This window comes from Sorangium sp. So ce295, from assembly GCF_051527405.1.
Classification (GTDB): domain Bacteria; phylum Myxococcota_A; class Polyangia; order Polyangiales; family Polyangiaceae; genus Sorangium; species Sorangium cellulosum_B.
In genome coordinates this window covers 10,887,501-11,002,843 of sequence record NZ_CP150324.1, presented here as the reverse complement: position 1 = coordinate 11,002,843, position 115,343 = coordinate 10,887,501, and the positions used below count along the sequence as shown (strand labels likewise).

74 protein-coding genes (2 of these 74 cut by a window edge) are annotated in these 115,343 nt (G+C 71.6%); 44 read left to right on the top strand and 30 right to left on the bottom strand.

The features are described 5' to 3' along the window. The 15 genes from WMF11_RS41710 to WMF11_RS41640 form a co-directional block, all read left to right on the top strand. Positions 1-2,948, top strand: partial view of an ABC transporter permease gene (locus WMF11_RS41710; RefSeq protein ID WP_437974723.1) — the 3' portion only. The gene continues 457 nt to the left of window position 1, outside the view; the window shows 2,948 of its 3,405 coding nt (coding positions 458-3,405); its start codon lies beyond the left edge, outside the window; its stop codon occupies positions 2,946-2,948. Positions 2,949-3,873: 925 nt separating this feature from the next. Continuing rightward, on the top strand, positions 3,874-5,250 hold the full coding sequence (locus WMF11_RS41705; protein WP_437904656.1) for a salicylate synthase: 1,377 nt from the start codon (positions 3,874-3,876) through the stop codon (positions 5,248-5,250). A gap of 82 nt (positions 5,251-5,332) precedes the next feature. Beyond that, positions 5,333-11,878 carry an amino acid adenylation domain-containing protein gene (locus WMF11_RS41700; protein WP_437974722.1) on the top strand — a complete coding sequence of 2,182 codons (6,546 nt, stop codon included), beginning with the start codon at positions 5,333-5,335 and terminating at the stop codon, positions 11,876-11,878. A gap of 111 nt (positions 11,879-11,989) precedes the next feature. Further along, positions 11,990-17,530 (top strand): amino acid adenylation domain-containing protein, encoded by a 5,541-nt coding sequence (locus WMF11_RS41695; RefSeq protein WP_437974721.1) that lies wholly within the window; start codon positions 11,990-11,992, stop codon positions 17,528-17,530. Then, positions 17,527-19,299: an ABC transporter ATP-binding protein gene (locus WMF11_RS41690; protein WP_437974720.1), complete on the top strand. Its 1,773-nt coding sequence runs from the start codon at positions 17,527-17,529 to the stop codon at positions 19,297-19,299. The genes WMF11_RS41695 and WMF11_RS41690 overlap by 4 nt, the downstream gene beginning before the upstream one ends. Continuing rightward, positions 19,296-21,035: an ABC transporter ATP-binding protein gene (locus WMF11_RS41685; RefSeq protein ID WP_437974719.1), complete on the top strand. Its 1,740-nt coding sequence runs from the start codon at positions 19,296-19,298 to the stop codon at positions 21,033-21,035. Before WMF11_RS41690 ends, WMF11_RS41685 begins: the two co-directional genes overlap by 4 nt. After that, positions 21,032-22,141 carry a saccharopine dehydrogenase NADP-binding domain-containing protein gene (locus WMF11_RS41680; protein WP_437974718.1) on the top strand — a complete coding sequence of 370 codons (1,110 nt, stop codon included), beginning with the start codon at positions 21,032-21,034 and terminating at the stop codon, positions 22,139-22,141. Before WMF11_RS41685 ends, WMF11_RS41680 begins: the two co-directional genes overlap by 4 nt. Then, a complete protein-coding gene (locus WMF11_RS41675) occupies positions 22,138-24,300 on the top strand; it encodes a methyltransferase (RefSeq protein ID WP_437974717.1) in 2,163 nt (720 codons plus the stop codon). Before WMF11_RS41680 ends, WMF11_RS41675 begins: the two co-directional genes overlap by 4 nt. Before the next feature lie 20 nt (positions 24,301-24,320). Next, on the top strand, positions 24,321-26,612 hold the full coding sequence (locus WMF11_RS41670; protein ID WP_437974716.1) for a methyltransferase: 2,292 nt from the start codon (positions 24,321-24,323) through the stop codon (positions 26,610-26,612). 5 nt (positions 26,613-26,617) lie between these two features. Beyond that, positions 26,618-27,808: a cytochrome P450 gene (locus tag WMF11_RS41665; protein WP_437974715.1), complete on the top strand. Its 1,191-nt coding sequence runs from the start codon at positions 26,618-26,620 to the stop codon at positions 27,806-27,808. Next, positions 27,805-28,944 (top strand): Gfo/Idh/MocA family oxidoreductase, encoded by a 1,140-nt coding sequence (locus WMF11_RS41660; protein ID WP_437974714.1) that lies wholly within the window; start codon positions 27,805-27,807, stop codon positions 28,942-28,944. The genes WMF11_RS41665 and WMF11_RS41660 overlap by 4 nt, the downstream gene beginning before the upstream one ends. 2 nt (positions 28,945-28,946) lie before the next feature. Beyond that, positions 28,947-29,678 (top strand): VOC family protein, encoded by a 732-nt coding sequence (locus tag WMF11_RS41655; protein WP_437974713.1) that lies wholly within the window; start codon positions 28,947-28,949, stop codon positions 29,676-29,678. Positions 29,679-29,714: 36 nt separating this feature from the next. Then, positions 29,715-31,331 carry a (2,3-dihydroxybenzoyl)adenylate synthase gene (locus tag WMF11_RS41650; protein ID WP_437974712.1) on the top strand — a complete coding sequence of 539 codons (1,617 nt, stop codon included), beginning with the start codon at positions 29,715-29,717 and terminating at the stop codon, positions 31,329-31,331. 66 nt (positions 31,332-31,397) lie between these two features. After that, on the top strand, positions 31,398-32,207 hold the full coding sequence (locus WMF11_RS41645) for a thioesterase II family protein (RefSeq protein ID WP_437974711.1): 810 nt from the start codon (positions 31,398-31,400) through the stop codon (positions 32,205-32,207). 72 nt (positions 32,208-32,279) lie between these two features. Then, a complete protein-coding gene (locus tag WMF11_RS41640; protein ID WP_437904643.1) occupies positions 32,280-32,969 on the top strand; it encodes a tRNA-uridine aminocarboxypropyltransferase in 690 nt (229 codons plus the stop codon). A gap of 25 nt (positions 32,970-32,994) precedes the next feature. Here the strand turns inward: WMF11_RS41640 and WMF11_RS41635 are convergent, their stop codons facing one another. From WMF11_RS41635 to WMF11_RS41620, 4 genes are all read right to left on the bottom strand, one after another. Then, on the bottom strand, positions 32,995-33,879 hold the full coding sequence (locus WMF11_RS41635) for a CAP domain-containing protein (RefSeq protein WP_437974710.1): 885 nt from the start codon (positions 33,877-33,879) through the stop codon (positions 32,995-32,997). A 75-nt stretch (positions 33,880-33,954) separates the two neighbouring features. Then, positions 33,955-34,422, bottom strand: coding sequence for a hypothetical protein (locus tag WMF11_RS41630; RefSeq protein ID WP_437974709.1), 468 nt, complete (start codon positions 34,420-34,422; stop codon positions 33,955-33,957). Positions 34,423-34,470: 48 nt separating this feature from the next. Beyond that, positions 34,471-34,995, bottom strand: a complete 525-nt coding sequence (locus WMF11_RS41625; RefSeq protein ID WP_437974708.1) for a hemerythrin domain-containing protein — start codon at positions 34,993-34,995, stop codon at positions 34,471-34,473. Between the two features lie 184 nt (positions 34,996-35,179). Beyond that, positions 35,180-35,407, bottom strand: coding sequence for a hypothetical protein (locus WMF11_RS41620; RefSeq protein WP_437545502.1), 228 nt, complete (start codon positions 35,405-35,407; stop codon positions 35,180-35,182). A gap of 282 nt (positions 35,408-35,689) precedes the next feature. Here WMF11_RS41620 and WMF11_RS41615 point away from each other — a divergent pair, with 282 nt between their 5' ends. Then, a complete protein-coding gene (locus WMF11_RS41615) occupies positions 35,690-36,973 on the top strand; it encodes a hypothetical protein (protein ID WP_437974707.1) in 1,284 nt (427 codons plus the stop codon). Positions 36,974-36,991: 18 nt separating this feature from the next. Here WMF11_RS41615 and WMF11_RS41610 read toward each other — a convergent pair whose 3' ends face one another. The 4 genes from WMF11_RS41610 to WMF11_RS41595 form a co-directional block, all read right to left on the bottom strand. Further along, positions 36,992-37,885: a class I SAM-dependent methyltransferase gene (locus WMF11_RS41610; RefSeq protein WP_437974706.1), complete on the bottom strand. Its 894-nt coding sequence runs from the start codon at positions 37,883-37,885 to the stop codon at positions 36,992-36,994. A 140-nt stretch (positions 37,886-38,025) separates the two neighbouring features. Beyond that, on the bottom strand, positions 38,026-39,591 hold the full coding sequence (locus WMF11_RS41605; RefSeq protein WP_437974705.1) for an AAA family ATPase: 1,566 nt from the start codon (positions 39,589-39,591) through the stop codon (positions 38,026-38,028). Between the two features lie 119 nt (positions 39,592-39,710). Then, positions 39,711-40,220 carry an AAA family ATPase gene (locus WMF11_RS41600; protein ID WP_437545497.1) on the bottom strand — a complete coding sequence of 170 codons (510 nt, stop codon included), beginning with the start codon at positions 40,218-40,220 and terminating at the stop codon, positions 39,711-39,713. A 247-nt stretch (positions 40,221-40,467) separates the two neighbouring features. Further along, positions 40,468-41,175, bottom strand: coding sequence for a TVP38/TMEM64 family protein (locus tag WMF11_RS41595; protein WP_437974704.1), 708 nt, complete (start codon positions 41,173-41,175; stop codon positions 40,468-40,470). Between the two features lie 68 nt (positions 41,176-41,243). Here WMF11_RS41595 and WMF11_RS41590 point away from each other — a divergent pair, with 68 nt between their 5' ends. After that, entirely contained in the window at positions 41,244-41,987 is a 744-nt protein-coding gene (locus tag WMF11_RS41590) for a TetR/AcrR family transcriptional regulator (protein ID WP_437904634.1), read from the top strand. Between the two features lie 39 nt (positions 41,988-42,026). Here the strand turns inward: WMF11_RS41590 and WMF11_RS41585 are convergent, their stop codons facing one another. Next, positions 42,027-42,299, bottom strand: coding sequence for a DUF2277 domain-containing protein (locus WMF11_RS41585; RefSeq protein WP_437295277.1), 273 nt, complete (start codon positions 42,297-42,299; stop codon positions 42,027-42,029). Between the two features lie 353 nt (positions 42,300-42,652). Here WMF11_RS41585 and WMF11_RS41580 point away from each other — a divergent pair, with 353 nt between their 5' ends. Beyond that, entirely contained in the window at positions 42,653-45,427 is a 2,775-nt protein-coding gene (locus WMF11_RS41580; RefSeq protein WP_437974703.1) for a hypothetical protein, read from the top strand. An 88-nt stretch (positions 45,428-45,515) separates the two neighbouring features. On the opposite strand, the gene WMF11_RS41575 is transcribed toward WMF11_RS41580, so the two are convergent. Beyond that, entirely contained in the window at positions 45,516-46,889 is a 1,374-nt protein-coding gene (locus WMF11_RS41575) for a PAS domain-containing protein (RefSeq protein WP_437974702.1), read from the bottom strand. 648 nt (positions 46,890-47,537) lie between these two features. On the opposite strand from WMF11_RS41575, the gene WMF11_RS41570 reads away from it, so the two are divergent. From WMF11_RS41570 to WMF11_RS41535, 8 genes are all read left to right on the top strand, one after another. Then, positions 47,538-48,836 (top strand): ATP-binding protein, encoded by a 1,299-nt coding sequence (locus WMF11_RS41570; RefSeq protein ID WP_437974701.1) that lies wholly within the window; start codon positions 47,538-47,540, stop codon positions 48,834-48,836. A gap of 459 nt (positions 48,837-49,295) precedes the next feature. Continuing rightward, complete coding sequence (locus WMF11_RS41565) at positions 49,296-50,855, top strand: cation:proton antiporter (RefSeq protein ID WP_437904630.1); 1,560 nt, start codon at positions 49,296-49,298, stop codon at positions 50,853-50,855. Position 50,856: 1 nt separating this feature from the next. Further along, positions 50,857-51,561 (top strand): potassium channel family protein, encoded by a 705-nt coding sequence (locus tag WMF11_RS41560; RefSeq protein ID WP_437974700.1) that lies wholly within the window; start codon positions 50,857-50,859, stop codon positions 51,559-51,561. 17 nt (positions 51,562-51,578) lie between these two features. Then, the gene (locus WMF11_RS41555; protein WP_437974699.1) at positions 51,579-52,913 is read left to right on the top strand and encodes a monooxygenase; all 1,335 of its coding nucleotides are present in this window, start codon (positions 51,579-51,581) and stop codon (positions 52,911-52,913) included. Between the two features lie 82 nt (positions 52,914-52,995). Continuing rightward, positions 52,996-53,985 (top strand): DUF2169 family type VI secretion system accessory protein, encoded by a 990-nt coding sequence (locus WMF11_RS41550; protein ID WP_437904627.1) that lies wholly within the window; start codon positions 52,996-52,998, stop codon positions 53,983-53,985. After that, on the top strand, positions 53,978-55,246 hold the full coding sequence (locus tag WMF11_RS41545; RefSeq protein WP_437904626.1) for a hypothetical protein: 1,269 nt from the start codon (positions 53,978-53,980) through the stop codon (positions 55,244-55,246). The genes WMF11_RS41550 and WMF11_RS41545 overlap by 8 nt, the downstream gene beginning before the upstream one ends. 147 nt (positions 55,247-55,393) lie before the next feature. Next, a complete protein-coding gene (locus WMF11_RS41540; RefSeq protein WP_437974698.1) occupies positions 55,394-56,320 on the top strand; it encodes a hypothetical protein in 927 nt (308 codons plus the stop codon). A gap of 138 nt (positions 56,321-56,458) precedes the next feature. Further along, on the top strand, positions 56,459-57,502 hold the full coding sequence (locus WMF11_RS41535) for a hypothetical protein (RefSeq protein WP_437974697.1): 1,044 nt from the start codon (positions 56,459-56,461) through the stop codon (positions 57,500-57,502). 63 nt (positions 57,503-57,565) lie between these two features. On the opposite strand, the gene WMF11_RS41530 is transcribed toward WMF11_RS41535, so the two are convergent. From WMF11_RS41530 to WMF11_RS41505, 6 genes are read right to left on the bottom strand one after another with little or no spacing between them, the layout of a single operon-like run. Beyond that, complete coding sequence (locus tag WMF11_RS41530; RefSeq protein WP_437974696.1) at positions 57,566-61,624, bottom strand: DUF6531 domain-containing protein; 4,059 nt, start codon at positions 61,622-61,624, stop codon at positions 57,566-57,568. Positions 61,625-61,657: 33 nt separating this feature from the next. After that, entirely contained in the window at positions 61,658-64,117 is a 2,460-nt protein-coding gene (locus tag WMF11_RS41525) for a hypothetical protein (RefSeq protein WP_437974695.1), read from the bottom strand. Further along, the gene (locus tag WMF11_RS41520) at positions 64,114-66,654 is read right to left on the bottom strand and encodes a type VI secretion system Vgr family protein (protein WP_437974694.1); all 2,541 of its coding nucleotides are present in this window, start codon (positions 66,652-66,654) and stop codon (positions 64,114-64,116) included. The genes WMF11_RS41525 and WMF11_RS41520 overlap by 4 nt, the downstream gene beginning before the upstream one ends. Next, the gene (locus WMF11_RS41515; protein WP_437904621.1) at positions 66,651-67,151 is read right to left on the bottom strand and encodes a hypothetical protein; all 501 of its coding nucleotides are present in this window, start codon (positions 67,149-67,151) and stop codon (positions 66,651-66,653) included. Before WMF11_RS41515 ends, WMF11_RS41520 begins: the two co-directional genes overlap by 4 nt. After that, entirely contained in the window at positions 67,144-69,309 is a 2,166-nt protein-coding gene (locus WMF11_RS41510; protein WP_437974693.1) for a type VI secretion system Vgr family protein, read from the bottom strand. The genes WMF11_RS41515 and WMF11_RS41510 overlap by 8 nt, the downstream gene beginning before the upstream one ends. Continuing rightward, positions 69,306-71,510, bottom strand: coding sequence for a type VI secretion system Vgr family protein (locus WMF11_RS41505; RefSeq protein WP_437974692.1), 2,205 nt, complete (start codon positions 71,508-71,510; stop codon positions 69,306-69,308). The genes WMF11_RS41510 and WMF11_RS41505 overlap by 4 nt, the downstream gene beginning before the upstream one ends. 334 nt (positions 71,511-71,844) lie before the next feature. Between WMF11_RS41505 and WMF11_RS41500 the strand changes: the two genes are divergently transcribed. The 9 genes from WMF11_RS41500 to WMF11_RS41460 all read left to right on the top strand — a co-directional run bounded on the left by WMF11_RS41500 (position 71,845) and on the right by WMF11_RS41460 (position 87,400). Beyond that, positions 71,845-72,333: a hypothetical protein gene (locus WMF11_RS41500; protein ID WP_437974691.1), complete on the top strand. Its 489-nt coding sequence runs from the start codon at positions 71,845-71,847 to the stop codon at positions 72,331-72,333. A 522-nt stretch (positions 72,334-72,855) separates the two neighbouring features. Next, positions 72,856-73,245 carry a nuclear transport factor 2 family protein gene (locus tag WMF11_RS41495; RefSeq protein WP_437974690.1) on the top strand — a complete coding sequence of 130 codons (390 nt, stop codon included), beginning with the start codon at positions 72,856-72,858 and terminating at the stop codon, positions 73,243-73,245. 94 nt (positions 73,246-73,339) lie between these two features. Further along, positions 73,340-77,410 (top strand): nSTAND1 domain-containing NTPase, encoded by a 4,071-nt coding sequence (locus WMF11_RS41490; protein ID WP_437904616.1) that lies wholly within the window; start codon positions 73,340-73,342, stop codon positions 77,408-77,410. A gap of 130 nt (positions 77,411-77,540) precedes the next feature. After that, complete coding sequence (locus WMF11_RS41485; protein WP_437974689.1) at positions 77,541-78,539, top strand: ADYC domain-containing protein; 999 nt, start codon at positions 77,541-77,543, stop codon at positions 78,537-78,539. Between the two features lie 244 nt (positions 78,540-78,783). Then, a complete protein-coding gene (locus WMF11_RS41480; protein ID WP_437974688.1) occupies positions 78,784-79,980 on the top strand; it encodes a ferritin-like domain-containing protein in 1,197 nt (398 codons plus the stop codon). 351 nt (positions 79,981-80,331) lie between these two features. Then, a complete protein-coding gene (ypfJ, locus tag WMF11_RS41475; RefSeq protein WP_437974687.1) occupies positions 80,332-81,165 on the top strand; it encodes a KPN_02809 family neutral zinc metallopeptidase in 834 nt (277 codons plus the stop codon). Positions 81,166-81,338: 173 nt separating this feature from the next. Further along, positions 81,339-85,964 carry a capsule biosynthesis protein CapB gene (locus tag WMF11_RS41470; protein WP_437974686.1) on the top strand — a complete coding sequence of 1,542 codons (4,626 nt, stop codon included), beginning with the start codon at positions 81,339-81,341 and terminating at the stop codon, positions 85,962-85,964. Positions 85,965-86,084: 120 nt separating this feature from the next. Then, complete coding sequence (locus tag WMF11_RS41465) at positions 86,085-86,672, top strand: Uma2 family endonuclease (RefSeq protein ID WP_437974685.1); 588 nt, start codon at positions 86,085-86,087, stop codon at positions 86,670-86,672. Positions 86,673-86,794: 122 nt separating this feature from the next. Next, entirely contained in the window at positions 86,795-87,400 is a 606-nt protein-coding gene (locus WMF11_RS41460; RefSeq protein WP_437979384.1) for a Uma2 family endonuclease, read from the top strand. A gap of 145 nt (positions 87,401-87,545) precedes the next feature. Here the strand turns inward: WMF11_RS41460 and WMF11_RS41455 are convergent, their stop codons facing one another. From WMF11_RS41455 to WMF11_RS41445, 3 genes are all read right to left on the bottom strand, one after another. Beyond that, entirely contained in the window at positions 87,546-88,295 is a 750-nt protein-coding gene (locus tag WMF11_RS41455) for an NAD-dependent deacylase (RefSeq protein ID WP_437974684.1), read from the bottom strand. 185 nt (positions 88,296-88,480) lie between these two features. Beyond that, on the bottom strand, positions 88,481-88,843 hold the full coding sequence (locus WMF11_RS41450; protein WP_437974683.1) for a GFA family protein: 363 nt from the start codon (positions 88,841-88,843) through the stop codon (positions 88,481-88,483). Between the two features lie 249 nt (positions 88,844-89,092). Then, positions 89,093-89,860 (bottom strand): SDR family NAD(P)-dependent oxidoreductase, encoded by a 768-nt coding sequence (locus WMF11_RS41445; protein ID WP_437904603.1) that lies wholly within the window; start codon positions 89,858-89,860, stop codon positions 89,093-89,095. A 91-nt stretch (positions 89,861-89,951) separates the two neighbouring features. On the opposite strand from WMF11_RS41445, the gene WMF11_RS41440 reads away from it, so the two are divergent. Further along, positions 89,952-90,905 (top strand): ABC transporter substrate-binding protein, encoded by a 954-nt coding sequence (locus WMF11_RS41440; protein WP_437904602.1) that lies wholly within the window; start codon positions 89,952-89,954, stop codon positions 90,903-90,905. Between the two features lie 38 nt (positions 90,906-90,943). Here WMF11_RS41440 and WMF11_RS41435 read toward each other — a convergent pair whose 3' ends face one another. Further along, entirely contained in the window at positions 90,944-91,783 is an 840-nt protein-coding gene (locus tag WMF11_RS41435) for a hypothetical protein (protein ID WP_437904601.1), read from the bottom strand. 139 nt (positions 91,784-91,922) lie between these two features. Between WMF11_RS41435 and WMF11_RS41430 the strand changes: the two genes are divergently transcribed. After that, positions 91,923-92,336, top strand: coding sequence for a hypothetical protein (locus WMF11_RS41430; RefSeq protein ID WP_437974682.1), 414 nt, complete (start codon positions 91,923-91,925; stop codon positions 92,334-92,336). A gap of 67 nt (positions 92,337-92,403) precedes the next feature. On the opposite strand, the gene WMF11_RS41425 is transcribed toward WMF11_RS41430, so the two are convergent. From WMF11_RS41425 to WMF11_RS41415, 3 genes are all read right to left on the bottom strand, one after another. Then, a complete protein-coding gene (locus WMF11_RS41425; protein WP_437974681.1) occupies positions 92,404-93,588 on the bottom strand; it encodes an aldo/keto reductase in 1,185 nt (394 codons plus the stop codon). A 30-nt stretch (positions 93,589-93,618) separates the two neighbouring features. Continuing rightward, on the bottom strand, positions 93,619-94,899 hold the full coding sequence (locus tag WMF11_RS41420; protein WP_437974680.1) for a putative metal-binding motif-containing protein: 1,281 nt from the start codon (positions 94,897-94,899) through the stop codon (positions 93,619-93,621). A 259-nt stretch (positions 94,900-95,158) separates the two neighbouring features. Next, entirely contained in the window at positions 95,159-95,620 is a 462-nt protein-coding gene (locus WMF11_RS41415) for a PIN domain-containing protein (RefSeq protein ID WP_437974679.1), read from the bottom strand. Between the two features lie 239 nt (positions 95,621-95,859). On the opposite strand from WMF11_RS41415, the gene WMF11_RS41410 reads away from it, so the two are divergent. From WMF11_RS41410 to WMF11_RS41400, 3 genes are all read left to right on the top strand, one after another. Further along, complete coding sequence (locus WMF11_RS41410) at positions 95,860-97,290, top strand: hypothetical protein (protein WP_437974678.1); 1,431 nt, start codon at positions 95,860-95,862, stop codon at positions 97,288-97,290. A gap of 162 nt (positions 97,291-97,452) precedes the next feature. Further along, positions 97,453-98,010 (top strand): hypothetical protein, encoded by a 558-nt coding sequence (locus WMF11_RS41405; protein ID WP_437545418.1) that lies wholly within the window; start codon positions 97,453-97,455, stop codon positions 98,008-98,010. Positions 98,011-98,129: 119 nt separating this feature from the next. Continuing rightward, the gene (locus WMF11_RS41400; RefSeq protein WP_437904595.1) at positions 98,130-98,438 is read left to right on the top strand and encodes a hypothetical protein; all 309 of its coding nucleotides are present in this window, start codon (positions 98,130-98,132) and stop codon (positions 98,436-98,438) included. 54 nt (positions 98,439-98,492) lie between these two features. Here WMF11_RS41400 and WMF11_RS41395 read toward each other — a convergent pair whose 3' ends face one another. Beyond that, a complete protein-coding gene (locus WMF11_RS41395; protein ID WP_437974677.1) occupies positions 98,493-99,890 on the bottom strand; it encodes a cytochrome-c peroxidase in 1,398 nt (465 codons plus the stop codon). Positions 99,891-100,375: 485 nt separating this feature from the next. Between WMF11_RS41395 and WMF11_RS41390 the strand changes: the two genes are divergently transcribed. Both WMF11_RS41390 and WMF11_RS41385 read left to right on the top strand, forming a co-directional pair. Beyond that, on the top strand, positions 100,376-103,174 hold the full coding sequence (locus WMF11_RS41390; RefSeq protein ID WP_437974676.1) for a protein kinase domain-containing protein: 2,799 nt from the start codon (positions 100,376-100,378) through the stop codon (positions 103,172-103,174). Continuing rightward, the gene (locus tag WMF11_RS41385; RefSeq protein ID WP_437974675.1) at positions 103,168-105,027 is read left to right on the top strand and encodes a PEGA domain-containing protein; all 1,860 of its coding nucleotides are present in this window, start codon (positions 103,168-103,170) and stop codon (positions 105,025-105,027) included. Before WMF11_RS41390 ends, WMF11_RS41385 begins: the two co-directional genes overlap by 7 nt. Positions 105,028-105,046: 19 nt before the next feature. Here WMF11_RS41385 and WMF11_RS41380 read toward each other — a convergent pair whose 3' ends face one another. Further along, positions 105,047-105,577 carry an FHA domain-containing protein gene (locus WMF11_RS41380; protein ID WP_437974674.1) on the bottom strand — a complete coding sequence of 177 codons (531 nt, stop codon included), beginning with the start codon at positions 105,575-105,577 and terminating at the stop codon, positions 105,047-105,049. A 299-nt stretch (positions 105,578-105,876) separates the two neighbouring features. On the opposite strand from WMF11_RS41380, the gene WMF11_RS41375 reads away from it, so the two are divergent. Further along, a complete protein-coding gene (locus WMF11_RS41375) occupies positions 105,877-107,823 on the top strand; it encodes a ribonuclease R family protein (protein WP_437974673.1) in 1,947 nt (648 codons plus the stop codon). A gap of 19 nt (positions 107,824-107,842) precedes the next feature. On the opposite strand, the gene WMF11_RS41370 is transcribed toward WMF11_RS41375, so the two are convergent. The 4 genes from WMF11_RS41370 to WMF11_RS41355 all read right to left on the bottom strand — a co-directional run bounded on the left by WMF11_RS41370 (position 107,843) and on the right by WMF11_RS41355 (position 113,712). Then, positions 107,843-109,738 (bottom strand): hypothetical protein, encoded by a 1,896-nt coding sequence (locus WMF11_RS41370; protein ID WP_437974672.1) that lies wholly within the window; start codon positions 109,736-109,738, stop codon positions 107,843-107,845. A gap of 16 nt (positions 109,739-109,754) precedes the next feature. Further along, complete coding sequence (locus WMF11_RS41365) at positions 109,755-111,833, bottom strand: protein kinase domain-containing protein (RefSeq protein WP_437974671.1); 2,079 nt, start codon at positions 111,831-111,833, stop codon at positions 109,755-109,757. A gap of 108 nt (positions 111,834-111,941) precedes the next feature. Then, entirely contained in the window at positions 111,942-113,333 is a 1,392-nt protein-coding gene (locus WMF11_RS41360; protein WP_437295225.1) for an ABC1 kinase family protein, read from the bottom strand. A gap of 40 nt (positions 113,334-113,373) precedes the next feature. Beyond that, positions 113,374-113,712, bottom strand: coding sequence for a DUF3634 family protein (locus WMF11_RS41355; protein ID WP_272102678.1), 339 nt, complete (start codon positions 113,710-113,712; stop codon positions 113,374-113,376). Positions 113,713-113,933: 221 nt separating this feature from the next. Between WMF11_RS41355 and nadA the strand changes: the two genes are divergently transcribed. After that, the gene (gene nadA / locus WMF11_RS41350; protein WP_437974670.1) at positions 113,934-114,893 is read left to right on the top strand and encodes a quinolinate synthase NadA; all 960 of its coding nucleotides are present in this window, start codon (positions 113,934-113,936) and stop codon (positions 114,891-114,893) included. 21 nt (positions 114,894-114,914) lie between these two features. On the opposite strand, the gene WMF11_RS41345 is transcribed toward nadA, so the two are convergent. Further along, positions 114,915-115,343: the 3' portion of a hypothetical protein gene (locus WMF11_RS41345; RefSeq protein ID WP_437974669.1), read on the bottom strand. It continues 405 nt past the right edge of the window; only the last 429 of its 834 coding nucleotides appear in the window; its start codon lies beyond the right edge, outside the window; the stop codon is at positions 114,915-114,917.

The window sequence follows — 115,343 nt, the reverse complement described above, 5'->3', positions numbered from 1 at the left end:
CGATCGCTTCGTCGTGGGCGCTCTTCGTGGTGCCGTCGGCCATCGGCCTCGGGGCGCTCTACCTGACCGCGGCGCTCCGGACCCGGAGCACGGCCGGGCCGTTCGCCGTGGCGGCGGTGGTCATCTTGATCTGGATGGTGGCCATGATCGTCCTGCGGGGCGGTGACCTGCACACGGACATCGCGACCGTGGTCGACGTGAGCGGCTTCGGGGAGGCGGAGGCGCAGACCAAGCGCTGGACGCCGCACGAAAAGGCGACGGCGCAGCTGGCCATGACCGCGCCGCTCCTCGTCAATCGGCTCCTCTGGAGCCTCGTCCCCCTCGCCATCCTGGCGTTCGCGCTCGCGCGGCACGGGCGCGAGGCGCTCGTGCTCGGGCGGCCCGGCAAGCCGTCGCCGAGCGGCGAGGCGACCTTTCGTGGCGCCGCGCCCGCCGCGCCGGCCGTCGCGGCGCTGCCGCCGATCACGGCGCCATCCTGGCTTCGCGCGACGCTGTCCGAGGCGCGCTGGCACCTCTCGCTGACGACCCGAGGGTGGGCCTTCCGTAGCGCGGTCGCGCTCTGGACCCTCATGAACGTGGCAGGCGCCTTCTACCATGTGATCGGGCACGCCGAGGGGCCGCTGGTCCCACGGCCTGCGCTGCTCGCGCCGTTCCTTATCCGCCTTTGTTACGTGTTCTCCGTGTTTGCCGTGGCGGGGTTCGTGGGGGCGCTCGCCCGTCGAGATCAGCAATCCGGGTTCGACGAGATGATCGACGCGACGCTGGCGCCGCTCGGCACACGCGTGGTTGGCCGTGCCGTCGCCGCCCTCCTGCTGACGGCGGTCATGGCCCTCGCGCCGACGCTCTCGGCGTGGATCGTGACAGGTCTCACCCTACCTTCGAGCTTCGAGCCGTGGAATGCGCTGCTCGTGAACGCCCTCGTCGCCGCGCCCGCCCTGCTGGAGCTCGGCGCGATCACGTTCCTCGTCCACGCGCTCGTGCGTTCGCCCGGTACGGGGTACGCCGCGTCGATGCTGGCTGCGTTCATCGCGCTCGTGAATCACGAGATCGACATCGTCTCGTATCCACCCGCGCAGCTGGGGATCCCGGTGCATGTCGCCCTCTCCGAGCTCTCGGGGTGGTCGCCGTGGCTCCTGCCGGTGCTCGAGATGGGCGTCCTGAAGCTGAGCTGCGTCGGCCTCGCCGTGGCCCTGGCGTGGCTCGCTTACCCCCGCGGCACGGACCTGAGGAGGATCGATCGATGGCGCGGGGCAGCGCGGCAGCTCGCCCAGGGCGCGGGAGCCCTGGCGGCCCTCAGCCTCTTTGTGATCGCTTGCTCATCGACGATCTTGCACGAGCAGATCGTGGTGCAGAGCGGCTTCGCGTCGAAGAGCGAGGAGAACGCCGCCGACGCGGCCTGGGAGGCCCGTTTCTGGCCGGAGGCGTCGGCGTTCTCCGTGGAGGGCGGAGAGGTCGAGGCGAAGATCGCGCCGTCCGCGCGCACCGCCCACGTCCGCTGGACGCTGCGGGGAGTGCGGGCCAGCGCGGCGAAGCTGCACGGGAGCCTGCGCACCGGGATGGATATCGACAGCGCCCAGGTCGACGGCTCCCCTCGTGAGGTCGTCACGGCGAACGAGCACTTCATGGTCGATCTGGGCAGCTGCGCGCAGAGCGGGTGCGACGTCGAGCTCGAGATCAGGATCGCGTCGCCCCGCTGGTTCGCCGAGGGGGAGGCGCCGTGGCTGGACGGCTCCGGCGTGTGGGCGCGCGCGGCCGATCTCGTGCCGCGGCTCGGGCACGACGGAGAGCGAGCGCTGCGATCTCCGTCCACACGTCGCGCGCTGGGGCTCGCGGAGCGCCCCGGCGCGCTCGACAGGAATGCGCTGGTACCCGCCCTCGCCGTGGCGCCGGCGGGCCTTTGGCGCTGGTCGGTGTCGTTCTCCGAGCAAGGCGTGAGCACGCCTGTCGAGGGGAGCACGACACAAGGCCTCGACTTCGCCGTGGCGTGGCTGCCCAGGGGTGCGGAGCCGAGACAGCTGCGGCAGGAGGGCCTCACGGCGTGGCATGGCCCGTCGCGCTCCGGTACGGCGCGCGAGGTCCTGGAGGACGTCCAGACGATGGGCGCGTGTGTTCAGGCGCGGCTCGGGGCCATCCCGGAGGTGACGACGGTCGTGCAGGCGCCTCGCGACCTCGGCGAGATCCGGGCCCATGGCGCGGTCCTGTGGCTGCCGGAAGGGGACGGCTGGGACGTGGCCGCGTCCGGCGCCGGACGCCTGAAGCGGCGGGCCGCGGTGGCGGAGGCGCTCGCCGCGCGCTCGCTCGCGGACCGCGCCGATCTGCGCGCGGAGCCGGGGGCGCGGTGGCTCATCAACGGCGTCGCGGGGTGGATCGGGCTCGAATGCGTGCGGCGGTCCGATGGCGGTGACGCGTGGCTCGCGCTCCTGGATCGCCGCAGCGACGACGTCGCGGATGCGCTCGGCGCCCTCGACGCGCCCGTGTCGGGTCTGGCCGACGACGGCGCGGCCAGCTGGGTCATGGCGTACGCTCCGCTGGAGACCCTCGCATGGGCGCAGGCCGTCGGAGACGCCGAGGCGTTGCGCGCAGCGACGCGGGTCGCCGACATGGTGCGCTCCGGAGAGCCGGTCCGAGGCGCGCTCGCGCGCGCAGCGGGCCCGATCATGGCCGACCGCCTCCTGGGTCCCCCTTCGGCCTCGGATGTGACCGTCGCGATCGCCGACGGCGGCGCGCTGGAGGTTCGCGGCGAGCGCTCGCAGTGGGAGGGGGGCGGCTGGCGGCCCGTCTCCAGCTCGTTCGAGATAGTCCAACGCTTCCACGACGAGGAGACGCCGGCGCGCGTGACGCGCGTGCCGGCAAGATTGGAGAGCGATGCCCAGTTCGTCGTCTTCGACGCGTGGCCCTCATTCGAACGCTCGCCGCGGGACAACGCGTGGAAGGCAGGCCCGCATTGACGGCGCGAGCCCGCGCCGCGCCTGCACATCCCCGCGCGTCAGGAGGATGAGGGCCGTGCAACGAACATGTTTCGCTGCGCCATGGAGGACTCGTTGGCTGCGCTGGTGAACGCTGAGTAGGGAGGCGCCTGACGAGCGCATCATCGACTCATTTCGTTAGACTTTCGATTGTGATCCGAGAGGTCGATTTCCTCCGGATTCACTTAAATTCAGCGCGGGGGCGCCTCCGGGGAGCGATCGTGTCCGCCGCACGAAAATCGCCGTTCGCCCGGCTTGACGCTGATGCAATTGGTATGTATATGCATTTAGTCATCATCTTCAAGATGTAGGCGACTCGGCGTCGTGCCTATCGGCGCTCGCGAGGCCACGCTCCACGGGCGTGGTGTCGCGAGCCGGGAGGGGTACATTTGCGATAGCTGTCCATGACAGGTCGGCGTGAGCTCCGACCCGCAGATCGCGGGGGCGGGCGCTGTCGTATTGTCATGTCGTGACGAGAATCTCGTCTGGATGGGTGCGACCGCACAGGCCTGCGAACCCTCGCAGGGCCCGCGGGGCGATGCTGGAAGGCGCGCGAAGAGGAACGCTTCGACCCTCTGCCGCTGGGTCGACGTGTTTACCGTGACGCCTGTTCCCGATTCGAAGGCTCGCCACCCGAGCACGAAGCGGGGGCGCGACCGTGGCTCGCGCCTGGAACACTGCCCGTAGCGAGCGGGGCGTGGGCTGAAGAGCTCACGTGCTCCTCCTGCTCCTCACGTCTCGGTTGCGGCCTCTCGTACCAGAGGTGACCTATGTTGCAAAAGCAACTTTTATGTAAAAACAACAGAAGCGATGCGGGGCGACAGGGTGGATGTGCCATCTTTCGCTCCCCTCGAAGAGATCGAGACGTAGGCAGCCCGGGACGGCATCACTCACGTGCGGGGCGAGCATGAACATCTCTCATCAACGGCACTACTTCGAGCGCCGCGTCTCGATCGGCGCAGACCCCATCGACCTCGCGGCGGCGCTCGCCAGGTCGGGCTCGCACGCGACGTACTTCGTGTACGAGCGCGACGGCGAGTGGAGCGTCGCCCTCGGCGCGGCCTTCGAGCTCACTGCAGACGTACACGGCGTGCACCGCGTCGACGCGACAGGAAAGCACAGCTGTCCCGGGGACTGCCTCGCCGCGGTCGAGGCGGCGCTCGCGTCGATCCCGCTCCGTGGCTGGCGCGCGTACGGCACGGCTTCGTTCGAGTTCGCGTACCTGCTGCACGGCATCGAGGCGAACCTCGGCACGGAGCCCCTGCTTCACCTGACCATCCCGGAGGTCGAGATCCGCCTCCAGCGCGGCACGGCGCTGGTTCGAGCGCTGACCTCGGACGAGCTCGAGCGGATGGTGGACGTCCTCGCGTCCTCGAGCCGGCGCCATGCGCGCGGGATGAGCGACGTCGCCGGCCTCCCCCCCGTCCCGTTGCCGGAGGTGCTCCCCGCGAGGCTGCTCGAGACGACCGGCGCGGCGAAGTACAAGGAGCTGGTGGCCGCGGCGACGAACGAGATCGCGGCGCGCAAGCTCCACAAGGTCATCGCGTCGCGCGTCGTCCCGGTCGCCGCGCCGGTCGATCTCATCGCGACGTACGTCGCCGGGCGGCGACAGAACACCCCGGCCCGATCGTTCGTCGTCAACTGCCGCGACCTGAAGTTCGCCGGATTCAGCCCGGAGACCGTGCTCGAGGTGACCGCCGAAGGGCAGGTGATGACGCAGCCGCTCGCCGGGACCCGGGCGCTCGTCTCGGACGACGATGAAAACGCGCGCTTGCGGGCCGAGTTGCTCAGCAATTCGAAGGAGCTGGCGGAGCACGCGATGTCCGTGAAGCTGGCGTTCGAGGAGCTCAGCCGCGTCTGCAAGCACGGGAGCGTGACCGTGAACGAGTTCATGGCGATATCCCGCCGCGGGACCGTTCAGCACCTCGCCTCGCGGCTCTCGGGCATGCTCGAGACGGGCAACACGGCCTGGACGGCGTTCCAGGTGCTGTTCCCCGCCATCACCGCGTCCGGGATCCCGAAGAGGGAGGCTGTCGACTGGATCCGGAGGCACGAAGCGGAGAGCCGGGGCCTCTACTCGGGCGCGGTCCTGACGCTGGATCACGACGGCGCGATGGATGCGGCGCTGGTGCTGCGGACGATCTTCCAGCGGGGGAGCAGCGTCTGGCTGCGCGCGGGCGCCGGGATCGTCGCGGAGTCGACGCCCGAGCGAGAGCTGGAGGAGACCTGCGAGAAGCTCCAGAGCGTGGCGCGCCACCTGGTGCCGTCGGAGTTCGCCAGCTAGCCGGTGTGACGCAGCGGACAGGGTGCTCCGGACCTGAGCTTGCCTTTTCACGAGTCAGCCAATGCACGAACAGACACAGCGAATGCACGACGAAGTCGCCTCTTCGGATCTGAGGGAGACGGTCGCGAGCGTGCTCGGCGTGGTGGCCGAGACCGTCCGTGAAGACAGCAACCTGATCGAGCTCGGGATGGACTCGATCACGATGATGCGCCTCGCCGGCAGGTGGCGGCGGCAAGGCATCGAGGTCGACTTCGCCGAGCTCGCGGCGAACCCGCGGGTGTCCGCCTGGAAGGCGCTGATAGGGGAGCGAAGCTGTAGCAAGGGCGAACGCGACGAGCGTTCGCCCGCCGCGGCCACCATCGACGAGGCGGCGCCCTTCGAGCTCGCGCTGATGCAGCACGCGTACTGGGTCGGCCGCGAGCAAGGCCAGCAGCTGGGCGGCGTCGCCGCGCATTTCTACAACGAGTTCGATGGCGAGCGGGTCGACCCCGCGCGGCTGGAATCTGCCGTGCGGGAGCTGCTCGCGCGGCACGGCATGTTGCGCGTGCAGATCCTGAGCGATGGCCGCCAGCAGATCCTGCCCGACAGCCGCGGACGTGGGCTGAAAGTCCACGATCTGCGCGCCCTGTCGGCCGAGGCGGCGCAAGAGGCGCTCGCCGAGCTGCGCCGGACGCTGTCGCATCGGACGCTGGATCTGGCTGCCGGCGAGGTGTTCGATGTCCAGATCTCGCTCCTGCCGGACGCGATCCGCGCGGGCGGCACGCGCCTGCATGTGAACCTGGACATGGTGGCCGCCGACGCGCTCAGCCTGCGGGTGCTGCTGGCCGACCTGGCGCACCTCTACGCCGGCTCGCAGCCGCTGCCTCCGATCAACACGAGCTATCCGCGCTACCTGGCGGAGCGCGAGGCCAGGCGCGCGAGCGTCAAGGGCCAGCGGTCGCGGAACGCCGACCGAGCGTACTGGCAAGCTCGCTTGAGCGATCTTCCCGCTGCACCGGAGCTGCCCGCCGCTCCCTACCACGTGAACGTGGGCGCCACGACGGTGGTGCGGCGCCATCGCTGGCTCGCTCCGGAGCAGGTGCGCGCCTTCGCGTCTCTGGCGGCGCGCCACGGCCTCACGCCGGCCATGGCGATGGCGGCGGTCTTCGCCGAGACGCTGACCGCCTGGAGCGCGGAGCCGCGGTTCTTGATGAACCTGCCGATGTTCGACCGAGAGCCCTTGCACCCGGACGTCGGGATGCTGGTGGGCGACTTCACCTCCTCGGTGCTCCTGGCCTGGGATGGCGCGGCGCCCGGCACCTTCGCTGAACGCGCGCAGCGCCTGCAGGCCCAGTTCCACGCGGACGCGGAGCACGTGGGTTATTCGGGCGTCGAGGTGCTGCGCGACCTTTCCCGGCAGCGAGGCGAGCAGGTGCTGGCGCCTGTCGTGTACACGAGCGCGCTCGGCCTGGGCGAGCTGTTCCCGGAGGTGGTGAAGCAGCGCTTCGGGACGGCGTCCTGGATCATCTCCCAGGGGCCGCAGGTGTGGCTGGACGCGCAGGTCACGGAGCTCGACGGCGGCCTGCTGGTCAACCTGGACGCGCGGGAAGACGCGTTTGCGCCGGGCGTGCTGGACGCGATGTTCGACGCGCACGGCCGCCTGCTGGAGCGCCTGCTGGCGTATGAGGAAGCCTGGCGGCAGCCTGTGCCCGCGCTGCTCCCGGGAGAGCAGCTGAAGGTGCGCGTCGCCGCGAACGCGACAAGGACGGCCGTCTCGGGCAAGCGCCTTCACGACGGCTTCTTCGAGCTCGCGAAGCGACAGCCGGAGGCGCCTGCTCTCCTGTGGGGCGAAGGCGGCAGGGTCTCGTACGGGGAGCTCCGGCAGCGCGCGCTGCGCGTGGCGGGCTACCTGCGGGAGCACGGCGTGAGCGCAGGTGACGTGGTGGCGATCCAGCTGCCCAAGGGGCCGAGCCAGATCGTCGCCGTGCTTGGCGTGCTGGCCGCCGGCGCCACGTACCTTCCGATCAGCGTGGATCAACCCGCGCTGCGCCGTCAGCGCATCCTCGACGCTGCCGGCGCCGCCCTCGTGCTCGATGACGTCCCGGAGGGGCAGGCCTCGCTGGCGGAGCCGCTGGCCGGCGAGGACTCGGATCTCGCCTACATCCTGTTCACCTCGGGTTCGACGGGCGAGCCGAAAGGCGTGGAGATCACGCACGCCGCGGCGATGAACACCCTCGATGATCTGAACCAGCGCCTTTCGCTGGGCGCGGCCGACCGGACGCTCGCGCTGTCCGCGCTCGAGTTCGATCTGTCGGTGTACGACATCTTCGCGCCGCTGTCGGCCGGCGGCGCCGTGGTCTGCGTCGAGGAGTCGGCGCGTCGCGACGCAGCGGTCTGGGTCGAGCTGCTGCGCCGCCATCGCGTGACCGTCCTCAACTGCGTGCCGGCCCTGCTCGATATCACGCTCGCTGCGGCCGGCGACGGTCCCGGTCCGCTGCCGCTCCGCGCGGTGCTCCTGGGCGGCGACTGGGTGACCCTCGATCTGCCGGGCCGCCTCGCTCAGCGCGCTCCGCGCTGCCGCTTCATCGCGCTGGGCGGCACCACCGAGACAGCCATCCACTCCACGATCTGCGAGGTCACCGAGGTGCCTCCGCACTGGAAGTCGGTGCCGTACGGCAAGCCCCTCGGCAACGTGCAGCTGCGCGTCGTCGATCCTCTGGGGCGCGACTGTCCGGACTTCGTCCCGGGCGAGCTGTGGATCGGCGGCGCCGGCGTGGCGCGCGGCTATCGTGGCGACCGAGAGAAAACGGCGAACAAGTTTCTCCAGGCGGACGGGACGCGCTGGTACCGCACCGGGGACCGCGCGCGTTACTGGGCCGACGGCAGCGTGGAGTTCCTCGGGCGCGCGGACTTCCAGGTGAAGCTGCGCGGGCACCGCATCGAGCTCGGCGAGATCGAGGCCGCGGTCGGAGGTTATCCCGGCGTCAGCCAGGCCGTCGCGGTGCTGGGTGAACGCGGGCTCTATGCGGCCATCACCTCGGATGATCCGAGGATCGATGTGCCCGAGGCAGGCGAGATCATCGATCTGCGGCAACCGCCGCCGGAGCTCGCGGATCTGCGCGAGTTCCTGGTGAACCGCCTCCCCGCCGTGATGGTGCCGGATCACCTGTGGCGCTGCAGGAGCTTGCCGCTCACGCCCAACGGCAAGATCGATCGCAAAGCCTTGCAGCGAGCGGTGAACACCATGGCCCTTCAGGCCAAGGCGACCGTGACCGCGCCGGTCGGCGAGGTGGAACGCCGGGTCGCCGGGGTGTGGGCCGAGCTGCTCAAGGTGCCGGAGGTGGGCCGCGAGGACAACTTCTTCTCCGCGGGCGGCGACTCCCTCCTGGCGACACGCCTCGTGCGCCGGTTGCGCGAGGTCGGCCTCGACGGCGTCAAGCTGGCCGATCTGTTCGCCCGTCCGACGCTGGCCGAGTTCGCTGCCACGCTGTCGCTCGGCGCGGGCGCTCCGGCGCTGCCGACCCTGGTCGCCGATCCGGAGAACCGCCACCAGCCCTTCCCGCCGACCGAGGTGCAGCGGGCCTACTGGCTGGGTCGTGACGAGAGCTTCACGCTCGGGGGCGTCGCCTGCCAGTTCTACCGCGAGTACGACGTCGTCGATCTCGACGTGTCGCGGCTGGAGGCGGCCGTCAACGTCCTGGTGCGGCGGCACGAGATGTTGCGCGCCGTCTTCGATGAGCAGGGCCAGCAGCGCATCCTCGCGGACGTGCCGCGGTTCGCGATAGAGGTCGTCGACGGCGGCGAAGACCCGGCTCAGGCGTACGAGGCGCTGCGGTGCGACTGCTCACACAGCGTCTTCGATCCGACCCGCTGGCCGCTGTTCGGCATGCGGGCGGTGCGGTCGGGCAACCGGACGCGCCTCGGTATCAGCCTCGACAACCTCATCCTCGACGCGCTCAGCATCCTCACTTTCTACTCGGAGCTCACCGCGCTCTACGAGGCTCCCGACGCTGCTTTGCCGCCGATCGGGCTGTCCTTCCGCGACTACGTGCTGACGTGCACGCCGGGATCGGAGGCGCTCGCCGCCGCGCGGGCGTACTGGGCGAAGAAGCTGCCAGAGCTGCCGCCGGCGCCGCAGCTGCCGCTCGCCAGAGATCCGGCCGAGGTGGGGCGCCCGCGCTTCACGCGCCACGAGGGCAGCGTCGACGCGAGCCGATGGCGCCGCATCGTCGAGCGCGCAGGCGAGCACGGCGTCACGCCGTCCACGGTCCTGCTCACGGCGTTCGCCGAGGTGCTCAGCCGCTGGTGCAGCCGCCCCGACCTCACGCTCAACCTGACGCTCTTCGATCGCCGCGAGGTGCATCCCGACATCCACACGGTCATGGGCGATTTCACGTCGCTCACGTTGATCGGATACCGGCCCGCCGCCGGCGAGAGCTGGGTGACGCGCGCCCGGCGCGTCCAGCAGGAGCTGGGCGACGCGCTCGACCATCGCGACGTCTCGAGCATCTCGCTGGTTCGCGAGCTGGGAAGGCTGAGCGGCGCGCCCAGCCTGACCATGCCGGTGGTGTTCACGAGCGCCCTCGGCGTCCCCGGCGGCACCGCTGCGCCGGCGAGCGGCCCTTTCAGGAAGCAGGTGTGGGGCCTGACGCAGACCCCGCAGGTGTGGCTCGACCATCAGGTGATCGAGGCCGATGGCGGCATCGCCCTGAACTGGGACGTGGTCGAGGACCTGTTCCCGGCGGGCCTTATCGCCACGATGTTCGACGCGTACCTGCGCGAGCTGAGCTGGCTGAGCAGCTCCGAGTGGCACCTGCCCGTGCCCGATCTCCTGCCCGAGCCGCAGCGGCGCGTGCGCGCGCTCGTCAACGCGACCGCCGGAGAGAGCCCACGGCAAAGCCTGCACCGCGCGTTCTTCGACCTGGCGCGCGAGCAGCCGCAGCGGATCGCATTGCGCTGGGGCGAGGCCGACGTGATGCGCTATGGCGAGCTCGCGTCGCGCGCGCTGCGCCTCTCGGCGGCGCTGGCCGAGCAAGGCGTGGCGACAGGCGATGTCGTCGCCGTGAACCTGCCCAAGGGGCCCGATCAGATCGCCGCGGTGCTGGGCGTGCTGGCGGCCGGAGCCGCCTACCTGCCGGTCGGGGTGGATCAGCCCGACGCGCGCCGCGACAGGATGCTGGGCCAGGCAGGGGTCCGGGTCGTCGTCACCGGCCCGGAGCCGAGGTGCTGGCCCGAGGGCGTTCGTCCGTGTGTGTTCGGACAGGCGATGGCGTCCGCGCCCGCGCCGAGCCCGGCGGCGATCGACGCAGAGCAGCTGGCGTACATCATCTTCACCTCCGGATCGACCGGCGAGCCGAAGGGCGTTGAAATCACCCATCGCGCCGCGCTGAACACGGTGCTGGACATCAATCAACGCTTCGGCGTCGGCCCGGAAGACCGCGTCCTGGCCGTGTCTGCGCTGGATTTCGATCTGTCCGTCTACGATATCTTCGGTCTGCTGTCCGCCGGCGGCTCGCTGGTCTTGGTCGAGGAGGAATCGCGGCGCGATGCGAGGCGCTGGCACGAGCTGGTGTGTCGGCACGAGGTGACGATCTGGAACAGCGTTCCGACCTTGCTCGACATGCTGCTCATCGTCAGCAGCGCGGCGGAGCCCCCGGGCGCCCTCCGCCTGGCGCTCGTCTCGGGCGACTGGATCAGGACGGATCTGCCCGCGCGGCTCGCCGCGCAGCGGCCGGGATGTCGGTTCATTGCGCTCGGCGGCGCCACCGAGGCCTCGATCTGGTCCAACTTCTTCGAGGTGGATGGGGTCCAGCCGTCGTGGCGTTCGATCCCCTACGGCTATCCCTTGCGCAACCAGCTCTTCCGCGTGGTGGACGCGCATGGCCGCGACTGTCCGGACTGGGTGCCGGGCGAGCTGTGGATCGGCGGTCTCGGGGTGGCGCGCGGTTACTGCGCCGCGCCGGATCTGACGGCTCGCAAGTTCGTAGGAGACGGCGCGCGGTGGTATCGCACGGGCGACGTCGGGCGTTACTGGCCTGACGGCGCGCTGGAGTTCCTCGGCCGCACCGACACGCAGGTCAAGATCCGCGGGCATCGCATCGAGCTCGGCGAGGTGGAAGCCGCTCTGAGGTCGCACCCCGGCGTGCGGAACGCGGTGGCCGTGGCGGCCTCCGGGCGCCTCGCCGCCGCCGTGGTCCCTGCTGCCGCGGAGCTCGGCGCGGAGCAGCTGCGCGACCACGTCACCATGAGCCTGCCGATTCACATGGTGCCAGAGAGGATCGTGGTGCTGGCCCAGCTGCCGCTCAGCACGAACGGCAAGGTCAACCATGCCGAGATCGTCAGGCTGATCTCGGCGGAGGCCGAGCCCGACGCCCGCGAGGTCGAGCCCCCGCAGGGTGAATGGGAGCATGCTGTCGCGGCGCTCTGGAGCGAGCTCCTGGCCGTCGCCAGCGTCGGCCGCCATCAGAGCTTCTTCCAGCTGGGCGGCGACAGCCTCCTCGCGACGCGCTTCATCGAGGCCGTGAATCAGCGCCACGCCATCATGTTGCCGCTGAGGCGCCTGTTCAACGGACCGACGCTGCGCGAGGTCGCAGCGGCGCTCGCCGCCGAGCAGGAGGCCGGCCAGGAGATCGAGGAGGGCGTGCTCTAGCGGCGTCCGCCGCGGTGGCGCGCCGGAGCCGGCGCGCGGGAGAGCGCTTCGCCGGAGAGTTCATCGTCTGATGTGACGCTTGTCGTCCACAAGCTACAGGAGCTTACGTCCATGCCCGTTGCCGGGATCATCGAAGAGCTGAAGACGCTGGGTGTCGATCTGTGGACGGAATCGGGGCAGCTCCGGTTCCGTGCGCCCAAGGGTTTGCTCACGGAAGACAAGATGACGGTGCTGCGCACGCACAAGGCGCAGATCATCGATTTTCTGGCAGCGAACCAGGGGGTGGTCGTCGCCGCGGACGAGCAGGCGCGTCATGAGCCGTTCCCGCTCACCGACGTGCAGACGGCCTACCTGCTGGGGCGCCAGAGCTCCTTCGGTTACGGCGGCGTCGCCTGCCACGGGTACCTGGAGGTGACGTATCCAGAGCTAGATCCCGCGCGCCTCGCCGACGCCTGGAACCTGCTGATCGAGCGGCATGAGATGCTGCGCGCCGTCATCGAGCAGGACGGCTACCAGCGCGTCCTGCCCACGGTGCCTCGGTACCGCATCCAGTCGACGGACCTCCGCGGCGCGTCCGCCGCCGAGGTGGAGCGCGCGCTATGCGGCATCCGCGCCGAGATGGACCACCGGATGTACGAGACCACCGCGTGGCCGCTGTTCGAGCTGCGGCATACCCGCACCAGCGGCGGCGACGTCGTGCACTTCTCGCTCGACTCGCTGATCGCCGACTGGGCGAGCGCCGGGATCTTCTTCGAGGAGCTCGACCTCATCCTCGCCGGACGCAGCGACGAGCTGCGACCGCTGGACCTCCGCTTTCGCGATTACATCTTCGCGGAGCGGCGGCTGCGCGAGACCGGGCGTTACCAGCGTGACCGCCAGTACTGGCTCTCGCGCGTCAACGATCTGCCCCCCGCGCCCGAGCTCCCGACGCTTCCGCCGGCCGCGGAAGCCGGGCCCGTGCGCTTCCGCCGCCACCACGGCCGCCTGTCCGCCGAGCGCTGGGAGCGCCTCCGGCAGCGCGCCGGCGAGCGAGGTCTCACGGCCTCGATCGCCGTGCTGGGCGCCTATGCGGCGGTGCTGCAGCGCTGGAGCCGCCGTCAACGGTTCAGCCTCAACCTCACGCTGCTCAACCGCCTGCCGCTGCACCCGCACGTCGACCGGATCGTCGGAGACTTCACGTCGGTCAGCCTCATGGACGTGCAGGCGGCGTCCGGGCGCAGCTTCAAGGAATGGGCTGCGCGGCTCGGCGATCAGATGTTCGCCGATCTCGACCACCGGCTGTTCACGGGGGTCGAGGTGCTGCGCGAGATGACCCGCCGGCGCGGGCGGGAGGCCGCGCTGATGCCGGTCGTCTTCACCAGCGCCATCGGCCTCGGTTCGCGGCGACGACCCACGAGCGGCCGGCGCTTCGGTCATGGCATCACGCAGACCCCGCAGGTCTACCTCGATTGTCAGGTCATGGATGACGCCGACGGGCTCGAGGTCAACTGGGACGTGCGTCAGGGCATCTTCCCGGACGGCCTCATCGACGACATGTTCGGCGCGCTGCAGCGGCTGCTGGAGGATCTCGCGGAGCGCCCCGAGGCGTGGGAAGCCGTCGAGCCGGTCGCGTTGCCCGGATGGCAGGCGCAGGAGCGAGAGCGGGTCAATCAGACAGGCTGTCCGCTGCCGGATTCCCTCTTGCACCGAGGGTTCCTGGAGCAGGCCGCCCGCGACCCCGGCGCGGTGGCGGTGATCGGCCACGCGGGCAGCTTGACGTACCGCGACCTCGCGATGAGGGCGGCGTCCGTCGCGCAGGCGCTGCGGGACGGCGGCTGTACCGCGGGCGATCGCGTCGCCGTCGTCATGAACAAGGGGATCGAGCAGGTCATCGCGGTGCTGGGCGTGCTGCTCGCCGGCGGGGCCTACCTGCCGCTGGACGCCACGCAGCCACGGCTGCGCATCGAGAAGGTGCTGTCGAACGCGGCGGTGCGACAGGTCCTGACCCAGTCGTGGATCTCCGCGGCGGCCAAGCTGCCGGACGGCCTGCGCGTGATCGACGTGGACACGCTGGCGCCTGCGCAGACCTTCCCCGAAGCGCCGGTGGGCGACCCCGACGCGCTGGCGTACGTGATCTACACCTCCGGCTCCACGGGTGACCCGAAGGGGGTCATGATCACCCACCGAGCGGCGCTGAACACGATCGACGACATCAACCGTCGCTTCGGGGTGACCGGATCGGACCGGGTGCTGGGCCTCGCCCAGCTCGGCTTCGACCTGTCCGTGTACGACATCTTCGGAACCCTCGCCCTCGGCGGGACGCTCGTCCTCCCGGATCCCGACCGCGGCGCCGATCCCTCCCACTGGGCGGATCTCCTCGTGAAGCATGAGGTGACCCTGTGGAACTCCGTGCCTGCGCAGCTTCAGATGCTGGCGAGCTACCTGCAGACCGAGCCGGTCGCGATTCGCTCGTTGCGCATGGCGCTGCTGTCCGGCGACTGGATTCCGGTCACGCTGCCCGACCAGATCCGCCGGTTCATTCCTGACCTGACGCTCATCGGGCTCGGGGGCGCGACCGAGGCGGCCATCTGGTCGAATTACCATCGCATCGACCGCGTCGACCCGGCCTGGACGAGCATCCCCTACGGGGTGCCGCTCGCCAACCAGGGCTTCCGCGTCCTCGACGAGTCGCTCCGCGACGCGCCGGTGTGGGTCCCTGGAGAGCTGTACATCACCGGGCACGGCCTTGCGGCGGGGTACCTGGGCGATCCGGAGCTCACGGCAGCGCGCTTCTTCAACCATCCCGTCGATGGACAGCGCCTCTACAGGACCGGAGATCTCGGGCGCTATCTCCCCGGCGGATCCATCGAGTTCCTCGGACGCGAGGACAGCCAGGTCAAGATTCGCGGGCACCGGATCGAGCTCGGCGAGATCGAGGCCGCGCTGCTCGCGCATCCGGCGGTCGGCGCCGCCGCGGCCGTGGTGGCCGGCAAGGACTCCACGGATCGCGCGCTGCTCGGCTTTGTCGAGCTCGCGCGGCGCAGCGCGCCTGCGGACGAGGATCTGGCCACGTCGCAGGCCCGTGTCGTGTCTGCGGCGCGGCAGTTCGCCGACAAGGAGGTCCGCGGCGTGACCGCGGCCCAGGTGGCCGAGGCGACCCGAGCGCTGCGCGACGCCTCGTTCGCGTCCATGATGAACGCGTTCTCCGAGCGCGGGCTCTTCGCCGGTCCGCGCGACACGCACTCGGCCGAGGAGATCCTGCGCGAGGCGCGCGTCCACGACCGCCATCACTGGCTCGTTCGCCGCTGGCTGGGGCTCCTTTCGGAGGCGGGATGGCTCACGTACCACGAGGAGAGCCGCCGTTACGCGCAGCGCAGGGGCGCCGACGCGACGGCGGTCCACGACGCCTGGCGGCGGTTCGAGGAGCTTTCGTCGTCGTCCGGGCTGTGTACGCCCGAGTTCGTTCAGTACCACAGAGCGCACGTGGAGCGGTTGCACGCCCTGCTCGAGAACCAGCAGAACCCGTTCGAGCTGCTGTTCCCGCAAGGGAAGCACGACGTGGCGCTCTCGGTGTACCGCGACGACGCGATCGCGCGTTACAACAACCATGCGATCGCGGCGCTCCTGTACCGGATCGCCGCCGCGCATACGGACGGCGCCCCCCTGCGGGTGATCGAGATCGGCGCCGGCACGGGGGCCACCACCGGCGTGGTCCTCCCGATGCTCGACGGCCATGACGTCGACTACCTGTTCACGGACCTGACAGCCTTCTTCCTGGCCGACGCGCGCGAGCGGTTCCGGGAGCGCCCGTGGGTCCGATTCGGGCAGCTCGATCTGAACGAGGATTACCGCGCCCAGGGCCTGCTGCCGAACTCCGCGGACGTCGTGCTGTGCGCCGGAATGCTGAACAGCACCCGCAACGTCGAGGCCGCGGTGGCGGCCGCGGTGGAGCTGCTCGGGCCGTCGGGGTGGCTCGTGTTCACCGAGCCCACCGCCGATCACCCGCACGTCCTGCTCACCCAGGGCTTCATGATGGACCCCTCGGGCGCAGACCGGGAACGCGGCACCACCAAGTTCCTGTCCACCGAGCAGTGGCAAGGCCTGATCGCGAAGAGCGGCGGTGAGCTGGTGCTCCGCCTGCCGGACGACGACCATCCGATGGCGGCCTATGGCATGCACATGTTCGCTGCGCGCTTCAAGACCGACCGGGCCCGGGTCGGGACCGACGAGCTCACGAGCTTCCTCGGGCAGCGGCTGCCAGCGCACATGGTGCCTGCTCATCTGCAGGTCGTCGACCGGCTGCCGCTCACGGCGAACGGCAAGGTCAACCGCAAGGCGCTCGCCGCCCTGCGGCCCGCGGCGTTCATCGACGGCGCCGGGAAGGAGGCCGATGCGACGCTGGACGAGCTGGAGAGCCGGCTGTGTGCGCTCTGGGCGAGCGCGCTCGGCATCGCGCGGATCGGCAAGGGAGAGAACTTCTACGACCGCGGCGCCGACTCGCTGATCCTCGCCAGGGTGGCAGGTCGACTGCGCGAGGAGGTGCCGGAAGCGGCGCCGTTCGCCTACGACACGCTCCTGCGGCAGATGCTCAATGAGCCGACGGTCGACGCGCTCGCGCGCGCGCTGCGCAGGCAAGACGGCGCCGCGCACGCGCCGGGCGGCGCTGGGCCGGGCGCGGAGGCGTCCTCCAGCGGCGGCAAGACCGCGCAGGTCGCGCAGCGCCGCGAGGGCAGCAATTCGTTGATCCTCTCGTTCGGCGGCGGGGACGGGCCTGCGCGCGTGATGTTCCACGCGGCGCTGGGCACCATGGATTACTTCCAGCACCTGGGGCGGGCGCTCGCCGCCCAGAACCTGGGGCCCGTCCTCGGCTTCGCCGTCGCCGACCCCGAGCTGTACCTCGCGATCCCCCCGAAGGAGCTCGTCGCGCGCGTGTCCGACGATTACGCGCAGCGGCTGATCGATGAAGGCTTCACGCGGTTTCAGCTCATCGGCTACTGCCTCGGCGGGCTGCTCGCCACCGAGGTGGCCCGCCGGCTGCTCGAGCGCGGCATGTCGGTGGACCTGGCGCTGGTCGACAGCATTCCGATGTTCATCGAGACCGACGAGGAGCTCGCGTTCGAGGCGATCTTCGCGCCGAATTTGAACCTGGATCCGGTGAAGGCCGTCTTCGGCGACGACGTCGACAGCGCCGACGTGTATCGCGCCATCGAGAAGCTGATGGTCGAGTACAATCGCAAGATTCCGGCCGGCGCAATGGCCCGGCTCGGCGGGGACCCCGGGCTGGAATCGGTCGCCGCCGCGGTGCGCAGGCAGTCCGCGCGCAGCCAGGACGAGCGCCTGTCCAGCTACGCGAAGGCGGCGGCCGCTCAGGCCGGGGTGCCCGTCGGACCCGAGCTCATCCCGGCGCTGTTCCGGACCTGCAGGCATAGCATGCGCGCCGCGCGGTTCGATCCCGAGCCGTACGTCGGCGATATGACGTTCTTGCGGTGCGACGAGGAGCAATCCTTCGGCATCACCGCGGGCGTCGGGCACCTGACTGCGCCGTTCTGGGAAGGCGTCTGCCTCGGCGAGTTCAAGCTGATCGACGTGCCCGGCAACCATTTCAGCGTCATAGAGCCACCGCATGTGAATGTCGTGGCCGAGCACCTCGCTGTATCGTTGCGTCCCACATGAGAGAGAATCAGCAGAAGGCCGGGGCGCTCCGCGAGCTGCGCCGCCCGATAGCAGGGCTGTCGCGGTTCGGGATCTTCCTGGGCGGCGTCGGGGCGCTGACGACGCTCGTCCCGTTCATCGGTATCGCCGAGCTCGCGCGGATCCTCGTCGCGTCAGGCCCGATCGACAGCGCGAAGGTGGCCTGGGTCGCGCTGACCATCGTGGTCGGCCTCGGCGTCGGATGGACATGCACCGGAATCGCGCTGTGGGTGACTCACCTGGCGGACCACCGGCTTCAGGCCATCCTGCGGCGCGCGCTGGTGCGCAAGCTGGGTGAGGTGCCGCTGGGGTGGTATTCCGACAAGACGTCAGGGGTGGTCCGCAAAGCGGTCCAGGACGACCTGGAGGACCTGCACCACCTCGTCGCGCACCACGATGTCGAGCTCGTCTCGGCGATCGTCCTTCCGCTCGGCGGCCTCCTGTACCTGTTCTGGCTGGACGTTCGGCTGGCGCTGCTCGCGATCGCCACCCTGCCCATCTACATCGTCGCTTACGCATGGATGATGCGGGGATTCGCCGAGAAGATGATGCAGCTCGACGCGAGCTTCGCCAGGGTGAGCGCCGCGATCGTCGAGTTCGTGCACGGCATCGCGGTCGTGAAGGCGTTCGGCCAGACGGGCCGCGCTCACCAGAGCTACCAGCGCGCCGTCAGCGATTTCAGCGACCGGTATGCCGGCTGGGTGCGGCCGCTGCTCCGGCTCGAGGCGCTGACCTCGATGGCCCTCTCGGTGCCCGTGATCATGCTGGTGAGCCTGACGGTCGGCGCCTGGTTCATCCGAGAGGGCTGGGTGAGCCCCATCGACCTGCTCGCCGAGACCCTTGTCGCCGTGGTCATCCCGCAGACGGTGCTCACCCTCAACCAGGGGCTCACGGCCCAGCGCAAGGCCGCGGCGGCGGCGGAGCGCGTCGCCTCGCTGCTCGACGAGCCGTCATTGCCCATCACGACGACGCCGCAGGCGCCGCGCGGGGCGGGGGTGCAGTTCGATCACGTGTCGTTCAGCTACGACGGCTCGAGGAGCGTGCTCTCCGACGTGAGCTTTGCTTGCAAGCCTGGCACGGTGACAGCTCTCGTCGGGACCTCCGGCGCGGGGAAGTCCACGCTGGCAAAGCTGGTGCCCCGGTTTTATGACGTGACCGGCGGCGCTGTCCTGCTCGGCGGCGTCGATATCCGGAACATCGCGCCGGACGTGCTCTACCGGAACGTCGGCTTCGTTCTGCAGGACGTCCAGCTGGTTCATGGAACGGTCGCCGACAACCTGCGCCTCGGCCGGCCCGAGGCCAGCGACGCAGAGGTCGTTGAAGCCGCGCGCGCCGCGCAGATCCACGACCGGCTCGTCGCGCTCCCCAGGGGATATCGGTCCGTGATCGGAGAGGACGCCATCCTGTCCGGCGGCGAGGCGCAGCGGCTGTCCATCGCGCGCACGCTGCTCGCGGACACGGCGGTGCTGATCCTGGACGAGGCGACGGCGCACGCGGATCCGGAGTCAGAAGCGCAGATCCAGGACGCGCTGTCCGCGGTCGCGCGCGGGCGCACCGTGATCGTCATCGCCCACCGGCTGGCGACGATCACCGGCGTCGACCAGATCGTCGTGCTCGACGAGGGCCGCGTGCGCGAGCGCGGCACGCATTCCGCGCTGCTCGCCGCGGACGGGCTCTACGCCAGGATGTGGCGTGCCTACGCCGAGAACGACATGGCGGTTGCCGGCGCAGCGGTGGAGGTGGCCTCATGATCCGGCAACTGACCAAGATCCTGGGACCGCAGCACGCGAGGGCGCTGCACGTCTATTTCGGCTGGCTCATCGTCTACTCCGTCGTTCAGGGGGTGGCGATGGCGTTCCTCGTCCCGGTCCTCAAGGCGCTGCTCGGCGGGGACCTGGGCGAGGCGCTGCGCTGGCTGCTCCTCCTGGCCGCGGTCGTCGCGGTGACGTGCGTCGCCCGTTACCAGCAGACGATGAAGGGCTTCGCGCTCGCGCTGGTCGTCCTGACCACGCTGCACGACCGGCTCGGCAACCACGTCGCCCGCCTGCCGATCGGCTGGTTCTCCTCGGAGAAGGTCGGCCGTCTCTCACGGAGCGCGACGGGCGGCACCATGATGGTCACCAACGTGTTTGCCCACCTCCTGACCCCGGTGGTGAGCGGCATCCTGACGCCCGCGACGATCGCCGTCGCCATGCTGTTCTTCGACTGGCAGCTCGGGTTGACGGCCATCGCCTGCACGCCGCTGATCTACCTGACGCACCGCTGGTCGTCGGCGTGGATCGGCCGCACCGAGGAGCAGGTCGACGCCGCGGGGGCGCTCGCCAGCAACCGGGTCGTCGAGTTCGCGCGCAACCAGCAGGTGCTGCGCGCCTTCGGTCGGGCCACGGGGGGTTATGCGCCGCTGGAGGAGGCGATCGATGGGCAGCGCGCCGCGGGCGGGTCGATGCTGCGTCAGACCTTCCCCAGGTTGCTCGCGGGCGGGCTGTCGGTGCAGCTCGCGTTCGCCGCGCTGATCGCGGTCGGCGTGGTGCGCGCCCTCGATCGGTCGATCGATCCGATCGAGCTCGTCGCGCTGCTGGCGCTGGCCGCCAGGTTCGTGGGGCCGCTGGCCGAGGCCGCGGGGCGGAGCGGGCTCTTGCGGATGGCAGGCAACGATCTGGAGCGGCTGTCCGCCATCTTCGATGAGGCGCCGCTGCCCGAGCCGGAGCGCTCCAGGCCCGTCGCGGCGCCGGGGGAGATCGAGTTCTCCGATGCCCTGTTCGGCTATCAGCCGGGCGCTCCCGTGCTTCGTGATGTGTCTTTCCGGATAGCGCCGAGGACGATGACGGCGATCATCGGGGCATCCGGCTCCGGGAAGACCACGATAACACGGCTGATCGCGCGCTTCTTCGATGTCGACGCGGGCTCGGTGCGCGTGGGAGGCGTGGATGTCCGCGAGCTCTCCACGGAAGACCTGATGACGCAGCTGTCGCTGGTCATGCAGGACGTCTATCTGTTCGATGACACGCTCGAGGCGAACATCCGGGTGGGCCGGCTGGACGCCACGGACGCGGAGGTGCGCGAGGCCGCCCGCCTGGCGGGCGTGGAGGAGATCATCGAGCGCCTCCCACAGGGCCTGAAGACCCGGGTCGGCGAGGGCGGAGCGTCGCTGTCCGGCGGGGAGCGCCAGCGGGTGTCGGTCGCCCGAGCCGTGCTCAAGAACGCTCCCATCGTGCTGCTGGACGAGGCGACGGCGGCGCTCGACCCAGAGAATGAACGTTACATCCAGAGCGCGATGCGCACATTGATGAACCGGTCGACCCTGCTGGTCATCGCGCACCGGCTGCCGACCATCGTGTCCGCGGATCAGATCCTCGTGCTCGACGGCGGCCGCATCGTCGAGGCGGGGACGCATCAGGAGCTGTTGGCGCGCAACGGGCGGTACACGGCGTTCTGGAACGAGCGCCGCCGCGCCCACGGATGGCGGCTTGTGGAGGCTGCGGGATGACGATCGGCATCTTGGGAGGTTATGGCGACGTCGGCGCGCAGGCGGCCCGGCGGCTCCTGTCGCTCGGCCTCGGGCCGCTGCGGATCGGCGGGCGAAACCTCGAAGCGGCCCGCCGCTTCGCGACCGAGCTGTCCGTGGGAGCGGTCGAGCACCAGGCGGTCGATGTTCGGGACGACGCGTCGTTGCGTCGCTTCGTCGGTGGGTGTCGGATCGTGCTCAACTGCGCCGGTCCATCTCACGCCATCGCGGACCGCGCGGCGAGGGCAGCCGTGGAAGCCGGCGCCGACTACGTGGACGCCGCCGGCGACGATGCGCTGTTCGCGCTCCTGGACGACGAGGCGTACCGCACCCGCGGGCGCGTGGCCGTGCTCTCGGCGGGGCTGCAGCCTGGCCTCACCGCGCTCTTGCCGCGATGGGCGGCGCAGCGGGCTTTCAGCCAGGTTCACGGCCTGCGCAGCTATTTCGGCGTGCTGGACCGCTTCACCCAGGTCGCCGCGGACGACTACCTCCAGGCCGCCACGGACGGGGTGAGCGAGCCGCTCGCGGCATGGCGAGAGGGGCGTCGCTCCGGGGTGCTGACCCGGACGCGCAACGTGGAAGTCCCGTTCTTCCCCGGTCCGGCGACCTTGCTGCCTTACCTCAACACCGAAGGGGAGCGGCTCGCGGCGTCGCTCCGGCTCGCTCGCGGAGACTGGTATACTGTCATTACCGGCCAGCACATCCTCACGGCCTTCGACCGCGCGCGCAGCCTCGAACGCCGCGAGGCGGTCGCGGCGTTGTGCCGGGCCAGCTTGCTCGACCTCGCTGGACGCGAGCCTCACGTCCTCCTCGTCGCGCAGCTCGACGGCCTGCGAGACGGCGCCCCGGTCACGCGCACGCTGGTGATGCGCGGACGGCGCAACGCCGAGCTCACAGGGACCCTGGCCGCGCTCACCACGCTGGCGGTGGACCAGGGCCAGGTGCCCGCCGGGCGCCACTTCGCCGCGGCGGCGCTCGAGCCCCTGTCGACGGTCGGCCGCCTTCGCGAGAGCGGCGCGGTGACCGCGCTCGATCTGCTGGAGACGTCGATCGACGCGCTCGGCGCTACCGAGGAGGGCTCCCTGTGACCGACGGGATGCCTCTCGTGCTGTGCGGCGTCGGGTTCGGTCCTCTGCACCTGACCGCGCTCCAGCGTTTGAACGGGCGCTTTCGCCTCATCGGCCAGCTCGCCGACGACAGCGAGGGCGCCCGGAGGTTCGCCGATCAGGCCAGGATAGCGCTCTGGACCCGGCCGGATCAGGCGCCCCTCGGCGCCGGCGTGAGCTGCTGGGTATCGGCGGCCGGGCACGGCGTGCCGGTGACCGAGCGCGCCGTCGACCTCCTGGGGCGGGGCAGCGCCGTGCTGGCGGAGGCGCCGCTCGAGCACGATGAGCTCGCCGCGTGCCTGCGGCAAGCGCGCCTTTCACGAGCCGCATTCCGGGTGGCAGCGGTCGCCTCTGCCACGCCGGCATCCCGGCGGTTCCTCGGCGCAGCGCAGGTGTTGCGCGCGCGCACGCCGATCAGGTACGTCGCGGCGACGTGCACGAGGGCGTCGATCCAGGCGCTGCTCCGCCTCCTGGGAGACGCGCTCGGCGCCCTGCGCCCCTGGCAGATCCGTGAGCCGATGCCGCTCGGGAGCGGGCTTGTCGTGCTCGGAGGCAGCCTCGCGGGGGTTCCCATCGTCCTGCGCGTGCGCAACGAGGTGTCGACAGAGGCGCAGAGGGTCGTCGAGCTCGCCCTGGGAAGCGACGCCGGCGAGCTGAGGTTGACCGGGGTTCACGGCGACGTCCTCTGGACCGCCCACGCCACGGGATCTGGCGTGCTGCTCGGCGGGACGGACGCGCCGGCCGAGCGCGAGACCGTGAGCTGGCTGCGCGCGACCCGCGGCGAGCTGACGGCGTTCGCCAACGCCGTTGAGAGCCCAGGCGCAGCCGTCAGCGAGGCTCAGGTTCAGCTCACGCTGTGCCGGCTCCGGCACGACGTCCTCGCCGCGCTCGGCTCGGCGATGGCGCGCGCGGACGCGGAGGTCGTCCCGGCCGCGGATCTGGCCGCAGCGGCCGTGGAGGCCGCCGCCGACGACGCCGGCGGTGAGGCGCCCGGCGTGCCGACGGCCGGCGAGACACACGAGGCGGGGCTGAGGCTCACTCGGCTGCTGGAGCCCGCGCCGGGGCGGGATGCCCTGGCACACCTGCCGGGGGCGATGCAGCGACTCGAGGCGATCAGCCTGCGGGCCCTGGGGGAGCTGCTCGTCGCGAGCGGCGGCGTGCATCCGGGCGGTGAAGCGCGCACCGCGGAGGAGATCGTCTCTGCGCTGGGCGCGGCGCCGCGGCACGCATGGCTCGTCCGGCGGTGGCTCGCCGCGCTGTGCGACCACGGTGTGCTCAGCAACGTGGCGGATAAGTACGTGTGGCGACGGGCCCTGCGGGACGCCGGCGCGGCCGCCGACCTGCCCGACGCGTATGCCGCGCTCGGCTTCCCGCCCGCGATGGCGGAAGTCCACCAGGCCGCGCTGCTCCGCCTGCACGCGCTCGTGCGCGACGAGCTCTCGATTCAGCAGCTCTTGTTTCGCGAGCGGCAGGACCTCTCCACCCTCGCCGCCTACCAGGACAACGTCTTCACCGCTTACCTGAGCGCCGCCGGCGCTCACCTCGTGCGCCGCTGCGCGGAGCTGCGGCACCGGCCGCTGCGCGTGCTCGAGCTCGGCGGAGGCGCCGGGCTCACCACGACAGCCGCGCTGCGGGCCCTCGACGGAGCGCCGGTCGACTACCTGTTCACCGACATCGCGCGCGCGTTCACGGCCGCGGCGCAGGAGCGGTTCGGCCGCCATCGCGGGATGCGCACTGCCGTGCTCGACATCAACATCGATTTCACGGCGCAGGGGGTGGAGCCGCACGCGGCGGATGTCGTGCTCGCGGGCAATGTCCTCCACAACGCCGCGCATACGGGTCGGACGCTGCGCCGCATCCGCCGCGCGCTCGCTCCCGGCGGGTGGCTCATCTTCACGGACTCCACACGAGAGAACTGCGCGATCCTCACGGCGATGCAGTTCCTGCTGTCTCCTGCGGCCGGCTCGCCGCCGCTCGGCAGCGAGGACCGGCGCGCCGGGACCGATCAGGTGTTCGTCGACGCGCCCGGCTGGAATGAGGAGCTCCTGGCCGCTGCCTTCGTGCCGCGGTTCGTCCTTCCTTCGCTCGAATCACCCCTGGCCGTGGCAGGCCAGCACCTGTTCTTCGCCACCGCCTGCTGACGACCACCCGAGGAGGTGCCATGACCGTGAGACAGATCATCGATGGGCTGGAGCGCCTCGGGAGCCGAGCGGCGCTGGTGTCGAGCGGGCGCGAGTGGGCCGGAGCAGAGGTGCTCGACGCGACGTACCGCGCTGTCACGGCGCTGCGCCAGCGCGGCGCCGTCGCGGGCCGCACGCTGAGCTGGAGCGCCGGAGACAGGCCTCAGGCCTTGCCGGTCCGGCTGGCCGCGATGCTGCTCGGCGCGCGGTTCTCCGCCGAGCAACCAGCGATCGACGGCGGCGATGTCCTGAGGATCACCGACGCTGACCTGTCCGCGCTCGACGGGGCGAGCGCCTGTGAGCCGCGCCTGGTGGACGACGCGCCCTTCTCCGTGGTTCGCGGATCGTTCGTGTGGTCGAGAGCGGTGTTCTGCGACTCGGTGGCTGCCCTGCGCGACGCGCTGGGCCCTTCGCCTGCGCGCACGGCGGTGCTCTCGCCGCTGGCCGGGTTCGGCGGGGATGCGGTGTTCGCGAGCTGGAGCGCCGGCGCCGCCGTCCACCATCACGTGGTGGACGCGAGCGCCGCGAGCCCGGCCAAGGCCCTTTCGTTCCTCGAGCGAGCGGCCCCGGACTGCGCGATCGTCTCAGCGACGCTGCTGCGCAGCCTCCTGGCCCACCCGGCGGTCGCGCTCGCCGACCTCGGGAGCCTGCGGCGCATCGTGGTCGACGCCGGCGCAGGCGCCGGTGGAGTGCTGTCCGCCGAGTCCTCCGCGGCCGTGCGGCGCGTCTTCGGCGCAGAGCTCGTGGACAGGATCGCCGGTGAAGCCGGGCTCGTACCGGTGGAGCGCGAGCTGCGCAGAGCCGAGCAAGAAGCGGCGCGCATCGCGGAGCTCGTGATGAGCCATCCGGGCGTGGCGGCGGCGGCGGTGATCCCCTCCGACGGCGACGGCTGGGCCGTCTTTGCCGTCCCCGCGAAGCGTGCCAGCGACGATGCCGACGGGGACGCGAGCGGACAGCGCCTGATCGCCACGGCGACCGCCGCGCTGGACGCCGAGTTTGCCGGGACCGACCTGAACCGGGCGATCGCGGCCGTGGAGCGGCTGGGACAGACAGCGCTGCTGTCGATGCTCAACGCGCTGGGCCGCAGCGGCCTGTTTACCGACACGGCCGCCCACACCGTGGACGAGGTGCTCGCGCGGGCGCGGGTCGCCGCCGCGCATCGGCCCCTCATCCGTCGCTGGCTCAGGGTGCTCACGGAGCAGAAGCTGCTGCGCCGGGACGGAGATCGGCTGAGCGCCGTGGGCCCGGCCTGCGACTTCTCGGACGCCGCGCTGGCGCGCGCATGGGACGAGCTGAAGGGCGAGTGGCTGGCCACGGTCGGCGCGGCCGGCACGATCGACTACGCGGTCCGCAACGCCGACCGATTGCCCGACCTGATCTCCGGCGCGGTGCGGGCCGTCCACCTGTTGTTCCCGGAAGGGCGCACCGACCTCGCCAGGGCCTTGTATCGCGAGAGCATCGCCGCCCGGTACCAGCACCGCGCCGTCAGCCTCCTCGTGAGCAGGATTGCCAGGGAATGGCCCGGGCAGCGGCCGATCCGGCTGCTCGAGGTCGGCGCCGGCACGGGGGCGACCTCCGAGTCGCTCCTGCCGGAGCTCTCGGGCGCCGAGGTCGACTACCTCTACACCGACGTCTCCAGGTACTTCCTTGATCAGGCCGCCCCGCGGCTCGCCGGGCACCGGTGCGTGCGCTTCGGCCTCTACGACATCAACGTCGCGCCGAGAGACCAGGGCTTCGTCCCGAGCTCGTTCGACGTGATCGTCGGCGGGGGCGTGCTCAACGCCGCGCGGAACACGGATGTCTCCCTCCGCTGGCTCAACGAGCTGCTCGGCCCCGGCGGCTGGCTCGTCCTGACCGAGCCCACGGTCGAAGAGTTCTGGGTCATGGCCTCCCAGGCCTTCATGCTGGACGACGCCAGCGACGGCAGGGCCGAGACGGAGTCGACGTTCCTCACGCTGCCTCAGTGGAACGCGGCGCTGGACGGCGCCGGCCTCCAGCGCGTCCTCGGGCTGCCCCGGGACGGCCACCCGCTGGAGCGGCTCGGCCATCGTGTGTTCGCGGCCCGGACCAAGATGGATCGGGCGCTGCTGACCTCGGAGCGCCTCTCCGAGCATCTCGGCGAGCGCATGGGCGCCTTCGCCAGCATCGAGATCGTGGATGAGCTGCCGCTCGCCGCAGGCGGCGCCCTCGACCGCGAGCGGCTGCGCGGCTGGGCGGCGCGCCGCCGGCGCTTCGATTCCCGCCCGCTTTCCACGGCGGCATCACAAGGATGAACGCAATGACCACCGCGACGAATCCCCCCATCCAGTATCCGTTCAATCTCTTCGACGGCATCGCGCTCGCCTCTGCGTACTCCCGCGCTCAGCAGACGCCGGGGCTGCTCAAGGTCAAGCTGCCTTACGGCGAGCCGGCGTGGCTCGCGACCCGCTACGAGGACGTCCGCTTCGTGCTGTCCGACCGCCGGTTCAGCCGCGAGGAGGCCACGAAGCGCGCGGACGCCCCGAGGGCGCTCCCGCGCATCGCCGGCGGGATCGTCATGATGGACCCGCCCGAGCTGACCCGCATCCGCAACCTGGTCACCCAGGCGTTCACCAACCGGCGCGTGGAGCAGCTGCGCCCGCACGTCCGCGACCTCGCCAACGAGCTGATCGACAGGATGGTGGCCAAAGGCCCCCCTGCGGATCTCGTGCGGGACTACGCGCTGCCGATCCCGATGTCCGTGATCTGCGAGCTCCTGGGCGTTCCGGTGGCGGATCAGTCCAGGTTCAAGGCGTGGAACGACTCTCTGCTCTCGACCAACACGCAGACCGCGGAGCAGACGCAGCGGAACCTCGGCGAACTATCCCAGTACATCATGGGGCTGATCCGCCTGCGCCGGGCCGAGCCGGGCGACGACCTGATGAGCGCGCTCATCGAGGCGCACGACGTGAATGACCGCCTGAACGAGCGCGAGCTGGTCCAGCTCTGCATCGCCATCCTGATCGCGGGCTACGAGGCCACGTCCTCGCAGATCCCGAACTTCATCTACACGCTCCTGACCCATCAGGAGCAGCTGGCGCGCCTCAGGTCGGATCCTGGCCTCGTGGCGCAGGCGGTCGAGGAGCTGCTCCGTTTCGTGCCGCTCGCGTCCGCCGCGATGTTTCCGCACTACGCCGCCGAGGACGTCCAGGTGGGCGACACGCTGGTGCGCGCGGGTGAGCCCGTGTTTGCGTCGGTCGGCGCGGCCAACCACGACCCGCGCAAGTTCTCCGATCCACACCGGCTCGACCTCGATCGAGACGCGCGGGCGCACTTCGCGTTTGGCTGTGGGATGCATTATTGCATCGGCGCGTCGCTGGCCCGGGTCGAGCTCCAGGAAGCGTTGAGAGCGCTCGTGACCCGCTTGCCGGATCTGCGCCTCGACGCCGACGTCCAGTGGAAGACCGCGACGTTCTTCCGCGGGCCGCTCACGATGCAGGTGACCTGGTGAGCGCCGGCGGCGGCAAGAAGAAGCGCGTCGTCGTCGCCGGCACCGCCTTCGGGCGCATCTACCTCGATGCGGTCGCGTCGGCGCAGGAGTCATTCACGCTCGCCGGCGTGCTCGGGCGTGGCAGCGAGTTCTCCAGGAAGTGCGCCGAGCGCTACGGAGCGCCGCTTTACACCAGGGTGGAGGACATCCCCGGCGACATCGACATCGTCTGCGTGGTGGTGCGCTCGGGGGCGACCGGCGGCCCAGGCTCCGATCTGGCCAGGACGCTGCTCGAGCGCGGGATCCACGTCCTGCAGGAGCACCCCGTGCACGCCGCGGAGATCACCGCGTGCCTGAAGGCCGCGAAGCGGGGGGGCGCTGCGTACGCGGTCAACACGCTGTACCCGAACGTGCGCCCGATCCGGCAGTTCCTTGCGGCGGCCGAGTACATCAGGAAGCGCCAGCGCATCCAGTTCATCGACGCCGCTTGCAACAGCCAGGTCGCCTATCCGTTGCTCGACGTGATCGGCCGTGCTGCAGGCGACTTGCGCCCATGGTCGTTCTCCGAATGCGCGCCGCGAGGCGGCCGGCCGTCGCCGGTTGCGGACCAGCCGTTCCAGAGCCTGAGCGCGACCCTCGGCGGCGTGCCCGTGACGCTCCGCGTGCAGAACCAGGTCCACCCCGAGGATCCCGACAATCACTCCCTGCTCATGCACCGGATCTCGCTTGGATGTGACGCCGGCGTGCTGACCCTGGCCGACACCCACGGACCCGTCCTCTGGAATCCGCGCATGCACTCGCCGCGCGACCCGACCGGGCGCCTGATCATGAGCGGCCCCGGCACCGACCGCCTCGCCGTGGAGAGCACGTTGATCCTCGGCGACCAGCACACGCGCAGCTATCACGACGTGTTCGCGCGGACGTGGCCCGATGCGGTCGTCGTCGCCTTGCACGACCTGTGCGGCGACATCGCCGACCCGCCCCGCCGTATTCGCAGCGGCCAGTGGGCCCTCGGCGTGTCGCTCGCGTGGCGTGATCTGACGGAGCGGATCGGGATGCCCGAGCTCATCCGTCCTGAGACCCCGGAGCCGCTCCCTGTCGACGAGCTGCGTGCGGCGGCGCGCGTTGATCGAGCGCCTGGCGCTCGGGAGAACTGAACATGGCGACTTCTTGCAGCCACGTCTTGGTATGGGTGCGCGACATTCATCAAGCCGTGCGTGATTACAGAGAGCTCGGGTTCAAGGTGGACTACGCGACACCCGAGAGAAAGGCCCAGCACGCGCACATCTGGTTCACGGAAGGCCCCATCGTCGAGCTGCTCACGACGCCGCGCAGCGCGCGGTGGTTCAAGTGGCCGATCGAGCTGATGGCCGGGCGCGGCTCGGGCCGGCGGATGATCCGCTGGTCCGAGCACGGTGAGGGCTTCTGCGACGTGGCGGTCGTGGTGGACACGCACGCTCTCGACCGTGAGCTCGCCGCGCTTCGGGAGGCAGGGATCCCCGTCGGCAGGGCCATCGGGTGGCGGCGGACGAAGCCCGATGGCCAGGAGATCCGCTTCAAGTTTGCCTATCCGGCGAACGATCGTCTCCCGTTCATCGTGACCCCCTACGATCCGCCTCAACATCCGAGAGAGAACCGCCATCCGAACGGGGCCAGGAGGCTCAGCCGGGTGCGCATGGGTGTCCGCGCCGAGCATCGAGAGGCGGTGCGCCGGATCATCGGCGACGACCCCACCTTCGCGCTCGATCCCGCCGAGGTGACGGGGGTCCGCGCCATCGAGATCGCCGGCCTGACCGCCGATCTCGACCCGACCCTCCTGCACGGCGCGGCCGTGCTGCCCGCCCGCCCGAACGCTGACCCGGGCCGCGCGCATCGAAGCGCAGGACAGTGAGCGCCGACGAACGTCGGTGAAAGCGAGGGAGCTCCCATGTTGAGTGGATGTGTCGATTGGCCCGCTGAATTCGTGGATCGTTATCGGGAAGCGGGGTACTGGCGAGGCGAGCGCCTGGGCGAGATGCTGCGCACGCGGGCCCGAGCGACGCCGGCGCGCGTGGCCGTGGTCGACGGAGCGCGTCGCTGGACGTACCAGGAGCTCGACGAGCGCGCCGATCGCATGGCCGCGGGGCTGCGCCGGCTCGGCATCGCGGAGGAGCAGCGCGTCCTGGTTCAGCTGCCCAACATCGCCGAGTTTCTGCCCCTGTGCTTCGCGCTGTTCCGGATCGGGGCCATCCCGGTGCTGGCGCTGCCGGCGCATCGAGAGACCGAGATCGTGCATCTGGCAGAGCTCTCCCAGTCGGTCGCCTACGTGATCGCCGACCTGCATGTCGGCTTCGATTACCGGGCCCTCGCCCGTTCGGTAGGCAAGCGGGTGGCGAGCCTCCGGCATGTCCTCGTGGTGGGCGACGCAGAGGAGTTCGTGCCGCTCTCCGAGGTGGACGCGCCGCCGGAGATCCTGGCCGGGCCGGACGCGCGCGATGTCGCCCTGCTCTTGCTGTCGGGCGGCACGACCGGCGCTCCCAAGCTGATCCCACGTACCCACGACGACTATGTTTGCAACGTCCGCCTCAGCGCCGATGTGACAGGCCTGGACACGAGCACCCGGTACCTGGTGAGCCTCCCCATCGCGCACAACTTCGCCCTGGGGTGCCCGGGCGCCCTCGGCACCCTCTACGCCGGCGGCACCGTGGTGTTCTGCAAGGACCCGAGCCCCGAGGCGGCGTTTCGGCTGATCGAGCAGGAGAAGATCACCGTGACCGCCCTCATCCCGCCGCTCGTCCTGCTGTGGCTCGAGGCGGCGGAGTGGGTGCAGGCCGATCTGAGCAGCTTGAAGTGGATCCAGGCGGGAGGCGCTCGCCTCAAGGCCGAGACGGCGGCGCGCGTACGGCCCGTCCTTGGCTGCGGGCTGCAGCAGGTCTACGGCATGGCGGAAGGGCTGCTCAACTTCACGCGGCTCGACGACCCCGAGTCCGCCGTGATCGACACGCAAGGCCGCCCGATGGCCGAGGACGACGAGGTGAGGATCGTCGACGCCTCGGATGTCGAGGTGGCGGACGGCGAGGTCGGTGAGCTTCAGGTCCGAGGCCCCTACACAATCCGCGGATATTATCGCGCGGAGGAGTACAATCGCCGGGCGTTCACCGCCGACGGCTTCTACCGGAGCGGGGATCTGGTGCGTCGGCTCCCCGGCGGGCATCTGGTGGTGGAAGGCCGGAGCAAGGACGTGATCAACCGGGGAGGGGAGAAGGTCCCGGTCGAGGAGCTCGAGAACTACCTCATGGCTCACCCGGCGATCCGTGACGTCGCCATCGTCGGCGTCCCGGACGCCACGATGGGAGAGCGCACCTGTGCCTGCATCATCGCGCGCGGCGAAGCGCCCACGCTCGCCGAGGTGAACGCCTATCTCAGCCGCCTGGGGGTGGCTGCGTTCAAGCTGCCCGATCGTTTGAAGGTCCTGGAGAGCTTTCCGCAGACGAGCGTGGGCAAGGTCAACAAGCGGGCCCTGGTGAAGCAGGTCTGTGGCGCCTCGCCGGCGATGCCCATGTAGTGGACCGCTTAGCCTCGGTTCAGATGCCGATCGTTCCTCGATACATCAACACCGACCCGAGTAGCCATGAGCAGTTCTACACGAAGTCTGCGCCGCCTCTTGAGCGCGCCTGCCCCGTCCAGCCCGCACCTGATCGTGTGCCCCTTCGGTGGTGGGAGCCATAGCGCCTTCCGCAGCTGGAAGGCGCTGTCGCAGGTGGACGTCTCGGCGTCCCTCGTGACCTACCCGGGGCGCGACCATCGTCTGCACGAGCCCGGCATGCGGAGCGTTCAGCACAGCGCGTCCGAGCTGGCGCACGAGCTGTGCGCGGAGCCACCCAGCGGCCAGTGGCTTCTGATAGGCCACAGCGTGGGGGCGCAGATCGCGTTCGAAGCCTGCCGATTGCTCGAGCAGTGGGGCCGGGCGCCAGCCGGCCTCGTCCTGTCCGCTTGCCACGCTCCCCATCTGATCCCACGCCGCATGCTCAGCCCGCTCGATGACGACGGGTTCGTCGAGGAGCTGATCCGCCTGGGAGGGTGTCCCGCGGAATTCCGCACCGACGTGCAGCTCAGAGAGGTGTTCCTGCCGATGCTGCGCGGCGATTTCCTCGCCTCGGAGAGCTACCGTCTTTCGCTGGACCGCTGTACCAAGCGTCTCCGGACGCCGACCCTCTTGCTCCACGGATCGGCCGACGACGAGGCCCGTCTGGACGAAGTGGAGGCGTGGAAGCACTGGTTGGAAGGGAGGGTCGAGCTGCGCGTGATGGCTGGCGATCACTTCTACATCACGCAGGATCCACGGGCGTTCGTCTCGGAGGTGCTACGCGTGTTCCGGCTCCCTTCCAGGTCGACGGCTCCCCTCGGACAGGCGCAGATGCCCTGGAGCTATTTCCCCTGAGATCCCACTGTCCGGTGCGGGGCCGTTTGACCGGAACGGCCGGCGCGTGGGAGAACGCCCGGCCCGGACGCGATGACGTTCCTCCCGCTGCAGCCGCCCGATCTGCCCCCCATCCGCGCGCGCGGGACGCCGCGCTGCCGCGGCTGCGGCTTGCCGCAGGCGATGTGCCTCTGCGGCGCGCTGCCCCGGCTCTCCGTGCGCACGCGCGTCGTGCTGCTCACCCACCGGATCGAGCGCACGAGGAGCACCAACACGGGCCGGCTCGTCGCGCGCCTGCTCGAGGGCGCGGAGGTGCGCGTGCGCGGCGAGATCGCGCCGCAGCCGCGCCCGCCGCTGCCGGAGGGGCGCCGGCTCGTGCTCTTCCCGTCGCCCGAGGCGCGCGCCCTCACGCCCGACGACGCGCGCGGCGAGCCGGTGGTGCTGCTCGTTCCTGACGGCAACTGGAACCAGGCGCGCCGTGCGGTCCACCGGGACGCCGACGCGCGCGGCGCCGAGCCGGTCACGCTGCCCGAGGGCGCGCCGAGCCGCTACGGCTTGCGCCGCGCGCCGCACGAGGGCGCCCTGTCGACGCTGGAGGCCGTCGCGCGCGCGCTCGGCCTGATCGAGGGCGCGGCCATCGAGCGGCGCATGATGGAGGCGTTCGACGTGTGGGTGCACCGCGCGACGCGCGTGCGGCTCACCGGCAAGCTCGAGGAGGGCGCGGCGGTCCTGGGAGAAGATGAATCCGCCGGTGCCCGCGGGGGCACGGCGCCCTACGGATGAGGTCCGTGAGCGCTCGCCGCGCCCGTCACCGGAAGTTCTGCACCGCCCAGACGCTGCCGTCCGGGAAGGTGTGGAACCCGCAAGCCACCTTCGTGAAGCGGGTGCTGCTCATGTTGATGTAGTGGCCGTGCTTCTCGAAATCCTCGCCCGGCCCCTCGTCCCACATGACCTGCAAACAGTCGGTGATCATCGATTCTGGTGGGCCTCCCCACCCGGGGCACTCGTTCTGGGCGCTCTCCTTGCAAAGGCCGAACGCGCCGTGAAACTCGCCGGTGTTCCCGTCGGACTCGGCCTCTTCATCGGAGCACGCCTCCGCCTCGACCCAGCGCGCGAGGGGCGGCAAGCCGAGCGTGGCGCGGTGCTGGTTGATCGTATCGACGCACAGCTGCGCCGCGCCGGTGGCGCCGCCCGAGCCGCCTGCGCCGCTCCCGGAACCCTCGCCGCTCGAGCCTCCGGTGCCGGCCGTGGTCGAGGCCGTGGCCGAGCCCCCAGTGCCTTGCGCGGAGGAGCCGCCGGCGCCCTCGGCCGACGAGCCGCCGGCGCCCGCCGTGGCCGAGCCCCCGGCGCCGCCGGTGCCCTGCGCAGCCGAGCCGCCGGCGCCCTCGGCCGACGAGCCGCCTGCGCCTGCCGTGGCCGAGCCACCGGTGCCCTGGGCAGACGAGCCGCCGGCGCCCCCGGTCGTCGCGGTGGACGAGCCGCCGGTGCCCGCCGTGGTCGAGCCGCCGCTGCTGGTGCTCGGCCCGCTGCCAGAGTCTCCCGGCTGGATCACGGCGCCGGCGCCGCTCGACGGCCCGCCGCCTTCGCCATCGAGCGACCCGTCGCCCACCTCACCGACGCAGCCCGACAGCACAGCACCGATGAACGTCGCGGCGAGCGCGACGGCGCATGAAGGAGTCCGAGTGTTAAGCATCCGTCGAGTCTAGGGGGCATTCGACGCATCCTCAACATCGACCGATCCTGCTTCACTTTTGCATGCTTGATCGGTTCAGGCTCGATTGGCGGGCTTCCCGCGTGTCTGTGCGGAGAGAAGCGCGCGTGTCGCATGAATGTGTGTTCGTTTGCTTCGAATTCCACTCGTGCGAGACAGGACAGCCAGCGCACCGCGACCGGCTCTCAGATGTCGCCCCCGCGGGCCGGCGGCCCGTGGAAACTTGAACGCTCGCCGGGCCCTGGCCTCGTCTTCCGAAGGCGGAGGCGCGCGGCGCCTCCGCTGGAGATAGACGATCGTCGCGCCGGCGAGCGCGTTCGCGACCATGAGCGAGTTCGTCGCCACGAAGACCCAGCTCTCGAGCATCCAGCTGTAGAGGACGAACCCGATCGACGCGGCCAGCTGGCCGACGAAGAGCCACCTGGAGATGCCCTGGCTCGTCTTGCTCCTCCACTGCTTGTAGACCTGATTGCCGATCGTCAGCACGAGGATGCCAGAGCTGATCCAGCCGATCGCGTCTTTCATGTCTCACCGCCGGACGGCCGCTCGACCTCTCTCCTCGATCAAGCCTCGTCAGGCCCGGGCCATGCCGTTCGCGTGGCTCTCGTGGATCACGTGGCTCGCCTGGTCCGCGGACGTCTTCTTGTAGCCCGCCGGCAAGAGCGTCTCGTAGCCCTCGGCCAGCCGCTGCTCGAACTCCGCCTTCATCGACCTGCCGAGCTCGCTGAGGCGCTTCTCGTCCACGGCCTTCTCGACCGCCGGAAAGAGCTCCTTCTCCTCCTCCTCGACGTGGTGCTGGATGAGCTCCTTCAGCGTCGTCACGCGCGCCTTGAACGAGAGATCCTCCGGAGAGGTCGAGAGCAGCCGCTTCAGCGCGAGCTCGGCGATGGCGTGCTCCTCGAAGCTCTCGAGGATCACGTCCTCCTTGATCTGCTGCACCGCGGGATAGAACGTCTCCTGCTCGATCGCCATGTGCGCGGCGAGCTCGTTGGCGAGCTCGGCGAGCACGAGCGCCGGATCCGACCTGCCGCTCTCGAGCTGCTTGAAGAGGGACTCCACCTTGCGATGCTGCTTCTCGAGCAATGACGTCGCTTTCATCTTCCTTCCTCCATGGTGCGCCGCGCCTCGGCGCGGCCGGGGTTGTTCGGGTTTCATCGCCGGCTGGGGTGATCTCGCGCGCGAGGCGCTCCGGCCAGCCTTGCTCACGGTTCGAGGCGCAGCGAGGGGCGAGCGCACGGGCTCGCCCCTCGCCACGCGAACGGCCCGAGATCGCTCGGGGCCGCTAGTCGGTCTTGTCCTCGATCTTGTCCCCCGCCTTCTCGGCGGCGTCGCCCGTGGACTCCGCTGCGTCCTTCGCCTCGTCCTTGACGTCGCGCGCGGCGTCGTCCACGGCCTCGCCCGCCTTCTCGGCCGGTCCCTCCGGCTGAGGCTTGCTGCCTCCGCAACCGATCACACCGACGCAACCGATGACCACGCTGCCCAGGAGCAGCGATCGAATCCCTGTTTTCACGGTATCTTGTCCTCCGCGCTCGACCATGTCAGCAATGCCCGGGCCAAACCGCGCCGAGCGCCCGCGCGTGCTCCTCGCCACCACACCCTCGGTTCCGGGGATCGCGCCCCTGAGACACATCGCCTCGACCGTGGCGTCCTGCGACGCGCAACGGCCGCCCCGCCCAGGATCCGGGAGGAGGGCGCTCGTGGCGCAGGGGCAGGGGAGGCCCCGCGCCGCGACGCGGGCGCCTCCGCTTGGCCTCCGCGGCGATCGGAGCAAGACTCCGCCCGGAACCGCGACATGACCCACGACTTCGTCAGCGCGCTCAGCGCCATCTTCACGGGCGAGCGAGCCCGCCTGCTGCACGTGATCGTGCCGGCACACGTCCACGGCCACACGCTGGCGCTGCTGCGGGCGCTCGGTGAAGCAGGCCCGGCGCCCCGTCCCGTCTGGGTCCTGGCCGATCCGGTCTACGGGCCCAGCCGCGGCTGGGCGGCCCGAGAGCGCTCGCTGTCGCGCGAGCTCGGCGCCCCGGCGGCGCTCGCGACGCCCGAGGACGGCCCGCTGCGCGAGCCGCTCGACACCTTCGCCAGCGCCCTCGCGGCGCACGTCGCTGCCGGCGCCCCGGACGGGACCGCGGTCGTCGTGCTGGCGCCGCAGCACATCGACGACCCGCGCGCCTATGCCCGCGACCTCTTCTGGCTAGCGCATTGCCCCGACCTCGCGCTCGTGCGCTGGGTCCTCGTCGACCCTGTCCACTCGAGCGTCGGCGATCTGCTCGCGCGCCTCGGCGAGGGCGCGTCCCGCGTCGTGTGGCCGGAGGCCGACGGCGCGGCCATCGCCGAGCTCGAGCGCGTGATCACCGATCTCTCGGCGCGCGGGCGGCGCCTCCCCGCCGATCTGGAGGTGCGCATCGCCGCCGAGTCGCCCCTCCGCGCGCCGGAGCTGCTCCCCGCGCGGCGCCTCCTGCACGAGGCGGACACGTGTTTTCACGCGGGGCGGCACGCCGAGGCCGCGCAGCTCCAGCAGCAAGCCGAGGAGATGCTGGCGAGCCGGGGGCTGGGCGAGGAGGCCGTCCACATCGCCATGCAGCGCGCGCGCTCGCTGATCGCGGCGGGCGTTGTCGAGGAGGGGCATCGGGTGTTCGTCGCCGCGCTGAAGGAGGCGGAGCGGCGCGGCCTGCTCGCGATCGTGCCCGAGGCCTACGCCTCGCTCGGCAGCCTGCACAGCAAGCAGCGCCGCTTCCTGGACGCGTCGGAGGCGTACGCGCGCGCGGGGGAGCTCGCGAACCGCCGCGGGAGCCACGAGTTCGCGGCGGACATGCACCGCTGCTCCGGCCACGCGGCGCTCAACGCCGACATGCCGGACGCCGCGGCGATGGCGTGGCGGCGGGCGTTCGAGCTGCTCGGCTCCGTGGCCCCGACGGTCGGCGCGCTGGAGAAGCCCCAGCAGATCGTCGTGCTCGGGCTCTCCCTTGCCGACGTCTTCGAGGAGCACGGCAACCTCCCGGCCGCGCGCGGGCTGCGGGGGCACGCCGAGGCCATCGAGACCCGCCACCCGCGGCGCGCCGCGACGTGGAGCTGAGGCGCGGCGCCGGCCGGGTCAGGCCGGCGGGCGAGCGGGCGGCGGGGCAGCGCCCGGGCCGGGCCGCTCGGCGACGAGGAGCCGCGTGTTCCTGGCCGGGTTGGACGGCGCGAACGGGGCGCCGAGCTGCCGTGCCCAGTCCGCTGTGCCCGTGTCGCGCAGCGCTCGGAACCCGGCCCGCTCGACCTCCGCGAGCATCACCTCGCGCCGGCGCAGGCCGATGAGCGGCTCGCTCCAGAGCCACGTGAGCAGGCGCAAGATGCGCTGCGCCCGGCGCGGTTCGGGGGGTTCCATGTAGTACACGAGGAGGAAGCTGCCCGGCGCCGAGGCGTCGGCGAGCGCCCGCAGCGTCGACCGCAGCGCCTCGTCCGACAGGTACATCACCACCCCCTCCCAGACCCACGCGGTCGGCTCGTCGGATCGATGGCCGGCCGCCGAGAGGCACGGGGCGAGCGCGTCGCGCTCGAAGTTGACGGGCACGTAGGTCAGCTGCTCCACGAGCGGCGGCAGCCCCGCCGCCTTGCGCCGCTTGAAGGCCTGCGTCGCCGGGTGATCGATCTCGAAGAACCGGGTCGCCGAGAGCGCCTTCATCCGGAAAGCGCGCGTGTCGAGCCCCGCCCCCAGGCTCGCGACCTGGCGGCACCCGAGCGCCACCGCGCGCTCGAGCTCGAGGTCGATGGCCATCACGCGCAGCGGGACCGCGGAGAGCCGGCCGAGGGCGCGCGCGCGCTTCGCGGGGTCCAGGCCCCGGAGCCGGCGCGCGAACAGCGCCAGCGCGGCGCTCCACCCGCGCGACAGGAGCCGGTGGACGACCGGATCCTCGAAGCCCGGGACATCGGTCAGGCCCTGGTCCGCGAGCGCCCGGATGAGGGCGACGATGGATGCCGTCTGGCTGGGGCGACGCTCACGCATGCCTCGTGCATAGCCTCCGGCGGCGGGCTTTCAACGCGCGAGGCCCTGGGCAGCCCGACCCGGCAGCTCCGAGCGGCGCCGTCGCCGTCCCGGCCGGACACGGGGTGGAGCGGCTGGGCGGTCATCACGCCGGCGCGGCCTCAACACCCCACGAGGCGGACCGTCTTTCCCCCGTGCGCCACCTCGCGCACGAACAGCTTCTCTGCCCACGATCGCTCCTTGCGCAGGTCGAACATCACGAGCCACCCCTCGGCGAGCCCTGCGTGCTCCAGGTACCGCGCCACCTGATCGAGCGCCTCGGCCTCGGCCTCGGCCTCGGCCTCGGTGTCGCGGCGGACCTTCACCTCGATGGCGTGGCGCTCCTCGCGCCAGCAGATCATCAGGTCGAGCGCCCCGCGCCCGAGCCCGTACTCGCGCTCCACCCGTCCACCGCCGGTCACGACCCGCTGCAAGAAGGCCATCAGCATCAGGTGCGGCCCGGCCTCGCGGTAGCCGAACCCCTCGGCGGCGAGGTGGCCGTCCTTGCGCCAGAACGCTTGCCAGTCGATGAAGAGCTTGCCCATGTCGAGCGAGCCGTCCGGGTGCACGTAAGCGGCGGGCTCGGCCGGGATCTGCGCCTGGCGAATGAAGGTGAGCGCGCGAGGGACGACCTCGCGGTAAATGGGGTTTGCGATCTCGAAGCGCCCGCCGTGGAGCCGGATCAGGCCCAGGCCGAGGACGTAGAAGAAATCGTCGTCGAGCACGTCGCTGTCCGTCAGCGTGCCGGCCAGCATGGGATCGAGCACGCGCCGCACCCGGGGCTCGCGCAGCCGGGCGATGAGCGAGTCGATGTGCGAGCGGCGCTCCAGGATGAGCGTCTCCTTGGCCGTCTCGACGTGGGTTGTCGTGATCGGGACGGCGCGGTCCTCCACGTCGCGGCGGACGATCTGGTCGGCCATCGCGTTGGTCAGCCACGGGTGGCCCTGTCCCAGCTCCCAGATCCGCCGCACCGCCTCGGGCTCGAAGCGCTGTCCGGTCGCGGCGGTGTGCTGCGCGAGCAGCTCGGCGACCTCGGCCTCGGTGAAGGGGCCGAGCGTCGTCGCCTCGGCGGTGATGTTGAACGGCGACGTCGTGCCCAGCCACGCGACCGTGCGCCGCTCTTCCAGGGCGAGCGCGTAGTCGCGCACCTGGCGCTGGCCGATGAGGGCCACGCTGGAGGGGAACGGGATCCGGCTCCGGTCGAGGTAGCCCTGCCGGAGCTGGGTCAGGAACGAGACCATCGCCGCCCCCACGAGCCCGTCCGCCTCGTCGAAGAGCACGACCAGCGGTCTGTCGCTGCGCGCCGCGAGATCGCGCAGGTAGCGCAGGACGAAGGTGCTCGCGGGATCGACGCGGCGGACGTCGTCCGCGGGGCGGCCGAGGTCGGGCAGATCGCGGTCGATCGCGGTGTCGAGCGCGTAGAGGACGGCCTCGAAGGCCTTCGCCGGATCGGGCTCTTCGCGGGCGATCTGGACGTCGACCCAGACGGCGCCGAGGTCACCTTTGCGGTTCAGGTGCTCGACGAGCCAGCGGGCGCTGGTGGTCTTGCCCGTCTGGCGGCCGGCGTGGAGCGTGAAGTACCTGCGTTCCTCGATCGCATCGAGCACCGGTCCGAGCCGGCGCTCGGGCGGCAGCATGTAGTGCTCGCCGGGGATGCAGGGGCCAGCGATGTTGAACGAGAGCTTCACGGGCGAAAGCTACCACGCGAGGGGCGGCCCCGCGGTCAGGCCGCGAGGCTGGCTCGCCTCCGGTCGAGCCGCCGCCCTCGCTCGCGCCGTCCGTGGCGGCCGGGACTCCCGTGCTCGGATCAGCCGTCCGTGGTGTCGATGAACCGCATGTCGCGCCCGCTGCGCTCGGGCTCCTCGGGCGGCTCCCACATGTCGCTCGCCAGCTCGAACATGTCCGGTGGAACCACCATGGAGAACGTCTCGCCCTTCTCGCGGTTGCGCTGCTCGACCCGCTCGCGACGCAGTTCGCGGGGCGCGTCGAGCACGTAGACGGTGAGCTCGTACCCCGCGGTGTCCACCCGCTTGTACAGCCGCTCGCGGTCGCGCCGGCGGATCAGGCCGATCTCCAGCACGACGTTCGTACCCACGTCGATCGAGCTCCTCGTCAGGCTCCAGATCTGCTCGATGCAGCGCGCGGTGCGCTCGTGATACCATTCCATGATCCCCGTCTCGGGCCGATCGGGGCGGAACAGCCGCGCCATCCATTCATCCAGGTTCAGCCGGAGGGCGGCGTGGTCGCGGTAGAGCCGCTGTGCGAACGTCGATTTCCCTGCGCCCACGGGGCCGATGATCAGGTGGATTCGCGCCATCCCCCGACGCTATCCCGCGGTGCTGCCGGCGAGCAAGCGGCGCGCGCGTTCCGCGCATCGCAGGCGCCAGCATCTTCATGACATGAGGGGACGCTGAAACATCCCGTCGAACTTTTCGGGAAGATTCACAGGGAGGCGAGGAGACGGGGAGTAAAAATCCCATGAATCTCCCCGTCTCCCCGCCTCCCTGTTCAATTTCTCTCTCTCTCTCTCTCTCTCTCTCAAATGACGATAAAGGAGAGATTCGTTAGGAAGGGACGACGTCGCGCCTGGAGCAGCGCCTGGCGAGCCACAGGAGGACCATGACGGCCGCCGCGGCGGCCCCCATTCCGGCCCACGCCGACGGGGGCGCGTCGCGCAGGGCGTCGAAGACCCGTTGGCCGAAATAGGCAGTCGCCAGGAGCGGCAGGGCGTACCCGGCCAGCGAGCCCCAGAAATGCGTCCAGAAGCGCACCCCGGAGACGCCGAAGAAGACGTGGAGCATGGGCGGCATCCAGAGGACGAGGCGCAGCAAGAACACCGTCACGAACGCCCGCCGCTTCAGGGCCTCGTCGTAGGCGCGGAAGCGCGCCGGCACTCGCGCGGCGACCCAGTCGCGGGCGACGAAGCGCGCGAACGAGAAGCCCACGACGCTCGCCGCCATGGTGCCCGCCATCGAGAGCGCGAACGCCACCGGCCACGGCCAGATGAGCGGCGCCGCCAGGATGAACACCGTGCCCGGCACGCCGAACGGCTGGAGCGCGGCGTAGGCCAGGACGAACGCGACATACCCCCACGGCCCGAGCGAGAGGAGCGCCTGCTTGATGCGCGCGGGCTCGCCGAAGATCTCGAACAGCCCCATGCGCTGCGCGACGACGAGGAGCGCGGCGGCCGCGGCGACCACGCCGATCTTCACCCCCCGGCGGGCGCGGAAGGGAGAGAGCGCGGGATCGGCCGGGGAGGCGGGCTGGCGCACCCGACGTACCTGACAGCCCACCTGCGCACCGTCAAGGTTCCTGTTGACAATTTGGTCTATTATTGTCAATGCTGACCATCGTGAACGAGGGCGGCCCGAGCTCCACCGACAGACCCGCCGAGGATCTGCGCCGCCGCAAGCTGATGGACGCGGCGTTCACGGTGTTCCTGCGCTTCGGCTTCCGGAAGACGTCGATGGACGAGGTCGCGCGCGCGGCGGGCGTCTCGCGGCAGGGCCTCTACCTCCACTTCGCCACGAAGGAGGAGCTCTTTCGCGCGTCCGTGGGGTACTTCCTCGACACCGCGCTCGCCGCGGCCGCGACCGCGCTCGCCGACGCGGAGCGCCCCCTGGAGGAGCGGCTCGTGGCCGCGTTCGACGCGTGGATCGGCCGGTTCGTCGGCGCGCTCGGGGCCGACGCGGCCGATCTCTCGACCGCCGCGAACGAGCTCGTCGGCCCCCTCGTCGCCGAGCACGAGGGGCGGTTCGTCGAGGCCGTGGCCGAGGCCCTGCGCGCCTCCGGGCTCGCGGCCGCCTACGAGCCCGCGGGGGTCACCGGGCGCCAGCTGGCGGACACCCTGGTCTCCTCGGCGCGCGGCCTGAAGCACGGCGCCGCGACGCGTGAGGCCTTCCTCGAGGGCATGGCCATCGCCGCGCGCGTCGTGTGCTTGCCGGAGCGGCGCGCCCGGGAGGCGAGGGCGGGGCAATCGCTGCAGGCGGCGCCACCACGGCAAGGAGAGCCGCCCGCGCCGGGCCCTCGCCGCGAGGGCAAGGGGCGCGGCACGGCGCGCAAGGCGCGCGGCACGGCGCGATAGCCGGAGGGCCACCCGCGCTCGGCGCGGCGGCCCCGCGCCTCAGCCCCGGCTGAAGCGTAGCCGCGAGCGCTCGCGCGCCTTGGTCGCCTCGACCTCGCGGTCCCGCGGCGCGGCGGTCGTGGACAGCGACGCCATCAGCACGCGCGCCGCGGCCGCGACGTCCTCCACGGCCTGCGCGAACGCCGCTTCGTTGGCCTGCGACGGCCGGTTGAAGCCGCTCAGCTTCCGCACGAACTGCAGCGACGCCGCCCGGATCTCCTCCTCCGTCGCCGGCGGCTCGAAGTTGAACAGCGTCCTGATGTTCCGGCACATGGCGATCTCCCGAGGTTCGATGTGTACGGGGAACGATCCTAGTCTCGATCCACGCCGGCGCACACCACAGTCGTTGACGCGGCCACCGTGTAGGCAATTCGCGCATATGCGCGGCGAGACACACGACGTGACACACGACGAGATACGCGGCGAGATACGTGGCGAGATACGTGGCGAGATACGTGGCGAGATACGTGACAGACGCGACACGGCCGCATCACGACATCACCCATGTTGGCTGCCCAACAGGGAGCACACCAACGACATAAGGAAATTCTTGATTCCTCAAGGATAACCGTGCACTTCTACACTGAGGAGTCCTTTTGCCAAAGCCCCCTGGCAAGGAGGTCGGTATGCGCCCACATCGTGCACTGCGCTCCCAGAATCGCCTGCTCTTCACCGCCGCCACGCTCGTTTGCCTCGCTGTCGGAGCAAGCGCGGAGGCGGCTCCGTCGTACACCCTCTTCGAGAGCGGTCAGGTCCGACCGCTCGCGCTCTCACCAAGCCGAAACCTGCTCTTCGCGGCCAATACACCCGACAACCGTCTGGAGATCTTCTACGTCTCGTCGGGTGGTCTGACACACATTTCGTCCGTGACCGTCGGCCTGGAGCCCGTCGCCGTCGCCGCGCGCAACGACGGCGAGGTATGGGTCGTCAATCACCTCTCCGATAGCGTCAGCGTCGTCGACGTCTCGTTCCCCTTGCGGCCGCGGGTCGTGCGCACGCTGCTCGTCGGGGACGAGCCGCGGGACATCGTCTTCGGCGGTCCCGGGCGGTCGCGCGCGTTCATCACCGCCGCCCACCGCGGCCAGAACGCGCCGTTCGACCCGCAGCTGACGACGCCCGGGGTCGGCCGCGCCGACGTGTGGGTGTTCAACGCGAACGCCGTCGCGACCCAACCATCGCTCGGGGGCACCCCCCTCACGATCCTCTCCTTCTTCACCGACACGCCGAGGGCGCTCGCGGTCAGCCCGGATGGGAGCTCGGTGTACGCCGCCGGCTTCCACACCGGCAACCGCACGACCGCCGTGCACCGCGCGATCGTGGAGGACGAAGGCGGGATGCTGCCGCCGTTCACGAATTACCTCGGGGAGCCGCAGCTGACGACGTCGCTCATCGTCCAGCACGACGGGACCCACTGGGTCGACGCCGGGGGCAACCCCTGGGACGACTCGGTCATGTTCTCGCTGCCCGACAAGGACGTCTTCGTCATCGACGCCACGGCCAATCCCCCTGTCCAGCGGCCCGGCAGCGCGGGCTTCTTCACCGGCGTCGGGACCGTCCTCTACAACATGGTCGTCAACCCGGCGAACGGGAAGGTCTATGTCTCCAACACCGAGGCGTTCAACCTCGATCGCTTCGAGGGCCCGGGCACCTTCGCCGGCACGAGCGTCCGGGGGCACCTGCACGAGAGCCGGATCTCCGTGCTCGGCAGCGGCGGCTCGGTCCTGCCGCGGCACCTGAACAAACACATCGATTACTCGACGTGCTGCGCGCCGGTGCCCAACGCCGAGAACGCGAAGAGCCTGGCCACGCCGGTCGACATGGCGGTGACGAGCGACGGATCGAAGCTCTACGTCGCCGCGTTCGGGTCGAGCAAGGTCGGGGTCTTCCAGACGGCCCAGATCGAGAATGACACCTTCACGCCGAGCCTCGCGAGCCAGATCCAGGTCACCGGCGGCGGGCCGAGCGGGCTAGCGCTCGACCAGCCGCGCGGCCGCCTGTACGTGCTCACGCGCTTCGACAACTCCATCTCGATCGTCAACACGACCACGAACGCCGAGACGGCGCACATCGCCCTCCACAACCCCGAGCCGGAGAGCGTGGTCCGCGGGCGGAGGTTCCTCCATGACGCGAGCTTCTCGTCGGCCCACGGCGACTCGTCGTGCGCGAGCTGCCACGTCTTCGGCGACGTCGATAGCCTGGCATGGGACCTCGGCAACCCCGACGGGGACACCGTGACGAACCCCGGGCCGTTCACGAACATCAACCCGCCGTTCCCCGCCGATACCTCGCTGAAGCCCATGAAAGGGCCGATGACGACCCAGAGCCTGCGCGGCATGGCCAACCATGGCCCGATGCACTGGCGCGGCGACCGCACGGGCGGCAACGACGCGTCCACCGCGCAGCCGGACAGCGGGGCCTTTGACGAGCGCGCGGCGTTCGAGAAATTCCAGGGCGGCTTCACCAACCTGCTCGGCCGGCACGCGCCCATCCCCACTGAGGACATGGAGGCGTTCACGGACTTCATCCTCCAGCTCTCGTATCCGCCGAACCCGATCCGGAACCTGGACAACTCGCTGAACACCGATCAACAGGCCGGGCGCGATCACTTCTTCCGCGAAGGCGGCGCCGGGACCTTCTCGTGCAATTCCTGCCATACCCTGGACCCGGACGGGAACGCCGGTTCCAGCGATTTCCCCGGCTTCTTCGGGACGGACGGCGCGAGCATCGGCCAGGAGAACGGCCAGAGCTTCAAGATCCCCCACCTGCGCAACATGTACCAGAAGATCGGCATGTTCGGCATGGCCCCCGTCCCGAGCCTCTTCCACCTGGGAGACAACGACTTCAAGGGCGAGCAGATCCGCGGCTTCGGGTTCATGCACGATGGCGTGATGGACACGCTCTTCCGCTTCCACCAGGCGATCGGGTTCGAGCAGAGCGTCTTCTCGCCGAACGGCTTCCCGCCCGGCGCGCCCGGCGAGCTCCTCCGCGAGCAGGCCGTGGAGTACATGCTCGCGTTCGACACGAACCTCGCCCCCATCGTCGGGCAGCAGGTCACGCTCGGCTCGCACAACGCCACGGCGGCCTGGCCGCGCATCGACCTGCTCCGCCAGCGCGCCGAGGTCGGGGAGTGCGACCTCGTGGCGAAGCTCCCGTTCCTCCTCGAGGAGACCGGCCTCCTCTATGTCGGAGGTGGCCAGTTCACCGCGGCGCGGGCCGCTGCCCCGCCCTTGAGCGATCTCGTCCTGCGCTCGCTCGCCGCGCTCACCGGGCACCCGGTGACGTACACCTGCGTGCCGCCGGGCTCGGGCACGCGCATCGCCATCGACCGCGACGGCGACGGGTTCCTCGACGGTGATGAGTGCGACGCGGGCACGGATCCCGCGGATCCGACGAGCCACTGAGTCGAGCCAGCGCCGCGCCGCGCCGCCCTCCGTGCGGCGCGGCCGGCGCGGCGCCTCAGCCGCGCTCCACCCGGTACGGCGCGGCGCCTCAGCGGCGGCGCGCGCCCATGCACCAGCGCAGCGCTTCCTTCAGGCTGCGCAGCGTCTTGACCTGCGAGAGATCGAAGCCGAGGCCGACCATCGTCTGCGCGACCGGCGGGCGGATGCCGGTGACCACGCCCTTGCAGCCGAGCAGCGTCAATCCATTGATGATCTTGATGAGGTGCTGCGCCGTCGTCGTGTCGACCGAATCGAGCCCGGTGAGGTCGAGGATGGCGAAGGCGGATTGCTTCTCCACCACGCTCGCGAGCAGCGACTCCATCACCATCGCCGCGCGATCCGCGTCGACCGAGCCGATCAAGGGGACGATGAGCACGTCCTGCCAGACCTCGATGATGGGGCTCGACAGCCGCGCGATCGACTCCTGCTGATCCTGCGTCAACCGCAGCTGCTCCCGCAGCTGCTTCTCGACCCGGAGCTGCTGCGTGATGTCCTCGCAGATGGCGCCGACGCCGGTCGTCTCCCCGAGGACGTCCTTCTGGGGAACGAACCTCGTCCGCCAGATCCTGTCTCGCCGGACCTGCTCGACCTGCGCGATCTCCCCGGAGAGGGCGTGCTCGAAGGCCGCGCGCACGTCCTCGGTGTCGCCGCACAGCTCGCGCATGTGCTTGCCCAGCTCGCCTCGCTCCGTACAACCGATCTGCGCGAGCGCCCCGCCCTGCGCGATCACGCAGAGGCCGGCCCTGTCGAACGCCAGGATGGCGATGGGCATGCTGTCGATGCACGCGCGGAGCATCTCCCCCTGCACGGCGAGCCGGACGTCGTCGGCCAGGTTGATGCCGAACGTCTGGACGCCCACGATCTCGCCGTCATCGTCCCGGCGGGGCGCGTAGTGCACGATCCAGTGCACGCCCCCGGCCACGGTGTCCGTGCGGACCGGCTCCCCCTCGAGGACGCGCTTGGTCAGGCCCATGATCTCCGCGTCCGCTCCGTAGAGATCGAACATGTTCATTCCGACGAGCTGATGTCGTTTGAGCCCCATGCTCTCGAGCCCTTTGCCGTCGGAGACATGGAGCGTGCCCGCCCGATCGCACCACCAGACGATCGCATCCATCGTCTGGAACACGTCGACGAGGATGCGCGCCTGGTCCTCCCACACCTTGCGATCGGGCTTCACGGCAGCCCAGAGCGCCGTGTCGTCGGCCCGCCACAGCGTCCAGTGGAGCGGGACGCTCTCCCCGCGGGCGCCCACGACGCGCGCCGCGGCGGAGACGCTGCCCGCGGCGGCGCGCGCGCCGGTGATCCGGGCCGACAGCTCGCCCCGATCGTCCTCGTGAACGCGCTCCAGGAGCCGACCGGACGGGCCGACGCAGCGCTCCCAGGCCGCGTTGCAGGCCACCACCTCCCCGGCGCTGGAGAGCAACGCCAGCGGTGTGGGTGTGCCGTCAAGCAGTGTCTTACACGAGAGCGAAGCGAGCCTGTCGTCCATTGAATCCTTGCAACGGGCCAGAAGCGACGACCCTCGGCGCGCCAGCCCCAGGCCTCTCACGGTGGGTGAACAAACGCGCTGTGGGCGCCGTCACGACACCTGGTGCGAAGAGGTGGGATGCTGCTCGGATTCTCGGCGCTGGGGTCATCGAGCCTGGCACCATGGCGAACCGTAACGTGGTGATATCATTTGAGGGCGCCGAGGCGCCAGCCTCATCGCTAGACGCGCCGCGGCGCATCGACGCCCGCGCGACCTCGCGCCGGATGGCGAGCGCCCGCTGCCCCACCACATCGCCCCTCGGCGCTCGGCATGAAGCGATGGCCGACAGCGGTTCTGGCGGAGGGAGGGTTCTGCTGCTTGTGCGAGGACGCGAGCGGGCGCGGCGCTCGGGGTGGCGCGCGTGCATCCGCCGAGAGGTCGGCCTCGGGCTCGCCGCGTGGAACGGAGAACGGCCGCCGCTGCACGGCCGCCGAGCGCGAGGCGGGCGCGCGGGCACTGGCGGTGACGTGCGCTGGGGGACGTCGTTTAACGCGTCGCGCTCGCCTTGTCGTGCGCGCAAGCGCGCGTTAGAGACCCCTCCACATGGAACCCGAGGGCCACGAGAGATGCGCTGACTCGGACCCGAGTTTCCGACATCTCCATCCTTGCGAGCGCCTCATCAGCGTCGTGCAGGACCTCTCGCTGGCCCGCGACCTCCAGGCGATCATGCAGATTGTCGATCGGGCCGCCCGCGACCTCACGGGCGCCGACGGCGCTTCCTTCGTGCTCCGCGACGGCGACCTCTGTTACTACGCGCAGGAAGACTCGATCGCCCCGCTCTGGCAGGGGAAGCGGTTTCCGATGTCGGCGTGCGTCAGCGGTTGGGTGATGCTGAATCGGAGGCCGGCGGTCATCGGCGACATCACGCGCGATCCCCGCGTCCCGATCGACGCCTATCGGCCGACCTACGTGCGGAGCATGGCCATGGTGCCGATCCGCGCGCGCGCCCCGCTCGGGGCGATCGGGACCTACTGGAGCTCCCCACGAGAGATCCCGCAGCGCGAGGTGTCGCTGCTCCAGGCGCTCGCCGGCAGCGCCGCCGTGGCCCTGGAGAACGTCGCGCTCCACGACGGCCTGGAGAAGGGCAAGGCGAGGGCGCGCGAGGTCGAGGCGGCGAACCGCGATCTCGAGGAGCGGCAAAAGGCCCTGGAGGAGCTCCACCGGCAGAACGAGGCGCTGAGCGAGTTCCTCGCGCACGATCTCAGGAGCCCCGCCGCCGGCATCATCCTCGCCGCGCAGGCGCGCCTGAAAAAGCAGGATCTCCCGGATCCGGAGCGGCGCCGATGGAATGCCGTCCTCACCTCGGCCGAGGTAATTCAGCGCACCGCGCTGAACCTGCTCGACGTCGCGAGCCGCCAGCACGGGATGTTCGTGCTGCGGCCCGCCGAGCTCGACCCGGCGTCGCTGTTCGAAGGTGTCGCCGAGATCCTGGAGCCGCTCGCCGCGTCGCGCGGGCAGCGAATCGAGCTCTGCCCCGCCATGCCGAGCTGTCTTCTCCGCGCCGATGAGGAGCTCGTGCGGCGCGTGCTGCTGAACCTCGTCGACAATGCGCTCCGTCATAGCCCGCCCCGGGCCGCGGTGCGCCTCGAGGCGCGGTGGCTCGACCCGGGCTGGGTCGAGCTCAACGTGTGTGATGAGGGCCTGGGGATCCCGGCCCACCTGCGCGACCGCATCTTCGACAAGTACGCGCGGCTCGCCGACGGGGGCGCGATCTCTGCGACCGGCCGCGGCCTCGGGCTGACGTTCTGCCGGCTGGTCGTCGAGGCGCACGGCGGCAGGATCGACGTGAGGGACAACGAGGGGCGCGGGAGCCGATTCTGCGTTCAGCTGCCGGCAGGCTGACAGAAGCGCATCGAGCGCGCTGAGAGCCGGTGTCGGGGGCCGCTCCTGAAGCATTCCTCGAGTTCATCGGGAGAATTCACAGGGAGACGGGGAGGCGGGGAGTAAAATCGCACCCGTCTCCCCGTCTCCCCGTCTCCCTGTTCAAATTCCCCTTCTCTGTTCGAGTTCCCGCCAAAGATGCCAGCAAGATGAGGGCATTGCTCCACGACGACGAAGCGATGATGTCGTCTCATGTGATCTATCAATACCCCACCTCTTCCCGGGCGGCCGAGCGAGAGGCGCGCGGGCGCGCGTGCCTCTCGCTCGAGCGCCCGGCGACGCCGCTCGCGTCTTGCGATTCCTGAGGCGATCAGGTAGCGCAAGATCCACGGTGAGCTCTCCTGCGGACCCCGTGCACATCGCGACGCGCCCGCCGCGGGCGCCCTCCCTCGTGCTCGCGCCGCGGCCGCGAGGTGCCTCATGAGGGAGCGGCTCGAGAGCCTGCTCCTCGTCCTGGCCGTCGGCTCGGCGGTCGCGATCGGGGCGAAGCGCGTCTCGATTCCCTACAACGTCGCGCTCGTGCTCGTGGGGCTGCTGCTCGTCGTCGTCGACGTGCTCCCGAAGGCGCCGATGGACCCGGAGGTCATCCTCATCGCGTTCCTCCCGGTGCTCGTGTTCGAGGGCGCCCTGTTCGCGGACGCGGACAGCCTGAGGGGCGCGAGCCGGCCGATCCTCGCGCTCGCCGTGCCGGGCGTGCTCATCTCGCTGCTCGGCACCGCCGCGGTGGCGACGCAGCTGCTCGCGCTCCCGTTCGCCGCGGCGCTCCTCCTCGGCGCGCTGCTCTCGATCACCGACACCGTGAGCGTGCTGCTCGCCTTCCGCAGCGTCCGCGTGCCGCACCGGCTCGCGGCCATCATGGAAGGCGAGAGCCTCTTCAACGACGGCACGGCGCTCGTGCTCGTGGTGCTCGCGTCGCAGGTCCTCGCGAGCGGCACCTTCGACGGCGCCGAGAGCTTCCGCGCGCTCACCCTGGCCATGGTCGGTGGCGCGGCCGTCGGGGGCGCGTTCGGCGCCGTCGGCGCGTCCCTCCTCCGCCGCACGCCGGATCACCTGACCGCGATCCTCGCCTCCATCGTGCTCGTGTTCGCCACGGCCCTGCTCGCCGAGCGGCTCCACGCCTCGCCGGTCATCGCCGTCGTGGTCCTCGGGGTGATCGTCGGCAGGGCCGCGCGCCGCATCCTCGAGCCCTCGCGCGTGCTCGCGCTCCAGGGCTTCTGGGAGACGAGCGGCTTCTGCCTCAACGTGGTGCTCTTCGAGCTCGTCGGCATGCAGATCCAGGCGGACATGCTCGTGCGCGAGGCGGCGTCCATCGGCCTCGCGCTGATCGCCCTGCACGGGGGCAGGGCGGTGGCCGTCTACGGCTGCTTCGGCGTGCTCCGGGCGCTCACGGGCGAGGTCGTGCCCTTCCGCTGGCAGCACGTGATGCTGGTCGGCAACATCAAGGGCGCGCTGTCGATGGCGGCGGTCCTCAGCCTCCCGAGCGGCCTGCCGTACCGCGACCGCCTGATCACGATCGTCTTCGGCGTCACCTTCGTCACGCTGGTCGCGCAGGCGCTGCCGTTCGCTCGGCTGCTCAGGTTCCTGCGGGTCGCGATCCCGACCGCGGACGCCGCGCTCGACGCCGCGAAGGCCACGCTCATCGCGGCGCGGCGCGGCCAGTCCGAGCTCGACGATCTGCTCGCGGCGGGCCTCGTGTCCCGCAAGGAGCACGCCGAGCGCCGCGCCGCGTTCCAGCGGCAGGTCATCCACGCGGAGGTGGCGCTCCAGACGCCGCAGGGCGAGGTGGTCCGCGACCACCTCACCGATCTCGCCCTCCTCTCGGCGCAGAAGGCGGCGGTGCTCGACGCGGCGAGGCGGGGCCTCATCGCCGCCGACACCGCGCACGCCCACGTGAACCGGATCGACAGGGCCATGGTGGAGCTCCCCGGCGGACACGCGGCGCCCGGCGCGCACCCTCACGAGCACGAAGGAGAGAGCTGACATGCGCGTTCTCATCGCGGGCGCCGGGCGCGCAGGGCTGAGCGTCGCGGTCCACCTCGCGAAGATGGGCCACGACGTGACGACCGTCGATCGCGACGAGGCGATCGCCAACAGCGCCTTCGAGCGGCACGGCCTCGTCTCGCTCGTGGGCGACGCGACCGACGCCGGGCTCCTCCAGGAGGCCGAGGTGGCGCGCGCCGACGTGGTGGTGGCGATGCTCCGCCGCGACGCCGACAACCTCGCCGTGGCGCTCCTCGCGCAGGCCGGGGGGGCCAAGCGCGTCATGGTGCGCATGCGGGACCCCGCCTACCGGGGCGTGTACATCCGCGCGGGCGTGGACCAGGTCCTCTCCGAGATCGACGTCTTCATCGGCGCGATGGCCACCGCCATCGAGCACCCGGGCGTCCGCCACGCGATGGTGCTCGGCGCCGGCGAGTCGGTCGCGTTCGAGCTCGACGTCCCGGTCGACTCGGTGATCGCGGGCCGCACGGTGAGCACCATCGCGGGCAGCGCCAGCTTCCCTTCGTCGTGCGTCTTCGCCGGCGTCTACCGCCCGGATGGCCGCGTCGAGGCGCCGCGCGGCTCCTCCGTCGTCGCGGGGGGCGCCACGGTGCTCCTCGTGGCCGCGCGCGACGAGCTCGCCGAGGTCATCGCGTTCTTCCTCCGGCGCGAGCCCGCGAGCGGCGGGGTCCACGAGCGCCGCTGATACGAGGCAGGTGTTCTATGACGATGTGCACGAGGTGCGCGGGGACCGAGGGCTCATGGGCATGGCTCGCGGCGGCGCTGGCCGTCCTCTCTGCCTGCGGCGGAGATGACGCCGGGGCCGCGGCGGGCGGCGGCGTCCAGGCCGCCGTCACGTACTACCGGGACGTCAAACCCATCCTCGACGCGCGGTGCGCGGGGTGCCACAGCGACGGCGGCGTCGCGCCGTTCTCGCTCGAGGGCCACGAGGCCGCCGCGTCCTGGGCCGCGCCCATCAAGCGGGCCGTCGTCGAGCGCACGATGCCCCCCTGGCCGGCCGACAACAGCTGCGCCGAGTACGTGGGCGACCGCTCCCTGTCCGAGCAGCAGATCCAGACCATCGCCGCGTGGGTCGACGGCGGCGCGGCCCTGGGTGATCCGGCGGACGAGGGCCCGCCGATCGATCCGCCGGTGAGCGCCGCGCTCGCGCGTGTGGACCGGACGCTCGAGATGCCTGTCGAGTACACCCCGCAGACGGGGCCCGACGAGTACCGCTGCTTCGTGATCGACTGGCCGGAGGAGGCCGTGCGGTACGTCACGGGCTTTGGGATCAGGCCCGGCGAGCAGCGCGTCGTCCACCACGTGATCGCCTTCATCGCGGCGCCGGACCAGCTCGCCGAGCTCGACGTCCTCGACGCGGCCGACCCGGGCCCGGGTTATCCCTGCTACGGCGGCCCTGGGCTCAAGCCGCGCTGGCTTGGCGGCTGGGTGCCCGGCGGCGGGAGCATGATCTTCCCGCCGGGCGCGGGCACCCGGATCGAGCCTGGCTCCAGGCTGATCATGCAGGTCCACTACAACACGCTGACGGCGGGCAAGCTGCCCGATCGCACGGCGATCGACGTGACGCTGGAGAGCTCGGTCGAGCGGGAGGGCACGATGCAGCCGTGGGCGAACCCGGCCTGGCTCAGCGGCGACTCCATGCTGATCCCTGCCCTGGAGAGCGACGTCGTCCACCGCTGGGGGGCCGACCCCTCCCGTGCGCTCGCGGGCAGCGCGCCGATCGAGATCCACTGGGTGGGCCTCCACATGCACACGCTCGGCACGCGCGCGCGCCTCGAGATCGAGCGCGCCGGCGGCGGCTCGGAGTGTGTGCTCGACATCCCGCGCTGGGACTTCCACTGGCAGGGAAACTACAAGCTCGCCGAGCCCAAGGTGCTCGAGCCGGGCGACAAGCTGTCGATCGAGTGCCACTGGGACAACACGCCCGAGAAGCAGCCGATCATCGACGGACAGCCGCGGGTCCCCGGGGATGTCGTCTGGGGAGAGGGCACGACCGACGAGATGTGCCTCGGCACGTTCTACATGACCGGGCGCTGAGCGCAGGTTTGCCTGAAGTGATCTTCGGGGATCGCGGCGTGCCTGCGTATAGGATGCAAGACCAACCGTCGGATCTTCGTCCGTGAGCATCGCGAACCAGACCCCCTTCGCCGTCCAGCCCGTGCCGCTCCTCGATCGCGAGGGCAACGATGTCCTGGTTGCCATCGTCAAGGGCACGTTCGTCCTCGATCGGAGCGGGGGCTCGAGGCTCGCCGACGACCCCGCGCCGGTCCGTGTCGCCGACGAGCCCTGGGAGCCCGAGAGTCCGCGGAGCAGCCTCCGTTTCCCGTCGGATCTCGGCGTCGCCAAGCTGGGCACGGACGTGGTGGTGACCGGCGACGCGATCGCCCCCGAGAAGGTGAGGGTGCTCGACGTCGCGGTGCGGGTCAGGCAGCGGCTCACGCCCCTGCGCGTCCACGGGCAGCGCTTCTTCTTCAAGGGCGTCCTCGGCGTCGGGATCGGGCCTGCTGCGCCGTTCGAGCGGGTGCCGATCGTCTACGAGCGGGCGTATGGCGGCATGTCGGAGGACCTCTCGGTGGTCGATCTCCGGAACCCGGCCGGCGTCGGCGCGGCGAGGAGCGCGGCGGACCTCGTGGACACGAGAGCTCCGCAGATCGAGCACCCGGAGCGGCCCCACGTGTCCGCCTCGGATCGCCATGTGCCGGTGGGCTTCGGCGCGATCATGATGCACTGGTCGCCGCGCCTCGAGCACGCTGGCACGTTCGACGAGCGGTGGAAGGCGGCGCGGATGCCGCTCCCGCCGGAGGATCAGGACATCCGCTTTGGCAACGTCGCCCACCCTTCGCTCCAGTTCGAGGAGCACCTCGCGCCCGGGGATCCGGTGGGCATCGTCGGCATGTCGCTCGAGCCGGTCGTCTTCGCGCTACCGGCGTTTCCGGTGGTGGCGAGCGCGCGTTACGACACGGGGGAGCGCGTGGTCGTGCGGCCGCCGATCGACACGGTGCTGATCCAGCCCGAGGCGCGGCGGGTGGAGCTCGTGGCGCGCGCCGTGTTCCCGATCGGCAGGGGCCGGCGGGTCCTGCGCGAGGTCGTGGTGCGCGGCGATGGGTGACGCGGCGGGCGGCGCTGGGGAGCCTGTGGATCCCGAGATCGCGGGCGTGCCGCTCTCGGCCTATGCGGCGGTGCTGGCGTACACGGCCGAGGGCGTCTCGCTCGAGGCGAGCCTGGAGCACGCCGCGATCGCCGCCGGAGCCTGGCCGCCTGCGGAGGAGGCCTGGTCGGAGCGCCTCGCCGGGAGCGCGATGGGGGACGGGGCGCTGCTCGCGGCGTGCGACGAGCATCGCCTCGCGGCGCAGGCGCATGTGGAGCGCAAGGTGCCTCCGCTCGACACGGACCTGCGCGCCTGGCTCGATTTCTTCCGTGCGTTCACGGCGTCGGAGGATCCGCTCGGGTTCCTCGAGGCGCGCGGGCTCGGCGAGGGCGACGTGTTCCGGCTGTTGGGCGCCTGGCAGGAGCGGATCGTGGCCGAGGGGGGCGTGCGCGCCGAGGCGACGGCGATCCTCGCCGCCGCGCCCGGGCCGGTGCCGGAGGTGCGGCCTGAGGCGCCGGTGCTGAGGGCGTCGACGCGGAGGCCACGTGGCGGCGGAGCGGCGGCCGTGAAGAAGGCGCGGGCGGTGGTGGGGATGCCGCTCGAGACGGCGGATCTGCCGCGGGATCTATCGAAGCTGATCTTGCCGTTCGTGAAGCAGCCGGGGGGCGCGCAGAGGGCGGAGCCGCCTGCGCCGGCGGCGAGGTCGGGGCCCGGGCTTTTGCCGGCACTGGCTGTTCCGGAGCTGCCGAAGCCGGTGCTCGCGCAGAAGGAGATCGCCGAGACGGCGCCGGCGTTCCCGGCGCCGAGCCGGCCGGCGCTGCCGTTTGGCGCGCGCGCGGGGGAGGGCGTCGAGGTGAGCTCCGGGTTGCCGGCTGCGGGGCTGCCGCCGTTGCGTGAAGGGGCGTTGGAGGAGTCGATTGCCGGGACGCCAGGCGTCGGGACGGCGCCTGTGATGTTCGAGGCCGTGAAGCCGGCGCTTCCGTTCGCCCCGTCGCCCGGGGGGCCGTCGTCGGCCGCCCCGCCGTCGTCGGGCGGCAGCGCGCGCTCGCCGGCGGCCGATGGTCCCCGGCTCTCGCTGGAGGACTACGCTGCGATGCTCGCGGAGATCGCGGCGAGCCCTGCGACTGCGACGGCGGCGATCGCGCGTTACGGGCTCACCCGCGAGGCGAAGAGCGCCGAGGACGCGGCGTGGCAGGCCAGGTTCGCGGCGGAGCCCGGGCTGCGGATGAAGTGGATGCGGGCGCTGGTCGAGGCGGGCGAGCGGGTTCGCGGGAAGCGGTGAGGGAGCGAGGGAGGAGGAGTCGAGCACGGTATGTTCAGGGCCATCGCATCATCGCCGCAGCCCATCCGGTTGCACAGGCTGCGTGGGGCGATCCTCGCCTCTACCGGGTTTCACGTCGCGCGGGCTCAGGGGGGCCAGCTCCACGAGATGCGGAAGCTGGAGTTGCCGGGGGCTCCGGACGCTCAGCCGCAGTTCGCGCGGTCTGTCCCGCCGCAGATCACCAGCATGGTGGGCCGGTGGCCTGACCAGGTCTGGGCTCTTGTCTATGCAGGGCAGGGGATGCGCGCCATCGAGGGGCCGATGCCTGGTGCCACGCTCTGGATCCAAGTCAGCAGGAATGTGGTGGTTCGTTGGGACGACGCCTCTGGTTGCTGGGTGGAACACCCCGAGAACGAGTGGGTTGGTGAGTGGGCTGATCGGGTGATCGTCACGGGATCCGACGGCAGGTTCAGATGGGCGGACGGCGCAGACACACCGATCGATCCCGTGCTCACTCAGGGTATTTTTGCATACAGTCCTTATGTGACCAGGGCCGGCGAGGTCATCCTTCGCGTCATACAATCCCCGCAGTACGAGCCTGGCTGGTGGATCTATCGGCGAGGAGAGCGCGAGCCAAAGCGGTTCGAGTGGCCACCCGGAGTGGATGAGCAGAGCGCGGCGATCTTCATCGACTATCGGTCGAATGGGCTCTTCGCCTCAGGTATGCTGACGTCGGCGGAGAAATTTGTCGCACACCGTGTCCAGGGGGAATGGAAGTTGCTGCCGCCCTTCCGCGAGAGCCACGAAGTGCAGGGCATCTTGACCACATCCTCGGGGCAAGTCTTTCTGTGTGCACATGCGTACTCCATGCCAGTGCGCATTTACCGTCTGACGGCCGGAGGGGACTGGGAGAGTGTTTCGGTGCCGTTTCATACGAAGTGCAGCGGCGCTTCTTTGTTTGAGCTTGATGCTGCGAGAGTCGGTGGCTGTCCTCCGTATCAGCTCGTGGCCGGCGAGAACGATGAGCTGTGGCTCGCCGCCGACTTCGGCGAATCAGACATGCATCGCGCCGTCCTCTACCATGCGCGCGGCTAAAGCGCGCGTGCAGCTGAGCGGATGTCGCCCGCGAGGCCGGTGTGTGTCTCGGACGCCGCGCATGAAGGGGACGCGGGGGCTATTCGAGACAGGCGAGCGGCGTCGCGGGAAGCGATAAGACGGAAGGTGGATCGCGGCATGTTTACGGCCATCGCATCGTCACAGCAGCCCATTCGGTTGCACCGGCTCCAGGGAGCAATCATCGCGTCTACTGGTTCCTACATCGCGCGGGCCCAGGGGGGGCAGCTCCATGACCAGCGGAAGACGGAGGTAGTGAGGGCACCGAACGCCCAGGGGGTGGTTCCGGAGGCGATCGTCCCGGACGAGATTGTTGGCATGGTCGGTCGATGGCCTGACTGCGCCTGGGCTTCTGCCATCGGTGTTGGGTGGACGATCCGCATGGGCTCCCGGCGGCTGCGTCCGGCAGAGGCGATTGTGCTGGCGGAGGAGCTGAAGAAGCCGAGGGGCGCCGTGGTCCGCTGGGATGAGCGGCACGCGCGATGGGTGGAGCATCCCGATGTCCTATGGGTGCTCCAGTGGGCGGGCGGGGTGCTCGGCTTGGAAGCCGATGGCACCCTGAGATGGCTGGACAGCTCTGATAAGCCGATCCCTCCCGTGCTCGCCAAGAAGATCGTCTGGGATGGTTGGTACCCACCTGCGCATTTTCATAGGACGACCGCAGGCGATGTCGCTGTTCACATCGTGCGAGCGCGCCATCACCAGCCTGAATGGTGGATGTTTCCGCGAGGAGAGGAGAACGGTGAAAGGCTCGAATGGCCGCCCGGGGTGGATGAGAGGGGCATCGAAATGTATGCCGGGTATCCGCCCTATGAGTCCATGGCCATCGGAAAACTGGAGTCCGGGGAGCCCTTCCTGGCGTACCGCGCCCAGGGGAGGTGGCTCCCGTTGCCACCCGTTTCACGGGAGTTTCGGGTGATAAGCCTGGCGGCTACGCCCAGAGGCGAGCTTTTCCTCTTTTCAGAGAATGCCTCGTCAGCGCTCTACATTCACAGGCTGGCGCGAGGCGGAGACTGGGAGCGCATTCCCATCCCCTTTCACACGACCCTGCATGTCGGGCACGAACGCAGCTTCGTGGCCAGTGAGGACGATGAGCTGTGGCTTGCCATCGACTTCGGCAATTCGACGCAGCATGAAGCCGTTCTTTATCATGCGTGCAGCTGACAGGATGCCCCCCGCGTGGTCGGCGTGCGAGCCTCCGTGGAACGCTGTTTCAACTCGAAGGGGTCATCGGAAGGGCAGCGGACCTTTCTGTGGTGGTACATTGATAGGTTGCGTCTTGGTCAGCGGCGCGTCCTTGTATATGTTCTGGCTACGCTCGTGCGGGTTACCATCTCTGAAGTAATTCCACTGCCCGGGGCGCGTCAAATCCGGCATGGATTTGCCAAGCTCGTCCGGCGTAGGCGTCCACGTCACGCTGTTGGCTACCCCGACGGGAGGTGCAATGTACTGGCCGACGCCCCAAACGAGGTCGTTCGGACCGCGGACGTCGCGGTTGGGGAAGGCGGCGGAGACCTTCGAGGCTACGCCGTCCACCGTCCGACCCGTGTTGCATGAGTTTAGGGTGATGATCTGTGCGCCGTTGTAGTTCCCGGCGGCGTGGATCATTTGCAAGAGCTGGTCAGGTGTATGCGTGGTGCTCATTCCGGTCACGTCCGTCGACATGACGTGGCCGGGTTCCCCGTGGATCATGATGCGGTAATTATCCGGGTTCGGTGATATGTGTCGTATGCAATAGCGGACGAGACTGTCGTGCAGCGGATTGCCGATGATGAGGCAGGAAAGGCCCAGCGGGTCCGCATGGGTAGTAGGGCTGCCATCGAACGCGAATAGGTTGCGGCTGCCGAAAAGCTCGAGCGGATCCGGGCTCAAAAAGCGTGCCGTCTTCGGATCGAAGTAGCGGTAGCGAACGTAGCAGAGCTCCGTCTCCTCGTCGTGGTACTGCCCGAGCAGCCGGAACGGCGATGCCACGAGTGGCGCACCCTTCGGCCGTGCGGCCTCGGTAATGATGCCGAAAGCCGAGTGGCGCGCTGACCACGCGACCTCGCCCTCGGGGCCGATGAGCTCGGTCGTGGTGCCGACGTGATCGGTGACCACTGCATAGATTGCGGTGCTGTCCTGCTGGAGGAGCGGGCTCATCGTACCCGGCTCGTGCACGAACACGCGTGTGCCGCGCTCCGAGTCGATCTCGGCGGCGAGGCAGAGGCCGTCCCACACGTACTCGACGACCCGGGGCTTCCGCGCGTCTGCAGACTCGAACGCGCTCGGGACGGCGGGCGGGACGATCTCCTTCCTGACCCGACGGCTGAAGGCATCGTAAGCGAAGAGCACGCGTGTGCCGTCGGGGCGCCGGACCTCGCGGAGCTGCCCGCGGCAGTCCCAGAGGTACTCCGTCGCTCCGTCCGACCGCGTCTCGCGCGTGCGCCGGTTCGCAGCGTCGTAGGCATACGCGGCCTCCTCGGTGCGGAGCAAGAGCCCGCCCGGCCCCGTTTCCCAGGCCGACCCCGCGGGCTTCAGCGAGCCTCCCACGTCGTACACGAAGCTCTCGCGCCCCTTCGGAGAGCTGGTGGCGAGCAGCATGCCAAGCCGATCGTAGCTGTAGCGCGAGATGCCCCAGCGCAGGTCGTTGCGCTCGACGAGTGCGCCGGCGGCATCGTAGGCGTAGAGGCGATCCACGAGCGTGCGCCCGGCGGCACCGACCCAGTCGCGGGTGGGGCGCGCGATCGGGTCGACCTCGCGCCGCGCCTCCACGCCGGCGCTCGCGAAGACCTTGCGGACTACCGAGCCGGCCAGATCGCGCTGGATCTCCACGAGGTAGCCGTCGTGATCGAGCGACGAGACGTTCCCCTCCTCATCGTACGTATAACGTGTTATGTGCCCCGTCGGGAGGTGGCGAGCGGTGCAGCGGTTCTGCGCGTCGTACTCATAGCGGATCATCCTGCCGTTCTGCGTCTCGGCAACCACGCGCCCGAGCAGATCGCGCTCGACGCGCAGGCGGATCTCCCCGGCCGGATCCTCGAAGATGTACTCGACAACGAGGTCCTCGGGCGTCTCGATCTTTACGACTCCATGTGGTGTCTCCTCGGCGAGGATTCTCCCCGCGCCGTCGTGCCGGAGTGCGCGGAAGGTGCCGTCGGCATTATCCACGCGCGCCAGGCGACCATTCTTGCCGTGCTGCGCGCGGGAGATGCGGCCGTCATATGAGCGGTACTCGCGGAGGTTGCCGGCGCGGTCATACCGGAGATCGAAGGTCTCGCCCTTCGGATTCTTCACCTGCTGGAGGCGCTCATTGAGATCGAACGACAAGGACCAGATCGCACCGTCGGGCTGGATCACTTCGACCGGTGATTTCAGGCCCGTGTAGCGGAATGTTTCGACCCGCCCGAGCGTGTCGGTGCGGCGGGTGAGGCGTCCGAGCGCGTCGTGCTCGAAGCGCAGCGAGGTCCCGTCGGGCAAGTGGAGTGCGGTCGGCCGGCCGAGAGCGTCGAGCTCGCGGCGCGTCACCCGTCCGAGCGGATCGACGTACACTATGGGCCGGCCGAGCGCGTCGTGGCGCCAGCGACGCAATCCGCCGCGGGGAGTGCGCTCCTCGGCGGCGTTGTGCTGCTCGTCGTAGGTGAAGCCGCCGCGGAGCCCGTCCGGCCCGTGCACCGCGGCGATGCGTCCCTGCTCGTCGTACGTCAGCGTCAGGAATGCGCCGGACGTGTATCTCACCCAGGTGAGCCGGTTTCGGTGGTCGTAGCCGTACTCGGTGGTCAGGCCTCCAGCGTGGCGCCGCACCAGGAGATCGTCCGAGTACTCGAGCTCGACCACTCGGCCGGTGGAATCGGTGATGCGCGTGAGGTTGCCCCGCCCGTCGCGGGTGAACGTCAGGGTATCTCCCGCCGCGTTCTTCGTTTTGAGGAGCAGGCCATCGGCATCGAACTCGAGATCGCGCACGGAGAGGCCGTCGGGCGAGGCCTCGCGCACCACCGATCCGTCCTCGGGCCGCCACGTGAAGACGCGGGGTTCCGGGTTGCCGGTCAGGTGAGTGATGCCTTGCTGAAGATCGTAGGTGAGATCGCCGGCGTGGAGATCGCCGTCTCCCCAGGAGCGGACGCACCGACCTGACTCGGGATCATAGAGGTAGTGGAACGAGAGGCCAGTCGGCAGCGTCCTGTGATTCATGCGGCGCTGTTCGTCGTAGCCGTACGTTTCCGCGTGGCCGAGCGCATCGGTGACCTTCACAAGCTCGCCGCCGTCGCTGTACGCGAACGAGACGGCGTGGACCGGAGTGCGGCCCTCGCCGCCGGGAGGGAAAACCTGGAGGCGCACGATGTGGCCGTCGCTGTCGTGGGTGAGGACGAGCGTGCGGCGCGCGGTATCGACGATTCGCACGAGCCGTTCCGCATCGTACTCCAGGACGACCTTGTGCCCGGACTCGTTGGAGATCTCGCGGAGGAACGTGCGTCCGCCGCCGGCGGGACGAAAGGTGCGGGTGAGGCGCGTGTCGAGTGAAAACGCGGTGGCGCCGCCGTGGGGGTCACGGATGATCACGAGGCGCTTGCCGCGATGGAACGCTGGCTCGCGCGGCTTCGTGTCGCGCACGGTGATGGTCGCGCCGTCCGCGTCGTGGAGGCGCAGCACGTCGCCGTCGATCTCGATCCACTGGTGGTATGCGTGCGTCCAACCGCCGCGCCCGAGCGGGGTGTGCTCGCGGGTTCGCATAGAGCTATAGAGGCGCTTCCACTCGATGGGGATGAGGCCCGGCATCGAGAGATCCGTGGTCTCGTCGACCATGGCGCCAGACGCGACGGAGATTGGATCGAGCACGACCGTCATATTCACGATCGTGTTGTCGACCGTGGCGGTTTGGACGATGCCCGCCGCCAGGAGCACCCCGCTGATCTGGGCCACCTGTGCCTTACTTCCGGCTACGTTAAGAATTACGTAGTCGCCGGTACAGACGAGTCCGCGGTCGCCGGACATGATCTTGGCCGATGCACTCTTGACGAAGCACGCCTTGTTCACAACGTGCGTCACAACGTCGCCCCCGGTCCCTTGGCAAGGGATGTTGCCTGGCAACTCGATGTCCATCGAGCTGCCCTCCAGGAGCACCGGCGCGCCGCCGATCTCGATCCGCTCGCCTGTATCCGTCGCACTTGACGAGAGCGCGACGTACGCAAACGGGCTTGGCACTGGCCCGGTCGGAGCCGGCGGTGGCGCCGTGCTGATGGCCGGAAGGGGGCCGGGACAGAAGTGATTGCTCCGTGTCGTCGCGATGTGTTTGTAATTGATCGTCGCCACAGTGATCTCTCGTCCCCGAGTTGCCCCCAGCCCTCAGCCCTGGCTCCGCGCCACCTTCAGGAACGCCGCCAGGTTCGCCTCCGCCCTCGCCCAGAAACCGCTCACGTCGACCGCGTCCGGCAGCCTCAGCCGTGCGCGCAGCTCGTTGACCCGCGCCTCCACCTCGAGGCGCGACAGCCTGCCCGACGCGCACTCCTCCACCGCCACCACGGTCGAGAACGCTCGCCCCCCGCGGTAACGCCCCCTCGGATCGAGCCGCAGCGCCGCGATCGCCTCCCGCCACGCCCCGGCCTCCAGCTCCCGCGCCTCCTCGACGACCGGCCCGAACAGCGTGCGCAGCGCCTCCGCCGCATCGTCCGCGAGCGCCTCGTCGTCGAGCTGCTGGATCATCCACCCGGCGCTCGCCGGGCAGCCGAAGCGCGCCACGGCGGAGAGCGCCGCGCGCGTCGGCCGGTGACGGCCGAGCAGGGCCTCTAGCCGAGGCCAGTCGCCCGGCTCCCCGGCCAGCGCGAACAGCTCCGCTGCGCGCAGGCCCACCCGCGCGCTCAGCGCCTCGTCGCGCACCAGCTCCACCTCGCCGCCGATCACGAGCACCCGCGCCGCCGACCAGGCCACGGCGGGGGATGCCTCTCCACACAGCTCCCGCAAGCGCTCGACGAAGCGCGCACGCTGCGCCGGCGGCAGCCGCTCGCAGCCCCAGATCCCGGCGCACACCACCGCGTCGTGCTCGTCGGCGAGCGCGGCGCCGATCCCTTCGATCGGCAGCTCGCCGCGCATCGAGCGCAGGTTCACGCCGGCAGCCCGCGCGATCGGGTGCGCCGACGCCGACAGCGCCCGCGCCAGCCCCGCGAGCCCAGGCCGCTCGACCAGCGCGAGCGCCTCGGCCACGGCGATCGCATGGTCCTCGGCGTCCTGCGGGAGCAGGTGCGCCGCCCGGTGGATCGCGGCGAGCGCATCGTCCCCCGCGAAGGCGGCGAGCGAGATCGCGCCCGCGAACGACTTCCACGGGTCGTCCATCCAGCGCTCCCAGAAGGCGGCGACCTCGATCAGCGCCCGAGGCCCCGCGGCCACGATCGCGTCGATCTGCCGGAGCATCCGCGCCTCCGTCTCCGGCAGCCACGAGCGCCGCCCCTCGACGCGATCCCGAGCGAGCGCGGCCACGAGCTCCGCGCAATGATCCACGACCGACGCGTAGAACCCCGCCAGCGTGACCTCGGTCACGCGCCCCGCGTCGAGCCGCACCAGCGGCGCGGGGGCGCTCTCGCGCGGCAGCTCCGGGAGCGCCGGCGCCACGTCGTTCGCCGCCGCGATGCTCGCCGCCGCCGCGCCCGCCTCCCTGGCGCCCTCCTCGAGCCACGCCTCGTCTTCCGGCTCCTCCGCTTCGATCGGCGACGGGACGAACGCCTCCCGCTCCACCCCCCGCGCGATCACCGCCCCCGAGAGCGGCATCATCACCGGAAGCGCCCCCTCCGCTCCCGCCGCGACCTTGCCCGCTCCCGTGCGGTGCGCGGCGCCGAGCGCGATCCCGCGGGTGCCATCGCGGGAGATCGCCCAGGCCACGAACGACCTCCCGGCCTCGGCCGGCGCCGCGCCGTGCCGGAGCGTCGCGAAGGCGCAGGCGAGGCCCATCACGCCCGCCGCGGCGCCGAGCTCGCCGATCTCCGCCTCGAGGCAGCGATCGAAATAAGTCGGCGAGAGCCGCTCCGCGCACCGCGCCGTCGTGAACTGCCACTCTCGGCACCGGAGCGCGCCAGCACGCCCCTGCCCGAAGACGGCCTGGATCGGCCCGGCAGCGGCAGGCAGGCTGCGGAGGAGCCCGGTCATCGCCGCCGCGTCGACGGGCTCGTCGTCCTCGTCGGTCGCGCGCCCCGGCGCGTGCCGGCTCGCGACGATCTCTCCCACGGCCGCCGCCCCCCACCGCGACGCCTGCTCCGCGGAGGCCACGAGCAGCGCCCCCGCGCCCTCGGACGGCGGCGGCGGCGCGAGCAGCCACGGGCTCTCCGGCCTCCGCCGCCGCTCGGCGAGCGCGTCCACCCCGGCGTACGAGTCGACGCCGACGAGGAGCGCGGCGCCGCCCGCGCCGCCCGCGAGCAGCTCCGCGATCCGCGCCAGCGCCGCGAACGCGCCCGCCGCCCCGGTGAAGCGCTGCGCCGCGGGGCCGAGCGCGCGGGCCAGCTCCGAGAGCGCTCCCTCGGGCAACCCCGGCCGTGGCGCCGGCGTCATGACGAACCGCGGGATCCCCGCCGCCTCGTTCCCGGGCACCACAGCGAGGGCCTCGGCGACGGCGCCTCGGGCGAGCGCGAGGAGGCGGCCCGCGTCGGCCTGCGAGGGCCTGATCCACGGGCAGTAGCGCGCGTCGATCCGGCGCCCGTCGGGCCCGACGAACGGCGACGGCGGGGGCGGCGGCGCCCCGGCGCGCGGGAAGAAGACGTGATCGCGCGCCGAGGCGCCGGCGGGCGAGACGAGGCCGAGGCCGAGCACGGTGAGCCTCATCGGTGCGTGAGCGAGCCCGACTGCTTCGAGCTCCCGGTGATGGTGATCGAGGGGGACTTGATCGTGACGCCCGCCGGCGTCGCCGAGATCTCGGACGCGCCGCACCGGAAGGTGATCGGGCTGCCGCCGAGCTTCAGGTTCCCGCTCACCTCGAGCGTCAGCGCGCTCTTCGCGGTGAGCGTGTACGAGCCGCCCGCGCTGATCTTCAGCGCGCCCTTCACGTCCGAGGTCATGGCCCCCGCGACGCTCCGGGTGATCGCCCCCCGGCTGCCGATGTTCAGCGAGCCGAGCCACTCGCCGAGGCCGCCGCCCACCTGGAGGCCGGCGCTCGCAGCGCTGCTCGTGTGGCTCCCGTTGATCACGGTCGTCGCGGGGCCAGCGGTCACCCACGAGACGGGGCCCGGCGTGGTCAGCGCGTAGAGGGCGCCCACCGCCTCGGTGTACGAGCCGCTCGCGACGACGCTGCGGTGGCCCGGGCCGGGGCCCGCCGGCCCGCCGCCTGCGCCGCTCGCCCCCGCGGCCCCGCCGCCCGGCGCCGCCTCGCCCTGCGCGGGCCGTCCGTGATCCCACGGCATCGGGCTCGACGACCCCTTCACCGCCGCCAGGATCGCCTCGCCCCCCGGCAGCAGCGACATCGCGCTGCCCGCCGCGCTGTCCTTGATCGCGGCGAGCGCGCCCTCCGCGCCCTTCGCCTGGTAGCCCTCGTAGGCCGCGCGCGACGCGCCCATCGCCGACGCCGCGATCTGCCCGGCGGCGCCCCGCGCGCTCACCTTCGACAGCAGCGCGGACGCGGCGAGGTTGGCCGCGCCCTTCACGGGGTTGCCGGCCTGCTCCACGAGCATCCCCCCCACCACGGCCGTCTCGGCGCCGACCTCGCTCACGAAGTTGCCCCCCGCGCTCTGGCGCTGCGCGCCGCCCACCGTCACGCTGCGGGAGCCGTAGCCGCCGATGTACCCGAGGTGCACCGAGGTCGACTCGTCGCCCCCGATCTCGGCCTGCAGGGCAGCGCCGACCTGGAGATCTTCGTTCTTCAGCGTCTGCGCCTCGTGATCGCCCCCGACCGTCGTCTCCTTGGCGAAGGGCGCGTGCACGAGGACGTGCTCGCGGCCGGCCGCGTCGTCCATCTGGAACACCGTCCGCGCCCCCCCGCCGGGCGAGCTGTCGGTCGCGATCGAGGTCACCGTCTTGTTCGCCGGCAGCGCGAGGGGCGGCCGCTGCTTCTCGTTGTACGAGCGCCCGAGCACCACGGGGCGATCCGGATCGCCGTCCTCGAACATCACGAAGACCTCCCAGCCCACGCGCGGCAGGAGCATCGGATCCGGCAGCTGCGGCTGCGCCACCCGCACGGGCAGGCTGCTCCGCTGGTCGCCCTCGCCGTGCAGATCCCAGTGGAAGCGGAGGTGGACGCGGCCGAGCGGGTCGGGGTGGATCTCCTGCCCGCGCTCCCCCGTGACCCATGCCGACTGCACCCCGGCGATGCGCGGCCTCGGCGTGACCTTCGGCAGGCGGAACGGCACGCTGGCCGGGATCGCCCCGACGCTGGCGCGGAGGACCCCGTCGCCCGCGTCCCAGCGCAGCGCGACGTCGGTCACCACGCAGTCGCCCGCCGCCTGGACGACGCCGTGGTGGTCCGGCGCCTCCACGAGGCGGCAGCGCGCGCCGGGCGAGAGCGCCAGCGCGTTGCTGTCGAACGACAGGCGCGCGGCCTCGGCGCGCAGCGACTCGAGCCGGATCCGCGCGCGCGCCGCGCCCTCCGCCGGCGAGGCGAAGCCGCCGGGCGCCTCGTAGACCTCCACCTCCCGCTCCGCCTCGACGCCGCCCGAGGCTTCGGCCTCGAGCGAGAGCCGGGGCTGATCGGGGCTGTGGTCGCGGAGGACGACCTTGCCGGCCGCGCGCCGGAGCCGCCGCGCCGCGTCCACCGCGACGGGCCCCGGCTCGTCCAGCGTGCTGCGCGTGACCAGCGCGACGCCGCCCGGGTAGGCGTCCTCGGCGGAGGCGGAGTCGTCCTCGAGGACGAACACCTCGCCCTCGCCGTCGTCCTCGAACCGGAAATACAGCCCGTGCTCCTCGCAGATCCGCCGGACGAACGCCGCGTCGCTCTCCTGGTACTGCACGACGTAGCGGCGCTTCGGGTAGGACGCCGCGAGCCGCTTGCGCACGGTCCTGTAGCCGCCCCCTCGCACCACCTGCTCGACGATCTCCGGCGCCGTCATCTCCTGGAACGTGCGCGCCCTCCGCGTGAGCGCGAGCAACGCGAAGCGCGACGCGAGCGTGAGCCGGTAAGCCCGCAGGTGCTCGTGATCGCTCGCGATCACGGCGAACCGGGTGACGACGCCGAGGAACGTCCGGCTCCCCGTGGGCGCGTCGATGGCGAGCCGCCCCGCCTTGCGGAGCGCGCTCCCGGGCGCGACGAGCGCGTCCCTCGGTCCATGGAGATCGATCTCGAACGCCGAGGCCTCCCCGAGCCGCTCCACGCCGCGGACGCGCGACGGCGAGAGATCCGGATCGCCCTCGATCGTCAGCGCGACGCCGCTCATGGCAGCTCCACCCGCGCCGAGAAGATCCGCACGAGCGCCGCCATGTCGATCACCAGCCGGTCGCCCTCGATCCGCACAGCGCCGCCGGGCTCGATCCGGAGGCTCGATCCCGGCACCTCGAGCTCCAGCGTCTCCCTGGCGCGGAGCCGGAGGTGGCGGGCGTCGAGCGCCAGCGTGCCGTGCGCGTCCGGCGCCGGCGCCGAGGCCGTCTGGAGCGCGCCCAGGATGGCGACGCCCCCGGGCGCGTCCGCGAGCACGACGGTGCGGCCCTCGCGCATGCACTCCTCGATGAACGCGGGCGAGACGCCGGCGGCGAGCGTCGCGAGGAGCCGGCGCCCGTCGCTCGAGCGCACCTGGAACGCGGGGCGCGCGTCGCTCTCCTGGCCGCGCGCGGCGATCATCTCCACGACCCCCGGGTGGAGCCCGGGGCCGAGGGGCTTCGCCTCGCCCCGCGCGGGGCGGGCGGCCGATTGCTGGACCGTGCGTGACCTAGCCATAGCGATGAACCCCTTCCTCCACGCTCGAGGTCGGGCCCTCGAGCTTGCCCGAGATGGTGATGGATCCGGGGGTCATGGTGATCGTCACCCCCTGCGCCTTGATCGTCAGCTTCGCGGCCGCCTCGACGGCGATCTCGGCGCCGGCGATGTCGGCGGCGCCCCGCGAGGTGGTCGTGACCTTGCCGAAGCTCTCCGCGACGTCGCCTCCCGCGGTGACGCTGCGCGAGCCGAAGCTCTCCGCGTAGAGCCCCCGCACGGTGAGGCCGTAGGAGCCGGCGTCGATGGTCTGCGCGCCCGAGACCTTCACGATCGCCGCGCCGGCCACGCCCACCGACTCCGACGGGCCGGCGGTGGTGCTCACCGAGCCGCCGACGAGCAGCGTCGAGGCGCCCTTGACGAACACGCTCTGGTGCTCGACGCCGACCTCCTGCTTCGCGCCGCCCACCATCCGGACGAAGCTCGGCGTCACGGTGAGGTAGTCGCCGCCGGCGCGGATCACGCGGGCGCCCCCCACGGTGATCGCCTCGGAGGCCGCCTTCAGCCCGTAGTTCGAGTCGACCGCCACCTTGCGCTCGCCGCCTACCTCGAGCGACAGCGCGCCCGCCACCTTCTCGACCCGCCGCTCCTTGACCTCGACCGTCCGGGCGCCGCCGACCACGCGCTCGGATCGCCCGGCGATCTCGGTCCGCTTGTCGTTCTCGGTCCGCTCCCGGTAGTCGCCCGACGTGTCGAGCCCGAGGCGCTCGTTCCCGGCCTCGTCGCTGATCCCGACGCCGCTGCCGCCCGAGCCGCCGGGGGTCGCCCGCGTGCCGAGGCGGGTCTCGACCTTCTTCGCGGGCAGCGCGGCGGGCGGCGCCTGGACGGCGTTGTACAACCGGCCGAGGATCACGGGGATCTCCCCGCCCCGGTCGCTGAAGCCGACGAGCTCCTCCCAGCCGACCCGCGGGTTCAGCATCGCGCCCGAGAGCTGCGGCTGGGTCACCCGGGCGAAGCCGGAGCTCCGGTCGTCTGAGGTCTCGCACGTGCCCCGGCGATCCCAGCGGAGCCGGAGGCGGCTGCGGCCGTGCTCGTCGAGGGCGATCTCCTTGCCCGGCGGCCCGGTGACCACCGCGGTCCCGGCGCCGCCGCGAGGCTCGGGGGCCCGGCGCGCCGGGCGGAAGCCGTCGCGCGCCGGGACCGCCTCGAAGCGAGCGCGGTAAGCGAGCTCCTCCGGACCCGGCTCGGCCCTCGCCTCGTGCGCGACGGCGAGCACGAGCCAGCGCGCGTCGCCGAGCTCCTCGGGCGGGTCGGTCACCTCGACGATCTCGCCGGCGCGGAGCTCCGGCGCCGTGGCCTCGCCCTCGAGCGATGTCGCCCCGGCCCGGCGCTCGGCGAGGCGGATCGCCGCGAGCTCGCGGCCCGCGTCCGGATCGTCGAGGCCGCCCGGGACCTCGTACCACTCGAGCGCGCCCTCGCCCGAGGCGCCGCTCAGATCGAGCATCGGCCGCGTGAAATCGTACGCCTTGAGCGCGACCTTCTCGACCGCCACCCGCCTGCGGATCCGCGCCGCGGTGAGGGCTCGCCCGGGGACGAGCCCCGCCTCGTCGCGCCACGGGATCGCCGCGCCCGTGTCGAGGAACGTCTCGGGCGCGTCGGCGACGTGGAGGAGCGCGGGATCGCCGTCGTCCGGGAACCAGCTCATGCCCTCCTCGGCGAGGAGGCGAGCGCAGAAGCCGAGGTCGCTCTCGAAGACCTGCGCGCAGTGGGGCCGCTTCGCCGCCGCGCGGCGGGCGCGGAGGTCGAGGCGGACGCCGTGATCGCCGAGGACGCGCGCCGCGATCTCGGTTGCGCTCTCGTCGACGAAGACCCGGTAGTCGCGCGTCTCGTCGAGCCGGGCGACCGGCGAGGCGAGGGTCACGCGCGCGTGGGCGTCGCGCTCCTCGACGGCCTCCACCGCGAGCGCGAAGCGCCGCTCGACGCCGTGGAAGCGCAGCGTGAGCGTCGCGGCGCGCCCGATCAGATCGAGCGCCGCGAGCTCGGCGGGCTCGCCGCCCACGAAGGCGGCGCAGCGCGCGTGGGCCACCGTCGGGGCGCAGGCGCGCTCCTCGACCTGGCACGCGTGGACGCGGAGCTCGGCGTCCACGCCGGGGATCTCGAGCAGGATCGGTCGCTCGCTCACTTGCCCGCCTTTCCGCTGGCGCGCCGGGTCGTGCCGCCGTCCACGTGGGTGACGCCGCCGGTCGTCTTCAGCTTGCCGCCGCCCAGGCTCATCGTGCCCGCCGCGATGCTGCCGCTGGCCTGGATCGTCACCACCGGCGCGCTGATCGACACCTTCCCGCCCGCGCCGATCGACACCTTCCCGGCCGTGATCGTCCCGATCGACGCCTTGACGCCGACGTTCCCCGCGGCCCGCTCGTGCACCGCGCCCGCCTGGCTCCGCTTGCCGCCGTTGATCGACTCGGCGTAGCTGCTGCAGCGGATCGTCCGGGAGCCGCGGCAGGCGTAGGTGCGCGCCCCCGCGACCGACTCCGTGACGCCGAGGCCGCTCGCGATCGACGTCGTCCCGAGCACCACCCGGGCGCAGCCGCCGCTCACGTTGACGTTCGACTGGTTGCAGAGCAGCGCGTAGCCGGCGCCCACGACCTCGACGCACGACCCGCTCGCCAGCACGGCGCGGTTGCCGGTGACGTCGACGAGCTCCGCCCCGCCGACGAGCTCGGAGCTCGCCCCCTCGACCGAGAGGAGCATCTCCTGCCCCACGTCGACGCGCTGGGTCGCCCCGACGCGCGCGGCGTGGCTCCCGAGCACGTTGCTGGTGAGCGACAGGCCGACGACCTGCGCGTCGTCGCCGTCGATCCGCGTCGTCTCCGGGCCGCCGACCTTGACCGAGAGATCCCGCGAGGCGTGGATCGAGAGCGCCTCCGCGCCCGCGTCGTCGACCATCGTGATCCCCTGGGTCTCGCCGCTCCTCGGGGTGGTCCACGACTGGAGCGCGGTCGTCGCCGACGCCGCCGGGAGCGGGAACGGCGCGACGGCAATCGCGTTGTAGGCGCGCCCGAGGACGAAGGGGCGATCCGGCGAGCCGTCGAGGTAGCCGACGTGGACCTCCCAGCCCACGCGGGGCAGGAACATCGAGGCGCCGAGCGGGTGCTGGAGGCAGCGGATCCAGTGCGAGGCGCGGTCGTCCGCGATCCCGGAGCGATCCCAGAGGAAGCGCAGCTTGATCCGGCCGAGATCGTCGACGTGGATCTCCTCGCCGGGCGGCCCCGTGATCACCGCGCCGTCGATGTGCTCCACCGCGGGCGCCGGGCGGATCGCGGGCCGGAAGGGCGGGTGATCTCCGCCGTCCGCGGCCTTCGTGGGCCTGAGCGCGATCCGGTTTCCGTAGGGCGTGGCCGCGCCGCCGTCGCGGCTCGGCCTCGCGTAGCGGTGGGAGAGCTCGGCGACGAGCATCCTCTGCTCGAAGAGGTCCGCCCCCGCGCCCGTGATCTCCACGAGGCGCCCTGGCCCGAGGCGGATGCAGTCGCTCTCCCCCGTGACGGTGACCTTGTCGCGCTGCAGCTGCTCCAGCCGCCGCCTGGCCCGCGCCTTCGCGGCCTCGGCCGTGGGGACGCCGGCCGGCACCTCGAGCCACGCGAGCTCACCCTCGCCGGCGTGGCCGTCGACGTAAACGTCCGGGTGCCGCACGTCGAAGTCACGCACGGTGACCCGATCGACCACGGCCTGCTCCTCCCACTCGAGCGACGAGAGGGCGCGCGCGCCGAGCTTCGCCCCCCGGGCCCCGGCGTAGGGGAGCGCCGCGCCGCCCTCGATCCCGTCGTGGGAGCCGTTGCCGTCGCCGAGGACGATGCGGTGCTCGCCCTCGGCCGTCGTGTCGAACCAGTACGAGATCCCCTCGTCGGCCAGCAGGCGCTCGATGAACGCCCACTCCGCCTCGGCGTACTGGACGCACTGGGTCCGCACCGGGTACGCGCCCGCGAGCCGCGGCTCGATCGCCGCCGCCGGGATGCCCGCGCCCGCCATCACCTCGGTCACGACCTGCTCGGTGGTCTTCTCCACGAAGACCCGGTAGCCGCCGCGCAGCGTGAGGAGCCATGGAGGATCCGAGAGGCGGAGCGCGTAGATCCGCTCCCGGCCGCGGCGGAGATCGCAGCTCGCCTCGACGACGAGGAGGCGGACGAGCCGCTCGGAGCCCTCGGCGGGATCGACGAGCGCGAGCGTCGCCGGGGCGCGGAGGAGCGCCGCGAGATCCACCTCGCCGGGGACGGCGACGCGCACCTCCCAGGACGAGAGGGCATCCATGGCCTCGCGCCCCGCGACCTCCAGCACGACGCACTCACCGAGCGGCTCGCAGGCGAGCCGGACGTCGACGTCGCTCATGGCTCCCAGGTCCGTGAGCCACGGGGGAGGCCGGCGTCGTTCCGCGGGGATCTGCGCATGTTCGCTGCCACCTCGAGATCGCTCCTGGCCACGCGAGGTCGCCGTGGCCGGTGTAGACAAGAGCCGCAACACCGTAACAGAGCAGATCTGCGCGCCCCTTGGCCAGCCCGTCGCGCGGCGTCGGGCGGCGGACCGCCCGGGGAACGCTCGGATCGGCTCGAGGATGCACGCGGGGCTCGTCCTCGGAGGGCGGCACGACCATGCCCGCCGGCCGTCCTGAGTCTCCGGGTCCCCGGCGCACCCAGGCTCACGCAATTACGCGAGTTCTGCCGGAATGATCTCTCTATTTCTGCCGAACAGAGTGGTTAATTCAAGTGCGCTTGTGCCCGAGCTGGTGCCGTTCCTGGTGGCGCGCTCGGGACGGGCCCTGGACGATTTCGCCCGGTGGGTCGCACCGCGGCGGGAAGTGGAATGGGTGCTCTCCATGCTACAGTACATGCCGATGTCACCGTGGACCCAGGAGGAATTGAAGCGGCGGTTCGCTCGCTCGGATGATCCGGAGATCGAGGCGCGCCGGCAGGGGATCCTGCGCACCTTGCTCGCGGATAGCCCGGAGGTGAAGGAGGAGCTCATCGAGGAGGCCCAGCAGGAAGGCCGGCTGACCGAGGCGCGCGCCGCGCTGCGCACGGTGCTGGCGCGGCGTGGGCTCGCGCTCCGTCCCGCGCTGGAGGCGCAGATCGACGGCTGCGTCGACATGCCCACGTTGCACCGATGGCTTGAGCAGGCCGTGACCGCGGACGGCGCCGAGGAAGCGCTGACGTAGATCGCGACACCTCGCGGCAGCCGCCTCCTCCAGCTTGACGAGGGAAACACCGACTGCCTATGGCACGGGACAGCAATTGGGCCGCTGCGGCCACACCCTCTATGGGATCAACCGCCACCACCTCGCGCTCCTGGAGATCTACATCGCCTGTCCCCTGCGCGAGCGCCTGCGGATGCATTGGGCCGACCGCGACTACCTGGCCACGCTGCCCCGGTGGATGTGCCTTGCCAGGAACCGCAACAGGGTTCTCCGCGGTATACGGGCCTTACGGAACAAAATCGTTGATTCATGATCGGGTCGATGGCCACGCGGTCGACGCGGCCTCATGGACCGAATTGAACGATGCGCCTGTTCGCGCGCTCCGCGATTCGCCCCAAGGCCTTCGGATCCCCCCAGGCCGCCGCCGTCCGATGCCCGCGATCCTGCCGGCGCAGTCCGCCACGCCGCGCCTCGTCGCGTCCTGACTTCACCGTCGACGGCGTCGGGGCGCACGGGTAACACTGCGTGGAGCCGCGGACCTCCATGACCGACGAACACCCCGCCTTCGAGCAAGCCATCCGTGACGTCATGGAACGCCGCGCCCGCGCCCTGGTGACGCGCGACCTCGCCGAGCTCGCGCTTCTCCTCGCAGACGACTTCTCTTACGTCAATTCCCAGGGGGCCCTCTGGGGGAAGGCCGAGTACCTGGCGGCGGTCGAGGGGGGCGCGCTGCGCTGGAGCGCGCAGGCCGCGGAGGAGGTCAGCGCGCGCAGCTACGGCGAGCTCGCCGTTGTGACCTGCGTGGTGCGCGACGAAGGGACCTGGCGTGGCGAGCCGTTCAGCGCGCGGTTCCGCTCCACGCAGATCTATGCGCGCCGCGAGGGCGTGTGGCGCTACATAGCGGGCCAGTCGACGGGTCTGGGCCAGGGTTGAGCGCGGGTGGACTGCGCGGCGTCGGGCGGTGGACCCCACGGGGAACGCTCGGCTCGAGTATAGTCCCCGGGCGCTTGGCGCGAGGCGGGCCCTCGTGAAAGAGAAGATTGCTCCAACCCTCTCGCAGGCCATCCTGCGCCCCGGCGGCGCGGAGACGCGGCCGCAGGCGGGCGACCCCCTGCCGCCGTCGAGCGTAGGCCCGGAGAGCCTCGCCCCGTCGAGCTTCGGCCCGGACAGCCCCGGCCCGTCGAGCTTCCACCCGCCGAGACGGTTCGAGGAGTACCGGCTCCTCCAGAAGCTCGGCAGCGGCGGCATGGGCGACGTCTACCTCGCGCACGACACGCTGCTCGACCGCATGGTCGCGATGAAGTTCATCCGCGCGGCGACCGCGGACGCCGAGGTGCGCGCGCGGCTGCTCGCCGAGGCGCGCGCGGCCGCCCGCATCCAGCACCCGAACGTCGTCGCCATCTTCCGCGTGGGCGAGCTCCGGGGGCGGCTGTTCGTCGTCTCGGAGTTCGTCCGCGGCCAGAGCCTCGACCGCGTCGACATCCCGATGCCCTCGCGCCGCGTGCTCGAGCTCGGGGCGGGCCTTGCGCGGGGCCTCGCGGCCGCCCACCGCCGGGGGGTGCTGCACCTCGACATCAAGCCGGCCAACGCGGTGCTCACCGCGGAGGGCGAGGCGAAGCTCCTCGACTTCGGCCTCGCAAAGCTCCTCGAGCCGGCCGCGCGGCCCGACGCGCGCGGGGCGCGATCCGACATCCACGGAGGGCGATCCGACGTCCCTGGAGGGCGATCGGACATGCCCGGAGGGCGATCCGACGCGCTCGGCGCGGACGCGCTCTCCGGCGGCGAGGCGCTGCGAGGAGCGCAGGGCGACGCCGACGCGGCGATCGCGCCCGGCGATGAGCCGCTCGAGGGCGAGTTCCGCGAGGCGGCCGAGATGGCGGCGCGCCTCCTCGACGTGACGACGAGCGTCGGCGGCGGCACGCCCCACTACCTGCCGCCCGAGCTGTGGCGCGACGAGCTCGCGACGCGCCGCTCCGACGTGTACTCGCTCGGCGCGCTGCTCTTCGAGCTCTGCGCCGGCGTCCCGCCGCACGACGACGTGCCGATGACCGAGCTGCCGCTCGTCGTCCAGACCGAGGCGCCCCGGCCCCTCGCCGCCCTCGCGCCGGGCGTCGATCCGCGGCTCGCGGCCGTCATCGAGCGCTGCCTCGAGATCGACCCGGCCGACCGCTTCGCCTCGGGCGACGAGCTGCGCGACGCGCTCGAACAGCTGCTCGCCAGGAACCGCCACGCCTCCGTCGCCCCGGAGGGCAACCCCTACCGCGGGCTCCTCGTCTTCGATCTCGAGCACCGCGCGGTGTTCTACGGGCGCAGCTCCGAGACGGGGACGATCCTCGACCGGCTCCGCTCCGAGCCCATGATCGTCGTGGCCGGCGACTCGGGCTCGGGCAAGTCCTCGCTCTGCCGCGCCGGCGTGCTCTCGCTCGTGCTCGAGGGCGCCCTCGGCGGCGGGCGCGCCTTCCAGGCGGCCATGATGGTGCCCGGCAGGCACCCGCTCGCCGCGCTGGCCGCCGCGCTCGAGCCGGTCCTCGGCGCGCCCGCCGAGCGCATCGCCGAGGCCGTGCGCGCCGCGCCGGGCTCGCTCGCCCGCGACCTCCGCGCGCGGCTCGGCGAGCGCGGCGGGCTCGTGCTGTTCATCGACCAGATGGAGGAGCTCGCGACGCTGAGCAGCCCGGGCGAGGCGGCGCTCGTCGGCGAGGTGCTCAGCGCCTTCGCGGCGCGCTCGCCCTCCCTGCGCCTGCTCGCCACGGTGCGCGGCGACTTCCTCGCGCGCGTCGCCGGCATCTCCGGCCTGGGCGACGACATCGAGCGCGCGCTCTACCTGCTCCGCCCGATGTCGGCGGACAAGCTCCGCGAGGCCATCACCGGGCCGGCGCTGGCCAAGGGCGTCGCGTTCGAGTCCGACGCGGTCGTCGACGCGCTCGTCGAGTCCACCGCGCGCGCCGAGGGCGGGCTGCCGCTCCTCCAGTTCGCGCTCGCCGAGCTCTGGGACGCCCGCGCCGCGCCCGACGCGCCGCTCAGCAGCGCCGATCTCGCGCAGATCGGCGGGGTCGAGGGCGCGCTCGCCCGCCACGCCGATCGCGTGCTCGGCCGCATGCCGCCCGACGTCCACGCGGCCGCGCGGCGGCTGCTCGGCGCGCTCATCACCCCGCAGGGCACGCGGGCGCGGCGCGCCGAGGGCGAGCTCGCGGAGAAGGGCGGCGACGGGGCGGCGCGCGCGGCGCTCGACGCGCTCGTGCAGGGCCGCCTCCTGTTCGCCCGCGAAGGCGAGCAGGGGACGGTCTACGAGATCGCCCACGAGGCCCTGATCCACGGCTGGGGGACGCTGCGCCACTGGCTCGAGGAGCAGCGCGAGCAGCGCGCGACGCGCCAGCGCCTCGACGCCTCGGCTGCCGAGTGGGAGCGGCTCGGCCGGCGCCGCGACGCGCTCTTCAGCGCGCGTCAGCTCAAGGAGGCGAAGGGCCTCGACCCGGCCGACCTGCCGCCGCGCGAGGCGGCGTTCCTGAGGGCGTCGCGGCGCGCCGTCCTGACGCAGCGCGCGGTCCGGTGGGCCCTCGTCGTGGGCGTCCCGCTCGTCGCCGCGCTGCTCTACGGCACGCTGGAGCTCAGGGCGGCGCGCCAGCTCGCCGCCCGGGCGGACAGGAAGATCCACGAGGCCGCGCTCACCTCGGCCGCCGCGGCGCTCGAGAGCGCCCAGGCCGACGTGCTCCGCGTGGAGGCGCTCTCGGCCTTCGATCGCCGGCGCCGCGACGAGGGGGAGGCGCTCTGGGAGCTCACGCGCAGGCGCGCCGCCGAGGCCGAGCGGCTGCAGCTGCAGGTGAGCCAGAAGCTGGAGGCGGCGCTCACGCTCGACGGCGCCCGCAACGACGCGCGCGAGCGGCTCGGCGACGTGCTCTACGAGCGCGCGCTCGCCGCGGACGCGCGCGGCCACGCCTCGCTGCGCGACGAGCTGCTCCAGCGCATGACGACGTACGATCCCGACGGCGCGCGCCGGCAGCGATGGAATGCGCCCGCGGAGGTCGCCATCGAGACCGATCCCCCCGGCGCGGACATCACGCTGGAGCGGTACGAGAGCGACGCGGAGGGGCGCCGGCAGCTGACCGGCCAGCGCCTCCTCGGGACGACGCCCTTCGCGAGCATCGCGCTCGCGCAGGGCTCCTACCTGCTCACCTGCGAGGCGCGGAATCGCACCATCGTGCGTTATCCGTTCCTGGTCCAACGCGGAGAGTCATTGAAGCTCTCCATCCCGCTGCCGCACGCCGGGGACGTTCCTCCCGGGTACATCTACATCCCGCCGGGCCGGTTCCTCTTCGGCGCCGCCCTCGACGACATGTACCGGTGGGCGTTCCTCTCCACCGTTCCTCTCCACGAGATCCGCACAGGCGCGTACCTGATTGCGCGGCACGAGACGACGTTCCAGGAGTGGCTCGACTACATCCAGGAGCTCCCCAAGGAGTCCCGCGGCAGCTCGTCCATCCAGGCGGGCAACGGCGCCATGACAGGCGCCCTGGGGCTGCGCCGCCTGCCAAACGGTGTGTGGCAGCTCACGATCCAGCCCACGATCCAGGCGTATACCGCGCGGGCGGGAGAGCCGCTCGTGTACCCATCGCGGGCGGTCCGCGCGCAGCAGGACTGGCTTCGTTTCCCTGTCACGGGCATCTCCTTCGCTCAGGCCACCGAGTATGCCGCGTGGCTCCACAGGACAGGCCGCGTGCGCGGAGCCCGCCTCTGCACCGACTACGAGTGGGAGCGCGCGGCGCGGGGCGCCGACAGCCGCATCTTCCCGCACGGGGACAGGCTGTCTCCCGGCGACGCCAACTTCGATGAGACCTACGGCAAGGAGAGCTCCACGATGGGGCCGGATGAGGTGGGCTCGCACCCCGCCTCACGTAGTCCGTTCGGGGTCGATGACATGGCGGGGAACGTGCTGGAGTGGGCCATTTCTTCGATCGAGACCGACAAAGTGCTGTTGCGAGGTGGTGCTTATATCTATGATCAAACCTCGGTCCGAAGTGACAACCGGACCGTCGTTGATGGCACCTTCCTCGACCCGGTGATCGGGCTCCGCATCTGCGCCTCGTTCCCTCCACCACCGTGAAGGCGACGAGGCCTGCGGCGCTCGCGCCGACGCGGGCTTCCTCGCTCGCGTGATCGGGGCCCGACCGCCCGAGGGAAGACCGTCGATGCGCAAGGCGTCACGGCTTTAGCGGCAGCGTTCGGAGGAGATCATGTTGAAGCGAGGGTTCCTGGTAGGGGCGATGGTCGGGCTCAACTCCCTCGGCGCCGGTTGCGCCGCGGAGATCGACGGCGGCGAGGACGAGGAAGCGGTGGCGGAGAGCTCGTTCGCGATGAGCAGGCTCAACGGCATGAACCTCAACGGGGTCCGCTTCAACGGGGTTCGCTTCAACGGGGTCCGCTTCAACGGGGTGCGCTTCAACGGGGTCTCGCTGGACGCGACGACGCTGGTCGGCACGCGCGAGGGCGACGGCGCGCCGGTCGCCGGGGCCGACTTCATCGGCGCGGACGTCGAGGCGGTCCTGGACGATGGGTCGTCGGTGTCCGTCCGCGTCACGAACGTCGTCGAGCGCGACGGGATCCAGTACTACACGGTGAAGTACAACGCCGGCCCCGGGGTCTGGGTGAACATCTGCGGCGAGGGCCTCGACGCGATCCCGGTGAAGGGGACGTGGAACGCGGTGACGGGGGCCCACTCGGACGACGGGGGCATGTTCACGTTCGCCTGTCAGGGCGCGGCGATCGGGAAGTGCGCCGAGTGGGGCTACAGGGAATGGGTGGCCGAGGCGGAGTGCAATGCGAGCGGCTGCGAGGACAGGGATCTCTCGTACTTCCATCAAGCGTGCATCCGCATGGTGCGCGCGGACTACTGCGGCGACGGCGTGCCGCACACCCAGAACGGGACGGCGATCGACGTCTGGGATGCGCTCGGCATCCAGACCGAAACGGTGGGCTCTGGCATGAGCCTCGAGGCCGAGTGGACGGTGGACGGCGCCGCCTGCATCAAGCACACCCGGTGGAACGGCCTCGGCGGCAGCAACTCGGATCGCGACTACATCCTGGCGCATTGCCCGGAGCGGTGGGCCGGGGATGATCCGAGCTGCGGCGGGAGCACCTCGACCTTCCACAAGGAGAACGGCTTCACGACGCCGCTCGGCCAGCGGCGCATCCTGCGGAACGCGTCGTTCACGACCAACGTGAGCCCCCTGTAGGCGGCGCCGTCGCGCAGGTCCGGGCGCGGTCACGCCCGCGCCGGGGAGTGCCGGAGTGTGTCAGCGCTGCGGCGCGACGATCGAGGGGGGGGACCGCGCTCTCGGCAAGAACCGCGGGTCTCGACGCGATCGAGCCCTGGCCGGCGGTGGACCATGTCTTGCGACAGAGCAGGTCACAAGCCGCCCTGTTTCGAGCTCCTCGCCGCGCGCACGAGGCAGCAGGCATGGGCTGGAGGTGCACGTCATGCTGCTCGACCGATCCTTTCGACGAACGCTCATCGCCCGTCTCCTGCAGAGCGCTGGCCCCTCGGCGGCCGCGGCGCTCCTCGTCGCAGCGCAGGGCTGCGGGGAGGCCGCGGCCGAGGCCGAGGCTGGAAGCGCCCAGGAGCTCCGTTGCTTCGATTGGTTCGACGAGCTCGGGGCTTGCCTGGACCGCGACGCCGCGCTGGATGAGTTCAGGACCATCCACCAGCCCTGCGACGGCAAGGACGTGGAGCTGGAGAAAGTCACGATCGTGTCGGTGGAGAGCGACGCGACCCGCCGTGACGGCGCGTGCTGTTACGAGGTGATCGTCGAGGAGAACACCCTCGACTGCGCCGCGGTGGGACGGCCCTTTTCCCTGGAGGGGCACCACGTCACGGCCGCTCCGCGGCCGGCCGAGGCGGGGTGGCTCGCGCGTGCGACGGCGAGCGGCGCCGGTGGGCAGCAGCCTTCGCTGGCGGATCTGACGGACGAGGAGCGGGAGACGCTCGCCGGCGGCTGGCTGCGGAGCGCGCTGGAGGAGCACGCGTCGGTGGCGTCGTTCGCGCGCTTCGCGCTGGATCTCATGGCGCACGGCGCGCCTTCGTCGCTCGTCGAGGCGGCGCACATCGCCGCGCTCGACGAGGTCGGTCATGCCCGACTCGGGTTCTCGCTCGCGGCCGCCTACCGGGGCGGCCCTGTCGGCCCGGCCGCCTTCCCCATGCCGCCGGCGGTGCCGATCGCCGCGGATCTCGCGGCGCTGGCGCGCGCCGCCGCGGAGGAGGGCTGCGTCGGCGAGACGGTGGCCGCGGTGATCGCGGCGGAGCAGCGCGCCCGAGCCGACGATCCCGCGGTGCGGGCGGCGCTCGGGGTGATCGCGGAGGACGAGGCGCGGCACGCCGAGCTCGCCTGGCTGACGGTGGCGTGGGCGATTGGGGCCGGCGGCGAGCCGGTGCGCCGCGCCGTGGCCGAGGTGTTCGAGGCCGCCGCGGCGTCGCTCGGGCGCCCACCCCCGCCGGGGGCCGAGCCGGGCGGCGGCCGCGCCGCGGCGCTCGCGGCGCACGGCCACCTCACCGTGGCCGAGGCGCGGGCGCTGCAGGGCGCGGCGCTCGCCCAGGTGGTGCTGCCGTGCGCGCGCGCGCTGGGGCTCTGGAGACCCGCGGCCGCCGCGGGGGCGGCTCGGCCTGCGGCGAGCGCGTAGCGATCTCCGGGGGCGCTCAGCTCTTCGCGGCGGCGAGGATGGCCGAGGCGAGCTCCTTTGGCTCCACCTCGAGCCAGACCTGCTCGATCTTGCCGTCCTGGAGTGCTGGCCAGAGCACGGGGCGAGTCGAGGAGAGGCACCGCCAGGACGCCTGAAGGCGCAGAGAGGTGTCTTCTCGGGAGACGCCGAGAGAGACCTCGTGTTCTTCGCGGCAAGGCCCAGGCGGCGATTCGCTCGCTCGCGCGCCGTGCGAGAAGGCCGGCGCCATCACCAGGCGGGCAATACCCGCACGTCCCGACCGAAAGCTAAGGTACCACCCGATGCGCGGTCCACGCTATACATGCGCTGGCCATGCGCTGGACACCTGGGAAACGCAGTGAAAACCTCCGAGACCTCCGCGGCGCATCCGGCGGAGCGAAGCTCGGTGTGGGCGGGACGGTGATCCTGCTCGTGCTCTCGCTGGTCTTCGGGAAGGATCTCCTGTCGGGGCTCGGTCAGGGCTCTGCGGTCCCCGGCGCGCAGAGCGGGCGCGCGAGCTCGCCCGAGGAGGAGCGGCTCGTCGATTTCGTCTCCTTCGTCCTCGATGACACCGAGGCCGTGTGGACGCAGGTGTTCAGCCGGACGGGGCAGCGCTATCCGGCCCCCACGCTGACGGTGTTCACCGACTCCGTGAGGTCGGGCTGTGGCATCGGCGAGTCGGCGATGGGCCCGTTCTACTGCCCGGCGGACCGGACGGCGTACATCGATCTCGGCTTCTACCGCGAGCTCAAAGCGCGGTTCGGCGCGCCGGGCGACTTCGCCCAGGCGTACGTGCTCGCCCACGAGATCGGCCACCACGTGCAGAACGTGCTCGGGACCGAGCGCCGCCTGCGCCAGCTGCAGGCCGCGCGCCCGGGCGAGAAGAACGCGCTCTCCGTGAAGATGGAGCTCCAGGCGGACTGCTTCGCCGGCGTGTGGGCCCACTCCACGCAGAAGCGCGACCTGCTCGAGGCGGGCGATGTCGAGGAGGCCCTCCGGGCCGCGTCCGCGATCGGCGACGACCGGCTGCAGAAAGCCGCGACCGGCAGGGTCAACCCGGAGACGTGGACGCACGGCTCGTCGGCGCAGCGGGTCGCCTGGTTCAAGCGCGGCATGCAGGGCGGCCGCGTCGAGGACTGCGACACGTTCGCCGAAGGCTCACCCTAACAGGCCAGGGCGAAGGGTCGCGCAGATCGCACGAGCGGCGGCTCGCGACAGCTCCGCGCGACGGTGTACGCTGCTCGCCCGCCGATGGTCTCGCCGCACGGTGCTCCTCGCTCCCCGACGCAAGGCCGCCTCCACCCTCGTGCGCGTCCCCTTCGCACGCTCGCGGAGGCGCCGTGAGCTCGCGCGAGTCGCCTGACTCCTGGACCGCCGCGCCGCGACCGATCGCGGAGGTCATCGAGGACAGCCTCCCCCAGATCGAGGTGCGCCTGCGCCCGCGCGCCATCGCCGCCGTCGTCGCGCGCGTCACGGCCGACCTGGGCGACGAGGAGCACCCGAGGCCCGCGCTGCTCGCCGCGCTCGCCCGGTGCGCCGACGGCGCGGCCGCCGAGGTCGACCGGCTGCGCAGCGCCGAGTCCGCGCTCGTGCTCGCCTACCAGTCGGCCGCCACCCCCGCCGAGCGGCGCGAGCTCCTCGCCCGGCAGCTCCGCGTCTGGGCGCGAGAGCGCGAGCAGCGCGAGAGGAGCGGCGCCGCCTCCCTGCTCGGCTGGGTCGCCGCGCGCTTCGAGCGGGCCGGCGACCTCTCGGCGCTCGGCCGCAACCTCGACCTCGAGGCGGCCCAGGAGCGCTTCGCCACCGCCATCGCCGACCGCCTCGACGAGATCGAGGTCGCCTACCACGCCCTCACCCACCTCGCGCAGCACCTCGACGACCCGTCCGACGCGGTGCACGTCGCCCGCGACGGCGGCGTCCTCCGGCTCGCCATGGCGCACGCCGAGCCGAGCCGCCCCGCGCCCGTCCGCCGGGCCGCGCTGCTCGCCGCCGTCGCCCTCCTGCACCGCCTCCCGGCGCGCGAGCGGCTCGGCCACCTCGGGCTCGACGCGGCCCGCTCCGTGCTGGCGTGGTCGCGCGGGGTCAACGCGTCCCGCTGGGTGCAGATCGCCGCCCTCGAGATCGGCGTCCTCCTGTTCCCCGACGAGGCGTTCTCCCTGCTGGCCGAGCGCCTCCGCGCGCGCGACGCCGCCGACAAGGACGGCCCCATCCTCCGCCGCAACGCCCTGCGCCTCCTCGGCGCGGCGGCGCGCCCGTCCGCCCCGGTGATCCCGCTCGACCGCGCGGCGCGCCTCGCCGGCGCCCCGCGGGACCCGCGCCGCTGGAACGCCGCGCAGGCCAGCCGCGCCAGCCGGTCGAGCATCGCGCCGGAGGCCGCCGCCTCAGCAGGCGCTTGCGAGGGCGAAGGGCCGCCCGACACGCCCGCGCCCGACTCGGCGCCCCGGCTCAGCGCCGATCCCGCCGCCGGCGCGCCGCCTGCCCGCGTGGCGCCCGCGAGCGCGGACCCGCTCGCCATCGCGCTGCTCGCCCGCGACGATCCGAGCGAGCACGTCCGCCAGGAGCTCGTGCGCCAGCTCGTCGAGCTCGGCGGCGCGGAGGCCCTCACGGCCCTCGTCGAGCTCGCCGAGGGCGACGGGTCGCCTCGCGTCCGCGGGTACGCGCTGCGGGAGCTCTCGCGGCACGCGGCCGACCACGCGGACGCCGCCCCGTTCGCCGAGCGCGCTGTCCGGTTCGCCCTGGCGAAGCCAGGCCCGCCGCTCGCGTCCCGCGCGGCCCTCGAGGCGGTGCGCACGCTCTGCGCCGGGCCCTACGCCCCGCTGCCTCCGGGGACCTTCGTCGAGCTGCTCGCCGAGTTCGCGAGCCGCCCGGCGATCTCGCCGGACCTGTCGGACGAGGCCGCCGCCGCCCTGCGGCTGCTCGAGGTCGAGAGCCGCCCGGTCGCCGAGCACATCCGCCAGGCGCTCCTCGCCGCGGCGTCGGAGCTCCTGGAGGGCGAGAGCGCGCCGGTCGAGCTCCCGGCCGACGCCGAGCCCAGGGACGTCGAGCGCGCGCTCGTCGTCGCGTCGCGCGGCGACATGACGTACTCGCTGCGGCGCCGCGGCCGGGGACGGTACCTGCTCACGCGCGGCGAGCCGCGCGGCTTCCGCCTCTGGCGGCTCATCCACGAGATGCGCACGCCGATGCCGGACAAGCGCAAGGGGTGGATCCACACGAGCGGCCGCCTGTTCGCGGGCGAGCTCGTCGCGCCGCCGGTCGGCATGGCGGAGGTCACGCCGACGCGCGTGCCGGGAGAGCGCCACGTCTACCCGCCCGTCGGCGGCTGGGGGCAGTTCGTCCCGCGCATCGACGACCTGCTCGCCGCCGCCAGCCTGAGCCAGCGTGAGATCCGCCTCATCACGGCGCGCGGCACGGTCACGGTGCGCGGCCCGGCCAAGCTCGCGCACCGACTGCGCGCCCGCGCCCTGCTCACGCTGCGCTACGACCGCTACGCCCAGGCCCGCATGCGCGCGCTCGTGGCGCAGGAGCCGGCCGAGCAGAAGAAGTTCACGCTGATGACGGGCGAGCTCGGCTTCACGGTCGCGCTCGGCGACACCGGCGGCGAGGTCGAGGGCCGCCCGTACGCGATCGAGCCGCACCTGCCGGGCAAGTACCTCGCGGTCGCGCTGCCGCCTCTGCTCCAGAGCGGCCGCGACTGGCTCGCCGGCCCGTCGGTGCCTGTCTGGATCGACGGATTCTTCTCGTACCTCGTCTCGCCGGCGGGCAACGTCCCGACGCAGCTCGCGTGGATCGTGTTCCTCGTCCTCGCGTACATGGTGCTGCGGGCCGCGTGGATCGCGGCGCAGATCGAGCGCGCGCGCCGGGGCATCCCGCTCACGATCGGCGGCTGGGGCACGCGCGGCAAGAGCGGCTCGGAGCGGCTCAAGGCCGCGCTGTTCCACGCGCTCCGCTACGACGTCGTCGTGAAGACGACCGGCTGCGAGGCGATGTTCATCCACGCCATGCGCGACCTGCCGGCGCAGGAGATCTTCATCTACCGCCCGTACGACAAGGCCACGATCTGGGAGCAGCGGAACATCCTCACGGCCGGGCGGAACCTCCGCGCCCAGGTGTTCCTGTGGGAGTGCATGGCGCTCCAGCCGCTCTTCGTGGACACGCTCTGCTCCGAGTGGATGCGCGACGAGATCACGACCCTGACGAACGCCTACCCGGATCACGAGGACATCCAGGGCCCGGGGGGCGAGGACGTCGCCCGGGTGATCGCGCGCTTCATGCCCACGGACGGGCTGTCGTTCACGACGGAGGAGCAGATGCTCCCGCTGCTCAAGGACCAGGCGCAGCGGAAGGGGACGAACCTCGTCGCGATCCCGCCGATCGACGCGGACCTCCTGCCGGTCGATCTCCTCGATCGGCTCCCGTACCAGGAGCACCCGCGCAACGTGGCGCTGGTGCTGGCGCTCGCGGACCATTTCGGCGTCGATCGCGAGTTCGCGCTGGTCGAGATCGCGGATCACGTGATCCTCGATCTCGGCGTCCTGAAGACGTACCCGACGGTGCAGTACCGGGGGCGGAAGCTCACGTTCTCGAACGGGATGAGCGCGAACGAGCGCGCCGGGTTCATGTCGAACTGGACGCGGCTCGCGTTCGACAAGCACGACATGGACGCGACGCCCGGCAAGGCGACGGTGATGGTGGTGAACAACCGCGCGGACCGGGTCGCGCGGTCGCGCGTGTTCGCGCAGATCATCGTGGAGGACATCGGGGTCGATCACGTGGTGCTGATCAACTCGAACCTCGGCGGGATGATGCAGTTCATCACCGAGGGGCTCGACGCCCGGCTCCGGGACATGGTGATCACGGGCGACGGGGGCAAGGAGCGCGCGCTCGAGCGCTTCGACGAGCAGATGAAGAAGCTGGGCGTCCCGGCGCGGGCGGGCGCCTTCGAGGAGGATCTCACCCGGATGCTGCGCGCGCTGCCCGCGATCGACGAGGCCGCGGCGGCGGCGATCGTGGGCGGCCCCGGGGTCGCGGGGAAGAAGGGGGAGCCCGAGGCGATCGAGGCGGCGGTGAAGCAGGCCCTGGAGGCGCACGCGCCGCCGGCGGGCGAGGACGACATCCGCCCGGACATCGTCCACCACGCGGCGCGGCTGTCGCGGCGGCTCGCCCGCCGCGACAAGGCGCGCGCGGAGGTGGAGGCGGCGCTGTCGCGGGGCGCGGACGCCGAGGCCAACCAGGCGTTCCGCGCGGCGTTCCGCGAGCTGTGCCTCGATCGCATCGCGGTGCTGTGGAACGCCGACGCGAAGGGCGACAAGGTGATCGACTTCATCACGCGCGAGATCCCGCCGGGGTTCGACGCGCGGCTGATGGGGTCGCAGAACATCAAGGGGACCGGGCTCGATTTCGTCTACCGGTGGCTCTCGATGGATCGCGTCAGGACCGCGATCGAGCGGATGCAGAGCAACGCGTCGGCGCGGCGCGAGGTGCTGACGTTCTTCCTCTCGTACTCGGATTTCGGCCTGATCGATCTGCGCGAGGCGCTCGCCGCGACGCGCGCGGCGAAGGAGCAGGGCGGCGCCGGGTGGGCGGAGCACGCGAACCTGATCGACGGGGCGATCCGCAGGCTCGAGGCGCTCGACAAGGAGAAGACGGCGGCGCTCGTGGTGACGGGCAAGACGGGGGTCGGGACGAAGGTGCTGCTCCGGGTAGAGCAGTTCGTCGATCACATGGACTCGGTGCGCCGGACGCGGTGGGCGAAGATCGTGATGGACGATCTGTTCGCGATGCGGATCGGCCACGGCCAGGCCGCGCTGCTGCTGCGGGAGATCGTGGGGCGGCAGAAGGGCGGCTGGCTGGCGAAGGATCTCGCCAAGTGGGTGGAGAAGCGAAGGGCGTGGCTGGAGAGCCGCCGGAAGAAGCAGCCGAAGAAGGCCGAGCCGGCCGCGCCGGCGGGGGCGGCGGCGGAATCAGGATAGGGGCGTAGGGGCGTAGGGGGAGCCGGGAGTAGGGGAGGGCGCGCCGGGGGCGCGTGGCGGGCCGCAGGCGGGGCGCCTCGCCCCCCGGGGGCGGATGCCCTAAGCTGTCCGTCAGATCAGATGGGACATCCTGCCAGGCGCACCGGCCTCTCGCCCGCGGAGTACCTCGCGTTCGAGCGGGCTTCCGAGCAGAAGCACGAGTACGCGAACGGCGAGATCTTCGCGATGTCGGGCTGCACCCGGGCGCACAGCCTGCTGGCCGGGAACATCCAGCGCGAGCTCGGCAATGCGCTGCTAGAGCGCGCCTGCGAAGTCCACACCTCCGACATGCGCGTCAAGATCACGCCCACGGGGCGCTATGTGTACCCTGACGCGTCCGTCGTCTGTGGCGATCCCGTGTTCGAGGACGCGGAGATCGACACGCTCATCAACCCGAACGTCATCGTCGAGGTGCTCTCCGATTCGTCGGAGGCCTACGATCGCGGCGACAAGTTCGCGCAGTACCGGAGCGTCCCCTCGATCGCGGAGTATGTGCTCGTCTCCCAGAAGGAGGTGCGCATCGAGCACTTCCAGCGGCAGCCGGACGGCCGGTGGCTGCTGTCCATCCTGGGTCCCGGCACGCAGCTCGAGCTCGAGTCGGTCGGCGTCGTCATCGACGTCGATCGCGTCTACCTCAAGGTGCCGCTCGCGCCCTCCGCGAGCGATTGAGCTGTGCGCCTCGAGAGGCGCCGGGCGCATTCTCGATCTCCGCGAGGCGCTCGCCGCTGTGCGGGCGGCCAGGGAGCAGGGCGGCGCCGTGGGGTGGAAGCGTGCTATCCTCACAAGCCGTGATGGCTGGCGCCGCCGTTGCTCGGGACAGCTCGGACCGCCTCAGCGATGAGGCGTGGCTGGAGCTCGCCGAGGACGAGCCGGGCGAGCTCGTCGGCGGCGTGCTCGTGGAGGAAGAGGCGCCGGACTGGATCCACGAGACCGCCGTCATGTGGCTCATCCGGGTGCTCGGCGCGTGGGCGGCGGCCCGCGGCGGCTTCGTGGCCGGCTCGGAGCTCAAGTACCTCCTCCGCAAGGGCAGCGGGCGCAAGCCGGACGTCTCCATGGTGCTGCCCGGGCAGAGGCCCCCGCCGCGGCGCGGGCCCATGCGGCGCCCGCCGGACGTGATGATCGAGGTGGTCTCGCCTCGGCCGCGCGATGTCCACCGCGACCGCATCGAGAAGCTGCGCGAGTATGCGGCGTTCGGCGTGCGCTGGTACTGGCTGCTCGATCCGGCGACGAGGATGCTGGAGATCTACGAGCTCGGCCCGGACGGGCGCTACGTGTGGGCGCAGGGGGCCGCGAGCGGGCGCGTCGAGGCGGTGCCAGGGTGCGACGGGCTGGTGGTCGACCTGGATGAGCTCTGGGGCGAGCTCGACCGGCTGGGGGACGAGGAGCCGGCCGAGTGACCTCAGCCACCGGCCGGGTCGTTCCACGAACCAGGGACGAGTTCGGGCGAAACATCGACTCGACGGGCAATCCCAGCTGAACAATGCGGCCCTTGCCGTCGCCTGGTGGCAGGCCGAGCAGCTGCCATGCAGCGCGCGGAAAAGGTCAGCTGGCGGGCTCGATGCGGGACAGAATCCCCTCCAGCGCCTCGACAGCGAGCATCGGGAGCCGCACCGAAACGGCGGTGGAGATCGCGGTGAGCGCCGGGTTGATCTCGATGGTCGGAACCCCGGAGTGCGCGGCCTCCAGGACCGGCCTCGTGATGTAGGGGAACAGGCTCGATGTCCCGATCGAGACGACCACGTCGAAGCCCCGCGCGAGCTCCCGCCGGAGGATCTCGACCTTCTCCAGGGGGAGCATCTCCCCGAAGAGGACGACATCGGGCCTGAGCACCGCGGCGCATGCCGGGCAGCGCGCGAGCTCCGCGTAATCGTCGACGTGCGCCTCGTAGGGGCAGCGCGTGCAGAGGATGCGGTGGAGATCTCCGTGGATGTCGATGACGTTCGTGGAGCCTGCGCCGCGGTGAAACCCGTCGACGTTCTGGGTGAGCACCCAGCAGCGCGCGAGGCGGCGCTCGATCCGGGCGATCGCCGCGTGCGCTGCGTTGAGCCGCGCGCCGCGGCACGCGCGCTCGATCTGGTGGACGTACTTCCACGTGACCTCGGGGCGCCGCTGGAACATCTCGCCCGAGAGCGCCTCCTCGATGGCGATCCCCTCGTCGGTGGCCTTCTCGCTGTAGAGCCCTCCGATCCCGCGGTAGGTGGGGATGCCAGAGGCCGCGGAGACCCCCGCGCCGGTGATGAAGAGGGCTGAGCGGGCCGAGGCCAGGAGCGCGCTTGCTCGTTCGATCGACATCGGGCGCCCAGTCTACCCGTGTCGCCCGGGCTCGCGCCTGCGGATTGGCCAGGGGCGCGAGCGGGGGGTGCGCGAGCGCGGGCGCGGGGCCGGCGGTGGTCGGCCGCGGCACCGCCCTCCGGGCCCGTGGCCCGGTGCGCTGGCCGCGGCCGCGGTCGCCGCGGACCCGGCCAGCCGGGGCGCGACTACAGGCTCTTCCCGTCGACTTTCATGGTCTTGAGCGCGTCGATATCGACGTCGTCCAGACAGCGGACGTTGATGGCGCACATCTCCTGTCCGTTGGGAGCGACTCCCCGCGCGAACGACTCGACGCCGCAGACCGAGCAGAACACATGGTGAATGACCTTCTTGTTGAACTGATAGTCGGTGAGAACGTCGCCGCCCTGCTTGAGCGTGAGCTGGTCCACCGGCGCGAAGGCCAGCATCGCGCCCAGCTTCGAACAGCGCGAGCAGTTGCACATGACCACGGGACTGCTCAGGTCCACCTTGACCTCGTAGCGAACCTTCCCGCAGTGACAGCCACCTGTATAGGTCTTGAGCTCCGTCATGCGCGCATGGTGCCACAAGGAGCTGGCCGCGTGACGCAAAAATGCGATGTGTCGTGGCGGGCCACGCGGGCCACGCGGGTTACGCGGGTCACGCGGGCTACGTATGCGCAAAAGATGTTCCGCGCCGAGGCATCGCAGCGGCAGGTCGCCGGCGCCGGTCTCGGCCGCGCTGCATTGCATTCTGTCGGAAACTTTTCTCGGCTCAGGCTGTCCAACGACGCCGCTTCTCGGCGAAAGGCCGTGCCCCGCCTACTGCTCCTCGTAGTTCCACGTCAGCCCGCCATCGACGAAGTACGTCGAGCCGGTCACGTAATCGGCGTCTGCCGAGGCGAGGAACACGGCGAGCCCGGCCACGTCCTCCGGCTTTCCCAGGCGGCCCAGCGGGATCTGCTCGAGCAGCGCGCTCAGCTTGTCGCGATCCTTGAGCAGAGCGGCGTTGATCTCCGTCTCGATCGCGCCCGGCGCGATGGCATTCACGGTGATCCCGGTGCTGCGCAGCTCCACGGCGAGCGTGCGCGTGAGCATGCGGACACCGCCCTTGCTGGCGCAGTACGACGCGAAGTGGGGAAACGGGAGATCCTCGTGGACCGAGCTGATGTTGATGATCTTGCCGGGCCGCCCCGCCTCGCGCAGGTGACGGACCATCGCCTGGCTCCCGAAGAACACCGCTTTGAGGTTGGTGTTCATGACCGCATCGTAGTCCTCCTCGGTCACCTCCCAGAACGGTGCTCGCTTCTCCAGCCCGGCATTGTTGACCAGCACGTCCAGCCGGCCGAAGCGCTCGATGGCCTCCTGGATGAGCCCCTGCACGCTCTGGACGGAGGCGACGTCGACGGCGAACAGATGACCTCGCCTTCCTGCGGCCTCGACCTCTGCGAGGGCTTCCTCGGCGCCCTCTTTGCTTTTGTGGTACGTGAGCGCCACGTCGGCGCCTTCCCGGGCGAACCGGACAGCGATGCTGCGGCCGATGCCCCGGCTGCTCCCTGTGACCAGCGCGATCTTGCCTTGCAGTCTCATGGGGACCTCCTGTCTTCACGAGCATTGTGTCCACCACGAGCCGTGTGCGCATCGCGCCCCACGTGGATCGCAAGGAGATAGAATACCGCGTATGCGCATCGCCTCCCTGCTGCCGTCCGCGACCGAGATCGTCTGCGCGCTGGGCGCGCAGAGCGAGCTCGTCGGTGTCTCTCACGAGTGCGACTTCCCCGAGGGCCTGACCGGCCTCCCGGTGCTCACGCGCCCCCGGCTCAGGCCGGCGCGCTCCAGCCGGGAGATCGACGCCGCGGTCCGCGACGTCCTCCGGGACGCGCTCGCGGTCTACGACATCGACATGGACGCCCTCCGGGAGGCGCGGCCGGACGTGATCGTGACGCAGGACCTCTGCGACGTCTGCGCGGTCTCGTTCGATGACGTCCGCGCGGCCGTCGCCCGCCTTGCGCGGCAGGACGTGCGCATCATCAACCTGCACCCGACGCGGCTCGACGACATCTGGGCCGACATTCGCCGCGTCGCGGAGGGGATCGGCCGCGCGGCGGGCGGCGAGGCGCTCGTCGAGCGGCTGCGCGCGCGCGTCGCCGCCGTCGCCGCGCGCGCGGCCGTGGCGCCGGGCAGGCCGCGCGTGCTCGCGGTCGAGTGGATCGAGCCTGTCATGATCGGCGGCACGTGGATGCCGGAGCTCATCACCCTCGCGGGCGGGGAACCCCTCGTGACGCGACCCGGCGAGCACGCGCCCACGCTCTCGCCGGCTGCGCTCGCCGCGCTCGATCCCGACGTGGTGATGATCAAGCCGTGCGGCTTCACCCTCGAGCGCACGCTCGATGAGCTCGAGCTCCTCCCCCGTGTGCTGCCCTGGGGGACGTACCGGGCCGTGGCGCAGGGCCGCGTGTACCTTGCTGACGGCAACGCGTTCTTCAATCGCCCTGGTCCCCGCATCGTGGAGTCGCTCGAGATCCTCGCGGCCTGCGCTCATCCGGCCCTGTTCGCCGACGCGCGCCGCGCGCATGCCCGGTCGGTGGTGCGGATCGACGCGGAGCTCCGGCGGCACGCCTTCGAAGACGAGTGACCCCGGAGCTCGACGCCTGCGGCTGCTCTACCGTGTTTCTATCGTGTGGCTCGACCGGCCGCCCTGGACGCCGGCGGGCGCGCCGCTTGCCGCGCCGAGTCGAGCTCCTTGCGGAGCGCCGCGAGCTCACGCTCGAGGGCGGCGATCTGCTTCTGCTGCATCTGGATCGCTGCCACGGCCATGCTCGTGTACCCGTACAGGTCGACGTGGTCGCCGTCGCTCGCGACCGCCGGGCTCGCCGGATTGTCGTCGATGATGAACCCGAGACGCTCGCGGCCGTGCTCGCCCTCGTGGTTGTAACGCCAGGTCGCGAGCGGCGTGGCGACGAGCTCATCGCGCACGCGCGCGAGCTCGGTCTCCTGCAGGTACTGGATATCGTGCTTGTACCGGGCGCGGGATCTCGGGCAACCCTCCGGCCGCTGCCTCGGATCGTCGCTCGTGCAGAGCAGCTGGGCGTTGCAGTCGTTCGCGGGATCGCACGTCGCGTCCGGCGCGGCGCACGGCTCCCCCTCCTTCTCGTCGGTGCATGGCTTCACCCCGTCGCGGGGCCGGTGCCCGCTGCATACCGGATCGCCGCACGTGAGATACCACCTCAGCTCCTCCGCCCCGCCGCCGGTGCCAGCGCCTGCGCCGCCGCTGCCATCCCCCGTACCGCCGGTGCCGGCGCCCGCTCCGCCGCTGCCATCCCCCGCGCCGCCGGTGCCGGCGCCCGCTCCGCCGGTGCCAGCGCCCGAGCCGCCGGTGCCAGCGCCCGCGCCGCCGCTGCCCGCGTTCGCACCGCCGCTTCCGCTGTCCCCTCCGCCCGAATTGCAGCCCGCCGCTGCGGCGAACGCGAGCGCGCAGAGGAGCGCCATCGTCCCTGTACCGTGAATGCGCATGAGAGACCTCCTTGGAACGACTGTCCCTGACCCACCAGGGAGGATGTCGAACAAGGGCAGGAGGCGGCAAGAACCGTGCGCTGTCCGCCGTCTCCGCTTTGGCAGCGCGGGGGCTCGCTCCTCGGGTACCCTGGGCGGCATGTCTCCACGTCCCGCGCTGGCGTCTTTCGCGCTCGTGACGGGCATCGTGCTGCTCCTGGGCGGCACCGCGCACGCGGCCTGCGTCCTTGCCGGCGTCGCGAAGAAGGGCGATATTCCGCACGCGGATCGGGCTGCTCATCTCGCCTTCATCAGCCTCGCCCAGTGGACCGCAGGCGCGCTCGATGTGCTCGCCGCCCGCGGGCTGCGGCGAGGCGAGCCGTGGACGCGCGGGCCGCTGACGATCTCGGGGCTCCTCGTGATCGGCTGGGCAGGCGTAGCGCTTCCGCTGCTCCTCGATGCCTCGCTGACATTGCGGGCGATGCTCGCCCTCTACGCGGCCGCGCACCTCGGCATGCTGGTGGCCCTGTGGGGCTGGCGAGGAGCTCGCCTGGACGTCAGCGCGCGTCCCTGACCGACAGCGGCGCGCGCCCGGCTCACCCGCCGAGGCGCCGCTCGCCGGGCCGGCGCGAGGCCCAGACTCAGTGTTTGCCGAGGCGCCTCACCTCTTGCCCTCCGAGCAGCGCGTGCGCCTCCGCCAGCACCTCGGGGATGCGGTGCCGCTGCGGCGCGCCCGCGAGGGCCTGCGCGAGGTCGAGCTCCCGCACGCGATCGGCGCGGTTCCCAGGGAACCAGTGGTCGCCGCTGCCGAGGAGGTTGTACCGCATCTTGCCGTAAGCCGTCATGTCGAGCGCGCGGGCGAGGTTGTACAGCCGCAAGATCTCGCGGATATTGACGTGCCCGGGGACGGCTTCCCAGTCGGGGAGGCCGACGTGCCATGTGTCGCGCCACGCGCGGCCGAGCACCCGCTCGAGCTCTTCGTCGATCCTGCGCAGGATCGGCGCCAGCGCGGCCTGCGCGGCGCCCTCGCGGTCGAGCAGCGGCAAGACCTTCATGTGCTCGTCGAAGTCGGACGGGCGCGCCGCCCCGACGCTGATCGTGTGGACCTCGGGGCGAGCGAGGCAGAAGAGGTCGTTGAACACGATGGGCGAGAGCGGGTCGCAGAGCCGCACGAGCCTGTCGCTCGGCTCGTACAGCTTGCCCCCCTTGTCGGTGGGGCTGATGATGAAGACCCCCATGTCCTGCTCTGCCGCAGCCTGGATGGCAGGCCAGGCGAGCTGATTCACGTAGTACCAGTGCAGGTTGACGTAATCGCAGCGGCCGTCCTGCACCATGGCGGTGATCACGCGCGGCGCCGCGTGCGTCGAGAACCCCACCGCGCGCACGCGGCCTTGCCGCTTCAGCTCGAGCGCGGCGTCCAGGCAGCCACCTTTGCGCAGCGACCACGAGAGGCGCGTCTCGTCGTTGACGCCGTGGAGGGCGAACAGGTCGACGTGATCGAGGCGGAGGAGCTTCATCGACCGCTCGAACGTCGCAAGGAACTTCGCTGGATCCGCCTCGGGGCTGACCTTCGTCTGGACGATGAGCCGCTCGCGCGGCAGCGTCGGCAGGATCTTCCCGAGCTGCTCCTCGCTCGTGCCGTACCCTCGCGCGGTCTCGATATGATAGATGCCGAGCTCGAGCGCCCGCTCGACGCACGCCTCGAGGTTGCGCTGGCTCGCGGGCGAGACGGGGTCCTTGTCGTTCCAGGATTGCTGGTACCGCATCCCTCCGCACGAAAGGACAGGCATCTTGATCTCGGTGCGACCGAAGCGGCGGTAGAGCACGCGTGTTGACCTCAGGCTTGGAAGGATGGCTTACCGCAGGGTGCCACTCTTCCGCAGGCGCCGCAACGCGAGGAGGGCGAACGGCGAGGCGAGCGTCAGCAGCCGCCACGGAGACCCGCCGCGGTGGTCGCCGGCGTCGACGGCGCAACCGCCGCTGTCCGCTCCTCCCTCGTCCGGCGCGCCGCCGCCCGCGGAGCCCGCGGAGGCAACGGCGCCGCCGGCGCTTCCCGCGCTTGCCGCGCTGCCAGCGCTCACGGCCGTGCCGGCGCCCGTCCCGCTGCTGCACGTGCCGCTCGGGCAGCCCTCGCCGGGCGCGCAGAGGCCTGGGTCCTCGTCGACCTCGCCGTCGCAGTCGTCGTCGAGCGCGTTGCACACCTCGGCGCTCGGCTCACCGGGCGTGCACGACCCGGGGGCGCACGCGGTCGCTTCGCGCGCGCACATCCCGACGCCGCACACCTCCCGCACGCCCTCGTCGATGCGGCCATCGCAGTCGTCGTCGGCGAGATTGCATGTCTCGGTCGCGTCCGGGTGGACGTCAGGGGACCTGTCGTTGCAGTCGTTGGAGCTCGGCGCGTACCCCTCGGGGGGGCACTTCGCCGTGACCGTCGCGCCGAAGAACGAGCCATAGCCGTCGCCGTCGGCGTCTTCATACTGCGTGGTGATCTCGAGCTCCTCGTCGATCTCTCCATCGCAGTCGTCGTCGGTCTCGTTGCAGGCTTCATCCTGATCGGGATGGATGTTGACGCTGTAGTCGTCGCAATCGCCGCCTCGCTCGGCGTGATCGGCCGGCCGGGTGCAATCGACCCTGGGCACGCTGGAGTCGCCGTATCCGTCGGCGTCGCGATCGAGGTAATACGTCGTCCCGGCGCATCCGTAGGCAAACGCCGTGTCGGCGGACGAAGCGCCGTCTCCGCGCGGGCCGTTGTCGCCGTTGGCCGCGAGGGCCCACACCCGGACGACGACCCCGCCCGGCGCGCCCGGCGCGATCCACTGCGCGTCGAAGCGGACGGCCCCGCCGCTCGCCCGCTTCGGCGCGTCGTGGACGAGCTGGTGCTCGTCGATGAGCTTGGTGCCTTGACCGTTGATGGGCGAGAGCCGACCTGTCTCGGTGAGGAGATAGATGCCCCCGGCGTTGATGTTGGCAGACCGGATCTGCACCTGCAGAGTCACCGTCTCGCCGGCCGCCGGGTTCTTGGGGCTATAGTCGATGGTGATATCTGGCTCCGCGCCGCCGGTGTGGCAGCCGTTGCACCCCTCCACCGCGAGCCCGGCGCGGCGGGCGTGGGCCTGCGGCGCAGCCAGGGTGGTCAAGAGGGCCAAGCTCACCGGGAGGACCGGTGAAATAAGCGATGTACTTCGCATGCGCCTCGCCGCGCAGCCCAGGCTCGCGAGCTCCGCGCGCTCCGCTGCGACGCTCAGGGATAGCTGCCCTCGCCGGGTGCGACAAGTGCATTTGCACGGAGTGTAAACTTGCGCCGTGACCATCCAGAGATGCTGTTTTTCGACGTTTCTCGGACGGCGGTTGTCGCAAAGCGCGTCGCGAAGTGCATTCGCCGCTCGCTGCGGCGCGTTATCCGGATTCAAGCCGAACGTGCTGCGGCCTTGTCACATCGCAGACGACACCGTGGTACTTGAGGAGCCCTTCGTCGAGCGTCACCACGGTCGCATCCGCGCGGCGGGCGGCCCACAGATACACGAGGTCGGTCGCGTTGGCGAAGGGCCGGCGGCCGCGCATGCGCCTCGTCAGCTGGTCGAGGAACTCCGTGATGGCGCCCGCGTCCTCGGGCGCGACCAGCTCGATCTCGAGGCCTCCCAGCGGGCTCGCGGCCGCGGGCGCGGCCCGCCGCGACATCGCGAGCCGTTGCTCGGCGACGTACACCTCCAGCCATAGCTCGGGCGGCGCGAGCACGCGCGCCGCGCCCGCGGCCACGGCGGCGCGGGCGCGCTCGAGAAAGGCGAGCGCGTCCGCGTGCCCGGGCTCCGCGGGCTTCATCGAGGCGATGGCGACGGAGCTATCGAGAACGATCCGCATGAGGCCTCCTCGGGAGGGACGCACCATCGCACCGCTCCAGATCTGCCCGGCGGTCCGGGTGCTTTGGTGACATCGAGACCCGGTATCCAGGGCCGCGGCCGGAGGGAAGGTCCACCGGCAGCATCGGCCGAGGCCGCGTGGAGGACGACAGGGCGATGGCACATGCTGGCACGGCGCTGCTCTCCCGGCGGCCGGAAACACGTGTGTTTGCCCGGTACATGCCTTGCTTGTCGCCGTCCATGCGAAACTTCCTGCTTCGAATCCTGGTCGCATCCCAGTGGGGCGCGAGCCTTGCGCTGGTGTCGGGCTGCGGCACGCACGTCGAGTCCGGCTCCAGCTCGAGCTCGCCTGAAGGCGCGACGTCGGGGCCGAGCTCCGGCTCGAGCTCGACGGCAGGCGCGACATCGGGGCCGAGCTCGAGCTCGACGGCAGGCGCGACATCGGGGCCGAGCTCGAGCTCGACGGCAGGCGCGACATCGGGGGCCGGCGGAGGCGGCGAGGTCGATCCTCCCGACGCCTCTGCGCCGCTCGATCCCTATCCGGATCCGACCTGCGTCGGGCCGTTTCATGACGGCGGGTATTACGGCCAGTGTTGCTACGAGGTGCACTGCACGGCGCCGGTCGGCGGCGCTTGCCCTGCGGCCTCCGAGGCCGCGCCGCACCTCGATGACCTGCCGCCCGGCTCGGGGACGTGTACATGCAGCGCCGAGGGCGAGGGCGCGGCCGGGTGGATCCAGGGCCCCTACGCGAACCGGACGGCGTCGGATCCGGCGAGCTGCTGCTACCTCGTCGGTTCCATCTCCTGTGAAGGGCGCCCCCTCCTGGTCCGGGGCGAGCCCCGCGTCGCGCCGCTCGCGCGCGCCCCGAGCGCGTGGTCGCAGACCGACGTGCGGCGCTTCGAGCGCGCGCTCGCCGACACCGATCTGAGCGCGCTCGCGCCCGCGGAGCGCCGCGAGCTCGCCCGGCGCTGGGCCGAGCGTGGCCAGAACGAGCACGCCTCGGTCGCCTCCTTCGGCCGCTTCGCGCTCGCGCTGATGGCGCAGGGCGCGCCTCCCCAGCTGCTCGAAGCGGCGCACCGCGCGGCGCTCGACGAGGTGCGGCACGCGCGCCTCGCGCTCGCGATCGCCTCGGCGTACGCGGGGGAGCCGGTGGGCGTCGGCCCGCTGCCGCTGCACGGCGCGCTCGACGACCTCGGCTCGCTCGAGGCCCTCACCCTGGCGACCGTCGTCGAGGGCTGTGTCGGAGAGACCCTCTCAGCCATCGAAGCGGAGGTCGCCGCGCAGGCGGCGGAGCCGCCGGCGGTGCGCATGGCGCTCCAGGCGATCGCGCGCGACGAGGCCCGCCACGCGGAGCTCGCCTGGGCGTTCGTCCGCTGGGCCGTCACGACGGGCGGCGCGCGCCTTCGAGAGCGCGTCGCCGCGGCCTTCGCGCGCGCGCTCGACCAGGTGGGGACCCGAGCGCCGGGCATGGCGGACCGCGATCTCCCGACCTCCCACGGGTTCCTCGCCGAAGGCGAGCTCCACCGGCTGCGGCAGCAGGCCGTGGCCGACGTGCTCCGCCCCGCCGCCGCCGCGCTCGTCGACGAGCGTGGTTCGTCCGCAGGACGAGAGTTCAGCGGCGCTCGCGGGAATGCCGTGCTGCGCGGCGGCCCGGCGTACCTCTCGACGTGACCTGGCGCCTGGCAAACGCCGTTCTCGTCGGGGCCGCGCCGGGCCCGACCTCGCGGACGCCGGCGCGCTGCCGAGGCGGCGCGCCTGCGACGGCCTGGTTCCTGGCGCGCAGTCAAGCCCTGGGCACGATCTTGCTTGTGCGTCGCGGCGAGGTGGAACGACATGGCTACACTCTCGACGTCTGCATGGGTGCTGCATGAGCTCGGTCTGGCCGCGGGGTTCGGTGGCCCCCTCTTTGGCCGGCTGGCGTTGCGCCAGGCGGTCAAGGACATCCATTCCGAGGCCGAGCGGGGCAAGGTGCTCTCTGACGCGTGGCAGCGGTACAACCTCGTCAGCGCGATCTCGCTCGGCACCGCCGCGGCCACCTGGTTCATCGGGCGGACGGTGATCTCGGGGCGATCAATCGACCGTGAGACCCGCGATCTGGTGCGCTTGAAGGACATCCTCCTGGGCGCGACGCTCGCCACGAGCGTCGCCAGCATGCTGGGCGGACAGCAGATGCGCGAAGAGGCGCCCGACGGCGGGGTGCCCCTCCTCAAGGAGGGTGAAGCGCCGGCGCCGCGCCCGCCCGCGAAGGCCGCGGCGCTGCACCGGCTCCTCGGCGTCATGGGGCCGCTCAACATCGCCCTCACGGCGGGGGTGATCGGCGTGACCACGGTCCTCGCCATGAAGTCCGGTCGTTCGGCGAAGTGGAGCCTCCTCTCCCGGCTGCTGCCTTGAGCTGCGCCCTCCCGGGAGCGGTCGCCGCAGAGAGCCGGCGCGCCGCCCTCGGTGCTGCCCACTGGCGCCGACCTGGGCCGCGCCGGCGCGCGGCGTCGCGCTCGTGATACGGTGGGCCGATGAAGGTGATGACAATCCTGGTGATCGCCCTCGTCGCCCTGGGCTGCGGCGACGAGCACGGCGAGGAGGGGTGCCCCGAGCTCTGCGAGCGAGCCGTGGAGTGCCCGGGGGACGCCGCGACGGAGCAGAGCTGCCTCGCGATGTGCAGCGCCGATACGGAGGCCGCCGAGGAGGCCGGTTGTCACGACGCGTGGGAGTCGTACCTGGAGTGTCGCAACCACGCCGAGGACAACTGCGATCCCGCGAAGTACGACGAGGAGTGCAGCATCCAGAAGGAATCGCTCAGCAGCTGCCTGGACCGCAGCTGAGCCGGGGTGCCGGCGGGCGCTCGACCGCGTGAGCGCCGCCCGCCCGGCCCGGGGCTACTCGAAGCGGTGGACCTCGCGCCCGCTCGGGAGCTCCTCCGGGATGAGCGCCTCGAGCCGCTCCGGCGTCGCGCGCGGGTCGAGCAGCGCCTCTCCCACGAAGGCGCAGAGCCAGCTGATCTCCTCCTCCGTGAGGTCGATCGGCTCCTGCAGCAGCGGGTCGACGGCGGCGAGGACCGGCGCGAGCGGGCCCATCTCACCCCGCAGATCGCGATCGAGGTGCTTGTTCGTGTACTCCGTGGCCGACGTGGTGACGTCGAGGTGGTGGCGGATGGCGCCTTCCAGCGACGTGAACGAGCCGTTGTGGAAGAACGTGGGCTGGAGGGCGACGTTGCGCAGCGGCGAGGTCCTGAACTTGTACCGATCGGCCGGATCGCCCGTGACCTGCTCCAGGCCGAAGTCCTCATCGGCGTTCGGGCCGTCGAAGACCACGTTCGAGTATGCCGGATCGTCGGTCGGCGCGATCTGCGGCACGCCGATCGCGTGCTGCTGGAAGTCGCTGAACATCTCGTTCGACTCCCCCGACACCGCGTGGCACCTGACGCACCCCGCCTCGCCGAAGAAGAGCAGCGCGCCGCGCTTCTGCTCCAGCGTCATCGCGTGCCGGCGGCCGCGGGCGAACCTGTCGATGGGCGCGTCGGCGAACGTGAGCGACATCTCGAACTCGGCGATGGCGGCCGCGATCATCTCGTAGGTGACGTCGTCCCCTCGCTTCACCGCCCGGAAGCTCTTGGCGAACCGCTTCCGGTACGCCTTCACGTCGTTCACGCGCTCCGTGACCTCCTCCCGCACGACATCGTGCGATGACGGCGCCTCGTACCCGGTCATCTCCGTGATCTCGGTCGGCGGGATGAAGGCCTGGGCGTTGAGCAGGTGCGGCAGGGAAGAGAGCGACATCCCCTCCGGCGCGGTGAACGAGAACCCCTGGCTGTTGTCGAAGGGGTCGCCGGACACGGCGAAGAACCGAGAGTTCCACATCAGCGTGGGATAGAAGGCCGTGTTGATGATGGTGGGCGTGCGGCGCTGGTTGCGCGGCCCGGTGCGGCGCGGCCCGACGACGCCGTTGTTGTCGATGCCGATGGCGATCGACTGCGTGTCGGCGAAGCCCGCGGTCGGCGCGTGGCAGCCCGAGCACGAGTTGTCGTCGTTCAGGCCGAGGAGGCTGTCGAAGAAGAGGTCACGCCCGAGCTTCGCGAGCTTCTTGTCGAGCTTCCGCCCGAGCCGCGACTCCAGCGTCGACTCGATCTCTCCGGTGAACCCGTGTCGTGCGAGCACCTTGGCGAGCCGCTCATCGACGGAAGAGCCCTTGGCGCGCGCCGGCCGCGCCAGGACGAGCGTGAGGACGAGAAAGGCCGTCAGGGCGGCGAGCGCGCGCCCGAGGGATCGCAGGGTCATGGTGCCTCCAGGTCCCCCGGCGGGGGAGGCGCACATCGGGGTGCGCGCTTGAGATCAACCAGTCCTGCCCAGATCCTGACCGAGCGGCGGTGAATGGGATGATGGGAATCTAATGCCGTGAGCTTTCGGTCGGCAAGACAAATGAGACAAATATTCCATGATTCAAAGGGCTTACTGCGTGTCCTCGCGTATCACCGCGTATTCATGCGTATCCCCTCGTATCCTGCCGTGCTATTCCGTGTCCCCGCGTATCCGCTCGTATCCCGCCGTGCTCTTGCGTATACGGCGGTCCGTTCACCGCGTTATCTGCGGTTGTCGCGCCTACATTCGGCGGGCGCGCCGCGCCGCGGTGCGGCGGGCTTGGCGTCGTTGTAGGTGCGTGGCCGGCGCTCCGCGACGGTGCGGCGCCCGCGCGCAGCGCGCCTCCGAGGTCGCGTGACACTCATGCTTTGTGGGGCGCGAGGGGCCGTCGTATGCTTGAGGACATGGGCCGGACAGCACCTCTGGCGGATCCGACGGCGCTCGTGGGGGGCGCGCTCACCGGCGGATATCGGATCGTCCGCGTCCTCTCCGCGCAGGGCTTCGGTGTCGTGTTCGAGGCCCGGGGCCCCTCGGGTCGCCGCGTCGCGCTCAAGGTCTTGCGGCCCGAGGTCGTCACCGAGGACACGCTGTCACGGCTCACCCGCGAGGCGAGCGTCACCGCGAAGCTCGACAACGCGCATGTCGTCCCGATCGTCGATGCCGGCCACGACCTCGAGCGCGATCTCGCCTACCTCGTGATGCCGCTGCTCGACGGGACCGACGTCGCCGCCCTGCTCGCCGAGACGGGGCCGCTCGCGCCCGAGGTCGCCGTGCGGATCGCGCTCCAGGTCGCCGCGGGGCTCTCGGCGGTGCACGCCGCGGGCCTCGTCTACCGCGACGTGCGGCCGCCGCGCATCTTCCTGGAGCACCTCGCGGGCGGAGAGATCCTCGTCCGCGTCTTTGGCTTCGGGCTCTCGAAGGGCTGTGACACGGCCACCTCCGCCCCTGGCAAGGCGGCGAGGAGCACCGATCCTCTGCGCGACGAGTCGGGGCCGCGGGACCGCACGGCGGACGTGCGGGGTGACGTGTTCGGCCTGGCGGCGACGCTCTACGAGATGCTCTGCGGCGTCTCGCCGTGGGCCGAGCTCGACGTCACGGCGGACACGGCCGAGCTCGGCCCCGCGGACACGGCGGCGGACGCGCCGGCGTCGTCCCTTGCGCCTCTTGCGCAGCTCCCGTCGATCCAGGATCGCGCCCCGTGGATCGAGGCGCGCCTCGCGGCCGCGCTCTCGCTCGCGCTGCACAGCGACGTGGACCGGCGCTATCCGTCGATCGAGGCGTTCGCCGAGGCGCTGCGCGCCGCGTCGGGCAGCGAGGAGCGCATCACCATCGACATGCTGAGGCCGCTCGATCCCGAGCTGCGCGAGGCCATCGCCGAGCGCGCCGGCGCCGAGACCGATCCGCTGGTCGGCCGCGAGCTCGGCGGCCGGTACGCGGTGCGCCGGCTGATCGGGCGCGGCGGGATGGGCGCCGTCTACGAGGCGGAGTCGCCCGAAGGGCGGCGGGTGGCGGCCAAGGTCATCTTCAAGAGCGCCGTCGGGCAGGACGACCACGCCGTGCGCCGCTTCATCCGCGAGGCGCGCGCGGTGACCGCGATCCAGAGCCCGCACGTCGTCAAGACGTTCGAGCTGGGCATGGATCTCACGCTCGCGACGCCGTTCATCATCATGGAGCTCCTGCACGGCGTCGACCTCGCCAAGCTCCTCAGGATGCGCGGGCCGCTGGAGCCGGAGCCCGTCGTGCGCGTGTTCATCCAGGCGGCGCGCGGGCTCGCGGCGGCGCACGCCGAGGGGATCGTGCACCGCGACATCAAGCCGGCGAACCTCTTCCTGCACGCGCCGTTCGAGGGCGCGGCCCAGAGGCCGTCGACCTCGATCGCGCCGCCGTCGACCCGGCGCGGCCCGCTCGCTTCGGGGCCGCCGTCCACCCGGCGCGGCTCGCTCGCTTCGGCGCCGCCGTCCACCCAGCGCGGCTCGCTCGCGGCGGGGCCGCCGTCGGTGCGGCGCCCGTCCGGCTCGGTCCGCCCGCCGCCCTCGGGGCGTCGCCCGTCCGGATCCATCCGCCCGCCGTCGTCGAGCGATCGCAGGATCGTGGTCAAGGTGTGCGATTTCGGCATCGCGAAGCGCACGGGGGATGGCGCCTCGCACGAGCTCACGCGCGCCGGCGGCGTGCTCGGGTCGCCCATCTACATGTCTCCCGAGCAGGCGAAGATGGCGAAGGACGTCGATCACCGCTCCGACATCTGGAGCCTCTCGGTCTCGCTCTACCAGGCGCTCTGCGGGAGCTGCCCCTGGGATCCCAACGCCTCGCTCGCCGAGCTCCTGCTCGCGATCTGCACCGAGCGCGTGCCGCCGCTCTCCGGGGCCGCGCCGTGGGTCTCCCCGGCGCTCGCGGCCGTCGTGCACCGCGGCCTCCTGCGGGATCCCGCGGAGCGCTGGCAGAGCATGGAGGAGCTCATCGCCGCGCTCGAGCCGCACGCGGAGGGCACCGGCGTCGTCACGCTGGATCAGCTGCGGGGCATCGACCCCGAGCGGCGCGCCGGCGCCACCCCCATCTCCGCGCTGCGCGAGTCCGGGCTCTCGCGATCGGCCGAGGGGGAGGAGCGATCCATCGGCGGCAGCTCCTTCACCGCGGTGAAGGAGCCTTCCGGCGCGGCACGGCGGCGCTTCGTCGGGGCGGCGGTCACCGTGGTCGCCCTGGCCGCGATCGGCGGCGGTCTCGCGCTGCGCGCCTCGACGGGCAACGAGCCGCCCGCGTCGCCCGCCGCGCCGAGCGAGCCCGCGCTGCCCGTCGCGCTCGCGCCTGCGCCTGCGCCTGCGTCCTTCACCGCCGTCGTAACGCTCCCGAAGGAGGCGACGGCGCGGGTCAACGGCGCGGCGCGTCCGGTGAGCGACGGCCGGCTCGACCTGACGGGCAAGGCCGGCGACACGTTCGAGATCGAGGTGACCCGCGGCGGCGCGACCACGAAGGAGACGGTGTTCCTGCTGAGCGACGGCACGATCCGCCCCGATCGCATCGATCTCCAGCCGCCCGCGCCGGCCTCTGCGTCGGTCGCGGCCTCCGAGCCTGCCCCGCGCCGTGACAGGAAGAGCCGCGCCCCGCGCGGCGCTCTTCCCGTGGCCGAGCCTGCCACGCCCTCCGCCACGGGGGCGCCTGCGGCTCCGCCGGCTCCGACCGCGGTGGTTCCGGTCGACCGGTGGTGAGACCGACGCCGCGCGCCCGTCGCGCCCTGCGGCGCTGCTTTGCGGCGTGCGCGCTCGCCGTGGCGAGCGCGGCGCCTGCGCCTCCGGCCCGCGCGCAGCCCCCGCCGGCGGCGGCTGTCCCGGGCGTGCCACCCGAGCCGCCTGCCTCGGCGCCCGCGGCGCCCGCGTCGACGGACGAGGCGCTCGCCCGGGCCAAGGCGCTCTTTCAGGAAGGGAACGAGCTGCGCAAGATCGGCGACTTCCAGCGCGCGCTCGAGCTCTACCTGAGGTCGCGTCAGATCGTCGCGTCGGTGCCCAACACGCTCAACGCCGCGTTCTGCCTCGATCAGCTCGGGCGTTACGACGAGGCGCTCGAGCTCTACGAGGCGCTGCTCACCGAGCTCCGCGCGGAGCTCGGCGAGCCGGAGCGCCGGAGCGTCGCGTCCGCGATCGCCACGCTGCGAGCGCGGATCGGCAGCGTCGTCGTCTCGTCGAACGTCGATGGCCTGGTGCTCATCGACGGGAGGCAGCGCGGCCGGCTCCCCCTCGCCGGCCCGATCCGGCTGCTCCCCGGGGATCACACGCTCCGCGTGGTCAAGGACGGCTGGCACACGTTCGAGCGGATCGTGACCGTCGGGGTCGCCGAGACCAGGTCGGTGGACGCGAAGCTCGATCCGCTCGCCAGCACGGGCCGGCTGAAGGTCGAGGACGAGCGGCTCGTCGGCGCCGATCTCACCATCGACGGCGCGCTGATCGGCCAGCTGCCGTGGGAGGGCGCGCTCGCGCCCGGCCCGCATTTCTACTCGGTGCGCAAGGGCAATTTCGGCTCTGCGCCCCGCGAGGCGAACGTCATCGCGGGGCAGCTCGCCGTCGCCACGGTCGAGGCGGGGCCGCTCGGCGAGGAGGTCCGCGTCGTCGCCCAGCCGCTGAGCGCGGATCTGACCATCAACAGCGTCCCGGTCGGCAAGGGGCAGTGGCGCGGCGCGCTGCCGCTCGGGCGCCACACCTTCGAGGCGCACGAGCCGGGCTATTTCTCGCGCACGCTCCGCGCGACCGTCGACAGGACGACGAGGGGCGACATCATCCTGCCGCTCGCCATCGACGACGCGCACCCGCGCTGGGGTCGGAGGGTCGGCGTCTTCCGGCTGGAGGCGACCGGCGGCTATGCCTTCGCCTCGTCGCTCGAGAGCGACGCCGAGCGGAGCTGCGGCAGCTACAGCTGCTCGGGCATCTCGCGCCCGTCCGGCGTCCTGGCCGGCGTGCGCGGCAGCTACGAGTTCCCGATCGGCGCCGCCATCGAGCTCACGGCCGGGTACCTGAGCCTCCACACGACGCTCGATCGCTCGCTCGACGCGACGTATGCCGATCCGCGCGGGGGCAACGAGAGGCTCCCCATCCGCTACAGCTTCCACGACGACATCGGCATGGCCGGCGTGACGGTGATCGTCGGCGGCAGCTATCATTACGGGCTGTCGTCATGGCTCGACGTCGGCGGCGCGCTCGGGCTCGGCGTGGTGCTGGCCGAGATGAGCGACGAGGTGACCGGCACGGCGTCCGACGCGGAGAGGACCGTCAGCGTGGCCGTGCAGAACGCGGGCAGGGCCGTCCGCGCCGCCGCCCCGTTCGCGATGCCCGAGCTGAGGCTCCGGCTGAAGCTCGGGCGCCTCAGCGCCAGCGCGGGCCTCGGCGTCGGCTTCTTCCTCGTCGACGGCCCGCCGCTCGAGACGGGCAACACCTACGTGGTCGGGGCCGAGTGCGACGAGGCGCGCCCCACGGTCGACTGCGCGCCGGGAAAGAAGGTCGTGTTCGAGGAGCTCGCCCACGGCACGTTCACGATGTTCTTTCCGAACGTCTCCGCGGGGTACCGGTTCTGAGCGCCGCCGCGCGGGGCGCTCACCGGTTCGCCTGGTCCCTCGCGAGGCGCGCTTGCTCGCGCACGAGGTCGAAGAGGGCCGCTGCATCGAGCAGCGACGTCGTGAGCCGGCCGAACTGGATCACGTCGCCCACCGAGACCTCCTGCGGCTCGCTCTCGGAGAGCACCTTGCCGTTCACGCGGGTCCCGTTCTGCGAGCCGTTGTCGACGAGCACGAGCTGCCCCTGCTCATTCCGCCGGAAGTGCGCGTGCAGCTTGGACACCGAGGGGTGGCGCAGCACCACGTCGCAATTGCGCGTGCGGCCCACCGAGATCTGGTCGAGATAGGGATTGCCCTTCGCCTTGACGAGCTGGAACACCTCGCTCGCTGGGCCGGGCGGAGGCGGCGGTTTCCGGTGCGCCGCCGGCGATGCGGCGACCGTCCGGAACGCGATCTGCTGGTTGTCCGGACCCGCCTCGGACACCACGAGGAGCAGGTTCGTCACCTGGCGGACGAAGCGGTCCCGAGGCATCACACGCGCTAGCTCGATGATGTCCCCTGAGTCTTCCACGATGTGTCGAGTATAAGCCGATCCGGCGCCGCGAACCGTCGAGGGAGGCACTTTTGCCCTGGCGTCCCGCCCACGCACGGGGTCCCCGGCGCACGTGGAACCGCGATGCCGCCCGCACGTCATCGCAGCGCAGCGCGAGGCACCCCGGGCCCCCCGAGCGCATCTCGGCATGCAGCGCGCGATGCCGCGACCTCACGCGCTGCTTTGTTACCGTGTTGCAGTAATTCTCTGGCGTTGGTGCGAGCTCAACGGGCAGCTTGTGCTCGAACGCGCCGGGATCTGGCGTACCTTCCGCGCCTATGCACGCACCCGTTCGTGGACGCATCTCGGTCAACCCCCGTGGCTTCGGGTTCCTGAACATCGAGGCCTCTCCGGAGAAGGCGGGGGGGCCGGGCAGGCCGGGCTTGGCTGCCCTCGGGCCGGCGACCGCCTTCATCGCGCCGCCCGATCTGAACCCGTTCCTCGACGGCGACGTCGTCGACGCGGTGGTCGTCGAGGCGGAGCCGGGCCGCTTCAGCGCGTCGCAGCTCGCCCTCGTCCAGCGCGATCGCTCCGAGCTCTTCGGGACGGTCGTATCGCACGCGAAGCGGCCGCACCTCCGGGTCGATCGCCTCGTCTCCAACACGGACTGGCCGTTCAAGCCGGGCAGCGCCGACGACCTCCCCGAGGGCGCCGCGGTGGTCGCCACCATCGAGGGCGCGGCGGTCGTCCCTGCGCGCGTCGTCGCGTCGGAGGCCGACCTCGGCATCGAGCGTTGCCTCGCCCGCAACGGCGTGCGCGCCGTGTTCTCGGGCGAGGTCCTCGAGGCGTCGCGCGCGGCGGTCGCCGCGGTGTCGGTCGAGCGCGAGCTCGCGCGCGGCCGCCGCGACCTGCGCGACGTCATCACCGTCACGATCGACGCGCCCGTCACCACGGACATCGACGACGCCGTCTCCGTGCTGCCGGCCGGGCCCGACGGGGCGCTCCGCGTCCTCGTCTCGATCGCCGACGTGGACGCGTTCGTCCCCGAGGGCTCGCCGCTCGATCTCGAGGCCCGCGCCCGGGGCACGAGCGTCTACCTGGCTGGCCGCGTCATCCCGATGCTCCCCGACACGATCTCCAGCGAGGCGGCGAGCCTGCTCCCGGGGGTCGATCGGCTCGCGGTCACGGTCGAGCTGCGCATCGACCCCGAGGGGGGCATCACGTCGATCGACCTGCACGAGAGCGTGATCCGCTCGCACGCCCGCCTCTCCTACGACGCCGTCGAGGAGTTCCTGACGACGGGCCGCTCCGCCGGCATCCCCGAGGCCGCCCGGCCGGTCGTGCGCTGGCTCCGCACCGCGGCCGCGCGGCTGTCGACGGTCCGCGCGGCGCGCGGCGGCGTCGAGCTCGATCGCGAGGAGGCGTACGTGACGCTGGACGCCGAGACGCGCGAGCCGACCGCCGTCTCGCCGCGCTCCGACACGGGCGCGCACCGCCTCATCGAGCGGCTGATGGTGGCGGCGAACGAGGCGGTGGCCAGCTGGCTCGTGGCGCGCGGGCTCCCCTGCGTCTTTCGTGTCCATGACGAGCCGACCGAGGAGCGCGTCCGCGCGCTCGAGCAGTTCGCGCACAACTTCGGCGTCGAGGCCGGCTTCGGCGCGCGCCTGAGCCCCCTCGGCCTCGCCGCGTTCGAGGCGCAGTACAGGGGCTCCGAGCTCGCGCCGGCCATCCGCACCGTGCTCGGCAAGGCGCTCGGCCCTGCCCGGTACACGGGCGCCGGAGGCCTGCATTTCGGCCTGGGGGCGCCGCTGTACCTGCACTTCACGTCCCCGATCCGCCGCTACGCCGACCTCGCGGTGCACCGCGTGGTCAAGCGGTACCTCCAGGGCCGCCGCGACCAGCGCGTCGACTCCGAGGCGCTCACGTCGCTCGCCCACCACCTGAACGCGCGCGCGCGCAACGCCGCCAAGGCCGAGACGGAGCGGCACCGCATGCTCGTGGCGCGCCTCTTCGCCTCGCGCGTCGGCGAGGAGATCGATGGCTATATCGTATCCATCAAGCCGTTCGGCCTCGTCGTCCAGATGGTCGAGTCCGGCGCGACGGGCACGATCGCGCTGGAGGCGCTGCCGGGCGGCCCGTATCGGATCGACGTCGCCGCGCAGGCGCTGGTCGGCGCGAGCCGTCGCTACGGCGTCGGCGAGCCGATCCGCGCCGCCATCGCGGCGACCAACGAGGAGCTCGGCCGCGTCGACCTCGTCCCTGCGGGCGCTCGCGGCGCCGCGTGACCGGGGCCGCGGCTCCGGTCTACGGCGACAGGAGCACGACGAACGCGTCGGTGCCGTTCGCCTCGCGCTCGCCGAGGCCGAAGTCGATCTTCCCCTCGGCGGTGCCAGAGAGCGCGATGACCCCCGTGCTCGGCGCGGTGGCCGCCGCGTTCGACTTCTGGTTGCCGGCGGCGCCGAGCACCTTCCCCCAGAGGTGGTTGCCGTCGGCGTCGAGCTTCGCCACGAAGGCGTCGAAGCCGCCGCCGCTGGGCAGCGGCCCGCCGCCGAGGTCGACGACGCCCTGGACCGAGCCGGTCACCACCACGCCGTTCTCCGCGTCCGCGACGATCGACGTGCTCTCCTGCATGCCGTCTCCGGCGAACCACCGCGCCCACACGGGCGCGCCGTCGGGGGCGAGCGACGCCACGAACGCCGTCTGCACATCGTTGGCGGGGAGCGTGCCGGCCGCTCCGAAGTTGAGCGCGCCCATGTACGTCCCGGTCACGAGCACCGCGCCCGAGGGAGCGACGGCGATCCCGGTGCCTGCCTGCGACGCCGTGTCTCCATAGTCCGAGAGCCAGACGCCGTTCCCGCTGCTGTCGAGCTTCAGGACGAACAGGTTCGGCCCGAGCCCGGTGTTCCTCACCTGCCGGGGGCCGACGGTCAGGGTGCCGTTGTACCGGCCGGTGACGAGCACGCTGCCGTCGTTGCCGACGGCGGCGCCCATGGCGAACTGATTCTTGTCGTCTCCGTAGATCCTCGTCCACTGGGGGGCGCCGAGCGGATCGTACTTCCGCACGAAGATGTCGGTGCCGCCTGCGCTGGTGGCGCAGATCGGGTTGCCGCCGGGGACGGGCGACGCCGCGCAGAGCAACGATCCGCTGAAGTAGCCGGCGATCACGATGTTTCCGGTCGGGTCGACCGCGATCGAGCGCAGCGTTTGATCGGCCGCGTCGCCGAGCTGGCGTGCCCAGCCTTGCTCGCCCTTCTCTCCGGTCATCGTGACCACGAAGGTGTCGAGCGCGTTGACGCTGCTCAGCGTCGTGCCGCCGAACGTGAACGAGCCGTAGAACGTCCCGCCGAGCACGAGGTTGCCTTCGGGCGTCACCGCGAGCCCGTTGAGCGTCTCGGCGCCGCTGCCGCCGAACCTCACGCTCCAGCGGTGCTGTCCGGAGGGGTCGAAGCTCGCGACGTACACGTCGGAGGTGCCGATGCTGACGAGGGCGCCCGTCTCCTTGCCGGTCAGGTTGATGGTCCCCGAGAAGGTGCCGCCGATGTAGACGTTTCCCTGCGCGTCGACGCCGACGCTGGTCGCGCTCTGGGTGTTCTGATCACCGTAGAGGGCGGCCCAGAGCGGCGCGCTGCAGGCGAAGCCGTCGCAGTCCTCGTCGGTGTCGTCCGTGCACGTCTCTCGTTGCGGGGTGACCTGGCCGGCGCACGGCCGCCACGACGTGCCCGAGAGATCGCACATCTGCAGCCCCACCGCGCAGAGCCCCACGCCGCTCGTCCCCTCGGGGCCGCTGTAGCAAGTCTTGATCTGGCCCGGGGTACACACGCACTCCGCGTCGGGCTCGTTCGTCGCGCCGTCGCAGTCGTCGTCCACGGTGCTGCTGCAGTCCTCGGGCCTCGGGACCACGGCGCCTTCGCACTCGCCGAAGCTCTGGCCGTCTGGCTGGCACCTCCGCACGCCCGCCGTGCACACGCCGACACCCTCGGTGTCTGCCGGGCCGGGATAGCAGGGTTGCACGTCGCCGACGCTGCAGAGCGGCGGCGCGCCTCCGCTGCCGCCGCCACCGTCGCCGCCGGCGTCGGGACGTGGGCCGATCGGCACCGGGTCCGAGCACGCTCCCGAGAGCGTGAGCGCCAGCGCAGACCCGACGAGCATCGATCGCGCGCGCGGGGTTGTCCTCGTCACCATGAGGGGGCGGAGCTCCATGTTCGGCGATCTGGCTTCAGTCCTGGCGTGATTTTCTCGTCCGCTGCTTCTTCTTGGTCAAGTCGATGATGAACGTGCTCGCGGGCGGCGCGCTCGCCGGAGCGTTCGGCGCGTCCGGGCGCATCGTCTCTGGCTCCTTCACGTTGCTCCGCGATCCTGGCTCGTCCACGTTGCTCCGCGATTCGTCGGTGCTCTCCGAGGACGGGGAGAGCTGGGTCGGCCCGGCGCTCGCGCTCTGGGCCGGCAGCAGATCGTGCTGGACCGCATCGCTCTGGGGTTCGTCGCGGAGCGCCATCCAGACCGCGAGCACGCTCACGATCATGAGCGCCACGCCGCCGAGCGCGAGCGGGACCACGAGCTTCGGCGGCAGCCTCGGCTGAGCGTGGCGCGGCGCCCACGCGGCGGCCGGCTGCTCGCCGTAGGGCGCGCTGGCGCTGTGCGGCGGCGCGGGCGCGCCGTAGGTCGAGCCGGTGTTGTGGAGCGACGAGCCGGTGTTGTGGAGCGACGCGGGCGCGCCGTGCGGTACGCCGGCGCTGTGCCGCGGGGCGGGCGCGCCGTAGGCCGGGCCGGCGTTGTGCAGGCCGGAGCCTGTGTTGTGGAGCGAGACGGGCGGGCCGTGGGGCGCGCTCGCGCCGTGCGCCGAGGCGAGCGCGCCGTAAGCCGGGCCGGCGTTGTGCAGGCCGGAGCCTGTGTTGTGGAGCGAGACGGGTGCGCTGTGGGGCGCGCTTGCGCCGTGCGCCGGGGCAGGCGCGCCGTAGGCCGGACCGGTGCTGTGCAAGCCCGAGCCTGTGTTGTGGAGCGAGGCCGGCGCGCTGTGGGGCGCGCCGCCGCCCTGCCACGATGGCGGCGCGCCGTGCGCTCCGGCGTGGCCGGCGCCGGTGTTGTGCAGGGCCGACGGCGGTCCATTCGGAGCGCCGGGGGCGGCCTGCGCCATGCCGGGGTGGCCTCCGTGCGCCTGGGCCGCATCCATGGCGCTCCCGCGCGGAGCTCCGGGCGCCGCCATCGTGGCGGCTTCCCACGAGGACGCCCCGCTGTTGCCTGGGCCGAGCTCCGACCCGATCGCGGGCGCCGAGCCCATCTCGTTCCACCTCGCGCCCGACGGGGCCGCGGGCCGCGGCGGAGGCTCGGCCTGCGCGTCCGCCGAGGCGGCCGCCGACAGGAGCATCGGGGAGAGCGGCGGCGCGCCCGCCGACGGCACGTCGCCCGCCGCGAGGCGCGCCGACGCGTGCGGCGGCGCCGCTCCATGCAGGAGCGCGCGCACGTCGGCCTGCATCGTGCGGGCGTCCGGGTAGCGCCGGTCGCGATCGAACGCGAGCGCCCTGTCCACGACGAGGCACAGCCCGTGCGGCGTCTCCGGCGCGACGCTCGCGAGCGGCGGCGCCGCCATGGTCGCCATCTTCACGAGCAGCTCGGACTCCGTGCGCGCCTCGTGGATGCGCCGCTTCGCGATCACCCGGAACATGGTCGCGCCGACGGCGAACAGGTCCGCCCTGTGATCGACCGAGATGCCGCGCACCTGCTCCGGGGCCATGTACGACACCGTCCCGAGCGTCGCGCCCGTGCGGGTCCGCATCGCCGTCTTCACGCCGTCGCGCATGCGCGCGATGCCGAAGTCGAGCACCTTGAGGCGCCCGGTCTTCTCGACGAAGAGGTTGTCGAGCTTGATGTCGCGGTGGATGATCCCCTGCCCGTGCGCGGCGCCGAGCACGTCGAGCAGCTCATCCATGAGCCGCAGCATCTCGCCCGGTTCGATGCTGCCGAGCCGCTGGAGCCGGTCGGCGAGCGACTCGCCGTCGAGGAGCTCCATCACGAGGAACGGCGCGCCGTCCTCGGTCACGTCGATGTCGCGGATCTCGACCACGCCGGGGTGCTGGAAGCGATTGACGGCCTGCGCCTCGCGCTCGAACCGGGCGCGCAGGTCCTTCGAGCGCGCCACCTCGGGGTGGAGGATCTTGATCGCCTCGCGCCGCCCGATCTTGTGGGTCGCGGCATAGACGGCGGCCATCCCGCCGATCCCGACGAGGCGATCGATCGTCCATTTGCCCCGCAGGGTCGTTCCTACGCGCCTTTCGCAGGCCGCCCTCTCGTCGTCCATGCCCCGATCGAATGTCACAGCGTGCGGGATCGAGGTCAAGGTGAGAGCCGCGGCGGAAGCGACCTCGGCGCGCCTCTCCGCGCCGACGAGCCTACCAGCGATCCTCGCTCAATCGGGGACGGGGTGCACCCCGTCGCGCACCCAGGGATCGATGGTCCGCCGGAACGCCGCCTCGGTCCGGAGCCCCGCCAGCACGGACGCGAGCCCCCACTGCAGGCGATTCACGAACGTGAAGTCCTGCGGCATCTTCGGCACGTGGGGGATGGTGGGCATCTTCTCTCCCTCCTTGAGGGCGAGCCCCCGGATACCCCGGGTCAGGTACGCCACCGTCTCGCGCGCCTTCTCCGGGGAGCACTTCCAGGTGCCGTGCGTGCACAGCGGGACCATGAGCTCCATCGTGTAGCTCCGGTAGAGATCCCAGCTCTCGTCGGCCGGGTCGTAGCCGAGCACCTCCACGCACGCCCGGTCGAACTCCTTCCAGTCCGCGTCCATGGCGGCGCGCATGTAGCGCTTCATGCCCGCCACGAGGTCGGGCGGGAGCTGCTTCACGCAGCCGAAATCGAGGATCGTGACGCGGCCATCCTCGTGGAAGCGGTAGTTGCCCGGGTGCGGGTCGGCGTAGAGCCAGCCGTACCGGAGCATCGAGCGGAAGGTGAAGCGCCAGATGGAGAGGCCCGCGCGGTTCTTCGCCTCCTGGCTGCCGCGCTCGCAGAACTCGGCGTAGCTCATGCCGTCGACGAGCTCGAGCGTGAGGACGCGCCTCGTGGTGAGGCTGTGGTGGATGCGCGGGATAGAGACGTCCTCGTCCCCGGCGTTCATGCGGCGGAACAGGTCCGCCATCTCGGCCTCGCGCGCATAGTCGAGCTCGGACAGGAAGACCTTGCGGAGCTCGTCGACGGTCTGCCGGGCGTTCAGCTTCTTGGCGAGGGGCGCCATCATCGCCTCGAGCATCGAGACGCTCTTCAGGTCGTTCTCGATGGCCCTGTCCATGCCGGGGTACTGCACCTTCACCGCGACCCGCTCCCCCGACCTCGTCGTGGCCCGGTGCACCTGTCCGATGCTCGCCGCCGCGAACGGCTCGCGCTCCCAGGCCGCGAACACGTGCTCGGGCGGGGCGCCGAGCTCCTCGCGGATCATCTGCTCCGCGGCCTCCGGCGACAGGGGCGGCGCCTTGTCGAGCAGCTTCTTCAGCGTGGCCTGGAACTTCTCCTCGTATCCCGGCGGCGCGAGCCCGTCGATGTAGCTCGCCATCTGGCCGAACTTGAGCGGCAGGCCCTTCATCTCGCCGAGCGTCTTCAGCATCGCCTCGGCGGTCTTCTTGACCTCCTGGGCCATCCTCCGCCGCGCCTCGGCCTCCTCCTCCTCGGTCCGGGTCGCGCCGAGGACGCGCTTCGCGCCCTCGATGGCGAACGGGATCGTGCGGGGCGCGAGGCCGGCGAGGCGCGCGAGGCGCCCCAGCTTGGAGGTCGGCGGATTGTCTCGGGGTTTGTCGTCGGCCATGCGGGACTGACTCGCTAGGGTGGAAATGTCGGCGGCGGGGTCATGCGCCCGCGCGGCGCTTCGGGGCTGCGCGGATCTTCGGAACCGGCCACATGGAGACGGTGTTCCTCAGCTGCTGAGCCTGCTCGGGAGAGATATCCCCTTCCACGTGGACCCGGGCGCGCCGGTCCTCGACAACGACCCGCACCGCGCCCCGCCCGACCGGCGCTGCGCGGAGGACGTCCGTGATGTCGTCGAGCAGCCGCTGCGGCATCCGGCCCCGCAGCAGCCGGACGTTGCGCCCCTCGACGCGCACGCAAAATAGCTCATTTGCGCGCAGGAGCGCCACGACGAGCGGCACGACGAGGGCGAGCAGGGCGACGGGGATCAGGAGGGACATGGGTGGCCGCCCACGACGAGAGCTCCTCCCCAGGCCCACCGCGGGCCCCGATCGTGAACCGGTGCCGGCCGTTGTCAACGAGGGAGACGCGGCGGGCTGCGCGGCTGGAGCGCCGGCGAACGCCGCACCGGCTGCGTGGCCGTGGCGGGAGCGCGCCCGAGTTCGCCGCGCGGCTCGGGGGCCCTGGCCAGCGCGCCGCGCGGTGCCTACCTTAGCTAGCCATGACGAGCGCCGCGCCCCAGCCTGCCGCCATCGATCCGCGCCTGGATCTGCACGACGAGATCAGCCGCCTGAAGCGGGAGAGGAACGCCGTCCTCCTGGCCCACTACTACCAGGACGGCGACATCCAGGATCTCGCAGACTTCCTCGGCGACTCGCTGCAGCTCGCCCAGCAGGCGAAGAAGACGACCGCGGACGTCATCCTGTTCGCCGGCGTGCATTTCATGGCCGAGACGGCGAAGATCCTGAACCCCGAGCGCATCGTCGTGGTCCCCGACCTCGCTGCGGGCTGCTCGCTCGCCGACGGCTGCCCCGTCGACCGCTTCCGCGCCTGGCGCGCCCGGTACCCCGGCGCGGCCGCGATCTCGTACATCAACTGCTCCGCCGAGGTGAAGGCCGAGAGCGACTACATCTGCACGTCGTCGAACGCGGAGAAGATCGTCCGCGCGATCCCCGAGGGGCAGGAGATCCTCTTCGCGCCCGACAAGAACCTCGGGCGCTGGCTCGTCGAGCGGACGGGCCGCCCGATGCGCCTGTGGCAGGGCAGCTGCGTCGTTCACGAGACCTTCAGCCTGCGCAAGATCGTCGCGCTGCGCGAGCGCCACCCGGACGCGAAGCTCATCGCGCACCCGGAGTGCGAGGAGCCGATCCTGCGGATGTCCGACTACATCGGCTCGACGACCGCGCTGCTCAAGTACACGACCGCGGACGACGCGCTGAAGTACATCGTCGCGACGGAGAGCGGCATCATGCACCAGATGCGCAAGGCCTCGCCGCACAAGGAGTTCATCGAGGGGCCGCCGGAGGGCAACTGCGCTTGCAACGAGTGCCCCTTCATGCGGCTCAACACGCTCGAGAAGGTCTATCTCGCGCTGCGCGATCTCGCTCCGCGCCTCGAGATGGCGCCCGAGCTGCGCGAGCGCGCGCGCGTCCCGATCGATCGCATGCTGGCCCTCAGCTGAGCTCGCCGCGCGACGCGGCGATCACAGCACGAGCGAGAGGCCGAGCGTCTGGACGAACGATCCTCGGGCCTGCGGCAGCGCGCCGACGTTGCGCCGCCGCCCCTGGGCGTCGATGGCCTGGCCTTCCCGGGTGGCGTCGCCGCCCCGGCCGAGCAGGAAGGCGCCCGAGGTCTCCAGCTCGATCGTGAGCCAGCGGCGGATGACGTCGAACGAGACCCCGAGCCCCAGCGGGATCTCGACGTACGACGCGCCGCGTTCACGGACGGTGAACTCCCCCCCGGGGTCAAAGACCCGCATGCGATCGAAGTCGAACCGGTCGTAGCCGACGCCGACCGACAGCCACGACCGGGCGCGCTCGCCGAGCGGAAGCGTGGGCGCGAGGCGCGCGCCGAGCGCGAGGGTGCGGACCGCGGGCGCGCCGTCCTCGCGTGGCTCGGCCGTGATCGGGCC

Coding starts and splice junctions, on each gene's coding strand:
- WMF11_RS41705 (WP_437904656.1), top strand. CDS start 3,874: ATGAACATCTCTCATCAACGGCACTACTTCGAGCGCCGCGTCTCGATC.
- WMF11_RS41700 (WP_437974722.1), top strand. CDS start 5,333: ATGCACGACGAAGTCGCCTCTTCGGATCTGAGGGAGACGGTCGCGAGC.
- WMF11_RS41695 (WP_437974721.1), top strand. CDS start 11,990: ATGCCCGTTGCCGGGATCATCGAAGAGCTGAAGACGCTGGGTGTCGAT.
- WMF11_RS41690 (WP_437974720.1), top strand. CDS start 17,527: ATGAGAGAGAATCAGCAGAAGGCCGGGGCGCTCCGCGAGCTGCGCCGC.
- WMF11_RS41685 (WP_437974719.1), top strand. CDS start 19,296: ATGATCCGGCAACTGACCAAGATCCTGGGACCGCAGCACGCGAGGGCG.
- WMF11_RS41680 (WP_437974718.1), top strand. CDS start 21,032: ATGACGATCGGCATCTTGGGAGGTTATGGCGACGTCGGCGCGCAGGCG.
- WMF11_RS41670 (WP_437974716.1), top strand. CDS start 24,321: ATGACCGTGAGACAGATCATCGATGGGCTGGAGCGCCTCGGGAGCCGA.
- WMF11_RS41665 (WP_437974715.1), top strand. CDS start 26,618: ATGACCACCGCGACGAATCCCCCCATCCAGTATCCGTTCAATCTCTTC.
- WMF11_RS41655 (WP_437974713.1), top strand. CDS start 28,947: ATGGCGACTTCTTGCAGCCACGTCTTGGTATGGGTGCGCGACATTCAT.
- WMF11_RS41650 (WP_437974712.1), top strand. CDS start 29,715: ATGTTGAGTGGATGTGTCGATTGGCCCGCTGAATTCGTGGATCGTTAT.
- WMF11_RS41645 (WP_437974711.1), top strand. CDS start 31,398: ATGAGCAGTTCTACACGAAGTCTGCGCCGCCTCTTGAGCGCGCCTGCC.
- WMF11_RS41640 (WP_437904643.1), top strand. CDS start 32,280: ATGACGTTCCTCCCGCTGCAGCCGCCCGATCTGCCCCCCATCCGCGCG.
- WMF11_RS41635 (WP_437974710.1), bottom strand. CDS start 33,879: ATGCTTAACACTCGGACTCCTTCATGCGCCGTCGCGCTCGCCGCGACG.
- WMF11_RS41630 (WP_437974709.1), bottom strand. CDS start 34,422: ATGAAAGACGCGATCGGCTGGATCAGCTCTGGCATCCTCGTGCTGACG.
- WMF11_RS41625 (WP_437974708.1), bottom strand. CDS start 34,995: ATGAAAGCGACGTCATTGCTCGAGAAGCAGCATCGCAAGGTGGAGTCC.
- WMF11_RS41615 (WP_437974707.1), top strand. CDS start 35,690: ATGACCCACGACTTCGTCAGCGCGCTCAGCGCCATCTTCACGGGCGAG.
- WMF11_RS41610 (WP_437974706.1), bottom strand. CDS start 37,885: ATGCGTGAGCGTCGCCCCAGCCAGACGGCATCCATCGTCGCCCTCATC.
- WMF11_RS41600 (WP_437545497.1), bottom strand. CDS start 40,220: ATGGCGCGAATCCACCTGATCATCGGCCCCGTGGGCGCAGGGAAATCG.
- WMF11_RS41590 (WP_437904634.1), top strand. CDS start 41,244: ATGCTGACCATCGTGAACGAGGGCGGCCCGAGCTCCACCGACAGACCC.
- WMF11_RS41585 (WP_437295277.1), bottom strand. CDS start 42,299: ATGTGCCGGAACATCAGGACGCTGTTCAACTTCGAGCCGCCGGCGACG.
- WMF11_RS41580 (WP_437974703.1), top strand. CDS start 42,653: ATGCGCCCACATCGTGCACTGCGCTCCCAGAATCGCCTGCTCTTCACC.
- WMF11_RS41570 (WP_437974701.1), top strand. CDS start 47,538: ATGGAACCCGAGGGCCACGAGAGATGCGCTGACTCGGACCCGAGTTTC.
- WMF11_RS41565 (WP_437904630.1), top strand. CDS start 49,296: ATGAGGGAGCGGCTCGAGAGCCTGCTCCTCGTCCTGGCCGTCGGCTCG.
- WMF11_RS41560 (WP_437974700.1), top strand. CDS start 50,857: ATGCGCGTTCTCATCGCGGGCGCCGGGCGCGCAGGGCTGAGCGTCGCG.
- WMF11_RS41555 (WP_437974699.1), top strand. CDS start 51,579: ATGACGATGTGCACGAGGTGCGCGGGGACCGAGGGCTCATGGGCATGG.
- WMF11_RS41545 (WP_437904626.1), top strand. CDS start 53,978: ATGGGTGACGCGGCGGGCGGCGCTGGGGAGCCTGTGGATCCCGAGATC.
- WMF11_RS41540 (WP_437974698.1), top strand. CDS start 55,394: ATGCGGAAGCTGGAGTTGCCGGGGGCTCCGGACGCTCAGCCGCAGTTC.
- WMF11_RS41535 (WP_437974697.1), top strand. CDS start 56,459: ATGTTTACGGCCATCGCATCGTCACAGCAGCCCATTCGGTTGCACCGG.
- WMF11_RS41525 (WP_437974695.1), bottom strand. CDS start 64,117: ATGAGGCTCACCGTGCTCGGCCTCGGCCTCGTCTCGCCCGCCGGCGCC.
- WMF11_RS41520 (WP_437974694.1), bottom strand. CDS start 66,654: ATGAGCGGCGTCGCGCTGACGATCGAGGGCGATCCGGATCTCTCGCCG.
- WMF11_RS41515 (WP_437904621.1), bottom strand. CDS start 67,151: ATGGCTAGGTCACGCACGGTCCAGCAATCGGCCGCCCGCCCCGCGCGG.
- WMF11_RS41505 (WP_437974692.1), bottom strand. CDS start 71,510: ATGAGCGACGTCGACGTCCGGCTCGCCTGCGAGCCGCTCGGTGAGTGC.
- WMF11_RS41500 (WP_437974691.1), top strand. CDS start 71,845: ATGATCTCTCTATTTCTGCCGAACAGAGTGGTTAATTCAAGTGCGCTT.
- WMF11_RS41495 (WP_437974690.1), top strand. CDS start 72,856: ATGACCGACGAACACCCCGCCTTCGAGCAAGCCATCCGTGACGTCATG.
- WMF11_RS41485 (WP_437974689.1), top strand. CDS start 77,541: ATGTTGAAGCGAGGGTTCCTGGTAGGGGCGATGGTCGGGCTCAACTCC.
- WMF11_RS41480 (WP_437974688.1), top strand. CDS start 78,784: ATGCTGCTCGACCGATCCTTTCGACGAACGCTCATCGCCCGTCTCCTG.
- ypfJ (WP_437974687.1), top strand. CDS start 80,332: ATGCGCTGGACACCTGGGAAACGCAGTGAAAACCTCCGAGACCTCCGC.
- WMF11_RS41465 (WP_437974685.1), top strand. CDS start 86,085: ATGGGACATCCTGCCAGGCGCACCGGCCTCTCGCCCGCGGAGTACCTC.
- WMF11_RS41460 (WP_437979384.1), top strand. CDS start 86,795: ATGGCTGGCGCCGCCGTTGCTCGGGACAGCTCGGACCGCCTCAGCGAT.
- WMF11_RS41455 (WP_437974684.1), bottom strand. CDS start 88,295: ATGTCGATCGAACGAGCAAGCGCGCTCCTGGCCTCGGCCCGCTCAGCC.
- WMF11_RS41450 (WP_437974683.1), bottom strand. CDS start 88,843: ATGACGGAGCTCAAGACCTATACAGGTGGCTGTCACTGCGGGAAGGTT.
- WMF11_RS41445 (WP_437904603.1), bottom strand. CDS start 89,860: ATGAGACTGCAAGGCAAGATCGCGCTGGTCACAGGGAGCAGCCGGGGC.
- WMF11_RS41440 (WP_437904602.1), top strand. CDS start 89,952: ATGCGCATCGCCTCCCTGCTGCCGTCCGCGACCGAGATCGTCTGCGCG.
- WMF11_RS41435 (WP_437904601.1), bottom strand. CDS start 91,783: ATGCGCATTCACGGTACAGGGACGATGGCGCTCCTCTGCGCGCTCGCG.
- WMF11_RS41430 (WP_437974682.1), top strand. CDS start 91,923: ATGTCTCCACGTCCCGCGCTGGCGTCTTTCGCGCTCGTGACGGGCATC.
- WMF11_RS41415 (WP_437974679.1), bottom strand. CDS start 95,620: ATGCGGATCGTTCTCGATAGCTCCGTCGCCATCGCCTCGATGAAGCCC.
- WMF11_RS41410 (WP_437974678.1), top strand. CDS start 95,860: ATGCGAAACTTCCTGCTTCGAATCCTGGTCGCATCCCAGTGGGGCGCG.
- WMF11_RS41405 (WP_437545418.1), top strand. CDS start 97,453: ATGGCTACACTCTCGACGTCTGCATGGGTGCTGCATGAGCTCGGTCTG.
- WMF11_RS41400 (WP_437904595.1), top strand. CDS start 98,130: ATGAAGGTGATGACAATCCTGGTGATCGCCCTCGTCGCCCTGGGCTGC.
- WMF11_RS41395 (WP_437974677.1), bottom strand. CDS start 99,890: ATGACCCTGCGATCCCTCGGGCGCGCGCTCGCCGCCCTGACGGCCTTT.
- WMF11_RS41390 (WP_437974676.1), top strand. CDS start 100,376: ATGGGCCGGACAGCACCTCTGGCGGATCCGACGGCGCTCGTGGGGGGC.
- WMF11_RS41375 (WP_437974673.1), top strand. CDS start 105,877: ATGCACGCACCCGTTCGTGGACGCATCTCGGTCAACCCCCGTGGCTTC.
- WMF11_RS41370 (WP_437974672.1), bottom strand. CDS start 109,738: ATGGAGCTCCGCCCCCTCATGGTGACGAGGACAACCCCGCGCGCGCGA.
- WMF11_RS41365 (WP_437974671.1), bottom strand. CDS start 111,833: ATGGACGACGAGAGGGCGGCCTGCGAAAGGCGCGTAGGAACGACCCTG.
- WMF11_RS41360 (WP_437295225.1), bottom strand. CDS start 113,333: ATGGCCGACGACAAACCCCGAGACAATCCGCCGACCTCCAAGCTGGGG.
- WMF11_RS41355 (WP_272102678.1), bottom strand. CDS start 113,712: ATGTCCCTCCTGATCCCCGTCGCCCTGCTCGCCCTCGTCGTGCCGCTC.
- nadA (WP_437974670.1), top strand. CDS start 113,934: ATGACGAGCGCCGCGCCCCAGCCTGCCGCCATCGATCCGCGCCTGGAT.